The sequence below is a fragment of the Saccharopolyspora hattusasensis genome, assembly GCF_050972075.1.
Taxonomy (GTDB): Bacteria; Actinomycetota; Actinomycetes; order Mycobacteriales; family Pseudonocardiaceae; genus Saccharopolyspora; species Saccharopolyspora hattusasensis.
Map to the genome: position 1 here is coordinate 7,404,827 of NZ_JBPCDC010000001.1, position 115,343 is coordinate 7,520,169.

A 115,343-nucleotide genomic window follows, 5' to 3' on the forward strand; every position below is an offset into this window, starting at 1 on the left:
CCGCGGATTCTGGGATCTGCTCACCCGTGGCGTGAGCGCGATCACCAGCGCTCCGCAGGACCGCTGGGACCCGGCCGCACGTTTCGACGCGGAACTGTCCGGGCGGGGGAGCCTGAGCGCCGGCCGTGGTGGTTTCCTCACCAGGGTCGACCAGTTCGACGCGGCCTTCTTCGGGATCTCCCCTCGTGAAGCCGCCGAACTCGACCCCCGGCAGCGGCTCATGCTGGAGCTGGGCTGGGAAGCGTTGGAAGACGCCGGGATCGTGCCGGGCGAGTTGCGCGGTGAGCGGGTCGCCGTGTTCGTGGGCGCGATGGGGGACGACTACGCCACGTTGAGCTTCGCCGATGGCGGCTCCCAGATCGGTCACTACACGGCGACCGGTGTGCAGCGGAGCATGATCGCCAACCGTTTGTCGTACGTGCTCGGTGTGCACGGCCCGAGCCTGGTCGTCGACTCCGGTCAGTCGTCCTCCCTGGTTGCCGTTCACCTCGCCGTGGAGAGCCTGCGCCGCGGCGAGTCCTCGGCCGCCCTGGTCGGCGGGGTCACCCTGAACCTGGCTGCGGAGAGCAGGGCTGCCGCGGCCAGCTTCGGCGCGCTTTCGCCCGACGGGCTCTGCTTCACCTTCGATGCGCGCGCGAACGGCTACGCGCGCGGTGAAGGCGGCGGTTTCGCCGTCCTCAAGCCGCTGCCCCTCGCGCTCGGCGATGGCGACGACATCTACTGCGTGATCCGCGGGACCGCCATGAACAACGATGGTGGCGGTGATGGGCTGACCGTCCCGGACGAACGCGCCCAGCGGGCGGTGCTCACGGAGGCGTACCGGCGCGCAGGAGTGGACCCGGCTGAAGTCCAGTACGTAGAGCTGCACGGCACCGGCACGAAGGTGGGTGACCCGATCGAGGCGGCCGCGCTCGGCGCGGTGCTGGGCGCCGGACGGTCCGCCGGTAACCCGCTCCTGGTCGGATCGGCGAAGACCAACGTCGGGCATCTGGAGGGCGCCGCCGGGATCGTCGGGCTGCTCAAGGCCGCGCTCGCCGTCAAACACCGCCGGCTCCCGGCGAGCCTCAACTTCGAGCACCCGAACCCCGCCATCCGCTTCGACGACTGGAACATGCGGGTCGTGCGGTCGTCGCAGCAATGGCCGGAGTGCGACGGGCCAGTGCTAGCGGGGGTGTCCTCGTTCGGGATGGGCGGCACCAACTGCCATGTCGTGCTGTCTGGTGCGCCCGAGCCGGTGCGGGAGCCCGGCCAGGACACCGCTGAACCCGCCGAGGTCGTGTGGACGCTTTCGGCAAAGACGCCGGCGGCGCTGCGCGCACAGACCGAGGCGCTGATCGGGCACGTCGAGGCCCATACGGGCTTCCGGCCCGCTGAGCTGGCCTTTTCCCTCGCGACCACGCGAACCGCGTTCCAGCACCGCGTCGCGGTCGTCGGCGCCGACCGCGACGCACTGCTGGCCCGGCTACGGCCGTTCGCCCTCGGCGAGTACGCGGCCGACGTGGTCGAGGGAACCGTTCTCGCCCAGCCCAAGGTCGCGTTCCTGTTCGCGGGCCAAGGCGGGCAGCGGGCCGGTATGGGCCGTGAGCTGCACGCCCGGTTCCCAGTGTTCGCCGCGGCCTTCGACGCCGTGTGTGCGCGGGTCGGTTTGGACGTTCTCTCCGCCGACGACGAGACGCTGGCGCGGACCGAGGCTGCCCAGCCCGCTTTGTTCGCGCTCGAGATCGCACTGTTCCGGCTGCTCGAGTCATGGGGGATCACCCCGGACTTCGTGGTGGGGCATTCGATCGGTGAAATCGCCGCCGCGCACGTCTGCGGTGTGCTGTCGCTCGACGATGCCTGCGCCATGGTGGTGGCGCGCGGCCGCTTGATGCAGGCACTGCCCGCCGGCGGCGCCATGATTGCGGTCCAGGCCTCTGAAGCCGAGGTCGTAACGCTGCTCGACGAGCAGTCAGCGGTGTCGCTGGCGGCGGTCAACGGCCCTTCATCGGTGGTGCTCGCGGGAGCCGTAGCCGACGTCGAGCAGGTCGCTGCCACCTTGGCCGCCTCGGGGCGCTGGACTCGTCGGTTGCGGGTCAGCCACGCGTTCCACTCGGCGTTGATGACCCCGATGCTTCACGAGTTCCGTCAGGTCGTGGCCGGGCTGGCGTTCGGCGAGGCGTCGATTCCGGTGGTGTCGACTCTGACTGGTCAACCGGCCGGCGAGCTTTGGCGGACCCCCGGTTACTGGGTGCGGCATGCGCGCGGGACAGTGCGGTTCGCGGACGCAGTCAAGACACTGCGCGCCGATGGCACCGGACTATTCGTCGAACTCGGGCCGGACGGGGTGCTGTCGGCGCTCACCAAGGACATCGTCGAAGACGACCCGGCCGGCGAGGTGGTCGTGGTTCCCTTGCTGCGTGCGGCCGGCAGCGAGGAGGCCACGGTGCTGACCGCGCTGGCACAGCTGCATGTTCGCGGTGTCAGTCCGGAGTGGACGGTCTTGTTCGGCGACCGCGGCCGCGTGCCGTTGCCGACCTACGCCTTCCAGCGGGAGAGCCATTGGCTGCCGGGCCGCGAGCCCGCTCCGGTGCGGCCTAAAGAGAATCCGGTCGAATCGTCCTGCTGGACCGGGGGAGCCCTCGAACTGGTGCGTAGCCGCCTGGCGACCGTGCTCGGGTACGCCTCGCCCGGCGGGATCGGGTCCGCGGAGACCTTCCGTGAGCTCGGCCTGGATTCGGTCACCGCGGTCGAGTTCCGCACCACACTGGCAACCGCGACCGGCCTGCGCCTGCCCACCGGCCTCATATACTCCTACCCCACTCCGGGCGACCTCGCCCGTTACCTCGATGCCGAGCTCTCGGGCGCGGCGGACCCCGCGCGCCCGGCCCCGCGTGACATTCCCAGCGCCGAAGATCCCGTGGTGATCGTCGCGATGGGCTGCCGTTATCCGGGCGGAGTGAGCTCACCCGAGGAACTCTGGGACCTGCTGGCCGAAGGCCGTGAAGCGCTCGGCGATTTCCCGCTCGACCGGGGCTGGCAACCCGATCCCGCGTACCCGGCTGTCGGCGGCTTCCTGCCCGGGATGGCGGAGTTCGACGCGGCCTTCTTCGGAATCTCACCGCGCGAGGCGACCGGGATGGACCCCCAGCAGCGACTCCTGCTGGAGGTGGCCTGGGAGACCTTGGAGCGGGCCGGGATCCTCCCGGAGTCGCTGCGTGGCACCCGGACCGGGGTGTTCGCCGGCTTGGGCCACAACGGGTACGCGGGCAGCGCCGAGACGGGCAGCGTCACCAGCGTCGCCTCGGGCCGCGTTGCCTACATCTTCGGCCTCGAGGGCCCGGCTGTCACGGTCGACACGGCGTGCTCGTCGTCGCTGGTCGCGCTGCACCTCGCCGCGCAGGCCGTGCGGTCCGGAGAGTGTGAGCTGGCGCTGGCCGGCGGGGTCACGCTCATGGCGACCCCGGAGATCTTCGCTGACTTCGCCCGGCAGCAGGGTCTCGCCGAGGACGGCCGTTGCAAGGCCTTCTCCGCCGGCGCGGACGGCACCGGCTTCGCCGAGGGTGTTGGCCTGCTCCTCCTGGAGCGTCTCAGCGACGCGCGTCGCAACCGGCACCCGGTGCGGGCCGTGGTGCGCGGCACCGCGATCAACTCCGACGGCGCGTCCAACAGCCTGACCGCGCCCAATGGGCTTTCCCAGCAGAAGGTGATCCGCCAGGCACTGCTCTCCGCGGGACTGGCGGCCACCGATATCGATGTCGTCGAGGCACACGGCACCGGTACGCGTCTCGGCGACCCGATCGAAGCCGAGGCCGTGCTGGCGACCTACGGCCGGGATCGCGCGGACCGGCCGGTGCGACTGGGTTCGGTGAAGTCGAACCTTGGGCACACTCAGGCCGCGGCCGGGATCGCCGGGGTCATCAAGATGGTTCTTTCGATGCGCCACGGTGTCCTCCCGCGCACCCTGCATGCGGACGAGCCATCGCCGTTCGTCGACTGGTCTGGCGGGTCGGTCTCGCTGCTGACCGAGAGCGTCCAGTGGCCGGACACGGGCCGTCCGAGGCGGGCCGCGGTGTCCTCGTTCGGGATCAGCGGCACAAACGCGCACGCCGTCCTGGAACAAGCCCCCGTCACGAACTTCGCCGAGCAGCCCGTTCCGGAGGAAGAGCAAGGTGTCACGGCATGGGTGCTGTCGGCGAGAACCAGGGCAGGAGTCCGCGCGCAGGCGGCCCGATTGCTGTCCCATCTGGACGAAAACGCGTCGCTGCGACTTTCCGACATCGGTTGTTCGCTGGCCACCTCGCGGACTTCCTTCACACACCGCGCTGCGGTGATCGGCGGCGACCGCGCCGGACTGATCGCCTCGCTCAGGGCTCTGGCTCAGGGCGCCCCGGCGGCCGGAGTGGTCGAAGGTGCGGCACGCGAGGGCGCCAGAACGGCGCTCCTGTTCGGCGGCCTGTTCGGCGGCCAGGAAAGTCAGCGCCCGGGCGTGGGGCAGGAGCTGCACGCTCGGTTCCCGGTATTCGCCGAGGCCTTCGACGCCGTCGCCGCCCACCTGGGAACGGCACCGCCCGGTGACAAAAACTCGTTGGCGCACAACGGCTTCACCCAACCCGCGTTGTTCGCGCTGCACGTCGCCTTGTTCAGGTTGCTGGAGTCATGGGGGATCGCGCCGGATTTCGTGGCAGGCCATTCGATCGGCGAGATCGCGGCCGCCCACGTCTGCGGTGTGCTGTCTCTCGAGGACGCCTGCGTACTGGTGGCCGCCCGTGACCGGTTGATGCGGGCGTTGCCGCCGGATGGCGCGGTGGTGGCGGTTGAGGCCTCGGAGGAGGAGATTTCGCCGTTACCGGAGGGCATTTCGCTGAACCCGGTACTGGACGAATTCCGCACGATCGTCGAACGGCTCGAGTTCGGACGGCCGTCGATCACAGCGGTGTCTGCGGTGACCGGCGCGGTGGTGACCGACGAGTGGAGCACGCCGGAGTACTGGGTGCGCCAGGCGCGGGAGACGGTGCGGTTCGCCGACAGCCTGCACACTCTCGAAGCGGCCGGTGTCACCACGTTCGTCGAGCTGGGATCGGATGGCGGGCTATCGGCTATGGTCCGGGAGGTTCTCGCCGACGCGGTGGCCGTTCCGGTGCTGCGCGAGGACCGGGGCGAGGAAGAGGCCGTGGTCAGCGCCCTGTCGTGGCTGCACACCGTCGGCGTGCCCGTGGCGTGGCGTGCTTTCTTCGCCGGCTGCCAACGCGTCGACCTGCCGACCTACGCCTTTCAGCGCGAGCGCTACTGGGCGGCGAGGCGGCCTCACGACGTAGTTTCGCTGGGGCTGCGGCCTGCGGATCACCCGCTGCTCGGTGCGGGGGTGGAACTGCCCGAAAGCGGGGGGTACGTGTTCACCGGCACCCTGTCGACGAGGTCACTGCCGTGGCTGGCCGACCATGTCGTCGGCGGTTCGGTGCTGTTGCCGGGCACCGCTTTCCTGGAGCTGGCCGTCCTAGCCGGCGACGCGACCGGGTGCGATCGCGTCGAGGAACTCGTTCTGGAAGCGCCGCTGATCTTCACCGGGCCGGACGAGGTCGGGGTGCAGGTCGTGGTCGGTGGTGCCGAAGCCGCGGGCGGCCGGTCTCTCGGGGTGTACTCGCGGTCCGGGATCGACGGACCGTGGGTTCGCCACGCCACCGGTGTGCTGGGCGTGCGCGGTGCGACGACGGCCGAGGCCGTGGAATGGCCTCCGGCTGGAGCCATACCCGTGAGCCTGGAAGGGTTCTACGAGCATTGTGCCGAAGACGGGTTCGACTACGGCCCGGCGTTCCAGGGGCTGAAAGCGGTGTGGCGGCGCGGCGACGAGGTCTTTGCCGAGATCGCCACCGCGACTGACTCGGACGCCTACCGACTGCATCCCGCTCTGCTCGACCCAGTGCTGCAGGCGACCAGATTCCTCGGTATCGACGAGCCAGGAGCCGGCCGGGTGCCGTTCTCCTGGAGCGGGTTCTCCCTGCATGCCGCCGGCGCCTCGGCGGCCAGGGTCCGGCTGGTCCGGATCGGAGCGGACACGGTGTCCTTCACCCTCGCAGACGCCGCCGGTCTGCCAGTGGCTTCCGCCGACTCCCTCGTCCTGCGGCGCATGTCGCCGGTCGACGTTTCCGGTGCGCGTGACGCCCTGTTCAGGCTTGACTGGGCGCCGCTGACCGGCCCTCCCGGAGACGGGGCCTTCGTCGAGCTGCACGCCCTCGAGACCGACGCGCCGGTGCCCGCCACGGTCGTGGCCAGAGTGCTCGCCCCGACCATCACCTCGGTGCCGGCGGCGGTACGCGAGGCAACCACCGCGGTGCTGGACCTGCTTCAGAACTGGCTGGGGGACAACCGGTTCGAGGACTCCCGATTGGCCGTGGTGACCAGGCACGCCGACCGAGACCCCGCGCTCGGCGCCGTCCGAGGTCTGGTGCGATCGGCGCAGTCGGAACACCCGGGCCGGTTCGTGCTGGTCGACCTCGACGACGAACCCGCGTCCGAGGTCGCGTTGCCATTCGCGTTGGCCTCCGGTGAGCCACAGCTCGCGGTGCGGGCGGGAGAGGTCTTCGCCGGCCGGTTGGCAAGGTTCGCCGTTGCGCCCGCTGCGCGGCCGTGGAACGCCGATGACCACGTGCTGATCACCGGTGGGACCGGCGGCCTAGGCGCATTGCTGGCCCGCCACCTGGTGACCGCACATGGTGTGCGGCGCTTGTTGCTGCTCAGCCGCCGCGGTGAAGCCGCCGACGGTGCGACCGAGCTGGTCGCGGAGCTGACCGCGCGCGGCGCTTCCGTCCGCGTAGTGGCCTGCGACGTCGCCGACCGTGACGCGCTGGCTGCGGTGCTGTCCGCTGTCTCGTTGACGGCCGTAGTCCACGCCGCAGGCGTGCTCGACGATGGCGTGCTCAGCGCGCTGACTCCGGAGCGGTTCGACGCGGTGCTGGGACCGAAAGTCGACGCCGCCTGGCATCTGCACGAGCTCACACAGGGCATGGACCTGTCTGCGTTCGTCGTTTTCTCCTCTGTGGCCGGGATTTTCGGCAACCCCGGGCAGAGCAACTACGCCGCCGCGAACGGTGCACTGGACGCGTTGACCGGCTATCGGCGTTCGCTCGGGCTCCCCGCGCTGTCACTGGCCTGGGGCGCCTGGGAGCTGCCGGGCCTGGCACGCGAGGGCATGTCGTCCCAGGCGCACCGGCGGCGGATGGCGCGCGCCGGGCTGTTACCGCTTTCCGCCGAGCTGGGACTGTCCCTGTTCGACGCGCTGGTCGGTTCGTCCGAAGGAACCGTCGTGCCGGTCCGGCTGGACTTCGCGCGGCTGCGGAGTTCCGGCGAGATCCCACCCGTGCTGCGGGGCCTGGTAAGCGGGACTGTGCGCCGAGCCCCCGCGAGCGCGATGGCGACGACGCTGGCCGGGCAGCTCCGCGAGTTGCCCGACGACGAGCGCAGTGACGCCGTCGTGGCGCTGTTGCGCGACCGGATCGCCGCTGTGCTGGGTCACACCGGCGCCGACGCGATCGACCCCGCGCTTCCCTTTATCAAACTGGGTGTCGATTCCCTGGCCTCGATCGAGCTGCGCACCGTGCTGGCCACGGCTACGGGGGTACGCTTGCCCGCGACCCTGGCCTTCGACTACCCGACACCGCTCGCGCTGGCGGAGTTCGTGCTCAGGGAGCTGATGGGTGAGATCTCTCCCGGTCCGGCGGCCAGCACGGTGCGTGCGTCGGTGTCGGGTGATCCGGTTGTGATCGTGGGTATGGCGTGTCGTTATCCGGGTGGTGTGGGTTCGCCGGAGGGTTTGTGGGATCTGGTTTGTTCGGGTGGGGATGGTATTTCGGGGTTTCCTGTTGATCGTGGCTGGGATGTTGAGGGTTTGTATGACCCTGATCCGGGGAAGGTGGGGAGGTCGTATACGCGTGCGGGCGGTTTCTTGTATGAGGCGGCTGATTTCGATTCCGGGTTTTTCGGGATTTCGCCGCGTGAGGCGTTGGCGATGGATCCGCAGCAGCGGTTGTTGCTGGAGACGTCGTGGGAGGCGTTCGAGGGTGCGGGAATCGACCCGACGTTGCTGCGGGGTAGCCGGGGTGGGGTGTTTGTTGGTGCGATGTATCACGATTATTCGTCTTCGCCGTTGGTGAGTTTCCCTGGGGATGTCGAGGGTTATCTGGGTATCGGTAATGCGGGTGGTGTGGTGTCGGGGCGGTTGGCGTATCAGTTTGGGTTTGAGGGGCCGGCGGTGACGGTGGATACGGCGTGTTCGTCGTCGTTGGTGGCGTTGCATCTTGCTGTTCAGGCGTTGCGGTCGGGGGAGTGTGATCTGGCGTTGGCCGGTGGGGTGACGGTGATGTCCACGCCGGGTGCGTTTGTGGATTTCAGTCGTCAGCGGGTGTTGTCGCGGGATGGCCGGTGTAAGTCGTTCGCGGAGGCGGCTGATGGTACGGGGTGGTCTGAGGGTGTGGGGGTGTTGGTGGTGGAGCGGCTCTCGGATGCGCGGCGGTGGGGGCATGAGGTGCTGGCGGTGGTGTGTGGGAGTGCGGTGAATTCGGATGGCGCGTCGAATGGGTTGACCGCGCCGAATGGTCCGTCGCAGCAGCGGGTGATCCGGCAGGCACTGGCGGTGTCGGGTCTGTCCACCTCGGATGTTGATGTGGTGGAGGCGCATGGCACGGGTACGAGGCTGGGTGATCCGATCGAGGCGCAGGCGTTGCTGGCGACGTATGGGCAGGACCGGGATGTGCCGTTGTTGTTGGGTTCGGTGAAGTCGAATATCGGGCATACCCAGGCCGCGGCGGGGGTGGCGGGGATCATCAAGATGGTGATGGCGATGCGGCATGGGGTGGTGCCACCGACGTTGCATGTGGACCGGCCGTCCTCGCATGTGGACTGGGCTGGTGGCGCGGTGGAGTTGGCGACCGAGTCGGTGTCCTGGCCACAGGCCGGGCGTCCGCGGCGGGCGGGGGTGTCCTCGTTCGGGATCAGCGGCACCAACGCACACGTGATCATAGAAACCGCCCCCGCAGCCGACGTGACCGATGCGGCCGAGCCGGCCGATGCGGCCGAGCCCGCTGAGGTGGCCGGGGCGGTGTCGGCTGTGGTGCCGTGGGTGGTGTCCGGTAAGTCACCGGGGGCGGTGCGGGAGCAGGCGGCGCGGCTGGTGTCGTTGGTGGAGGGACAGGACCTGTCGGATGTGGGTTTCTCGTTGGTGACGACGCGGGCGGTGTTCGAGCATCGTGCGGTGGTGGTCGGTGACCGCCAGTCGCTGGCGGTGGGGTTGGCGGCGTTGGCGGGGGGTGGGTCCGCGCCGGGGGTGGTGGTGGGTGCGGCGGGAACGGTGGGCAAGGTGGTTTTCGTGTTCCCGGGGCAGGGGTCGCAGTGGCTGGGGATGGCCGGTGGGTTGCTGGGCTCGTCGCGGGTGTTCGCGGACTCGATGGCGGAGTGTGCGGCGGTGTTGTCGGAGTTCACCGACTGGTGGTTGCTGGATGTCCTCGATGACGAGGTGGCGCTGGCGCGGGTGGATGTGTTGCAGCCGGTGTTATGGGCGGTGATGGTGTCGTTGGCGGCGTTGTGGCGATCGTTGGGTGTGGTCCCGGACGCGGTGCTCGGGCATTCCCAGGGCGAGATCGCCGCGGCGTGTGTGGCGGGGGCGTTGTCGTTGCGGGACGCGGCCCGGGTGGTCGCGTTGCGCAGCCGGGCGTTGCGGGTGCTGGCCGGGCAGGACGACACGGCGTCGGTGCACCCTCTGGCCGATTCCGGGTCGCATTCGGTTCAGGTGGAGTCGATTCGCGACGAGATCCTGCGAGACCTCGCGGGGATCACTCCGGCCGACGCGCGGATTCCGTTGTATTCCACCGTCACCGGCGACGTGCTCGACACCACTGGCATGGATGCCGGTTACTGGTACCGGAATCTGCGCGAGCCCGTCCGGTTACAGCAGGCCACCGAGACCCTGCTGGCCCAGGGGTTCGGTGTGTTCGTAGAGGTGAGTCCCCATCCGGTTCTCACGGCTGGGATCGCCGAAACCGCCGGGGACCGCGCGCTGGTGGCTTTGACGCTGAGACGCGGTGAGGGCGGACTCGACCGATTCCTGCGGTCGGCGGCGGAACTGTTCGTGCACGGCCTGGCCGTCGACTGGACGCCGGCGTTCGCCGGGGCGCGCCGGGTGGGGCTGCCGACCTATCCGTTCCAGCGTGAGCGGTATTGGCCAGACCCGGCGGAACCACGGGAAAACGCGGTCGCGCTCGGCTTGGCCGCGTCGGAACACCCGCTTATCGGCGCAGGGGTGGAGCTGCCCGGCTCGGATGGGCTCCTGTTCACAGGTCTCCTGTCACTGCGTGCGCAACCCTGGCTCGCCGATCACACAGTGGCGGGCTCGGTGTTGTTCCCCGGTACGGCTTTCGTGGAACTTGCGATTCAGGCAGGAGAAAAGGCCGGCTGTGACCGCGTTGACGAACTGACCCTCGAAGCGACGCTGGTGCTGCCCGAGAACGACGGTGTGCAAGTGCAGGTCGCCCTCGGCGGACCGGACGAAACCGGCAGGCGCGTGGTGACCTTCCACTCTCGCGGCACGCCTGAGACGCCGTGGGTCCGGCATGCCGCCGGTGTGCTCAGCCCCAGCACGCCCGCGCCGGGTCCCGAGATCGGTGTGTGGCCCCCAGCCGGGGCCGAACCAGTGTCCCTCAACGGGTTCTACGCCGAACTCCGCGACAGCGGCTTCACTTACGGCCCCGTATTCCAAGGCCTCAGAGCGCTGTGGAGACGCGGTGACGAAGTCTTCGCCGAAGTCGCTCTGACCGGAGACCCGACCGGTTTCGGCTTGCACCCCGCGTTGCTGGACGCGGCGCTGCACGCGAGCGTGCCCGCGGTCGGTGGCGGACGCCTGCCGTTCTCGTGGAACGGCGTGTCGTTCTACGCCACCGGCGCTACGGAACTCCGCGTGCGGCTCACCCCAACAGGGCGGGACACTGTGTCCTTGTCGCTCTTCGATGCCAGGGGCGCGATCGTCGCCTCGGTCGAGTCCTTGGTACTGCGCGAGGTCTCGCCGGACGACCTGGCTCGGACCGATGCTGATCCGTTGTTTCGCACGGAATGGGTGCCGCTGACCTCGTTATCGGCCACCGAAGACTGGGCCGAGCTCGGCCCGGATGGCATCGACGCCCTGACCGGCGAGATCCCGGCCTCGGTGCTCGTTCGGGTCGATACCGGTGCGTCCGAGCGTGACACCACCACGCTGGCCTTGGCACAGACCCAGCTGTGGCTGGCGGACGAGCGGTTCGCCGATTCACGGCTGGTGTTCGTGACTCGCGGAGCCGGGCTCGACGTCGGCCAGGCAGCCGTGCGGGGACTGGTGCGTACGGCCGGTACGGAGCATCCAAGCCGGTTCGCTCTGATCGACATCGACGATACAACCGCATCGGTCGCCGCGCTGCCGAGTGCCTTGGCCTCCGGCGAGCCGGAGCTGGTCATCCGGGACGGCCAGGTCGGAGTCGCCAGACTGGCGACGGTCCCGGTCTCCCCGGAAAGCGGCGATTCGCCGTGGGACGCCAACGGCACAGTGCTCATCACCGGCGGCACCGGCGGGCTGGGCGCGCTGCTGGCCCGGCATCTCGTGGCGGAGCGCGGGGTGCGGAATCTGCTGCTGCTCAGCCGCCGAGGTCCGGATGCCGAGGGCGTGGCGGAGCTGGTGGCCGACATGACCGCGCACGGAGCCGACGTCCGCGTGGTGGCCTGTGATGCTTCGGATCCCGTGGAACTCGCCGGAGTCTTGGCTTCGGTCCCCGTCGAACACCCGTTGACGGCGGTCGTGCACGCGGCTGGGGTGCTCGACGACGGTGTCCTCGGCTCGCTGACCCCCGAGCGCTTCGACACCGTGATGCGGCCGAAGATCGACGCCGCCCGGAACCTGGACGAACAGACCCATGACCTCGCGGCGTTCATCCTGTTCTCTTCGGCCGCCGGGGTGCTCGGTACCCCCGGCCAGGCCAACTATGCCGCCGCGAACGCGGCCCTCGACGCGCTGGCCGCCCGTCGGCGGTCGCGCGGGTTGCCCGCGTTGTCGATCGCGTGGGGCTTGTGGGCGCAGCGCGGCACGATGACCGCGCACCTCGATGAACTGGATCTTCGGCGCATAGAGCGCTTCGGGATGCCGCCGCTGTCGAACGAACAGGGACTCGCCTTGTTCGACCGGGCCGTCGACACGGTCACCGACGCGACGGTCGTGGCCATGCGACTGGATGCGCATGCCTTGCGCGGCGCGGGAGAGATCCCGCCGATCCTGAGTGGTCTGGTGCGTGGGGCTTCCAGGCGCTCTGCGGCCACTGGCGCCGGGGACGCGGATACCCTGAGGGCCCGGTTGGTCGGGCTGACCGAAGGCGAGCGGGACGGCGTGCTGCTCGACCTGGTGCGCACCCAGGTCGCTGGGGTGCTCGGTTACGCCACCGCCGAGCCGATCTCGGTGAGCCATGCGCTCACCGACCTTGGCTTCGACTCGCTGACCGCGGTCGAGCTTAGGAACCGGCTGGCCGCCGAGACCGGTCTGCGGCTGCCCGCGACGCTGGTGTTCGATTACCCGACGGTGCCGGTGCTGGCGGAATATCTGCTCACCAAGTTCGTCGGCGCTGGAGGGCGGGATCAGGACCCGGTCCCGCTCGCGTCGGTGTCGGATGATCCGGTTGTGATCGTGGGTATGGCGTGTCGTTATCCGGGTGGTGTGGGTTCGCCGGAGGGTTTGTGGGATCTGGTTTGTTCGGGTGGGGATGGTATTTCGGGGTTTCCTGTTGATCGTGGCTGGGATGTTGAGGGTTTGTATGACCCTGATCCGGGGAAGGTGGGGAGGTCGTATACGCGTGCGGGTGGTTTCCTGTATGAGGCGGCTGATTTCGATTCCGGGTTTTTCGGGATTTCGCCGCGTGAGGCGTTGGCGATGGATCCGCAGCAGCGGTTGTTGCTGGAGACGTCGTGGGAGGCGTTCGAGGGTGCGGGGATCGATCCCACGTTGCTGCGGGGTAGCCGGGGTGGGGTGTTTGTTGGTGCGATGTATCACGATTATTCGTCTTCGCCGTTGGTGAGTTTCCCTGGGGATGTCGAGGGTTATCTGGGTATCGGTAATGCGGGTGGTGTGGTGTCGGGGCGGTTGGCTTATCAGTTTGGGTTTGAGGGGCCGGCGGTGACGGTGGATACGGCGTGTTCGTCGTCGTTGGTGGCGTTGCATCTTGCTGTTCAGGCGTTGCGGTCGGGGGAGTGTGATCTGGCGTTGGCCGGTGGGGTGACGGTGATGTCCACGCCGGGTGCGTTTGTGGATTTCAGTCGTCAGCGGGTGTTGTCGCGTGATGGCCGGTGTAAGTCGTTCGCGGAGGCGGCTGATGGTACGGGGTGGTCTGAGGGTGTGGGGGTGTTGGTGGTGGAGCGGCTCTCGGATGCGCGGCGGTGGGGGCATGAGGTGCTGGCGGTGGTGTGTGGGAGTGCGGTGAATTCGGATGGCGCGTCGAATGGGTTGACCGCGCCGAATGGTCCGTCGCAGCAGCGGGTGATCCGGCAGGCACTGGCGGTGTCGGGTCTGTCCACCTCGGATGTTGATGTGGTGGAGGCGCATGGCACGGGTACGAGGCTGGGTGATCCGATCGAGGCGCAGGCGTTGCTGGCGACGTATGGGCAGGACCGGGATGTGCCGTTGTTGTTGGGTTCGGTGAAGTCGAATATCGGGCATACCCAGGCCGCGGCGGGGGTGGCGGGGATCATCAAGATGGTGATGGCGATGCGGCATGGGGTGGTGCCACCGACGTTGCATGTGGACCGGCCGTCCTCGCATGTGGACTGGGCTGGTGGCGCGGTGGAGTTGGCGACCGAGCCGGTGTCCTGGCCACAGGCCGGGCGCCCGCGGCGGGCGGGGGTGTCCTCGTTCGGGATCAGCGGCACCAACGCACACGTGATCATCGAAACCGCCCCCGCAGCCGTGGTCGAGGCCGCCCCGGCAGCGGATGTGGCCGAGCCCGCTGAGGTGGCCGAGCCCGCTGAGATGGTCGGGGCGGTGTCGACTGTGGTGCCGTGGGTTCTCTCCGGTAAGTCACCGGGGGCGGTGCGGGAACAGGCGGCGCGGCTGGTGTCGTTGGTGGAGGGACAGGACCTGTCGGATGTGGGTTTCTCGTTGGTGACGACGCGGGCGGTGTTCGAGCATCGTGCGGTGGTGGTCGGTGACCGCCAGTCGCTGGCGGTGGGGTTGGCGGCGTTGGCGGGGGGTGGGTCCGCGCCGGGGGTGGTGGTGGGTGCGGCGGGAACGGTGGGCAAGGTGGTTTTCGTGTTCCCGGGGCAGGGGTCGCAGTGGCTGGGGATGGCCGGTGGGTTGCTGGGCTCGTCGCGGGTGTTCGCGGACTCGATGGCGGAGTGTGCGGCGGTGTTGTCGGAGTTCACCGACTGGTGGTTGCTGGATGTCCTCGATGACGAGGTGGCGCTGGCGCGGGTGGATGTGTTGCAGCCGGTGTTATGGGCGGTGATGGTGTCGTTGGCGGCGTTGTGGCGATCGTTGGGTGTGGTCCCGGACGCGGTGCTCGGGCATTCCCAGGGCGAGATCGCCGCGGCGTGTGTGGCGGGGGCGTTGTCGTTGCGGGACGCGGCCCGGGTGGTCGTGTTACGCAGCCGGGCGTTGCGGGTGCTGGCCGGGGGTGGTGGCATGGTGGCGGTGTCGCTGCCGGTGGCCGAGGTCGAGGGGTATGCGCGGCGGTATGGGGTGTCGGTGGCGGCGGTCAACGGTGCGTCGTCGGTGGTGGTTTCCGGTGATGTGCCGGCGTTGGACGGGTTGGTCGAGGAGTGGGTGGCGGCGGGGGTGCGGGCACGCCGGATCGTGGTGGATTACGGGTCGCATTCCGGTCAGGTCGATGTGATTCGGGAGCAGATCCTGCAGGATCTCGCGGGAATCACTCCCGTGGCGGCGCGGATTCCGTTGTATTCCACGGTGACCGGCGAGGTGCTGGACACCACCGGGATGGATGCCGGTTACTGGTACCGGAATTTGCGTGAGACCGTCCGGTTCCAGCAGGCCACCGAGTCTTTGCTGGCCGGGGGGTTCGGGGTGTTCGTGGAGGTCAGTCCCCATCCGGTGCTGACTCCCGCGATCACCGACACCGCCGGGGAGCAGGCGCTGGTGGTCGGGTCGTTGCGTCGCGGCGAGGGTGGCCTGGACCGGTTTCTGCGGTCGGTCGCGGAAGTGCATGTCCGTGGCGTGGGTGTGGACTGGGCCCCGGTTTTTCCGGGTGCGCGCCGGGTGAGCCTGCCGACGTATCCGTTCCAGCGTGAACGCTACTGGCCCGAGGTGGTGGCCGGTGCTGGTGATGTGACCGCGGCCGGGCTGGGCACGGTGGATCACCCCCTGCTCGGCGCCGGGGTCGAACTTCCCGGTATGGACGGCTATGTGTTCACCGGTCGTGTCTCCCTGCGCACCCATCCCTGGCTGGCCCAGCACACCGTGGCCGGGAGGGTCCTGTTCCCCGCTACGGGTTATGTCGAACTCGCGTTCCGGGCGGGTGATCAGACCGGTTGTGACCACCTCGAAGAACTCACCCTGGAAAAACCTCTCGTGCTTCCCGACACCGGTGGGGTACGGATCCAGATCGCGGTGGAAAGCCCTGATGAGTCCGGCCGGCGGGTGTTCCGTGTCCACTCTCGCACCGAGGAGGACACCGAGACGGTCTGGGTCTGCCACGCGACCGGTGTGCTCTCCACCAGCGGACACATGACGTCGATCGAGCCCGAGAGAACTGCTTGGCCCCCGCCCGGTGCCGAGCCGATCGACCTGGAGGGCTTCTACCAGCGACTGGCCGACGCGGACTTCGGCTACGGCCCGGTGTTTCAGGGACTGACCGCCGCATGGCGTCACGGTGACGAGATCGTCGCCGAAGCCGCGCTACCCGAGGGCATCGACCCACACGGATTCGGGCTGCACCCGGCACTTTTCGACGCGGCCCTGCACACGGCGTGGATCAACGGAGATGTGAGCGGCCGTCTCCCGTTCTCCTGGCGTGAGGTCACGCTGCATGCCACGGGTGCGTCGGAACTGCGGGTGCGACTGCGACGGTCCGATGTGGACACCGTGTCCCTGCGGCTGTTCGACCGGAGCGGCCATCCGGTGGGTTCGGTGGGCTCGTTGACAACCCGTCCCGTCGATGTCGGTGCGCTCTCGTCGGCTGGGACCGATGGGCTGTTCCAGGTGGACTGGGTGCCGGTGAGCGCCGAGCCCGCGGCGTCGGTGCTCGTGGTGGGCGGTGAGTTGGCAGGGTTCGATTCCTTCGCCGGTCTCAAGGAGTTGGGTGTCGCGGTCGAAAGCGGCATGCCGACGCCGGAGACCGTTCTATTCCCGGTCGCAGCAGGTGCGGCGGAGGTGCCCGATGCGGTGCGCGCGGTGACCGCCGACGTCCTCGGCGTCGTCCAGGCCTGGCTTGCCGACTCCCGGTTCGCTGACGTCCGCGCGGTGTTTGTGACCACTGGTGCTGTGGGTGGTGTGTCGGATCTTGCTGCTTCCGCGGTGTGGGGGTTGGTGCGTTCGGCGCAGGTGGAGCATCCGGGCAGGTTCGGGATTGTCGATGTCGATGGGGGCGCCGTTTCTGCCGGGGCGGTCGCGGTGGCCGTGGGCTCCGGTGAGCCGCAGGCCGTGGTTCGTGGTGGTGAGGTGTTCGCGGCTCGGTTGGCGCGGGTGTCGGCGGGTGGCGGGCTGGTGCCTGCGGTGGGTGTTCCGTGGGGGGTGGATGCCGGCGGGCGTGGCACGGTGTTGATTACCGGTGGCACGGGTGGTGTGGGTGCTCTGCTGGCTCGTCATCTGGTGGTTGAGCGTGGAGTGCGGCGTTTGTTGTTGCTCAGTCGCCGCGGTGGCGGGGCCGAGTTGGTCGCGGAGTTGGCCACGTATGGCGCGGAGGTTCGTGTTGTCGCGTGTGATGTCGCCGATCTTGACGCGTTGGCTGGTGTGCTCGGGTCGGTTCCGGTGGAGCATCCGTTGACGGCGGTGATTCATGCCGCTGGGGTGCTTGATGATGGTGTGATCGAGTCGTTGACTCCGCAACGGCTGGATGTCGTGTTACGGCCAAAAGTGGATGCGGCGTGGAATCTGCATGAGCTGACCCGCGATTGTGATCTCGCCGCGTTTGTGATGTTTTCCTCGGTCGCTGGGGTGTTCGGTGGTGCTGGGCAGGGTAATTACGCGGCGGCGAACACGTTTTTGGATGCGCTGGCGGAGTATCGTCAGGGTCTGGGGTTGCCGGGTCAGGCGCTCGCGTGGGGTTTGTGGGATCAGCGCAGCGGGATGACTGGGCATCTTGGTGCGGCGGATCTTCGCCGGATGGCGCGTTCCGGGATGCCGCCGATGTCCACCGAGCAGGGCCTGGCGCTGTTCGACAGGGCCACCGGCCTCGCCGATGCCGTCGTGGTCGCGACCCCACTGGATTTCCGTGCGCTCCGGAGCCGGCCGGAAATTCCGCCGGTTTTCACGGGGCTGGTCCGGGCCGCGGTCCGGCGGTCGGCCGCGACAGCCGGCCGACCGGGTTCGGAGACGCTGCGTGATCGACTGGCCGTGCTCGACGCCGCGTCGCGCCGCGCGGCGGTGCTCGACGTGGTATGCGGTCAGGTCGCTGTCGTGCTGGGACACGCCGACGGCGGCGTGGTCGGCGCGGAGCAGGTGTTCACCGAACTGGGCTTCGACTCGCTGACCGCGGTGGAGCTGCGCAACCGGTTGAACGCCGAGACCGGCCTGCGGCTTCCCCCGACGCTGGTCTTCGACTACCCGACCCCGGCCACGCTCGCCGACCGCTTACTCGACGAGTTGGGCCCCGAGGTCCCTGCCGACAACAGCACCGGCGACGACCGAGTGCGCCGCGTGCTCCAGAGCATCCCGCTCAGCAGGCTGCGGGACACCGGGTTGCTGGACCGGCTGCTCGAACTCGTCGGGGAGCGGGACGAACCGACGGCCGCCGAGGCGGACAGCCGACCGGTCTCCGTCGACGAGATGGACGCCGATGCTCTGATCACCATGGTGCTCGACCGTGCGGACGGGACCGGTTTCGACGGAGGGTTCGAAGCGGACACCGCGGGATTCGGCGGCGCGATCAAGGAGACACGGGACCGCGATGACCAGCTCTGACGACAGGCTCCTCAAGGCACTGCGGGCTTCCATCAAGGAAACCGACTGGCTGCGCTCGCAGAACCAAAAGCTCTCAGCCGCCGCGAACGAACCGATCGCGATCGTGGCCATGGCTTGCCGTTTCCCCGGCGGAGTGGCCTCGCCGGAGGCACTGTGGCAGCTGGTCTCCGACGGCCGCGACGTCGTCTCCGAGCTCCCGGATGACCGTGGCTGGGACCTCACGACCCTGCTCGACATCGACCAGGGCGAGCACGGCGTGAGCTGCCCGCGCGCGGGCAGTTTCCTGCACGACGCAGCGGACTTCGACCCCGCCTTCTTCGGGATCTCCCCGCGGGAAGCGCTCGCCATGGACCCGCAGCAGCGGTTGCTGCTGGAGACGTCGTGGGAGGTGTTCGAGCGTGCCGGCATCGACCCCGCCACGGTCAAGGGGAGCACTGGAGGGGTGTTCGTCGGCGCCTTCCAGACGGGCTACGCCGAATCGCTGAACCAGACCCGCGCCGCGGAGCGGCTCGCCGGGCACATCGGTATAGGTAGCTACTCCAGCGTGATGTCCGGACGGCTGGCCTACACCTTCGGTCTCGAGGGACCGGCTGTCACGGTGGACACGGCCTGTTCGTCTTCGCTGGTCGCCCTGCACCTCGCGGGCCAGGCGCTGCGGGCGGGCGAGTGCTCGTTCGCGCTGGTCGGCGGGGTGACGGTGCTGGCCACACCTGAGAGCTTCGTGGAGTTCAGCCGTCAGGGCGGGCTTTCCCCGGACGGCCGCTGCAAGGCGTTCTCGGCGGCCGCCGACGGATTCGGACCGTCCGAGGGCGTTGGGATGCTCATGGTCGAGCGGTTGTCCGACGCCCGGCGTCTCGGGCACGACGTGCTCGCGGTGGTCCGCGGGACCGCGGTGAACTCCGATGGTGCGTCTAACGGGCTCACCGCGCCCAACGGACCTTCGCAGCAGCGAGTCATCCGGCAGGCGCTGGCGGCTTCCGCGCTGCTTCCCGCCGACATCGACGTGCTCGAAGCGCACGGTACCGGAACCACTCTCGGCGACCCGATCGAGGCGCAGGCGCTGCTTGCCACCTACGGGCGGGACCGCCCGGTGGAGCGACCGTTGCTGCTCGGGTCGGTCAAGTCGAACCTCGGGCACACCCAGGCCGCGGCTGGGCTGGCTGGGGTCATCAAGATGGTCATGGCGATGCGCCACGGCGTGGTCCCGCGGACGTTGCATGTGGACGAACCGTCATCCCATGTGGACTGGACGAGCGGTGCCGTTAGGTTGCTGACGTCGGCCGAGCCTTGGCCAGAGACCGGCCGCGCACGCCGAGCCGCGGTGTCCTCATTCGGGATCAGCGGCACCAACGCGCACGCGATCATCGAGCGGGCGCCACGAGCCGAGGCTGTCGCGGTAGAACCAGCTGCGGAGATTGTGCCGTGGGTGCTGTCGGGGAAGTCCGCGCAGGCGGTGCGTGACCAGGCTGCCCGCCTGCTGTCCGTTGTAGCTGGACAGCGGCCCGCCGACATCGCCTTCTCGCTGGCCACGGCGCGGTCGGTGTTCGAGCGCCGTGCGGCGGTCGCCGGTGACCACGATGACCTCGTGGCCGGGCTGCGCGCGCTGGCGGACAGCTCGTCGAGCGGTGGCGTGCTCTCCCGAGCATCGGCTCGGACCGCGTTTGTGTTCGCTGGTCAGGGAAGTCAGCGGCTGGGGATGGGGCGTGCGCTGTATGTCCGGTTCCCGGTGTTCGCTCGTGCCTTCGATGAGATCACGGCGTTGCTGGGGACTCCGGTGCCTGACGACGAGGAGCTGCTGGCGCGGACCGGATACGCACAGCCCGCGTTGTTCGCGCTTGAAGTCGCTTTGTTCCGGTTGCTGGACTCGTGGGGGATCGCCCCCGATTTCGTCGCGGGGCATTCGATCGGCGAGATCGCGGCGGCGCATGTCGTCGGTGTGCTGTCCCTCGACGAAGCTTGCGCTCTTGTGACCGCGCGCGCTCGCTTGATGCAGGCGCTTCCTCCGGGGGGCGTGATGATGGCTGTGCAGGCTTCCGCGGAAGAGCTTTCGCCGTTGCCCGAAGGAGTTTCGCTGGCCGCCGTGAATGGTCCGCGGTCGGTGGTGATCGCCGGCACCGAGGCGGCCGTGTCGCAGGTGAACGGTTTCCAGGTCCGTCGCTTGAAGGTGAGTCATGCGTTTCATTCGGCGTTGATGGACCCGATGCTCGAGGAATTTCGCCGTGTCGTCGGGGGGCTGTCGTTCGGGCAGCCGTCGATCCCCGCGGTGTCGACGGTGACCGGCGGGCTGGTGACGGACGAATGGAGCACACCGGAGTACTGGGTGCGTCACGTCCGGGAGACCGTGCGTTTCGCCGACGGGGTGAAAGCACTGGAAGCCGAGGGCGCCACGACCTTCGTGGAGCTCGGCCCGGACGGTGTGCTGTCCTCGATGATCCAGGACAACGTTCAAGCCACCGCGATTCCCTTGCTGCGCGGCGACCGCCCCGAAGAGACGGCGGTCATGGCAGCGCTGGGTGAGCTATTCGTACAGGGTGTTCCACTCGACTGGAGCGCGGTGCTGACCGGCGGCCGGCGCGTGGACTTGCCCACCTACGCGTTCCAGCGGGAACGGTATTGGCCGAAGGCGTTGCCGGTGGCCAAGGCCGCGCCCGCGCTGGGCTTGCGATCCGTTGCACACCCCTTGCTGGGCGCGGCCGTCGAGCTGCCGGAGTCGGCCGGGTTCCTGCTGACCAGCAGGCTCTCGGTCGCGTTGTATCCGTGGCTGGCCGACCACGCGGTCGCGGGCGCTGTCCTGTTGCCGGGAACGGGTTTCCTCGAGCTGGTCATCCGGGCCGGTGACGAAGCCGGCTGCGGCCGAGTCGAAGAACTCACCCTGGAGGCACCACTGGTGCTGCCCGAGCACACCTCTGTCGCGGTGCAGGTCGTGGTGGGCGGACCGGACGGGGCGGGCCGTCGGGCGGTGCGCGTCTACTCCTGCGCCGACGACGCGGTTGACGGCGAATGGACCCGGCACGCCGACGGGATCCTCGCCCCCGGGGATCACACCTCCGGAGCCGAACTCGACGTGTGGCCGCCGGAGGGCGCGGATCGGGTCGATCTTGCCGGATTCTACGAGCGGTTCGCTGACTCGGGCGTGGTGTACGGCCCGGCATTCCAAGGACTCAAGTCGGTGTGGCGCCGCGGCGACGAGGTCTTTGCCGAGGTCTCGGCGAATGAGGAAATCGGCGCCGATGAATTCGGCCTGCACCCGGTGCTGCTGGACGCGGGCGTGCGGGCGTCGGTGTTCGCCGGGTTCGACGAGCCCGCGGGCCGGATGCCGTTCTCCTGGAGCGGAGTCTCGTTGTACGCCACGGGCGCATCGGTGTTGCGCGTGCGGCTGGTCCGGTCCGGCACGGACGTCGCGTCGATCGACGTCGCTGACCAGACCGGGCGGCCAGTGGCCTCGATCGAATCACTGGTGCTGCGGCCGGCCGATCTCGGAACACTGGTCCTGCCGGGACGGGATTCGCTGTTCCGGCTGCAATGGTCACCCGTGCCGGCGGGTACCGCCGGGACGGTCGCGGTGCTGGGCGAGCTGGTTCTGCCCGGCGCGGAGTCCTATGTGGATCTCGCTGAACTGGGTGCCGCGCTCGACGCGGGGGCGACACCCGATACGGTGCTGATCCCCCTGGAAGCCAGCTCGGCGGACACACCCGCAGCGGTGCGCGAGATGACCACGCGGGTGCTGGATCTGGTGCGGACTTGGGCCGCCGATCCCCGGTTTGCCGCTGTCCGCGCGGCCTTCGTGACGCGCGGTGGGCTCGGCGAGGTGACCGACGTGGTCGCCGCCGCAGCATGGGGTCTCTTCCGTTCGGCACAGACCGAGTACCCGGACCGTTTCGTGTTGATCGATACCGACGCCGGCTCTCTGGCTGCCCTGCCGAGTGCAGCGGCTGCCGGCGAGCCGCAGGTCATTGTGCGGAACGGAGAGGTGCGGGTTGGCCGGCTGGTGCGGGTTCCGGCGGTTTCCCCGGCGCGATCGTGGGCCGGTGACGGGACTGTGCTGATCACCGGTGGTACCGGTGGTCTTGGTGCCTTGCTGGCCCGGCACCTCGTGGCTGAGTGTGGAGTGCGGAACCTGCTGCTGCTCAGCCGCCGAGGTCCGGATGCCGGGGGCGTGTCGGAGCTGGTCGCGGAGCTGGCCGCGCGTGGTGCTGAAGTCCGGGTGGTTGCCTGCGATGTCGCCGATCGTGGCGCGTTGGCTGAGGTGCTCGGGTCGGTTCCGGTTGAGCATCCGCTGACCGCGGTGATCCACGCCGCGGGGGTGCTTGACGACGGTGTGCTCGACGCGTTGACGCCTTGGCGTCTGGATACCGTGTTGCGCCCGAAGGTTGATGGGGCTTGGAACCTGCACGAGCTGACACGGGATTCCGGTCTCGCGGCTTTCGTTGTGTTCTCTTCGGTTGCCGGGATGTTCGGCGCCGCGGGGCAGGGCAATTATGCGGCGGCGAACACTTTTCTTGATGGCTTGGTGCAGTACCGGCGTGGGCTCGGGCTTCCCGGGCTGTCCGTGGTTTGGGGCGCATGGGAGATTTCTGGCGGTATGAACGCCGGGATCGCCGGCTCCGACATCCGCCGGATGGAACGTGCCGGCATGTCGGCGATGTCGGTCGACCAGGGCCTGGCCCTGTTCGACGCGGCGCTCGGGGGCGACGAGCCGGTGGTCGTGGCGATGCGGTTCGACGGTCGCCTGCGCGGATCGGCCGAGGTCCCGGCGGTCCTGCGTGGTCTGGTGGGCAACCCCGTCCGGCGCTCGGTGGCCACGGGCGCAGCCGGGTCCGCCACCCTGCGGGACCGGCTCGCGGGACTGGATCCCACCGCTCGCGGTTCGGCGATGGCCGACCTGGTGCGCGGGCAGATCGCCGTGGTGCTGGGACATTCGAGCGCGACGGCGATCGATGCCGGACAGACGTTCGGTTATCTGGGCTTCGATTCCCTGACCGCGGTGGAACTGCGCAACGCCCTAACCACCGCGACGGGGGTCCGGCTGCCTGCGACCCTGGTCTTCGACCACCCCACCCCCGCGCTGCTGGCGGAGTTCCTGCTGTCCGAGCTGATGGGTGAGATCGCTCCCGGTCCGGCGGCCAGCACGGTGCGTGCGTCGGTGTCGGATGATCCGGTTGTGATCGTGGGTATGGCGTGCCGTTATCCGGGTGGTGTGGGTTCGCCGGAGGGTTTGTGGGATCTGGTTTGTTCGGGTGGGGATGGTATTTCGGGGTTTCCTGTTGATCGTGGCTGGGATGTTGAGGGTTTGTATGACCCTGATCCGGGGAAGGTGGGGAGGTCGTATACGCGTGCGGGCGGTTTCTTGTATGAGGCGGCTGATTTCGATTCCGGGTTTTTCGGGATTTCGCCGCGTGAGGCGTTGGCGATGGATCCGCAGCAGCGGTTGTTGCTGGAGACGTCGTGGGAGGCGTTCGAGGGTGCGGGAATCGACCCGACGTTGCTGCGGGGTAGCCGGGGTGGGGTGTTTGTTGGTGCGATGTATCACGATTATTCGTCTTCGCCGTTGGTGAGTTTCCCTGGGGATGTCGAGGGTTATCTGGGTATCGGTAATGCGGGTGGTGTGGTGTCGGGGCGGTTGGCGTATCAGTTTGGGTTTGAGGGGCCGGCGGTGACGGTGGATACGGCGTGTTCGTCGTCGTTGGTGGCGTTGCATCTTGCTGTTCAGGCGTTGCGGTCGGGGGAGTGTGATCTGGCGTTGGCCGGTGGGGTGACGGTGATGTCCACGCCGGGTGCGTTTGTGGATTTCAGTCGTCAGCGGGTGTTGTCGCGGGATGGCCGGTGTAAGTCGTTCGCGGAGGCGGCTGATGGTACGGGGTGGTCTGAGGGTGTGGGGGTGTTGGTGGTGGAGCGGCTCTCGGATGCGCGGCGGTGGGGGCATGAGGTGCTGGCGGTGGTGTGTGGGAGTGCGGTGAATTCGGATGGCGCGTCGAATGGGTTGACCGCGCCGAATGGTCCGTCGCAGCAGCGGGTGATCCGGCAGGCACTGGCGGTGTCGGGCTTGTCCACCTCGGATGTTGATGTGGTGGAGGCGCATGGCACGGGTACGAGGCTGGGTGATCCGATCGAGGCGCAGGCGTTGCTGGCGACGTATGGGCAGGACCGGGATGTGCCGTTGTTGTTGGGTTCGGTGAAGTCGAATATCGGGCATACCCAGGCCGCGGCGGGGGTGGCGGGGATCATCAAGATGGTGATGGCGATGCGGCATGGGGTGGTGCCACCGACGTTGCATGTGGACCGGCCGTCCTCGCATGTGGACTGGGCTGGTGGCGCGGTGGAGTTGGCGACCGAGTCGGTGTCCTGGCCACAGGCCGGGCGTCCGCGGCGGGCGGGGGTGTCCTCGTTCGGGATCAGCGGCACCAACGCACACGTGATCATAGAAACCGCCCCCGCAGCCGACGTGACCGATGCGGCCGAGCCGGCCGATGCGGCCGAGCCTGCTGAGGTGGCCGGGGCGGTGTCGGCTGTGGTGCCGTGGGTGGTGTCCGGTAAGTCACCGGGGGCGGTGCGGGAGCAGGCGGCGCGGCTGGTGTCGTTGGTGGAGGGACAGGACCTGTCGGATGTGGGTTTCTCGTTGGTGACGACGCGGGCGGTGTTCGAGCATCGTGCGGTGGTGGTCGGTGACCGGCAGTCGTTGGCGGTGGGGTTGGCGGCGTTGGCGGGGGGTGGGTCTGTGCCGGGGGTGGTGGTGGGTGCGGCGGGAACGGTGGGCAAGGTGGTTTTCGTGTTCCCGGGGCAGGGGTCGCAGTGGCTGGGGATGGCGGGTGGGTTGCTGGGCTCGTCGCGGGTGTTCGCGGACTCGATGGCGGAGTGTGCGGCGGTGTTGTCGGAGTTCACCGACTGGTGGTTGCTGGATGTCCTCGATGACGAGGTGGCGCTGGCGCGGGTGGATGTGTTGCAGCCGGTGTTATGGGCGGTGATGGTGTCGTTGGCGGCGTTGTGGCGATCGTTGGGTGTGGTCCCGGACGCGGTGCTCGGGCATTCCCAGGGCGAGATCGCCGCGGCGTGTGTGGCGGGGGCGTTGTCGTTGCGGGACGCGGCCCGGGTGGTCGTGTTACGCAGCCGGGCGTTGCGGGTGCTGGCCGGGGGTGGTGGCATGGTGGCGGTGTCGCTGCCGGTGGCCGAGGTCGAGGGGTATGCGCGGCGGTATGGGGTGTCGGTGGCGGCGGTCAACGGTGCGTCGTCGGTGGTGGTTTCCGGTGATGTGCCGGCGTTGGACGGGTTGGTCGAGGAGTGGGTGGCGGCGGGGGTGCGGGCACGCCGGATCGTGGTGGATTACGGGTCGCATTCCGGTCAGGTCGATGTGATTCGGGAGCAGATCCTGCAGGATCTCGCGGGAATCACTCCCGTGGCGGCGCGGATTCCGTTGTATTCCACGGTGACCGGCGAGGTGCTGGACACCACCGGGATGGATGCCGGTTACTGGTACCGGAATTTGCGTGAGACCGTCCGGTTCCAGCAGGCCACCGAGTCTTTGCTGGCCGGGGGGTTCGGGGTGTTCGTGGAGGTCAGTCCCCATCCGGTGCTGACTCCCGCGATCACCGACACCGCCGGGGAGCAGGCGCTGGTGGTCGGGTCGTTGCGTCGCGGCGAGGGTGGCCTGGACCGGTTTCTGCGGTCGGTCGCGGAAGTGCATGTCCGTGGCGTGGGTGTGGACTGGGCCCCGGTTTTTCCGGGTGCGCGCCGGGTGAGCCTGCCGACGTATCCGTTCCAGCGTGAACGCTACTGGCCCGAGGTGGTGGCCGGTGCTGGTGATGTGACCGCGGCCGGGCTGGGCACGGTGGATCACCCCCTGCTCGGCGCCGGGGTCGAACTTCCCGGTATGGACGGCTATGTGTTCACCGGTCGTGTCTCCCTGCGCACCCATCCCTGGCTGGCCCAGCACACCGTGGCCGGGAGGGTCCTGTTCCCCGCTACGGGTTATGTCGAACTCGCGTTCCGGGCGGGTGATCAGACCGGTTGTGACCACCTCGAAGAACTCACCCTGGAAAAACCTCTCGTGCTTCCCGACACCGGTGGGGTACGGATCCAGATCGCGGTGGAAAGCCCTGATGAGTCCGGCCGGCGGGTGTTCCGTGTCCACTCTCGCACCGATGAGGACACCGAGACGGTCTGGGCCTGCCACGCGACCGGTGTGCTCTGCACCAGCACACCCACCAGTACACCCATCACACCGCCCGAGCCGGGTGACTGGCCCCCGCCCGGTGCCGAACCGATCGACCTGGAGGGCTTCTACCAGCGACTGGCCGACGCGGACTTCGGCTACGGCCCGGTGTTTCAGGGACTGACCGCCGCATGGCGTCACGGTGACGAGATCGTCGCCGAAGCCGCGCTACCCGAGGGCATCGACCCACACGGATTCGGGCTGCACCCGGCACTTTTCGACGCGGCCCTGCACACGGCGGCGTTCGCCGGGTTCGACGGGCCTGCCGGCCGGATGCCGTTCTCGTGGAACGGGGTCTTCCTGCACGCCACCGGCGCTACGCACCTGCGGGTGCGACTACGACGGACCGGCACGGACACCATCTCACTCACGCTGGCCGATCCGGCCGGGGCACCGGTGGCGTCCGTAGAGGCATTGACCCTGCGTCCGGCATCGGCGGGAGCCTCGCACGCGACGGCCGCGTCGCCCCGGGACTGGGCGTTCCGGCTGGTGTGGATCGCCGCGGTTACCAAGTCGAATCCCAGCGTGGAGCGGTGGGCCGTGCTGGACGACGAGGGCTTCGGGCTGCCGGTCGCCGCCGGGCTGGACGCGTTCGACGGCGAGGTTCCCGAAACACTGCTCGTGCCGGTGGCGAGCGAAACCGCCGGCCAGGTGCTCGGGCGAATCCAGGAGTGGCTGGGCGACGAGCGGTTCGCGGCCGCCAAACTGGTATTCGTCACCCGTGATGGGCAGACCGACGCAACCTCGGGTTCGGTGTGGGGCCTGGTTCGCGCGGCACAGGCGGAGCATCCGGACCGGTTCGTCTTGGTCGACATCGACGAAGATCCCGCCTCGGTGAGGGCGTTGCCCGCCGCGGTGGGTACGGGTGAGCCGCAGGTCGTGGTGCGTGCGGGGGAGGTCCTCCTCGGCAGGCTGGCCCGGGTGCCGGGCCCGCCGGAGTCTTCGCGGCCGTGGGACATCGAGGGCACCGTGGTGATCACCGGCGGCACCACCGGTCCGGGCGCGCTGCTCGCCCGCCATGTCGTGGAGGAGCGCGGTGTGCGGAACCTGGTGCTGCTCGGCGGTACCGGTGAGGACGGCGCGGATCTCGTCGCGGAACTGTCCGCGCACGGCGCCGACGTCCGTGTGGTCGGCTGCGACCTCGCCGACCGCGACGCGCTGGCCGAGGTCCTCTCGCCGCTGCGGCTGACGGCCGTGCTCCACACCGAAGAGACGACCAGCGAGGACGGCGTCGCGGAGTTGACCCCTGAGCGACTGGACGAGGTGCTCCGGTCGAAGCTCGGCGTTGCGGTGAACCTGCATGAACTAACCCGGAACCTGGACCTGTCGGCTTTCGTGGTCTTCTCGTCGGCGGCTGGACTGTTCGGCGGCGGACAGGCTGCCGTGCTGGCGGCGAACGCCGGGCTGGATGCGCTGGCCGCGTACCGTCGCGGTCTCGGGCTGCCTGGCATTTCACTGGCTTGGAGCCAGGACACTGCCCTGACCGGAGCTGGCGTGCTGCCACTTTCCGATGACCAGAGGCTGGCGTTGTTCGACTTCGCGACCGGGCTCGACGAGCCCGTGGTCGTCTCGGCTCGCCTCGACCTGCCCGCGCTGCGAGCGCGGCCCGGACTCCCGTACGTCCTGCGTTCGCTGGTCAGGAATCCGGTCCGGCGCTCCGCGACGACCAGCTCGGGCGCCACGGTTAAGCTCGGCGGGCGACTGGCTGCACTGCCGGAAGCCGAACGTGCCCGCGTCGTCTTGGATCTGGTGCGCGCGCAGGCGTCGGCCGTCCTGCGGTACGACGGCCCCGATGCGGTCGAAGCGGACCGCGCCTTCGTCGAGCTGGGCTTCGACTCGCTCACCGCCGTGGACCTCCGCAACCGGCTGAACGAAGCGACCGGGCTTCGCCTGCCGGCGAGCCTGGCCTTCGACTACCCGACGCCGGTCTCGCTCGCGGACCACCTCGTGGCCGCGCTCACCGGCGGCGCGGACCCGGTACCCGCGACAACGCGCAGCGGCCCATCCACTTCGGACGATCCTTTGGTGATCGTCGGGATGGCCTGCCGTTACCCGGGCGGCGTGAACTCCCCGGAAGACCTGTGGGATCTCGTCTCCAGCGGCGCCGACGTCATCGCCCCGTTCCCCACCGACCGCGGCTGGGACCTGGATGGCTTGCACCACAGCGATCCCGACCACGTTGGCACGAGCTACACGCGACACGGCGGCTTCCTTGACGACGCGGCCGGGTTCGATCCGGGGCTCTTCGGGATCTCCCCGCGTGAGGCGCTCGCCATAGACCCGCAGCAACGGCTTCTGCTGGAGACGTCGTGGGAGGCCCTCGAACGCTCGGGCATCGACCCGACCTCGGTGAAGGGACGCTCCGGCGGGGTGTTCATCGGTTGCTCGGCCATCGGATACGCCGGGATGCTGGGTCAAACGCCCGCCGCCGCGCAGCTCGAAGGTCACATCGGCACCGGGAACTCGCCGAGCGTGATGTCCGGGCGGTTGGCCTATACCTTTGGGGTGGAGGGGCCCGCGGTCACCGTCGACACGGCGTGCTCGTCGTCGCTGGTGGCGCTGCACTTGGCTGGGCAGGCGCTGCGAGCTGGCGAGTGCTCGTTCGCGCTGGTCGGGGGCGTGGCGGTGATGGTCGAGCCCAGCGAGTTCGTCGAGTTCAGCCGCCAGCGCGCGTTGTCCGTCGACGGCCGGTGCAAGGCCTTCTCCGACAGCGCCGACGGGTTCGGGCTCGCCGAGGGGGTCGGGGTCCTCGTGGTGGAGCTGCTGTCGGAGGCTCGGCGGTTGGGGCACGATGTGCTGGCTGTGGTGCGGGGTTCCGCGGTGAACTCCGATGGTGCGTCGAACGGGTTGACCGCGCCGAACGGCCCGTCGCAGCAGCGGGTGATCCGGCAGGCGCTCGCGGCTTCAGGCTTGTCCACCTCGGATGTTGATGTGATCGAGGCGCATGGCACGGGCACGGTGCTGGGTGACCCGATCGAGGCGCAGGCGCTGCTAGCGACCTACGGTCAGAACCGGGAACGGCCGTTGTGGTTGGGGTCGGTGAAGTCGAACATCGGGCACACCCAGGCCGCCGCCGGGGTCGCCGGGATCATGAAGATGGTCATGGCGATCCGCCACGGCGTGCTGCCGACGACGTTGCACGTGACGGAACCATCCACGTTCGTAGACTGGGCGAGCGGTGCGATCGAGCTGCTGACCGAAAAGGGCGTGTGGCCGGAGACAGGGCGGCCGCGTCGCGCTGGGGTGTCGGCGTTCGGGATCAGCGGCACCAATGCGCATGTGATCGTTGAGCAGGCTCCGGCTGTGGTTGTCGAGGAGGCCGCCCCAGTCGAGCCCGCGGTGGTGCCGTGGGTGTTGTCGGCGCGAACACCTGAAGCGGTGCGCGCCCAGGCGGCAAGGCTGCTGTCCTTTGTGGAGGATTCCGTGTCGAGTCCGCTCGATGTGGGGTATTCCTTGGCGGTCAGCCGGTCCGCTTTGGACTATCGGGCGGTCGTGACGGGTAGTGGGCGGGCGGGGTTGCTCGCCGAGCTGGGAGCGTACGCGACCGGTGGCCGGGTGGCCGAGCAGGTGAGGCGGGACTCCGGCCGGGTGGCGTTCTTGTTCGCGGGGCAGGGTAGCCAGCGTGCGGGTATGGGCCGTCAGCTGTATGCCCGGTTCCCGGTGTTCGCCCGCGCGTTCGACGAGGTTGCCGGACACCTGGAACCGGGATTGCGCGAGATCATGTTTGCCGAGCCGGGCACGCCCGAGGCGGAATCGCTGGTACGGACGGGGTATGCCCAGCCGGCGTTGTTCGCGTTGGAGGTCGCGCTGTTCCGGCTGGTCGAGTCGTGGGGGATACGGCCGGATTTCCTGGCCGGACACTCGGTCGGCGAGATCGCCGCGGCGCATGTCGCCGGGGTGTTGTCGCTGGAGGACGCGGGCAGGCTGGTCAGCGCGCGCGGCAGGCTGATGCAGGCGCTGCCCGCTGGTGGGGTGATGGTCGCGGTCCAGGCGGCCGAGCAGGAGGTCCTTCCGCTGCTGGCGGGGGTCGCTGATCGGGTGTCGATCGCGGCGGTCAACGGGCCCGGGTCAGTGGTGATCTCCGGTGAGCAGAGCTCGGTCGCCGCGATCGCCGAGGAGTTCGCGGCGCGGGGGCGGCGGACGCGGTGGCTCGATGTCAGCCACGCGTTCCACTCGCCGCTGATGGAGCCGATGCTGCACGAGTTCGGTCAGATCGCCGAAGGGTTGTCCTTTGGTGAGCCGGTGATCCCGATCATCTCGGCGGTGACCGGTGACCACGCCGGAGACGGTATGTGCTCAGGAGAATACTGGGTCCGGCATGTACTCGAAGCGGTCCGGTTCGCCGACTGTGTCACCCTGCTCGCCGACCTCGGCGTGACAGGGTTCGTCGAACTCGGGCCGGACGGCGCGGCCACGGCCATGGCACAGGAGAACCTCGGCACCGACGTGCTGACGGTCCCGCTCCTGCGTAAGGACCGCGGTGAAGAAGAGGCCATCACCGCCGCGCTGTCCCGGCTGTATGTCCACGGCGTTGGCATCGACTGGCGCGGAGTGTTCCACGGCCACGGCGCACGCCGGATCGACCTGCCCACCTACCCCTTCCAACGCCGGCGATACTGGCCCGACGGCGCTCCCGCGCGCGGCGGTTCGGCCCCGGGGCTCGACGCGACTGGGCACCCATTGCTCGGCATGTCCCTGCAGACCCCGGATTCCGGTGGGCTGGTGTTCACCAGCAGGCTTTCAGTGCACAGCCACCCGTGGCTGGCGGACCGCGTCGTGGCGGGCTCGGTGCTCGTCCCCGGCGCCGTCTTCGTCGAACTCGCCATCCGCGCCGGGGACGAGGCCGGTTACGGCCGGATCGGCGAGCTCACCCTGGAAGCGCCGCTGGTCCTCCCGGAAAACGGCGCGGTGCTGCTCCAGGTGACGGTCGGTGGCGAAGACTCCGCCGGCCGTGAGGTGCACGTCTTCTCTCGCGCGGACAACGATTCCGGCCAGTCGTGGGCCCGGCACGCCACCGGGGTGCTGTTGCCGGCCGAGAGTTCCGGCCCCGCGTTCGACACGGCGCTCTGGCCTCCCAGCGGCGCCGAACCGGTCGACCTGGAAGGCTTTTACGACGAGATTGCCTTCGACGCCGGGTTCACCTACGGCCCGGTCTTCCGGGGGCTCACGGCCGCCTGGCGGCGGGGCGACGAGGTGTTCGCGGAGGTCTCACTGCCCGAGGCGGCCTGCGCCGAAGCGGCTGGCTTCGGGCTGCATCCGGCGCTGCTGGACGCGGCGGTGCAGACCTCGGCCTTCGCGGGTCTCGCCGAAGCCGAAGGCACCCGGTTGCCGTTCTCCTGGAGCGACGTTTCCTTGTATGCCCACGGGGCTTCGGCGCTGCGGGTCCGGTTGACCACGACCGGCTCTGACTCGGTGTCGATCGCGGTGGCCGACACCACCGGGGAGCCGATCGCGTCGGTTGGTTCCCTGGTGCTGCGGCCTTTCGCGGCCAACCGGCTCACGATCGCCACCGGCCGGGACGCGTTGCTCGGTCTGGAGTGGACACCGGTCGACGTGCCCGCGGCGGCCGCCGATGGGGACGGCTGGGTGGCGCTGGGTGAGCCGGTCGTCGAAGGTGTCCCGGTTGGCGCTGACCTGGCCGAGCTGGGTGAGCTCAGACCCGAAGTCGTGCTGCTCGGCGTGCCCTCCGGCGGGATACATGCGACGGTGACCGATGTTCTGAGCCACCTCCAGCGGTGGCTGGCCGATGAGCGGTCGGGCAGCGCCCGCCTGGTTCTGGTGACCCATGACGCCGAGACGGACGTCGGACAGGGGGCGGTCTGGGGTCTGGTGCGTTCGGCGCAGTGGGAGAATCCCGGCCGCTTTGTCCTCGTCGATACTCCGGCACACAGCGGGCCGGTTTCCCGCGAGCTCCTGGCGGGTGTCCTGGCCTCGGGAGAACCGCAGGCCCGGATCGTCGACGGCACGGTCCACTTCGGACGGCTGGTCAAGATTGCCCCGGGCGAGAGCCAGGTCTGGGACCGCGAAGGCACGGTCCTGATCACCGGTGGTACTGGCGGTCTCGGCGCGCACCTGGCCCGGCATCTCGTGACTGCACATGGTGTGCGACACCTGCTGCTGGCGAACCGAGGCGGTGATATGGCTCCCGGCGCGGCGGACCTGGTGGCAGAACTGACCGCGCACGGCGCCGAGGTCCGGGTATCAGGGGGTGATCTGGCGGATCGTGACACCGTGGCCGCGCTGCTCGCCACGATTCCCGCTGAACACCCGCTGACCGCGGTGGTCCACGCGGCGGGGGTGCTCGACGACGGGGTTCTCGGGGCGATGACCCCGGGACGCCTGGACACGGTGCTGCGGCCGAAGGTCGACGCGGCCTGGAACTTGCACGAGCTCACCCGCGGGTTCGGCCTGTCGGCTTTCGTCGTGTTCTCCTCGGTCGCCGGGGTGCTCGGCAGTCCGGGACAGGCGAACTACGCGGCGGCCAACGCCGGTCTCGACGCGCTGGTCGCACACCGACGCGCACAGGGCCTGCCCGGGCTGTCCCTGGCGTGGGGCGCCTGGGACCTCGATCGCGGGATGACCGCCACTCTCGCCGAAGCTGATCTGCGGCGCATCGCGCGCTCCGGCATGCCTCCGCTCTCACCGGAAAGCGGGCTGGCCCTGTTCGACGCGGCTATCGGTGGTGACCGCTCGCTGGTGGTGGCGGTGCCTCTGGACCTCCGCGTGCTCCGTGCTCTTCCGGAGGTGCCACACCTGTTGCGCGGAGTGGTCGCCGCGCCGGCGCGGCGCTCCGCGGTGACCACCGCCGAGGCTCCCCCCGACCTCGTCGCCCGGTTGAACGGCCTGGATCGGCGGGACAGCGAGACCGCCATGGTCGGCATCGTCACCGCCGAGGTGGCGTCGGTTCTCGGTTACGACCGGGCCACCGTGCTGGAGGCCGAGCGTGAGTTCCGGGAGCTCGGCCTGGACTCCCTCACCGCGCTCGAGCTGCGCAACGGCCTGAGCTCGGCGCTCGGGCTCAGCCTGCCCGCGACGCTGACCTTCGACCACCCGACCCCGGTTCTGCTGGCCGAGTACTTGCTCGGCAAGGTCCTGACGAACGCGGCGCCGGACGTCGTCTTCGAACTGGACCGGTTGGAGAACGCGTTATCGCTGTCGGATCCCAAGGACACCGCTCGCAGACGAATAGCGAGGCGCCTGCGGGTGTTGCTCGCGAAGGTCGAGGACACCCCGGACAGCGAAGACGTCCGTGGTTCCGTCGAGTTTGCCACCGACGATGAGCTCTTCGCACTGCTGGACAACGAATGATCTCTCCCTCGCCCAAGCCATCCGATTTCCGCTCACCAACCAGTCAGGGCTCTGAGATGACGAACGAAGAGAAGCTTCGCGGCTACCTCAAGAAAGCGACCAACGATCTGCTGATCGCTCGCGCCCGCTTGCGGGAACTCGAGTCCGGCGAACAGGAGCCGATCGCCATCGTCGGGATGGCCTGCCGCTATCCCGGTGGCGTGACCTCGCCGGAGGAGCTGTGGGAGCTGGCGTACTCGGGCGGGGACGGGATCTCTGGGTTCCCGGACAACCGCGGCTGGGACATCGGCGGGCTGTTCGACGACTACCCCGGCGAACGCGGGACGAGCTACGCGCGTGAGGGCGGGTTCCTGCCCGACGCCGCCGATTTCGACGCGGGCTTCTTCGGCATCTCGCCGCGTGAGGCGCTGGCCATGGACCCGCAGCAGCGATTGTTGCTGGAGACCTCGTGGGAGGCGATCGAGCGTGCCGGGATCGATCCTGCCTCGCTGCGCGGCAGTGAAAGCGGCGTCTTCGTCGGCGTGATCTACCACGACTATGGGTCGTCGAAGACGGTCGAGTTTCCCGAAGACGTCGAGGGCTACCTCGCCACCGGCAACGCCGGCGGCGTGATGTCGGGCCGCCTGGCCTACACGTTCGGGCTGGAGGGCCCGGCCGTCACCATCGACACGGCGTGCTCATCCTCCTTGGTCGCGCTGCACTTGGCCGGGCAGGCGCTGCGTTCCGGTGAGTGCGACCTCGCGCTGGCCGGTGGAGTGACGGTGATGGCCACCCCGGGCACGTTCGTCGAATTCAGCAGGCAGGGCGGGCTCGCCGCCGATGGCCGGTGCAAGTCTTTCAGCGATTCCGCCGACGGCACCAGCTGGTCCGAGGGCGTCGGCATCCTCGTGGTGGAGCGCCTTTCGGACGCCCGGCGCAAGGGGCACCACGTCCTGGCCGTGGTGCGAGGCACCGCGGTCAACTCCGACGGCGCGTCGAACGGGCTTACCGCGCCCAGCGGTCCGTCTCAGCAACGGGTGATCCGGCAGGCGCTGACCACCGCCGGGCTCGCCGCGGTCGATGTTGACGTAGTAGAGGCGCACGGGACGGGTACGACCCTCGGCGACCCGATCGAAGCGCAGGCGCTGCTCGCCACTTACGGCCAAGGACGGCCGGCGGACCGTCCGCTGCTGCTCGGGTCGGTCAAGTCGAACTTCGGGCACACCCAGGCCGCGGCGGGGGTGGCGGGGATCATCAAGATGGTAATGGCGATGCGGCATGGTGTTGTCCCGCAGAGCCTGCACGCGGAGGCGCCTTCCAGCAAGGTCGACTGGGACAGCGGCGCGGTGGTGCTGGCGACGGAACGGGTGCCGTGGCCGGATGCGGGCCGGCTCCGGCGCGCGGGTGTGTCTTCGTTCGGTATCAGCGGGACGAACGCGCACGTGATCCTGGAACAGGCGCCCGAATCCCCGGTAGCGCCACCGGCGACCGACACCGTGGTCCGGCCGTGGGTGCTTTCCGGCCGCTCGCCAGAGGCCCTGCGCGCGCAGGCGGAGCGGCTTCTGTCCTTTGTGGAGCAAAATCCCGAGATCGGCGCCGCGCCCGTCGGCAGGGCGCTGGCTCTTTCGCGAGCGCCGTTCAAGCATCGTGCGGCGGTCGTGGGCACCGGCTTGGCCGACTTCCGTGCGGGCCTGGCTTCGCCGAACCTGCTCACCGGGATCGCCACTGGCGGAGCGAAGACGGCGTTCGTTTTCGCCGGTCAGGGCAGCCAGCGGGTGGGGATGGGGCGCGAGCTGCACGCCCGGTTCCCGGCGTTCGCCGAGGCTTTCGACGCCGTGGCCGCCCAGCTTGAGCTCGACCTCCTGGCAGCCGACGAGGAGACCTTGGGGCAAACCGAGTTCACGCAGCCGGCTTTGTTCGCGCTGGAAGTGGCTCTGTTCCGGTTGCTGGACTCGTGGGGTATCGCGCCCGATTTCGTGGCGGGGCATTCGATCGGTGAGATCGCCGCCGCACACGTTTCGGGCGTGCTGTCTCTCAAGGATGCCTGTGTGCTGGTTTCCGCTCGTGGCCGTCTGATGCAGGCGTTGCCCGCCGGTGGTGTGATGGTGGCGGTCCAGGCTTCGGAGGCGGACTTGCCTCCGCTGCCAGATGGTGTGTCACTGGCGGCGGTGAACGGCCCGCGGTCGGTGGTGATCGCCGGGACCGAAGCGGCAGTGTCGCAAGTGGACGGATTCAAGAGCCGGCGCCTGCAAGTGGGTCACGCGTTCCATTCGGCGTTGATGGAGCCGATGCTGGCGGAGTTCCGCGCGGTCATCGCGGACCTCTCGTTCGGACAGCCGTCGATCCCCGCGGTGTCCACGGTGACCGGGGCGGTGGTGACCGAAGAATGGGGCGATCCCGAATACTGGGTCCGCCATGTCCGGGAGACTGTGCGGTTCGCCGAGGGGGTGCACGCCCTTGAAGCGGCCGGCGCCGCAGTTTTCGTAGAACTCGGCCCGGACGGTGTGCTGTCCGCCTTGATCCACGAGAATCTGGCTGATGCCGTCGCGATCCCGTTGCTGCGCGAGGACCGCGGCGAGGAGGAAACCGCCGTTACCGCGCTTGCACGCCTTTGGACGGTTGGGGGTACCCCGGACTGGGCCGCGGTGTTCGCCGACGCCCCCGCCGTGCCGGTGGACCTACCGACTTACGCGTTCCAACGGGACCGCTACTGGCCCAAGACCGCCGTGCGGCCCGGTAACGCGGCGGCCCTAGGTCTCGGCGAGATCGACCACCCGATGGTGGGTGCGGGGGTGGAGCTTCCCGGGGCGGACGGTCACGTGTTCACCGGCAGCCTGTCGGTGCGGTCGCATCCCTGGCTCGCGGACCACGTCGTGGCCGGGACCGTACTGTTACCCGGCACGGCGTTGCTCGAACTGGCCCTCCGCGCCGGGGAAGAGGTCGGCTGCGGCCGGGTCGAAGAGCTGACCCTGGAAACCCCGGTGGTTTTGGCCGGGGACACCGCCGTCGCCGTCCAGGTGGTCGTGGAGGCGCCGGACGAGTCCGGCCGGCGGGCGCTGAGCGTCTACACACGGCAGTCCGACGCCCTGGACCAGCTCTGGACCCGGCACGCGAGCGGAGCACTGGCCGGCGCCGGTCGTCCGGCCGCCGAAGAAGGCGGCAGCTGGCCTCCGGCCGGGGCTGAGCCGGTCGACCTCACTGGGCTTTACGACAGGCTGGCCGAAGCCGGTTTCGACTACGGCCCGGCTTTCCGCGGTCTGAGGGCGGTCTGGCGATGCGGCGAGGACTTCTTCGCCGAGGTTTCGCTGAACGAGGACGAACACGCGGACGCGGCCACCTTCGGCCTGCACCCCGCGCTGCTCGACGCTGCGCTGCACGTCTCGGGGCTGCACGTCTCGGGGTTGGACGGTGAAACCGGGCGGCTTCCGTTCTCCTGGACGGGGGTGACCCCGCACGCAGCCGGAGTCCCGGCGGCGCGCGTCCGGCTCACGCCGCTCGGTGCGGACCGGCTCGCACTCGAAGTGTCCGACCAGCTCGGGCAGCCGGTGCTGTCGGTGGAGTCGCTGATCTTGCGTCCCGTCGACGTCGGCGTCTCCGGCAGCCCGGCCGTGAAAGTGGGACGGGACTCGCTCTTCCGGCTCGACTGGATTCCGCTGGAAGCCGATGCCGGGATCCCCGGCGAACCCGTGATCGTGCTCGGCGAGGACCAGGGCGCGCCCGGCGTGACCTCGTTCTCCGACCTCGCCGAACTGGCGGCCGCGGTGGACGACGGAATGGCCGTGCCCGGCACCGTCTACGTCCCGCTCGAGACTGAGCTGGCCGACGTGCCAGGCGCCGTGCGTGCGGCGACCGCCGAAGTGCTCGGGCTGATGCGGACCTGGCTGGCCGACGTCCGGTTCTCGGGTTCGCGGATGGCGTTCGTGACACAGGGCGCGCTGCCCGTCGGGGATCTGCTCGACGTCGCCGCCGCCTCGGTGTGGGGCCTGGTGCGCTCGGCGCAGTCGGAGCACCCGAACCGGTTCACGCTGATCGACTTCGACGGCGAAGCGGAATCACTGGCCGTGTTGCCGATGGCTGCCGCTTCGGGCGAGCCGCAGGCCGTGGTGCGTGACGGCGAGATCCAGGTCGGCAGACTGACGCGGATTCCAGCGGGATACTCGGCGCCGCAGTGGGACGTCGACGGGACCGTGCTGATCACCGGTGGAACCGGCAGCCTTGGCGGGCTGCTTGCCCGGCACCTCGTGGCCGGACGCGGAGTGCGAAACCTGGTGCTGCTGAGCCGCCGCGGTAGCGAAGCGGCCGGGGCCGCCGAGTTGGTCGCGGAGCTGACCGCGCTCGGTGCCGAGGTCCGGGTGGCGGCCTGCGACGCCGCCGACCGCGACGCGCTCGCCGAGGTTCTCGCGTCGATCCCCGCCGAGCACCCGTTGACCGCGGTGATCCACGCCGCCGGGGTGCTCGACGACGGCGTGCTCGACGCTCTTACACCCGAGCGCCTGGATACCGTCCTGCGCGCGAAGGCCGACGCGGCCTGGCACCTGCACGAGCTGACGCGGGACCTCGACCTCGCGGCGTTCATCCTGTTCTCCTCGGCCGCCGGAGTGTTCGGGAGCGCGGGGCAGGGCAGCTACGCGGCAGCGAACACCTTCCTCGACGGCCTGGCCCAGTATCGGCGCGGGCTCCGCCTTCCGGGGCTGTCACTTGCCTGGGGTGCCTGGGTGCCCTCCGGCGGGATGACCGCCGGGCTCGCCGACTCGGACATCCGCCGGATGGACCGTGCCGGTTTCCCGCCGCTGAGCCACGACCAGGGCCTGGCGCTGTTCGACCTGGCCGCCGCGGAATCGGGCGTGGTGGTCGCGATGCGGCTGGACAGCCGCGTCGTGCGGCGCCAGCCACAGATCCCATCGGTGCTGCGCGGCCTGGTGCATGCGCCGCTGCGCCGCTCGGCGGCCGCAGATGTGGCGCGACCGGGAACCTTGCTGGACCGGCTCGCGAGGGCCGACGTCTCTGAGACCAGGGCGGCGGCCGTGCTGGACCTGGTCCGTGGCCAGGCCGCGGCGGTGCTGGGGCATTCGAGCGCGACGGCGATCGATGCCGGACAGGCGTTCGGGGAGGTGGGCTTCGACTCGCTGACCGCCGTCGAGCTGCGGAACCGGTTAACCGCGGAAACCGGGCTGTCCCTGCCCTCGACGCTGATCTTCGACTACCCCACCCCCGGACTGCTGGCCGAGTTCATGCTGGCCGAGATCACCGGCGGCGAGTCGACGGTGCCGACCCCTGTGCGGGCCAGTGCCCCGGCCACGGACGATCCGATCGTGATCGTGGGTATGGCGTGCCGCTTCCCGGATGGGGTGACTTCGCCCGAAGAACTGTGGGATCTGGTGGCCACCGGCCGGGACGGGGTCACCGGCTTCCCCACCGATCGCGGCTGGGATCTCGAGGGGCTGTACAACCCGGATCCGGACAATTGGGGGACCTCGTACACGCGTGAGGGCGGTTTCCTGCATGAGGCCGCGGAATTCGACCCCCATTTCTTCGGGATTTCGCCGCGTGAGGCGTTGGCGATGGATCCGCAGCAGCGGTTGCTGTTGGAGACGTCGTGGGAGGCGTTCGAGCGTGCGGGGATCGACCCGACGACGGTGAAGGGCACCGCGGGCGGGGTGTTCGTCGGTTCGATCTACCACGACTACACCTTGTCCTCGCTGGCGCAGTTCCCGCGTGATGTCGAGGGCTATCTGGGCATCAGCAGCGCGGGCAGTGTGGTGTCGGGGCGGTTGGCGTATCAGTTTGGGTTTGAGGGGCCGGCGGTGACGGTGGATACGGCGTGTTCGTCGTCGTTGGTGGCGTTGCACCTTGCTTGTCAGGCACTGCGGTCGGGGGAGTGTGACCTGGCGTTGGCCGGTGGGGTCACGGTGATGTCCACGCCGGGTGCGTTCATTTCCTTCAGCCGTCAGCGGGCGTTGTCGCCTGATGGCCGGTGTAAGTCGTTTGCGGAGGCGGCTGATGGTACGGGGTGGGCTGAGGGTGCCGGGGTGTTGGTGGTGGAGCGGTTGTCGGATGCACGGCGGCGGGGGCATGAGGTGCTGGCGGTGGTGTGTGGCAGTGCGGTGAATTCCGATGGTGCCTCCAATGGGTTGACCGCGCCGAATGGTCCGTCGCAGCAGCGGGTGATCCGGCAGGCGCTCGCGGCTTCAGGTCTGTCCACCTCGGATGTCGATGTGGTGGACGCACATGGCACGGGCACGAAACTGGGTGATCCGATCGAGGCGCAGGCGTTGCTGGCGACGTATGGGCAGGACCGGGATGTGCCGTTGTTGCTGGGTTCGGTGAAGTCGAACATCGGGCATACCCAGGCCGCGGCCGGGGTGGCGGGAATCATCAAGATGGTCATGGCGATGCGGCACGGCATGGTGCCACCGACGTTGCATGTGGATCAGCCGTCCTCGCATGTGGACTGGGCCAGTGGCGCGGTGGAGTTGGCGACCGAGTCGGTGTCCTGGCCACAGGCCGGGCGTCCGCGCCGGGCCGGGGTGTCCTCGTTCGGGATCAGTGGCACCAACGCCCATGTGATCATCGAGGCCGCGCCGGCAGCCGGTGTGGCCGAGGCGGTGTCGGCGGTCGAGGGGGCGCCGGCAGCCGAGGTTGCCGGGGCGGACGAAGCGGTGTCCACTGTGGTGCCATGGATTCTGTCCGGTAAGTCGCCGCAGGCCGTGCGCGAGCAGGCGGCGCGACTGGTGTCGTTCGCGGACGGGCAACGCCCGCTGGATGTGGGTTTCTCGCTGGCCACCACGCGGGCGGTGTTCGAGCATCGTGCGGCTGTCTGCGATCTGGACGGTCTGCGCTCGCTCGCTGAGGGGGTGCCCGCAGCGGGTGTGTTCGAGGGATTCACCCGGGATGCGGTCCGGACGGCATTCGTGTTCGCCGGTCAGGGCAGTCAGCGGGTGAGGATGGGGCAGGAGCTCTACGCCCGGTTCCCGGTGTTCGCCGAGGCCTTCGACGCCGTCTCCGATCGGCTCGGCAATCCGGTGCTCGACAACGAGGAGCTGCTGGGACAAACCGAATTCACGCAGCCGGCTTTGTTCGCGCTCGAAGTGGCTCTGTTCCGGTTGCTGGAGTCCTGGGGCGTCATCCCCGATTTCGTGGCGGGGCATTCGATCGGTGAGATCGCGGCCGCGCATGTCGCCGGTGTGCTGTCCCTTGAGGACGCTTGTGTGCTGGTGCGCGCGCGTGGCCGTCTGATGCAGGCGTTGCCCGCCGGTGGTGTGATGGTGGCGGTCCAGGCTTCGGAGGCGGATTTGTCACCGCTGCCGAATGGTGTGTCACTGGCGGCGGTGAACGGCCCGCGTTCGGTGGTGATCGCCGGGACCGAGACCGCGGTGTCGTCGGTCGACGGTTTCCAGACCCGCCGGTTGAACGTCAGCCATGCGTTCCACTCCGCCCTGATGGATCCGATGCTGGACGAGTTCCGCCGGGTTGTCGAAGGACTTTCGTTCGGACGATCGGCGATTTCGGCGGTATCGACGGTGACCGGCGCGCTGGTGACCGACGAGTGGAGCGAACCGGAATACTGGGTCCGCCACGTCCGGGAGACGGTCCGCTTCGCCGACGGCGTGCACGCGCTCGAAGCGGCTGGTGTCACCACGTTCGTCGAAGTGGGCCCTGACGGTGTGCTGTCCGCGATGGTCCAGGAGAACCTGGCCGATGCCACCGCGGTGCCGTTGCTGCGCAAGGACCGCGGTGAGGAAGCCGCGATCGCCGCAGCACTCGGGGAGCTGTACGTCCACGGGATCAATCCCGACTGGCCGGTGCTGTTCGCGGGCGGTCGCCGGGTGGAACTGCCGACGTACGCCTTCCAGCGCGAGCGGTTCTGGCCCAAGCCAAAGCCCGCCGCCGGCGACGCCTCAGCACTGGGGTTGCGCTCCGCCGAACACCCGCTGCTGGGCGCCGCCGTGGAACTTCCCGGCTCCGGCGGGTTCCTGCTGACGACCCGGCTGTCGGTCGCTCTGTACCCGTGGCTGGCCGACCACGCGGTCGCGGGCACGGTGCTGCTACCCGGCACGGCGTTCCTCGAACTGGTGATCAGGGCCGCGGATGAAGCCGGCTGCGGCCGGGTCGAGGAACTCACCCTGGAGACGCCGTTAGTGCTGCCAGGACAGGAGTCGGTCGCGGTGCAGGTGGTCGTGGACGCGCCCGGCGAGTCCGGGCTGCGCGCGGTGGCCGTGTACTCGGCCACCGACGACGGCTGGACCCGGCACGCCAGCGGATTCCTGGCATCCGCGGGGAGGCCCGCTGCTTTCGACCTCACCGTGTGGCCGCCCGAGGGTGCGGAGCCGGTCACTCTCGACGGGTTCTATGAACGCTTCGCCGAGGCCGGGTTCGCCTACGGCCCGGCGTTCCAGGGCCTCGCTTCGGTGTGGCGGCGCGGCGAAGAGATCTTCGCCCAAGTCGATCCCGGTGTGGTCGACACGAGCGGGTTCGGCCTGCACCCGGCGCTGCTGGACGCGGCCGTGCAGTCCGCGGTGCTCGCCGGTCTGGCCGAGACCGGAGGCGGACGGCTGCCGTTCTTGTGGAGCGGGGTTTCCCTGTATGCCAACGGTGCTTCGGCGTTACGGGTGCGGGTGAGCCGGTCTGGCGAAGAAGCCGTGTCGCTCGAGGTGTCCGACCAGCTCGGTCAGCCGGTCGCTTGGGTGGAGTCACTGACCCTGCGCCCGGTCGACCTGGCCGGTCTGTCGAACACCCAGGCAGGCCCGGACGCGTTGTTCCGGCTGGACTGGACGCCGATGCCCGCCGGGGCTCCTGGTACCGCGGCCGTGCTCGGCGAGCTCCCCGGTTTCGAGTCCTATGTGGACCTGGACGCGCTGGGCGCGGCGATCGACGCCGGTCTGCCTGTGCCCGAGTCGGTGTTGATCCCGGTCGCGACCGATCCCATTGAGGTTCCGGCCGCTGTGCGCGCGGTGACTTCCGAAGTGCTGAGCTTGGTGCAAGCTTGGCTCGCGGACCCGCGCTTCGCCGACGCGTGCGCGGTGTTTCTGACCCGGAACGCGGTATCCGGCGGCGAACTCGTGGACGTCGCGGCCGCGCCGGTGTGGGGACTCGTCCGCACTGCCCAGACCGAGCACCCTGGCCGCTTCACGCTCATCGACCACGATGGCGACCCCGTTTCCGTGGCGGCCCTGCCGGGGGCGGTCGCACTGGGCGAACCTCAGGCTGTCGTGCGTGGCGGGGAGATCCGGGTCGGTCGGTTGGCGCGCGCCGCCGCAGACGGTTTGACGTTGCCTGAGGGTGATGTTCCGTGGCGGTTGGGTGTTGGTGTTAAGGGTACGTTGGAGAATCTTGTGGTGGTGCCTGCGCCGGAGTTGGCGGGGGCGTTGGGTGTGGGTCAGGTGCGGGTTGGTGTGCGTGCGGCTGGGGTGAATTTTCGGGATGTGCTGACGGTGTTGGGGATGTATCCGGGTGATAACCGTTTGGTGGGTAGGGAGGGTGCTGGGGTTGTTTTGGAGGTGGGTCCTGGGGTGACCGGGTTGGTGCCTGGTGATCGGGTGTTCGGTGGCTTTGAAGGCGGTCTTGGTTCGTTGGCGGTGTCTGATCAGCGGTTGCTTGTGAAGGTTCCGGCTGGGTGGTCTTTTGCGGACGCGGCCACGGTTCCTGTGGTGTTCATGACCGCGTACTACGGTTTGAAGGATCTGGCCGGGCTTCGTCCCGGTGAGTCGGTTCTGGTGCATGCCGGCGCGGGTGGTGTGGGTATGGCCGCGATTCAGCTGGCGCGGTGGTGGGGTGCTGAGGTTTTCGCGACGGCGAGTCCGTCTAAATGGGACAGTCTTCGTGAGCTGGGTGTCCCGGATGATCATATTGCTTCGTCGCGGACGGTGGAGTTCGAGCAGCGGTTCGGTGAGGTCACCGGCGGTCGTGGTGTTGATGTGGTGCTGAACTCGCTGACCGGTGAGTTCGTGGACGCGTCGTTGCGGCTGCTGGCGCCGGGTGGCCGGTTCTTGGAGATGGGCAAGACCGATGTGCGTGCGGTCTCTGACGTGGCCTATCGGGCGTTTGACTTGTTCGAGGCCGGGCTTGACCGGATGCAGGCCATGCTGGCGGATTTGGTGGATCTGTTTCATGCGGGTGCGGTGCGGCCGTTGCCGCTGCGGAGCTGGGATGTGCGCCGGGTGGTCGAGGCGTTCCGGTTCATGAGCCAGGCCCGTCATGTCGGCAAGATCGTGGTGACCGTGCCGGTGCCGTGGGATCGGTGTGGCACCGTGTTGATCACTGGTGGTACCGGTGGGTTGGGGCGGTTGCTGGCGCGGCATCTGGTTGTCGAGCATGGGGTGCGTAGCCTGTTGTTGCTCAGCCGGCGGGGTCCGGACGCCGAGGGTGCGGCGGAGCTGGTCGCGGAGCTGAATGGGCACGGTGCCGAGGTCCGGGTGGTGGCTTGCGATGCCGCTGACCGTGACGCGTTGGCCGCGGTGCTCGCGTCTGAGCGGCTGACCGCGGTCATCCACACCGCCGGGGTGCTTGACGATGGCATCGTCAGTGCCTTGACGCCGGAGCGGTTGGACGCTGTGCTGCGCCCGAAGGTCGATGCGGCCTGGAATCTTCATGAACTGACCAAGGATCACGATCTTGCCGCGTTCGTCCTGTTTTCCTCGGCGGCGGGGGTGTTGGGGGGTGCGGGTCAGGCCAACTATGCCGCCGCGAACACTTTCCTCGACGCGTTGGCCGAGTACCGGCAGGGGCTTGGCCTGCCCGGTCTCTCGCTGGCCTGGGGCGCGTGGGAGCAGTCGGGTGGGATGACGGCCGGGCTGGGTGAGGCCGACCTTCAGCGGATGACGCGCTCGGGCATGCCACCACTACCCAACGCGCAAGGCCTGGCCCTGTTCGACACGGCGTCCGCGCTGCGCGACGCGATGCTCCTGGCGGTGCCGCTCGATTTGCGTGTCCTGCGGAACCTATCCGAGATCCCGCCGATCCTGCGCGGCGTCGTCCGCGGGCCGGTACGGCGGTCCGCCGCGGCCACGGGGACGATCGGTTCGGCGAGCCTGCGCGACCGGCTGTCCAAACTGGACCACCAAGACCGCCGCACGGCGATGGTCGACCTCGTCCGCGCGCAGGCCGCTGTGGTGCTCGGACATCCTGGCATCGAGATGGTCGACGCCGGGCGGGCGTTCACCGACCTGGGCTTCGACTCGCTGACCACCGTGGAACTCCGCAACCGGCTCAACACGGCCACCGGGCTACGGCTCCCGGCAACGGTGATCTTCGACTATCCGACTCCGGAGGTGCTGGCGGACCATTTGCTCGGTGAACTCTTCAGCACTCAGATGCTCGCCACGCCAGCCCCGGCCACTGTGCCGGTGTCGGATGATCCGATCGTGATCGTCGGCATGGCCTGCCGGTACCCGGGCGAGGTGGCCTCGCCGGAGGACCTCTGGCGGCTCGTGTCCACCGGCGGTGAAGGGATCGGGGAGTTCCCCGAGAACCGCGGCTGGGACCTCGACTTCCTGTTCGACGAGGACCCCGACCGGCCGGGCAAGAGCTACACACGCCACGGTGGCTTTCTCTACCAGGCACCTGATTTCGATTCCGGGTTTTTCGGGATTTCGCCGCGTGAGGCGTTGGCGATGGATCCGCAGCAGCGGTTGTTGCTGGAGACGTCGTGGGAGGCGTTCGAGGGTGCGGGGATCGATCCCACGTTGCTGCGGGGTAGCCGGGGCGGGGTGTTCGTCGGTGCGATTCACTACGACTATTTCGCATCCCCGTTGACGCAGTTCTCGCATGACGTCGAGGGGTATCGCGCCATTGGCAATACTTCCAGTGTGGTGTCGGGGCGGTTGGCTTATCAGTTTGGGTTTGAGGGGCCGGCGGTGACGGTGGATACGGCGTGTTCGTCGTCGTTGGTGGCGTTGCATCTTGCTGGTCAGGCGTTGCGGTCGGGGGAGTGTGATCTGGCGTTGGCCGGTGGGGTGACGGTGATGTCCACGCCGGGTGCGTTTGTGGATTTCAGTCGTCAGCGGGTGTTGTCGCGTGATGGCCGGTGTAAGTCGTTCGCGGAGGCGGCTGATGGTACGGGGTGGTCTGAGGGTGTGGGGGTGTTGGTGGTGGAGCGGCTCTCGGATGCGCGGCGGTGGGGGCATGAGGTGCTGGCGGTGGTGTGTGGGAGTGCGGTGAATTCGGATGGCGCGTCGAATGGGTTGACCGCGCCGAATGGTCCGTCGCAGCAGCGGGTGATCCGGCAGGCACTGGCGGTGTCGGGCTTGTCGGGTTCGGATGTTGATGTGGTGGAGGCGCATGGCACGGGTACGAGGCTGGGTGATCCGATCGAGGCGCAGGCGTTGCTGGCGACGTATGGGCAGGACCGGGATGTGCCGTTGTTGTTGGGTTCGGTGAAGTCGAATATCGGGCATACCCAGGCCGCGGCGGGGGTGGCGGGGATCATCAAGATGGTCATGGCGATGCGGCACGGCATGGTGCCACCGACGTTGCATGTGGACCGGCCGTCCTCGCATGTGGACTGGGCTGGTGGCGCGGTGGAGTTGGCGACCGAGCCGGTGTCCTGGCCACAGGCCGGGCGCCCGCGGCGGGCGGGGGTGTCCTCGTTCGGGATCAGCGGTACCAACGCACACGTGATCATCGAAACCGCCCCCGCAGCCGACGTGACCGATGCGGCCGAGCCGGCCGATGCGGCCGAGCCTGCTGAGGTGGCCGGGGCGGTGTCGGCTGTGGTGCCGTGGGTGGTGTCCGGTAAGTCACCGGGGGCGGTGCGGGAGCAGGCGGCGCGGCTGGTGTCGTTGGTGGAGGGACAGGACCTGTCGGATGTGGGTTTCTCGTTGGCCACCACGCGGGCGGTGTTCGAGCATCGTGCGGTGGTGGTCGGTGACCGGCAGTCGTTGGCGGTGGGGTTGGCGGCGTTGGCGGGGGGTGGGTCTGTGCCGGGGGTGGTGGTGGGTGCGGCGGGAACGGTGGGCAAGGTGGTTTTCGTGTTCCCGGGGCAGGGGTCGCAGTGGTTGGGGATGGCGGGTGGGTTGCTGGGTTCGTCGCGGGTGTTCGCGGACTCGATGGCGGAGTGTGCGGCGGTGTTGTCGGAGTTCACCGACTGGTGGTTGCTGGATGTCCTCGATGACGAGGTGGCGCTGGCGCGGGTGGATGTGTTGCAGCCGGTGTTATGGGCGGTGATGGTGTCGTTGGCGGCGTTGTGGCGATCGTTGGGTGTGGTCCCGGACGCGGTGCTCGGGCATTCCCAGGGCGAGATCGCCGCGGCGTGTGTGGCGGGGGCGTTGTCGTTGCGGGACGCGGCCCGGGTGGTCGTGTTACGCAGCCGGGCGTTGCGGGTGCTGGCCGGGGGTGGTGGCATGGTGGCGGTGTCGCTGCCGGTGGCCGAGGTCGAGGGGTATGCGCGGCGGTATGGGGTGTCGGTGGCGGCGGTCAACGGTGCGTCGTCGGTGGTGGTTTCCGGTGATGTGCCGGCGTTGGACGGGTTGGTCGAGGAGTGGGTGGCGGCGGGGGTGCGGGCACGCCGGATCGTGGTGGATTACGGGTCGCATTCCGGTCAGGTCGATGTGATTCGGGAGCAGATCCTGCAGGATCTCGCGGGAATCACTCCCGTGGCGGCGCGGATTCCGTTGTATTCCACGGTGACCGGCGAGGTGCTGGACACCACCGGGATGGATGCCGGTTACTGGTACCGGAATTTGCGTGAGACCGTCCGGTTCCAGCAGGCCACCGAGTCTTTGCTGGCCGGGGGGTTCGGGGTGTTCGTGGAGGTCAGTCCCCATCCGGTGCTGACTCCCGCGATCACCGACACCGCCGGGGAGCAGGCGCTGGTGGTCGGGTCGTTGCGTCGCGGCGAGGGTGGCCTGGACCGGTTTCTGCGGTCGGTCGCGGAAGTGCATGTCCGTGGCGTGGGTGTGGACTGGGCCCCGGTTTTTCCGGGTGCGCGCCGGGTGAGCCTGCCGACGTATCCGTTCCAGCGTGAACGCTACTGGCCCGAGGTGGTGGCCGGTGCTGGTGATGTGACCGCGGCCGGGCTGGGCACGGTGGATCACCCCCTGCTCGGCGCCGGGGTCGAACTTCCCGGTATGGACGGCTATGTGTTCACCGGTCGTGTCTCCCTGCGCACCCATCCCTGGCTGGCCCAGCACACCGTGGCCGGGAGGGTCCTGTTCCCCGCTACGGGTTATGTCGAACTCGCGTTCCGGGCGGGTGATCAGACCGGTTGTGACCACCTCGAAGAACTCACCCTGGAAAAACCTCTCGTGCTTCCCGACACCGGTGGGGTACGGATCCAGATCGCGGTGGAAAGCCCTGATGAGTCCGGCCGGCGGGTGTTCCGTGTCCACTCTCGCACCGATGAGGACACCGAGACGGTCTGGGTCTGCCACGCGACCGGTGTGCTCTCCACCAGCGGACACATGACGTCGATCGAGCCCGAGAGAACTGCTTGGCCCCCGCCCGGTGCCGAACCGATCGACCTGGAGGGCTTCTACCAGCGACTGGCCGACGCGGACTTCGGCTACGGCCCGGTGTTTCAGGGACTGACCGCCGCATGGCGTCACGGTGACGAGATCGTCGCCGAAGCCGCGCTACCCGAGGGCATCGACCCACACGGATTCGGGCTGCACCCGGCACTTTTCGACGCGGCCCTGCACACGGCGGCGTTCGCCGGGTTCGACGGGCCTGCCGGCCGGATGCCGTTCTCGTGGAACGGGGTCTTCCTGCACGCCACCGGCGCTACGCACCTGCGGGTGCGACTACGACGGACCGGCACGGACACCATCTCACTCACGCTGGCCGATCCGGCCGGGGCACCGGTGGCGTCCGTAGAGGCATTGACCCTGCGTCCGGCATCGGCGGGAGCCTCGCACGCGACGGCCGCGTCACCCCGGGCCTGGGTGGGACAAGAGTCGCTGTTCCGCCTTGAGTGGACGCCGGCGCCTGCCGCCGCGGTGGCCCCGGCCGGCCCCGTAGCCGTACTGGGCGATCTGGCGTTGCCGGGAGGGGAGTCCGTGCGCACCCTGGCGGACCTGGTCGAGGCGCCCGAAACGGTGGTCATCCCGCTCGTCGCCACTGCGGGCTCGACCGTGCCGGAGGCGGTCCGTGAGCTGACCGCCAGGGTCCTGGACCTGATCCACATCTGGCTGTCCGACTCCCGGTTCGCCGGGGTGCGAGCGGTGTTTGTGACCACTGGTGCTGTGGGTGGTGTGTCGGATCTTGCTGCTTCCGCGGTGTGGGGGTTGGTGCGTTCGGCGCAGGTGGAGCATCCGGGCAGGTTCGGGATTGTCGATGTCGATGGGGGCGCCGTTTCTGCCGGGGCGGTCGCGGTGGCCGTGGGCTCCGGTGAGCCGCAGGCCGTGGTTCGTGGTGGTGAGGTGTTCGCGGCTCGGTTGGCGCGGGTGTCGGCGGGTGGCGGGCTGGTGCCTGCGGTGGGTGTTCCGTGGGGGGTGGATGCCGGCGGGCGTGGCACGGTGTTGATTACCGGTGGCACGGGTGGTGTGGGTGCTCTGCTGGCTCGTCATCTGGTGGTTGAGCGTGGAGTGCGGCGTTTGTTGTTGCTCAGTCGCCGCGGTGGCGGGGCCGAGTTGGTCGCGGAGTTGGCCACGTATGGCGCGGAGGTTCGTGTTGTCGCGTGTGATGTCGCCGATCTTGACGCGTTGGCTGGTGTGCTCGGGTCGGTTCCGGTGGAGCATCCGTTGACGGCGGTGATTCATGCCGCTGGGGTGCTTGATGATGGTGTGATCGAGTCGTTGACTCCGCAACGGCTGGATGTCGTGTTACGGCCAAAAGTGGATGCGGCGTGGAATCTGCATGAGCTGACCCGCGATTGTGATCTCGCCGCGTTTGTGATGTTTTCTTCGGTTGCTGGGGTGTTCGGTGGTGCTGGGCAGGGTAATTACGCGGCGGCGAACACGTTTTTGGATGCGCTGGCGGAGTATCGTCAGAGTCTGGGGTTGCCGGGTCAGGCGCTCGCGTGGGGTTTGTGGGATCAGCGCAGCGGGATGACCGGGCATCTTGGTGCGGCGGATCTTCGCCGGATGGCGCGTTCCGGGATGCCGCCGATGTCCACCGAGCAGGGCCTGGCGCTGTTCGACAGGGCCACCGGCCTCGCCGATGCCGTCGTGGTCGCGACCCCACTGGATTTCCGTGCGCTCCGGAGCCGGCCGGAAATTCCGCCGGTTTTCACGGGGCTGGTCCGGGCCGCGGTCCGGCGGTCGGCCGCGACAGCCGGCCGACCGGGTTCGGAGACGCTGCGTGATCGACTGGCCGTGCTCGACGCCGCGTCGCGCCGCGCGGCGGTGCTCGACGTGGTATGCGGTCAGGTCGCTGTCGTGCTGGGACACGCCGACGGCGGCGTGGTCGGCGCGGAGCAGGTGTTCACCGAACTGGGCTTCGACTCGCTGACCGCGGTGGAGCTGCGCAACCGGTTGAACGCCGAGACCGGCCTGCGGCTTCCCCCGACGCTGGTCTTCGACTACCCGACCCCGGCCACGCTCGCCGACCGCTTGCTCGCGGAACTGTTGGGCGACGGCGACCAGGGCCGCGTGCCGACACGGACCATCGCGTCTCCGTCCGACGACCCAATCGTGATCGTCGGCATGGCGTGCCGTTTCCCCGGCGGGGTCGAGTCACCTGAGGACCTCTGGCGCCTGCTCGTGGCGGGTGCGGAGGCCCATGGAGAGTTCCCCCTCGACCGCGGCTGGGACCTCGACGGCCTGTACGACCCGGACCCCGGCCATGTCGGCACGACGTACGCGCGTCATGGCGGTTTCCTTTATGACGCGGCCGAATTCGACGCCGGTTTCTTCGGGATTTCGCCGCGCGAGGCGATGGCGATGGACCCGCAGCAGCGGTTGCTGCTGGAGACCTCTTGGCAGGCCTTCGAACGCGCTGGGATCGACGTCGCCTCGATCAAGGGCAGCACCGCTGGTGTGTTCGTCGGCGCCACCCACACCGGCTACGCCGAGGCGCTGACCCGTATGCCCGCCGCCACCGAACTCCAAGGCCACATCGGCACCGGCAACACGGCGAGCGTCATGTCGGGCCGGTTGGCCTACACCTTCGGTCTCGAAGGACCCGCGGTGACCGTCGACACGGCGTGCTCGTCTTCCCTGGTGGCACTCCATCTGGCGGTTCAGGCACTGAGTTCCGGGGAGTGCGACCTGGCGTTGGTCGGCGGGGTGACAGTAATGGCGACGCCCGCGCTCTTCGTCGAGTTCAGCAGGCAGCGCGGGCTCGCGCCGGACGGCCGGAGCAAGGCGTTCGCGGACGCCGCCGACGGCGTCGGCTGGTCCGAGGGTGTCGGTATGCTCGTGGTGGAGCGGCTGGCGAAGGCCCGCAGGCTCGGCCACGAGGTGCTCGCCGTCGTGCGCGGCACAGCGGTCAACCAAGACGGCGCGTCCAACGGCCTGACCGCCCCGAACGGCCCGTCGCAGCAACGGGTCATCCGGCAGGCACTGGCGACCGCGGATCTGTCCACTCAGGACGTCGATGCGGTCGAAGCGCACGGCACCGGCACCACGCTCGGCGACCCGATCGAGGCACAGGCACTGCTGGCGACGTACGGCAGGGACCGCGTGGAGGGGCAGCCGCTGTGGCTCGGTTCGGTGAAGTCGAACATCGGGCACACCCAGGCCGCGGCCGGTGTGGCCGGGGTGATCAAGATGGTGATGGCGCTGCGAAACGGTGTCCTGCCACAGACGTTGCACGTGGACACCCCGTCGACCCATGTGGACTGGGACAGCGGAGACGTCCGCTTGCTGACCGAGGCCGTGGACTGGCCGGAGGTCGGCCGCGCGCGTCGCGGTGGGGTGTCCTCGTTCGGGATCAGCGGGACCAACGCGCACGCCATCTTGGAACAGGCTCCGGCGGCCCCTGTCACAGCGGCACCGGTTCCCCGGCCCGTGGTGCTGCCATGGGTGGTGTCCGGGAAAACGCCCGGGGCCGTCCGCGCGCAGGCCGCACGGCTCGCGGCCTACCTCAGGGAAACGACCGATGTCACGGCTGCGGATGTCGCGATTTCCCTGGCCGCGCACCGGTCGGCGCTTGAGCACCGTGCGGTGCTCGTCGGCGAGAACTACGAAGAACTGCTGAACTCCGTGACTGAACTGGGCCAGGGCGGTTGCTCCGCAAACCTGGTCGAGGGCACGGCTCATGGACGAAGCCGGACGGCGTTCCTGTTCGCCGGTCAGGGGAGTCAGCGGGCCGGGATGGGCAAGGAGCTCTACGCCCGGTTCCCGGTGTTCGCGGAAGCCTTCGACGCGGTGTCGGCCGCGTTGGGCTCCCCGGTCGCCGATGATGAGGAGTCGTTGGCGCTGACCGGGTTCACGCAACCCGCGTTGTTCGCTCTGGAAGTGTCGCTGTTCCGGCTCGTGGAGTCATGGGGGATTGTTCCGGATTTCGTGGCCGGGCATTCGATCGGCGAGATCGCCGCCGCACACGTGTCGGGTGTCTTGTCTCTCGAGGATGCTGGCTTGCTGGTGCGCGCGCGTGGTCGCCTGATGCAGGCATTGCCCGCCGGTGGCGTGATGGTCGCCGTTGAGGCCACGGAAGACGAGCTTTCGCCGTTGCCGGAAGGTGTTTCGCTGGCGGCCGTGAATGGCCCGCGGTCGGTGGTGATCGCCGGGACCGAGGCGGCCGTGTCACAGGTGGATGGTTTCCGGAGCCGACGCTTGAAGGTGAGCCATGCGTTCCATTCGGCGTTGATGGAGCCAATGCTGGACGAATTCCGCGAGGTTGTGACGGGGCTGTCGTTCGGCGCGCCGTCGATCGCGGCGGTGTCGACGGTGACCGGTGGGATCGTCTCGGACGAGTGGCGTGACCCGGAGTACTGGGTTCGGCAGGTCCGCGAGACGGTGCGGTTCGCCGACGGGGTGAGGGCGCTGGAGGCCGCGGGTGTCACGGCGTTCGTGGAGCTCGGCCCGGACGGCGCGCTGTCCGCACTGGTCCAGGAGAACCTGGTGGGCACCGCAGCGATTCCGCTGGTGCGCAAGGACCGTGACGAGGAGAAGTCGGCCGTCAGCGCGCTGGCGGAGCTGTTCGTCCTCGGCGTCGAACCGGACTGGGCCAAGGTGATCGCCGCCGGCCGCCGAGTGGAACTGCCGACCTACGCGTTCCAGCGCGAGCGCTACTGGCCGACAGCAGTCACCGGCTCGGGTAACGCCGCTTCGCTGGGGCTGGGCGCGACGGACCACCCGCTGCTGGGGGCTGCGGTCGAACTGCCGGAGTCCGGCGGATTCCTGTTCACCAGCCGCCTTTCGCTGGCTTCGCACCCGTGGCTGGCCGAGCACACGGTCGGCGGGGTGGTCCTGTTTCCCGGCACCGCGTTCCTGGAACTCGCGGTTCACGCTGGTGACGAGGTCGGCTGCGGGCACGTCGACGAGCTGGTCCTGGAAGTACCGCTGGTCCTGCCGCACGACGGCAGCGTCCAGATCCAGGTGGTGCTCGGCGGCTCGGACGAGGCGGGCGCCCGCACGGTGAGCGTCTACTCCCGTGGTGAGGACGTCCAGTGGACCCGCCACGCCAGGGGTGTCGTTTCCGTCGAGGCCCAGCCTGCGGGGGAAGCGGTTCCGTGGCCGCCCGTGAACGCGGAGCCGATCGGGCTCGACGGGTTCTACCAGCAGCTTGCTGATGCCGGTTTCGACTACGGTCCGCTTTTCCAGGGACTGAAGTCGGTGTGGCGGCGCGGCGAAGAGATCTTCGCCGAAGTCGATCCGGGTGTGGTCGACACGGGCGGGTTCGGCCTGCACCCGGCGCTGCTGGACGCGGCCGTGCACTCCGCCGTTTTCGCGGGTGTCGGCGGGCCGCGCCCCGACGTGCTTTCTCCCTCGGGTGCGACATCACCCGAGGGAGGCCAGTTGCCGTTCTCCTGGAACGGGGTTTCGCTGCACGCCACCGGCGCTACCTCGCTGCGGGTACGGCTGAGTCTGTCGGGGCCGGCCACCGTGTCCCTCGAAGTCGCGGACCAGACCGGGCAGCCGGTCGTTTCGGTGCGAGCGCTGACCCTGCGCCCGGTCGACACCGGCGCGCTGTCCGTGGCCAACCAGGACGCCCTGTTCCGGCTCCAGTGGCTGCCCGTGCCGGCGGGGACACCGGGTTCCCTTGCCGTGCTGGGTGAACTGGCAGTCCCCGGTACACCGGTCTTCACTGCGCTCTCCGAGCTCGACATCGTGCCCGAAACCCTGCTGATCCCGATCGCCTCGGGCCCGGGAGAGGTTTCCGACGCCGTGCGAGAGGTGACCGGCCGCGTGCTGGACCTCGTGCAAACCTGGCTCGCCGCGCCTCGGTTCGCCAGGTCCCGCGCTTTTTTCGTGACTCGCGGAGCGATTGCCGAGGGCAGTGCCGCGGAAAGCGCCGTCGACCTCGCCGCAGCCTCGGTCTGGGGCCTGGTGCGCTCCGCCCAGTCGGAGAACCCTGGCCGTTTCGGACTGGTAGACCTCGACTCGGAAGACGCTTCTCTCGAAGCCCTGCCGGGGGCGGTGGCCTCCGGTGAGCCGCAGGTAATCGTTCGCGCGGGTGAGATCCGGGGCGGGCGGCTCGTCCGGGTGCCATCGAGCGGCGCGCTGGAGCCACCGTCCGGTCTGGCGTTGCCTGGTACCGTGCCGGTGCCGTGGGATCGGTGTGGCACCGTGTTGATCACTGGTGGTACCGGTGGGTTGGGGCGGTTGCTGGCGCGGCATCTGGTTGTCGAGCATGGGGTGCGTAGCCTGTTGTTGCTCAGCCGCCGAGGTCCGGACGCCGAGGGTGCGGCGGAGCTGGTCGCGGAGCTGAATGGGCACGGTGCCGAGGTCCGGGTGGTGGCTTGCGATGCCGCTGACCGTGACGCGTTGGCCGCGGTGCTCGCGTCTGAGCGGTTGACCGCGGTTATCCACACCGCCGGGGTGCTTGACGATGGCATCGTCAGTGCCTTGACGCCGGAGCGGTTGGACGCTGTGCTGCGCCCGAAGGTCGATGCGGCCTGGAATCTTCATGAACTGACCAAGGATCACGATCTTGCCGCGTTCGTCCTGTTTTCCTCGGCGGCGGGGGTGTTGGGGGGTGCGGGTCAGGCCAACTATGCCGCCGCGAACACTTTCCTCGACGCGTTGGCCGAGTACCGGCAGGGGCTTGGCCTGCCCGGTCTCTCGCTGGCCTGGGGCGCGTGGGAGCAGTCCGGTGGGATGACGGCCGGGCTGGGTGAGGCCGACCTCCAGCGGATGACGCGCTCGGGCATGCCACCACTACCCAACGCGCAAGGTCTGGCCTTGTTCGACACGGCGCTCCGCTCGGACCACCCGGCCGTGGTGCCCGCCAGCCTCGACCTGGCCGTCCTGCGTGGGCTCGGTGAGATGCCGCACCTGCTCCGTGACGTCGTGCGCAAACCCGTCCGTGGCGCCACCCGCCGCGCGAGTCCAGCGTCCGCTGAAATCGTCGCGGACCGCTTGGCCGGACTGGTCGGGGCCGAGCGTGACCAAGCCATAGTCGACCTGGTGCGCATGGAGATCGCCGCTGTGCTCGGACACAAGGGCGTCGAGGGCATCGAACCCGGCAACGCCCTGCAGGAACTCGGTTTCGATTCGCTGACCTCGGTGCAGCTGCGCAACCGGCTCAATCTGGCGACCGGCCTCAATCTGCTGCCGACCCTGGCGTTCGACCATCCGACGATCGGGGAGCTAGCCGCCCACCTCGCCGCTGAACTCGCCGAATCCGCCGGGGCCGCACCTGCGGCTGAGGTTACGGCTCTGGTCGAGGACGGCGCCCCGGACGTCCTGGTCGAGGAGGGCGCCCCGGACGTCGTCAGCCACCTCTACCGGGAGGCGCACGACGCCGGGCAGTTCCAGCTCGCCAGTGATCTGCTGATGAGCGTCGCCAGGCTGCGGCCCACGTTCTCCGACTCCGCCGAGCTGGAGCGCAAGCCCAAACCGGTCCGCCTCGTCGTCGGGGACAGCGGGACGCACCTGGTCTGCTTCACCCCGATCGTGCCGATGACCGGTGCGAACTTGTACTACCCGCTTGCCGCTGCCCTGCCCGGCGGACTCACCGTGTCGGCGCTAGCTTCACCGGGCTTCGTCGGGGGCGAGAAGCTCCCGGCGGACGCTTCAGTGCTGGTCTCGCTGCAGGCGGAGACGGTCGCCGAGCATGTCGGCGAGGCACCGTTTGTGCTCGCGGGCATGTCCTCGGGCGGAATCCTCGCGCACACCACGGCGAAACGCCTGGCGGACTTGGGGAAGCCACCGCGCGCAGTGATCCTCTTTGACACCTACGCCATGCACGACGTCTCAGTGCTTGAGACCGGCCCGCAATTCATGACGGCGATGTTCGAGCGCGCGGCGGGCGTGGTATCGATCGACAGCACCAGGCTGTCCGCCTACGAATGGACCTGCCGTCTATTCGGTCGCTGGGATCCGGAACCGATGCCGGTGCCCACCCTGCTGATTCGCGCGTCCGAACCGATGAGCCCGGACCTGGCGGGGAAGAACTGGAGGACCAATCTGGACGGCGTGTCCACGATCGTCGAGGTGCCAGGGAATCACTACTCGCTGATGGAGGAGTTCGCCGCGTCGACGGCCCAGGTCGTCCACGACTGGCTGCAAACACTGGACTGAAAACCGTACCACCGGGCACTGAGAGCGAATTCATGTCCGAAACTGTGGCTCTTCGAAGTTAGCCGGGATCGCCCGCGCTGAGGTGAACCTCGGTCCCCGGTGCTTCGGCGAGCTCGTTGGCAACCAGGACGGAGCAGTTGAAGACCACGCCGGTTAAAGCTGTCTGCCAACGCGCGTGCTACCTGTACCGCCGTGGTCACCGCGTCGATGACAACCGTCTGAGCAGGCTCGGCGAGATCCTCCCCTGCCCGGTGACCTGCGGATGGTGTTGCCGGAGCGTGGCGCTCGATAACCGATGACCTCGGGAAATGAGCTGCCAGCCGGGAGGGAGTCGGACGCGGCCGTAGTACTGGTTGAGCCGAGCGGACAACACAACCGCCGGTGAGGGAAGGGCCGCTGCTTCGTCGATGCGCACGGTTGACAGTGGAGGTGCCTGGTGAGTGCCGCTTCGGCTAGACGAATAAGTCTGAATACGATCAGTGATCGTAGGCGGTGAGCGAGCGAGTGACTGGCTGGCCGGGCGGAAGTTGTGCCAGATCGCGGCGGCCAGGGCCAGCACGTGTGCCCGCCGTCCTTGGTGCTGGTGTTGCCCGGGTGCGCGTCAGCGCGGGTGTGGTCTGGCCGGTAGCTCTCCGCCACGATCCTCTGGTCGTGTCCCGGTCACACCTGGCCGACGCCGCAACCGATGCTGGTGGGCACGTCTGCCGATGGCCACCTTCGCATGGCGGAAGAACACCCGTGAGTGTTTTTGGGTGCCATAGCACCCAAAAACACTCACGGCGTCCTTCGCCCGCCACTCGATCCCGTAGCGGGTCACGTAGCCGATCGCATCCAGCATCCTCCAGGATGGTGAACGCGTGCCTGTTCGGGCACGCCGCCCGGGACGATCAGGCAAGCATCTCCAGATGCGTTTGTGACTCCCGGAACTTCACTCCGGTGAGCGGAACGATTGTTCGTCTCGCACCGAATTCGTCACCAGCGAGGAGTTGACCGAGTGGTGCCGTGAGCGGCTCAGCGCCTACAAGGTTCCCCGGCGCTGGCACATCGGCGCCGACATTCCCCGTACGACGCAGGGCAAGGCTGCCCGGGGCACACATCCGGCGGACACATGACGACACAACCAGTTTCCATATATGGCACCGATGCCTTCCGCGACACCCCCGACCGCATGCTGGAACTCGCCGTCTACGCCCACGCGCGACTGTTGACCGATCCAAGACTGGAGACCGGGCCTCCGCCGACGCTCTCCGTCGTCACCTTCCGGTTGCGCAATGCCAACAAACAGCGCAACCAGTCTTTCCTGGCGGCACTCAACGCCACTGGGCAGGTCTTCCTTTCAAGCATCGAGGCCGAAGGCTACTGGCTGCGCATCTGCCTGCTCAACCAACGTATCCGCACAGAACATGTCAACGAACTCATCGATGTGATCACAGCCACTATTGAGGCGGGGAGTTGGCGAAACACTCCCCGATCGGGATAGCGATCGACGCTGGAAATCAGCACTGACACAGCCACCCGAGGACGCGTTCGACCGCGCGGAAGCCCTTCGGGACGCCGTTCGTCCCGAAGGGCTTCTTCGTGCTCGAGGTTTGTGGCGATCAGTCGTATTGGGCTCCGGGCTTGCCGTTTTCGACCGCGAACGAGGCGAATGTGGACTCGGGCGCCGGGGGTGCTGACGGTGCTGACCGTCCGCAGGTCTGCGGTGAACTGGTCGCGGTCGACGTGGCAGCGCACGTTGTCGGGGCGCCTCGCCGAACAGTTCCTGCCCCACCTGCGGCGGCTGCTGGGCACCGCGCTGGATTCGGTTGTGGATCTCGCATCGTCCGCGCATGCTCGACGGGGCCGGTGTCTGCCGCCGCTATGCGTTGTCCCAGGTCGACGTTAGCCATGCCAGGTCTGTCTTGGCCTTCTCCCGGGTGTTCGTGGCTCGGGTGAACAGCTCGGAGGTTTTCGTCAGCACCAGGGTGTATGGACGTCCTTGCCTGCGGGTGGCGTGCTGTACCGGCAGTTCTTTCATGCCGATCTGGGTGTGCACGTGCTGGCGTCGGTCTTTTGCCAGCGGCCATTCGAAGGTTCGCCGGGTTCGGGAGCTCAGGAACTCCGCCAGCGTGTCACAGAGGTCGCATCGGCAGCCGGTCCATTCGATCGACCAGTCGTCTTCCTCGCGCTGCGGCCGCGCGATGATCGCGGCGAGCCGCTGCGCGCAGTCCCGCGCGATCGGGTTGAGCCATGCCGCTTGTTCGGGGCCCGCCAGGCGCAGCGCCGGCATCAGGCACTCCAGGATGTTGTCTCCGAACTCGCGCAGTGCTCCCGAGACCTCCTCGCGTAGGTCATGGTCGGCGGCTTCCAATAGCCGCACCAGTGGTGAGCCAAGCCTCTCCAGCTGTTCCTGGCGGGTCTTGCTCTGCCCGGTATTCATCCAGAGCTGGAACTGGTCGTTCATCCGGCGCCACGTTACGGCGGACAGCAGCCGCGCCACCTCGGGCGCCCCTGCGGTGCGCAGCGCTTCGCGCAGCCCCGGCAGTGCGTCGTCGACCCAGTTGGAGAGTTCTGCCGGAAAGCGGTTCCCTAGCCTGAACCATTCGTCGATGACGCTGCGCGTCCAGTCTTCGCCGTATCGTCCGGCCGCCGTGGCCAACCTGTCCGCGTGTTCCTGCTTAACGATCTCGATGCGGAACGGCTCCAACAGCATCGCCGCCGTCTCGGCGGCACCCAGGCCCGCCGCTACGTCCAGCGCGGCGCCGAGTAGTCCTGGCTGCCCTCCGACGGTCTTCCAGAACGGAGCGAGTGACTCCGCCGCGGCACGTGCCTGCTCCAGGTCTCCAGCTCGGATGCGGTCGCGGAGCTCGTGAAGTGCCCACGGCGATCCGGCCTCGGCGCGCGCCGCGAACGCCCTTTCCTTCGGCCACACGACAATCGCGGCCCGCCGGTACCACCGATCCACCGTGTTGCCGTAATTGCCCATGTAGCCCTCGTATTCGGCCTGGAAGGGCGTCAGGTTCGCGTTCGGGGTGCTGGCACACAGCTCGTGGTCGGGGACGCGCAGCGAGATGGATCCGCCGCCGGTGCCGTCCGGGCCGGTCCACCAGCCGAGGACGATCTCGTCGTCGATCAGGCTGTTGAGCTCGTAGTCGCCGGGGTCCGCCTCGTCGTCGTAATCGTCGTAATAGTGCCAGCGGGAGCCGCCTACCGGCTCGGCGTCCCAGGTCTCCTTCACCTCGGCCAGCGCCAGCACCGTCTCGCCCCCGGCCTGCTCCGCCGCGGCGCGCAGTTGCGTGGCCCGCTCCGCGTCGACGCCCTTGAGCCGGCGCCAGTCCAGGCCCCGCTGGGTGTATTCGTGGTCGAGCAGAAAGACCAGCCGGTTCGGCAGACCGAGATCGCGGTTTCCGTATCGCGAGGTGGCGCGCGTGGTGAAGTGCTTGGTCAGGCAGTGCGCCAGTTCGGGGACCAGGCCACCCTCCAGCGCTGGTGTCTCGGCGTCGGCGAGCAGGTTGAACGTGAGCGATACCCGGTACCCGGACCTGACCGGTGTGACCTCGTGCCGGCAGTCGGAGTAGAACGCGACGAAGGTCAGGTCCGTCTTCGACGCCCGGTAGGCGATGCTTTCCCCGGCGTGCTCGATGATCAGCTCCCCGCCGGTGTGGGTGGAGGGCAGTGACATCACCAACGTGCCCACCATCGAGTCGTCCTTCTCCGAATCCTGGTGCGGGAGAAAGAACTGCCCCTTGCCGTATACCAGCATCGAGTGAGGTTCGGCCCTCAGCCGAGCCGTCCGTGGGAGCCCGAGCTCGTCGCGGAAGTGTTCCAGCGCGCTGTCCAGCAGCTCCGTCCAGCCGGATCCGCCCAGAGTGAGCTGATCCGGTGTGAGTTCCCACGTGTCGCGGACGTCGGTGTCGGTCAGGGTCTCTTCCCCGCGCCCGAACTTCGCCGGTCGCGCCGCGGCGATCAGCTTCTTCGCCTGGGGTGCGCGGACCGGAAGGCTCACCGGTCCGACACCGGACACCTCGAGCTGCAGCGAATTCGCCGGCGCCAGCAGCTGAGCACTGAACGACCCGGTCGGCTCGGAGTCGTCGAGTAGTCGCGCCAGTTGTTCCCGCGCTGTCTCCGCCATGTTTCCTCACCCGCGTTCGCCGTATGCCGAATGCGGTAGGACTGTAGTGGCTAGCTCAGATCCGGGAGCAGCGCCGTCTATGCTGGGTAGGTGCCAGTGTCGCGGAAACGGAAAAAGAAGCCCGGGAAGCCTGGTCGTGCCCAGGGGCGGGCCGGGCAGAATAAACGTATTTCGTCTGGTGGGGATTTCGGTGGATACGCGGGGGCTGTTGAGGGCCTGGTGGCCTTCCGGAGACATCTCGACGAAGGGTGCGAGTCGCGGGCCCACGAGATGGCGACGGGGCTCGTCGCGGAGCTTGTGACGCTGGTGGCGGATCGGCCGGACACCGTCGTGGAAGACGAACTGTGCCGACGGCTGGGTCCTCTGCTGTACGAGGCGCGGCAGGGACACCCGGATCAGCGGGTCCAGCCGAGTCGTCTGGCCCCGGCCTTGGTGGAGGCAGCCGCGATCGCGGTCGAAGAGACCACTGGGAATGCTGACGCGTGGCGCGTATTCACCGCTGTGGCCGGCGTGATGCCATATTCGGGCAGCGACGCCACTTTCGACGCGATGACCCAATTGCAGGCCGCGATGGGCAAGCCGGTGTCGCAGCCGACCGATCCGGAAGTCGCCGGCGAGGTGTTGTGGACCCGTGACGCGTACGGCGGCCGGTTCGGCGTCGCGGCCCCGATCACCGCGGCGGACCTGCCGGTGCGCTGGTACCTCTGGGACATCGACGCCTGCGGGCTCCAGGCCTTTACCGTCCACAGCGGCTTCTATCCTACGCCGGAAGCGGCGTTGGCCGCATGGCAAGACGGCGTTGGCGAGAGCGCAGCGGCGGGTACGGAATTCGCTCCGGTCGACGCCCCCTCACTACTGGCGGAACTGCTGCCCTTCGAAATGGGCTTCCTCTACGTAGGTGGGGAAAGCACGGAGCAGCTCGCCGAATACTACCGCAGCAAGCGCCTGGCCGAGATTGTCAAGATGGCCGTGCGACAGCGAGAAACCCTGGCCAGCCCCGGTCTGGATGTGGCCACAGCGACAACCGAGTTCACCGCGTGGCTGAGCGCTCGCCGCAACGCGGCCGGTCAGGAGCTGCCGGCGGACGTGGCGGAGCTGGTCCCGGAACTGGCCGACTCCTGGTGTATCAACAACATCCAAGCGGTATTCGCAGTGTGCTCCCCGCACCGGGTCGCGTGGTGCGCGCAGCACATCCGCAACTGCTACGAACACAAATTCGCCGAGCGGCTGATTGCCCTGCTGCCGGAATGGATCCGGTGGCTGGCCGCACGAAACGAGACTCCGCCGGAGCTGGCCGACCGCTGCCTGCCCTACGCGCAAGACGAACCGTATGAGCAGCTCGGCGACGGCCCCAATGGACCCGACTGGCTGACCCGCGTCATCGAATAACGCGGGTCAGCCGTCAGCGGCCAGGTTTCGTAGCGTCCTGTTGATCGCGTCGGCATCGAAGGGCACGGGGTCTTCCGGGTAGATTGGGTCCCTGATCACGATCGTGCCGAACCCGTCGATCAGCCGGGTGGAGAGCTGGTGCAGCCGGCCTCCGCGCGCGTCGGCAACGCAGTGGTGAGTTGGCCAGGCCCGACGAGACGGCACGGACGGTGGAGAGACGCGGTACGCCGCCCAGTACACCGTGCGCCGAGCACGAATGGCAGAGATTCGGCCTGCCCTGGACCCGTCCACTGCCGGCGAGCACATTCTTGGCTGTCGCGCCATGACAGAATCCGGCGCGACGTAGCCGACGACCCCGCGTCGCGACCCGATCCACCAACGATTCGTGTTCGTGACGCCGCCGGGCTCATGATCGCAGCCCGGGCCTGGTGATTCATTGACTGTCCGTACTAATCGGCGCGAAACGTGTCTTTGTGCTGACTCAATATCCCGACGTACGGTGAGTGACCAGACGGAGGTGTGGCGATGGAGCTGCGACAGCTGGGCTGGGCCGGACCGTCGGCAATCCGGCCGCGAAGGCCGCGCTGGACATGGCGGTCTGGGACGCGCTGGGCCGCACGCTGGACATGCGAGTGACCGAATTGCTGGGCGGTTACACCGACCGCATGCGCGTATCGCACATGCTCGGCTTCGACGAGCCCGCGGCGATGGTCGCCGAGGCGGAGCGATCCGCGACGAGTACGGCATCACCACGTTCAAGGTGAAGGTCGGCCGCCATCCGGTCGAGCTCGATGTCGCCGTCGTCCGGGCCCTGCGGGAGGCACTGGGCGCCGAGGTGGAGCTCTACATCGACGGCAACCGCGGCTGGACCCCAACCGAATCGGCCGCGGCGATGAAACAGATGGCCGACCTTGGCTTGCTGTTCGCGGAGGAGCTGTGCCCGGCCGACGACGTACTGGGCCGGCGCTGGCTGGTGTCGCAGCTGGACGTGGCGTTCATCGCCGACGAGTCCGTGGTCACCCCGGCCGATGTCACGCGCGAGATCCTCGGTGGCTCGGCGACCGCGATCAGCAATCATCCGTATCGCCCGCAGGCGAAGCCGCGGTGCATGCTGCTGCCCCGAATTGTCCATTGTGGACAGTAGAGGCAGGCAGCCTGGGCAGTGCGGTGGATGACGTCCAAGAAAATCTCTCGGCGAGAATTGGCCGGCCTGTTGACCTGCCGTTTCCCCGCACCTGACGTCCGGCGACATCGCGATCGTGCAGGTTCGGAAGTGCCTGCTCGACACGCTGACCGCCGTTGCGAACGGGGAGCCGGCACCGGGTACGAAACCCGGTTCCCAGGAAGGAATCTTGTTCGAAGCGCTCACCGCCGAGCCGGACGCGTCGATGCGGGACTTGGCCGCACGATGACCACCACCCCTGCCCCTTCTGCGCACGAACTTGCGCTGCTTGCCAGACGCCTCGAAAAGCTCGAGGCGGAGTCGGAGATCCGCCGGCTCGTCAGCACCTATCACTGGTCAACGACGCCGGATCCGCGTCCGGTGCCATGCCCGCATGGGCGGACCTGACGGTCCCGGCAGCCGGCGGAACCAGCTCCGCGGTGCTGCACGAGCTGGAGGTGGCCGGTGGCGCGGATTGGTCGGGGTGGGGGCTGTCGGCGGCCTGGCCGGGCTACCCTGGCATCGCCACCGATGACGGCACCCCCCGTCCCGAGTACATGCCGCGCATGATGCACCTGTTCATCAACGATTGGATCGAAGTGGACGTTGACACCGCCCGCGGTCGTTGGTACTGCTGGGAACGCGCGATGGTCCACATCGGATCAGAGCTGCGAGCGGTGCTGATCGCCGGTCGCGGGATTACGCTGACCGTCCCCCCCCCCCGACCGGTCCGTGCTCGACGTGGTCTCCGATGTCGCCCCCACTGTGCTGTCCTTGTGTGCCGAGGGCTATTGCGGCACCTGCGAAACCCGGGTGCTGGAAGGAATCCCGGATCACCGCGACTCCCTGCTGTCCGGAAGTGACAGGGCGAGCAACGAAACGATGCTGATCTGCGTGAGCAGATCACGCTCGGCGAAACTGGTTCTCGACCTCTGACAGGCGTCCACATCAGCGCGGAACCATGTCGGGCTCCCTCGCGTCGGTTCCGCCCCAGGGACGCACGGCGGTGGTGTCCGCGCGGGTCACCGCCGCGCGAGCGGGACGATCCGGCCGCGGCGCTCCAGCTTCTGCCACGGCAGCCGTGCCCCGGCCAGTGCGGTGATCACCGACTGCACCACGATCAGGTACATCAGCTGCCGGTACACGATCTGCTGCAGCGGGAGCACCAGCAGCGGGCGCAGCGACTCGCCGTCCAGCCGGAACGCGATCACACCCGGCACCGCCTGCAGCGCCAGGAACCCCAGCCAGGTCAGGGCGACGTTGCCGGCGTCCTCGGTGAACAGCGCGAAGCACGCGGTCACGTCGACCACCGGGGCGATCACCTGCAGCAACACCTGGAACACGAGCAGGTAGGGCAGGCCGCGCCGCCCGAGCCGCCCGGCCGGGCCGCGCTCGATGACGGCCCGCCGGTGCTTCCAGATGGCCTGCAACGTCCCGTAACACCACCGGTAGCGCTGCTTCCACAGCTGGCCGTAGGTGGCCGGCGCCTCGGTCCAGGAGATCGCGTGCTCCTCGTAGACCACGCGCCACCCGTCACGCTCCAGGGCCATGGTCAGGTCGGTGTCCTCGGCCAGGGTGTCGTCGCTGACGCCGCCGATATCCAGGATCGCCGAGCGGCGGAAGGCGCCGAGCGCGCCGGGCACCGTAGGCGTGCAGTGCAGTACGTCGTAGACGCGGCGGTCCAGGTTGAACCCGATCACGTACTCGATGTGCTGCCAGCGGCCGAGCAGGCTGCGGCGGTTGCCGACCTTGACGTTGCCGGACACCGCGCCGATGTCGGGGTTGGTGAAGTGCGCGACCATCCGCCCCACCGCGTCGGGTTCGAGGACGGTGTCCCCGTCCACCATGACCACCAGTTCGGAGTTCGCCGCCGCCAGCCCGGTGTTGAGCGCCGCGGACTTGCCCGCGTTCTCTTGCCGGATCAACCGGATGCGTGGGAACCGCTCCTGCAACTGCTGGACCACCTCGACGGTCCGGTCCGTGGAGCCGTCGTCGATCACGATCACCTCCACCGGGTGATCGCTTGCGAGGATCGACCGAACCGTGTTAGCGATGCCGGCTTCTTCGTTGTAGGCCGGGACGATCACGCCGACGCGCTGGCTGATCTGCCACGGCGGTTCCCACCGGCGGGATCGCCGCACGTGGATCGGCACGATCAGCAGCATGACGACTGCGCGCAGCGCGGCCAGGCCGGTCGCCATCCAGAGCAGCGCGCGCAGCGAGTCTGCCAGCCAGCGGGAGACCTGGATGGCGGCGACCAGCATCGTGCCCGCGATCCGGTCGACGATCTGGGCCTGGTTCACCGTGCCGGACAGCTGGAAGGTGCCACCGACGGAGTCGACCTGCCACCCGGTGCGCTGCAGGTCGGGCAGCAGGCGGTCCAGCGCCTCGACGGTGCCCGGGCCCGCGGTGTCGCGCATCAGGAGCACCGCGCCGCGGTCGTCGCGGGGCGTCGAGTTCGCCAGCACGGCCGCCGCGTCGGGTTGCCGCCAGTCCTGTGAGTCCAGGTCGGCCAGCACCACCTGGCGCCCGTGGTTCCCGATGCGCAGGAACGCCTTCCACGCCTCGTAGTCCAGCGATCCGGTGGTCGTGTACGGCGGTTGGACGAGGTTCGTGGTGATCCCGGCGGCTCCGGCCAGGACCAGGTCGGTGGCCTGCAGCTCCAGCTGCACCCGCAGGTCACCGGCCTGCCGCAGGTCGGTGCGGGTGAGGGTGCGGTTGCCGATCTCGTGCCCGGCGTCGAGGATCCGGCGGATCAGCGCCGGGTTCTCGGCGGCCTGCGCGCCGGTCACGAAGAACGTGGCGTGCACCTGGTGCCTGGCCAGCACGTCCAGCACTTCCGGTGTCCACTGCGGATCCGGTCCGTCCACGAAGGTCAGCGCCAGGTGGCGGGTGCGGGGGTGCCGGACCACCGGTTCGCGCGGATCGATCACGGAACCGCCGGCGAAGGCGGATTCGGGGACGAACTGCCTGCTCCCGCTCGGCGTGGCCGCCGTGCCCGCGCGGTTGAGCAGGACGTCCAGGCCGAGCAGGCTGCACAGCACGAGCAGCACAAGGCCCAGCAGCAGCCAGTGCGATCGGGGGGTTCGGGGGATTCGGGAGCGACGTGGCAAAAGCGCTTCCTGCCTCAGGGGTTGGTGCCTGCGGTGCTCGGCAGCGGCGGGGCGGGTTCGCGGGAGTTGAGCATCGCCGCGGCGAGGAACAGCCCCAGGCAGACGAGCACCAGGCTGGTCAGCAGCACGAACCGGCGGAAAACGCGGCGCCGGCGACCGCTGCCGTCGACGAAGACCGGGTCCGCAGGGTGGTGCACCCGGCGCACGCGCCGGTCCGGCAGCAGGTCGAGGGTCGTTTCGCCGCGATGTCTCCGATGTTCGGAATGTCCGGTGTGGACGACCACCGTTCCGGCGGTGCCGCGGCGTCGGTGCCTGGCGTGGACTTCTTTCGAGCCGCTATGAGGTCGTTGGCGGTCTCGCCGGGACATCACTACTCCGGTTGTCGGGGTCTCGGTCACTCGAATGGGTAAGTCGGGGCACAGTACGATAACGTTACGATCACTCGGAACCAAGGGCGCGCTGTTGTCGGGGTGCGTGCGAGTGAACTTGAACGCATGGAGTGAACACAGGCAGTGAGGACTTTCCTGCGGCGCACCACTCGACTGCTGTCGCTGGCCCTGGCGGGCTTGGTCGTGCTCGTCGCTGCTTCGGCGCTGTACCTGGACGTTTCGTTGGGCCGGGTGCCCGCGTTCACCGACTATGTGGGACGCGTCACGTCGGCGCGGGGTACGAACTGGCTGCTGGTCGGTTCGGACAGTCGCGAAGGACTCTCCGAGCAGCAGGAACAGGAATTGGTCACCGGCGGCACCGCCGATGCGGGCGGATCGCGCACGGACACGGTGATGCTGCTGCACATCCCGGCCGGTCCCGGCGCACCGACGCTGGTCAGCCTGCCGCGCGATTCGCTGGTGCCGATCGAGGGCCACCCCCCGAACAAGCTCAACGCGGCTTACTCCTACGGCGGTCCGACGTTGCTGTCCCGGACCGTGGAGGAAGCCACCGGGCTGCGCATCGACCACTACCTGGAGATCGGGCTGGGCGGCTTCGCCGGAGTGGTGGACGCGGTCGGTGGCGTGCGGATGTGCCTGCCGCAGGCGATCCACGACCCGAAGATCGACCTCACCCTGGCGGCCGGCTGCCAGCAGCTGACCGGCGCGCAGGCGCTCGGTTTCGTGCGCACCCGGGCCTTCGCGCGGGGCGACCTGGAACGCGCGGAGCACCAGCGGGAATTCCTCACGGAGTTGGTGCGCAAGGCCACCAGTCGGGAGGTGCTGTTCAACCCGCTGCGCTCGGTGCCCATGACCTGGCGGCTCGTCGCGACCGTGACGGTCGCCGACCACGACCACCTGGACGACCTCGGGCAGCTCGGCTACCAGGCGGGAACCGCGGGGGAGGAGCTGGTCACGGCGACGGTGCCGACCAGCGGTGGGATGGACATGCCCGGCGTCGGCGCGGTCCTGTTCTGGGACAAGGAGAAGGCGGGGGAGCTGTTCGACTCGCTGCGGCGGGACCGGCCGGTGCCTTCCGAAGCGCTCACCGCCGCCCGGTGAGCCCTCAGAGCCTGTTGGCGAATGGTCTGGGTGGGTGGTCGCTTAGCGGAACCTGAGAGAGGTTCCCTGGACTGCGGGTGCCCCTCCTGATGTATGTCCAATACGCGGCGGAGGGGCCGTCCTCGCCAGAAAACCTCTCAGAACCCGCCGATGGTCGTCTTGGCAAGGTGAATGCAAGCGGCTGCGCCGCTTCCAAAGGCGCGGACGGCATTCGCCGACAGGCCCTCAGGCCGTTAAACCCGAGGGGAGACTCCCTCGAGCCACCCGGCCCTGCTCAGGCCCCGGCGGGGCCTGAGTTCGCCGCTTCGATGCGTTCAGACTTCACGATGAGCCGCCACGCGCTCAACGCAGCCAGGGTGTACGCACTGGCGACGAGAGCGAAAGAGGCTTGCGGGCCGCGGGTCCAGTCATGAGCTGCGGCTAGGACAACGCTGACGGCTGCGATGCCGACCAGCGAGCCGATCTGGCGATTGGCGTTCAGCACCGAACCTGCGACGTTGGCGTGTTCTGGGCCCGCGGCGTCCACCAGGGCCGCCGTCATCGCCGGGGAGATGATGCCCGCACCGACGTTGGCCATCCCGACAGCAAGGGCAAGCGCCCAGTAGGGCGTCGCCGGGGAAACCGTGATCATGGTCAGCGACGAAACGCCCGCCAGCAGCAGGAACGCCGTCAGCAGCAGGCCATTGCTGAAAATCGCGGAAATCCGCGAGAAAACGATGTTGGAGACGGGGAAGAAGATCGTCATGGGCAGCAGTAGCAGGCCGGCCTGGAGGGGGCTGGCCCCGCGCGCATGCTGAAGGTAGAGCCCGACCATGAACATGCTGCCGAAAAGCGCGAAGTTGAACAGGAAGCCGACGATGTTGGCACCAGAAAATCCGGGGTTCTGGAACACCCTCCACGGCATGACGTGCTCTTCGGCACGGCGCTCCCGGACCACCAGGAGCCCGGCGACGAGCACAGTCACCACGGCCGCCGTGAGGACTGCTGAGGATGTCCAGCCGAGTTGGGGTCCCTCGATGAGCGCAAAGCTCAGCGCGGTGAGCATGACGACGAATAAGGCATGGCCTGACGCGGCCAGTTTCGTCGAACCGCCACCGACTGGTTTGATGTAGCGGGCGGTCATGATCATGCCGATGGCCCCGATCGGCAGGTTGAGCAGGAAGATGCTTCGCCATCCGAACGCACTGACCATGAGACCGCCGATCGTCGGCCCGAAGCCGGATGCGGTCGCCACGATCGCGGACCACAGGCCCAGCATTCTGGTGCGTTTCCGCTTGTCCGGGAAGGAATGGACCAGCAGGGACAGGGAACTGGGCATGAACAGCGCGGCCCCCGCTCCCTGTGCGAAGCGGGCCGCGATCAGCACCTCGGACGTGGGGGCGAGCGCGCAAGCCAACGAGGCGATGGAGAACACTGCCATGCCCCACTGGTAAACGACTTTCGCCCCGACGCGGTTGGCGAGCCCGCCAGCGAGGAGCAACAGCGATGCGAGCGTCAGAACGTATCCGTCGACTACCCAGGTGAGCTGGGTGAGGGTGGTCTCGAGTTGCTGCTGGATCGCCGCACCCGCGACGTTGACGACCGTGATGTCGAGTGTCGCCATCACGAAGCCGGTGGCGAGAGAAGTGATTTTCACCCCAGCCGATGAGTCCCGCCCTTCAGGGGCAGTACCGGCGGGGGCTGCCGCGCCGGTTTTGGCAGTGCTCATGCTGACTCCTGTCAAATCGTTGCCCCCGGATTCCGCGGCGTCGGGAGGGAATCCGCGAGGCGCGTCCGAGGTTCGCGTCGGTCTCCGGCGTACTTCCTGTGGTAACTCTGCGTGGCTGTCATCGCGCGGCCCGAACGACGGTGAAACGGCGCAACGCGGAACCGTTTTCCGTTGCGCACGCAACATGTTCTGTCTCTCGAGGCATGCCTGAACCGGTCCGCAGGCGGTTTCCTGCGGACCGCTTCTGGTTCACCGGAAAGTTACTTACTGTGCCGAAGGGGGTATGGACGGTGTCTGGATTGCCGGTCTATATTCGAGCCCAGTTGCGAGCAAGTACTCGTATTTTAGCGCTCGAACTGGCCGGGGGCGCCACGCTCCGGCAGAAACCGGAGTCCGACTTGTTCCACGCACTCGCCCGCCTGATCTCGCGGCAGCCGCGGATGCTCTTGCTGGTCGCGCTCGCCTTCGTCGTCGGTTCCGTGGTGCTCGGCGGCGGTGTCGCTGACCGGCTGCTGGCCGGTCAGGGCACCGAGAACCCCGCGTCCGACTCCAGCCGCGCCGACGACCTGCTGGAGGAGCACTTCCCGGAAAGCCGCCCGAACCTGCTGCTGCTGGTCTCCAGCGACCGCGGGGTCGATGACCAGAGGATCGCAGCTCAGGGCGTCCGGCTCGCCGAGCGCCTGGCCTACGAGCCGGGCGTCACCGGCGTGACCTCCTACTGGCAGACCGGCGCTGAGGACCTCAAGTCCGAGGACGGCCGCTACGCCCTGATCGCCGCGCACGTCGCCGGTACCGAGGACGAGGCCAGCCGGATGGGTGCCGAGTTGGCGCCCGAGTACACCGGCCGCCACGGCGACCTCGACGTCCGGGTCGGCGGCATGACCGCCGTGCTTTCCGACGTCGAGACCACCATCGCCGAGGACCTGGCCGCCTCGGAGCTGATCGCGCTTCCGCTGGTCCTGATCATCCTGGTGCTGGTATTCGGCAGCGTGGTGGCCGCCTCGCTGCCGCTGATGGTCGGCATCATCGCGATCACCGGCACCAACGGCGTGCTGTGGCTGCTGGCCGGGGTCACGGACGTGTCGATGTTCGCCCAGAACATCACCACCATGCTGGGCCTGGGGCTGGCGATCGACTACGCGCTGCTGATGGTCCGGCGCTACCGCGACGAGCTCCGCCGTGGGCTCGACCCGCGCGCCGGCATCGCCGCCACCCTGCGCACGGCAGGCCGGACCGTGCTGTTCTCCGCCGTGACGGTGTCCGTCGCGCTGTCGGCGATGCTGTTGTTCCCGCTGTACTTCCTGCGTTCGCTGGCCTACGCGGGCATCTCCGTGGTGCTGCTGGCCGCAGTTGCGGCGCTGGTGGTCCTGCCCGCCTCTTTGGTGCTCCTCGGCCACCGGGTCAACGCGCTGGACGTGCGGCGCGCGGTGCGTCGCAGGCGGCGCGAGAGCAGGCGTTTCCCGGCGCTGATCGCGACCGTGATGCGCGGCGCGCCGGTGTTCGCGCTCGGCTCGGTGGTGATCCTGGTGGTACTCGGGCTGCCGTTCCAGCGCGTCGAGTTCGGCATGGCCGACGACCGGCAGCTACCTGCCGACGCCGAGTCGCACATGGTGCAGCAGGTCCTCCGGGACCAGTTCGACAACAGCGTCACCGGCACCATCGACGTCGTCGCGCCGAGCCCCGCCGGGGCCGAGCTCGCCGACTACGCGACTCGGCTGTCCACTGTGGCGGGCGTTGAAGAGGTACGGACGTCGATGGGGACCTTCGCCGCCGGCCGCCAGGCGAAGCGGCGGATCACCGTTGACGCCGTCCGCGACGAGGCGGGCCTGAACCACCTGCAGATCCTGCCCGACGACGGCATCGAGGACATCTCGCCGGAAAGCCAGGACCTGGTGCGCCAGATCCGCGCGGTGCCCAGCCCGTTCCCGGGCACGCTGGTCTCCGGGCAGAGCGCCGCCGTGGTCGACACCCAGGAGGCGATCGGCGACCGGCTCGGCTGGGCGCTCGCGCTGATCGTGGTCAGCACGCTGGTCCTGGTGTTCCTGCTGACCGGCAGCGTGCTGGTTCCGGTGCAGGTGGTGGTGCTCAACGCGCTGAGCCTGACCGCGATGTTCGGCGCGGTGGTGTGGGTGTTCCAGGACGGCAACCTCAGCGACCTGATCGGCTTCACCCCGGTCGGTTTCATCGACACCTCGCTGCCGGTGCTGATGTTCTGCATGGCGTTCGGGCTGTCCATGGACTACGGCGTGTTCCTGCTCTCGCGGATCAAGGAGGAACACGACCGCACCGGCGACAACGAGACAGCAGTGGCCGCGGGTGTGCGCAACACCGGCGGCATCATCACCGCCGCCGCGGTCCTGCTCGCCGTGGTGCTGGTGGCCATCGGTACCTCGCGGGTAACCAATTCGATGATGCTCGGATGGGGTGTCGCGCTGGCGGTCCTGGTCGACGCGACCGTGGTGCGCTGCCTGCTGGTGCCCGCGGTGATGAAGCTGTCCGGCAACGCGAACTGGTGGGCGCCCTCGTGGCTGTGCCGGTTCCAGCAGCGCTACGGGCTGCGAGAGGGCGAAAGCACGCCCGCCGCAACGGTAACCGAAAAGACCACTGTAGACACCCTCGCGCCGAACTGATGAAAGAGACTCAAGTGTCCAAGCGTCGAGTGAGTTCCGTCGTCATCCTGCTGATCGCCGTGGCCGTGCTGGTCGGAGTGCCCGTGCTGGTGGTCGGCGGCAGCGGGGACGGCGCGGGCGCGGCCGATCAGCATGCCGTGCGCGTGGACCAGCTCAACGAGGAGACCAACGCGCGGCTGGCCGGGGCGGGCATCGTCGACGTCCCGGTGCAGTTCACCGTGCAGAACATCAACCGTTCGAAGGCCGCCTGCTACACCGACGGCCAGACCTACGTCGTGCGCGGGCACCTGACCACCCCGCGAGACCTGCTGGCGCGGCCGGACAAGGAGGTGACGCTCTACCAGCACGGCATCGGCACCGGCGAGTGGTACTGGCGGATGCCGATCCGCGGCTACCACCAGGCGGAGGAGATGGCCCGCCGCGGCCACGCGTCGCTGACCATCGACCGCATCGGCTACGACAGCAGCGACAAGCCCAACGGGCTGCGGACCTGTCTCGGCGGTCAGGCCGACATGACGCACCAGATCGTCGAGCAGCTCCGGGCGGGCGGCTACCGCGCCGACGGGCTGCCCGCGCCGGCCCCGGCGTTCGGCAGGGTGCTACTGGCCGGGCACCACAACGGCGCGCAGATCAGCCAGATCGAGGCGTACTCCTTCGGCGACGTCGACGGCCTGGTGCTGATGGGCTGGGCTGACCGGGGCCTGACCGACGACGCCGACGCCACGTTCTTCGGCGCGTTCTCCTCCTGCATGCAGGGCGGGGGCGGACCGGCGGAGAAGGCCGACGATCCGCCCGGCTACGTCTACTTCGACCTGGGCCGCACCCGGTTCGCCGAGGACAACCTCCGCGACGTGCGGCCGGAGGTGGCCGGCGCGGTCACCCAGCAGCAGAACCGCACTCCCTGCGCCGAACTGGCCTCGCAGCTGGAAGCCGTCGTGGTCGACCTCCAGCACCTGAACGAGATCACCGTGCCGGTGCTGATGGTCCAGGGCGAGCAGGACTCCCGGATCACCGGCGGTGAGCAGAACCTCGCACCGTTCACCGGCACCACCGACAAGCAGCTGCTGGCCGTGCCCGGCGCCGGCCACTTCATGGGGCTGGGGGAGCGGGCGCAGGTGCTCCACGACGGCATGGCGTCGTGGCTGGACCGGCACTGAGAAAGGAAACCGAGCATGTTCGTCAAACGCTTCGTCGCGGCGCTGGCGGTGGTGCTGATCGCCGTCGGGCTGCCGGTCCTGGCCCCGCCGGAAGCCAGTGCGCAGGCCATTGTGGACTTTCCGGTCTCCTTCCAGGTCCAGAACGTCAACCGCACCACCAGCCAGTGCACCGCCGACGGTCACACCTACACCATCCGCGGCCACCTGACCGCGCCGGCGTCGGTGCTCTCGCGGCCGAACCCGGCGGTCACGCTCTACGTGCATGGCACCAACACCGGTGAGTGGATCTGGCGGCTCGACAGCCCCGGCCACAACTACGTGCGGACGCTGGCGGAGAAAGGCCACGCGTCGGTGACCATCGACCGCCTCGGCTACGGCTCCAGCCCCATCCCCAACGGGTTCGCCACCTGCAGCGGGGCACACGCCGACATCGCCGACCAGATCGTGCGGCAGCTGCGCGCGGGCACCTACACCGTCGACGGCGCCGCACCGGCCCGTTTCACCCGCGTGTTCATGGCGGGCCACTCCAGTGGCGCGCTGGTCGCCGAGACCGCAGCGTTCTCCTTCGGCAACGTCGACGGGATCGTGCTGACCGGCTGGGCCGCGATCGGCTTGACCGAGGACACCATGCGGCGGTTCTTCTCCGCCTACGACCGGTGCCTGGAAGGCGGAGAATCCGGCTACCCGCCCGGTTTCGTCCACTTCGACGGCAGCCTGGACGGCTTCCTGGCCGGCGGGCTCGGACCGGACGCCGAACCGCGCGTCAGGGAGGCGATCACCCCGCTATACCCGGCCAACCCGTGCGGGGTGATGGTGTCCGAACCGGTGGGCATCATGTCCGACCTGACCCGCATCGGCGAGATCAAGATCCCGGTGCACCTGATCTTCGGTGCGAAGGACGTCCTGCGCCAGGGCGTCGAAAGCTACCCCGGACTGTTCACCAGCAGCGACGACGTCACGGCTACGACGGTGCCCGATGCCGGGCACTTCGTGACCCTGGACGTCAACTCGTCGGTCGTCACCGACGGGATCGCGGACTGGCTCGATCGCCACCAGTAAACCCAGGAAGGAAGTGGCACGTGTCCACATCGCCACCCCAGGCCCAAGACCAGGATCCGGGCTCCGGGACCACCCGCCCCCCGGCGCTGCGCAGGCTGGGGCGGTACATCGCACACCGGCCGCGCGTTATCGCGCTGGTCGGTGTCGTGCTGTTCATCATTTCGCTGGTGATCGGCTCCGGTGCGATGAACCGGCTCCTGCTGAGCCGGTTCGAAAGCCCCGGCTCGCAGTCGCTGCAGGTCGCAGAGCAGCTGCAGCAGCAGTTCGACACGGGCAAACCGCAGTTCATGCTGCTGGTCACCGCCAAACAGGGAACCGTGGACGATCCGCAACCAGCCGCAGCGGGCCGCGCGCTGGAGCAGGAGCTGGCCAACCACGCCGGGGTGCTCGACGTCTCGTCGTACTGGTCCCGGGGCGGTTCGCCCGCGCTGCGCAGCAACGACTCCCGCCAGGCGCTGATCATCGGCCGCTTGGAAGGCGATGTGACGCAGGCGCGCACCGAGCTGGGCCGCAGCATCTCGCCGGACTTCACCCGCGAGGACGCACTGGTCAGGGTGCAGGTCGGCGGCGCCGATGAGGTCTTCCGGCAGGCCGCCCAGCAGGCCAGGACCGACTTCTTCCGCGGTGAGCTGATCGCGCTGCCGATGGCGCTGATCCTGCTGTTCGCCATCTACCGCCGGTTCCGGGTCGCCGCGCTGACCCTCGGGATGGGTTTCTTCGCAGTGGTGGCGACGCTGGCGCTGCTGCGCGGGGTCACCTACGTCACCGAGGTCTCCACGTTCGCGGCGAACCTGACCCTCGTGATGGGGCTGGGCCTGGGAATCGACTACAGCCTGTTCATCATCAACCGGTACCGGGAGTCGCTGCGCGCGGGCCGTACCGTCCAGCAGTCGGTCGAGGACGCCGTGGCCACGGCGGGCAAGACGGTGGCCTTCAGCGGTGTGACGGTCGCCGTCTCGCTGGCGTGCCTGATGTTGTTCCCGTTCCCCTTCCTGCGTTCGTTCGCCTACTCCGGTGTCGGCGTGGTGGCGACGTCGGTGTTCGCGGCACTGGTGATCCTGCCCGCGGTGCTGGCGTTGCTGGGCCGCGCCGCCGACCGCCGCAAGCCCCCGCGCAACGCCTCGGGCGGCGCCTGGCACACCCTGGCGGTGCGCATGATGAAGCGCCCGCTGGTCTACGGCGTGCCCGCACTCGTCGTGGTGCTCGCACTCGGTTCGCCGGTGCTGGGCCTGCAGTTCGGCCTGCCCGACGACCGGATCCTGCCGCCGGAGACCTCCAGCCGGGTCACCCAGCAGTCCATCCGGGACAACTTCGGTCAGGAGGAGATGGATGCGATCCAGCTGCTGACCGACGACCTGCCGGGGACGGTGGCCAGCAGCGCCGAGATCGAGCGCTACGCCACCGCACTGTCCAATGTGCCCGGTGTCGCGCAGGTGGATGCGCTTACCGGTTCCTACCGGCAGGGGCAGCAGATCCTGGAGCCCAACGAGAGCTCGCAGCGCTTCGCTGACGAACAGGGCACCTGGTTCTCCGCAGTGCCCACCAACGAGGTGCTGGCCGGCGGTGACGTCGCCACGCTGGTCTCGCAGCTGCGCTCGGCGATGTCCGGCGTCGACGTCGGTGTTGGTGGTTACCCGTCCGAGCTCAACGACTTCCGGACCGCGCTGGTCGAGCGGCTGCCGGTCGTACTGGTGCTCATCTTCGTCGTCACGTTCATCATCCTGTTTCTGATGACCGGCAGCGTGCTGCTGCCGGCGAAGGCTACCGTGCTCAACGTGCTGAGCATGTCGGTGATGTTCGGCGCGCTGGTCTGGGTGTTCCAGGACGGCAACCTCGCCGGACTGCTGGACTTCACCCCGACCGGACAGGTCGAGCCGACCTTCCCGATCCTGATGTTCTGCATCGCGTACGGGCTGTCCATGGACTACGAGGTGTTCATGATGTCCCGGATCAAGGAGGAGCACGACCGCACCGGCGACAACGTGCAGGCCGTGGCGGTGGGCATCGAGCGCAGCGCGCCGCTGATCACCGCTGCCGCGGTGATCCTGGCGCTCGCCTTCGCCAGCTACGGCGTCTCCGGCGTGATGTACCTGAAGATGCTGGGCATCGGCATGGCACTGGTGATCCTGGTCGACGCCACGCTGATCCGGGCGGTGCTGGTCCCGGTGTTCATGCGCCTGGCGGGCAACGCGAACTGGTGGGCGCCCGCGCCACTGCGCAAGCTGCACGAGCGGTTCGGCATCACCGAGCAGGAGACGTCGCGGTCCGAGCCGCGCGTCCCATCCGGCGCCGCGCACTGAGCCGGCGCAGGGGAACCTCAGCCGCTGCTCCCCGTCCCCTTCGGCTGAGACCCCGGAAGGGCAGGCAGACCCGCGGGTCCGCCTGCCCTTCCGTCATAGCCTGCTGTACCTGCCGCGCTGGTACTGGTCCGAGCTGGGATCACCCGACCTACGGGGACTCCCGCCGCTGTGGGCGAGTCGCTACCCCGACAACAACGGCGGGTACGCCTCCCAGATTTACGCCCGGGTGCCCGCGTCGTCGTGGCAGGGATACGGCGGGCTGCCCGTCGAAATCCTGCAATTCTCGTCCACGGCCACCGTCGCCGGGAAACCCGCCGTGGACGTCAACGCCTACCGAGGAACGCGGGACCAGCTCGCCGCGCTGCTCACCGATCCACCGGAGGAAGACGACGACTTGAAGCCCGATGAACGCAACGCGTTATTTGCGATCCTGCATGAACTACTCGGCCCTCGCGGGCCGCAAGGCCAGATTCAGGGATGGGGAACGGCCAACGGGCCGCGAACCGTCGTGCGATGCTCGTTGATCCGGTCAACGCAGCCTATGCCCCGATCCCGTCCGCGGTGGAAGGTTCGGACGTGCGGCTGACGCCGCGTCAGTGCTCGCGAACGCCGACGCCTACAGGTGGCAGAACGAACGCGCGCTAGCCGGCCTACTCGCCGCGTTTACCGAGATCATCGACGCTTACGCCGAAGACCGGGATGCCGACGCCGACTCGCTTAAGCGCGCGGTGCGGGAAGCGCTTGAAGAACATGGCGTGAACGTGGACCTCCGCGCCGCGGCCCGCGTCCCGGCCGCCGACGTGGCACGCGAGCGAGCACAATTCCAGGAACCCCGCGGCGAGGTGGCCCGTGGCTAAACACCGCGAGGACGGCCGCCGCTGGACGCGCCTACTCACCACCGAACCCGCCGCCGTCGCCGAGCTGGCCCGCCTCGCTGTCGCCGCACTGGCCACCACGGGCGTGATCCAGCTCGATGACCCTTACACCGATGCCGCCGCGCTCGCCGCGAGCGCGGCGGCATCGCTCGGACTGACCTGGTGGACCCGCCGCCGAGTAACCCCAGCCGCCCGACCCCGCGACGCCGACGGAAACACACTCGGTGCGGTACCGCCACAAACCCAGCTCTACTAGCCAATGTCCCCAAAGCCCAGACACAGGAATGCGCCCCGTACGGAACGAATATTCGTCCGTGCGGGGCGCATTCGTGTCTCGGACCCGCCTATGCGTGGAGTTCCCAGCTGGCCGGGCTGTGCGGTGTGTCAATCCATACCCACTGCTGTCCGTCAGGGTTGACTGTCACGCCAAGCCGCGACCAATCCGGGTGGCCGTGCTGCTCCCACAAATCGTGTGCCCGCTCCACGGATTCCCATAGCGAGGTCGGACCGCTCTCGGTCACCGACCATTCCCCGTCAGAGGTGGGTTCCATCATCACGAACGCATGCGAGCCGTCGGGCGCGGTGATGGTCCCGGCTGTGGGTTGCCGGGTATCCGGGTCGAATCGCATACCGAAGCGGACGCCGACGGGTAGCCCGGTGAAGTGCGCGAGGAACCACACGACGCGGTTTTCCGACCACGGATTGGGCGGGGTCGTCGTCGTGCGCGTTTGCTGATCTCGGAGGTTCGGCGATTCGATGGCGCGGGCGGGTTCGCCGTAGTGGCGCATCGCCATGAACGCCGCCCACCGTTCGGTAAACCGCCCTTCGAGCCCGTCACGCTCGCGGCGCAGCAACACCAAGTTGCCCGCGCCGGTTCCCCTCTTGAGATCGACCAGCGCCAACCCGCCAGGCGCGAGCTGAGACAGCCACGCTTGCGGAACAACCGGGACAGAACACGTCGCGATGATCCGATCATACGGTGCATGCTCGGCGATTCCTTCGGCCCCGTCCCGCGTAACGAGTGTGGGTCGGTAACCGACCGACGCGAGCCGTTCCCGGGCTGGTTCGACCAGCTCCGCATCGACATCGACCGAGTACACGCGATCATCACCGAGACGGTGTGACAGGAGAGCGGCGTTGTAGCCGGTGCCGGTGCCGATCTCCAACACACGGTGCCCGTCGTGCACGTCCAGGGCTTCGAGCATCCGCAGCATGAGATCCGGCTTGGTGCTGCTGGAAATCCCCTCGTAGTGCGTTCCTCGATCGGCAAGCGCCGTGAACAACGTGACAGGCGAGTACACCCGGTCAAGACCGGCCGCCGATGTCACGTCCACCGTCTGCCATCTCCCTGTCTGGTCCTGTTCGTAGACCTCGGGGACGAACACGTGACGCGGCACGGCGGCGACGGCCGCGATCCATGCCCGGTCGCTCACGTCGCCGCGCATAGTGAGTTCGTCGGCGAGCCACCGCGCCCGCGGCTCCCACCCGGAATCAATTTGTGTGGTCACAGTTGTCCCTTCATCAGCAGATCGGCGAGAGCGGCAGTCAGCGGTGCGCCCGTGTAGGACTCGATCCAGCCATATTGGCCCCCGGGGTTGATCTCCAGGAAGACCCATTCACCCGCTGAGGTCACGACGAAATCAAGCGCGCCATAGACCAGCCCGAACGTGCGCATGAGCGAACGAATCCCTGCTGTAACTTGCTCAGGCGGGTCGATCAAATCGTATGACAAGGAGTCGTAGTCCGAACGCCAATCGATGTATGACGACGCGTTGCCAGCGTAGATTGCCGCTGCGGTGATGTGGTCACCGATGACGATCACACGTACTTCGAAGGACTTCGGCACCCACCGTTGGACCATGTGCGTAGTGACCTCAATGCCGCGCAAGTCGGCGAGATCATCATCACCCACAACACGGGTCCACGAGAGCTTCCGCGTTCCTTCCTCGGAAATCGTGTTGGAACCCATCAACTTCGTGACGGTTCGCCCGCGCGCTGCGAAGTTCTTCACGGTGTCGCGCTCATTCGTGATCGCGGTCTCGGGCACCGCCAACCCCGATTCGTGAGCACGGATAAGCTGCACCGCCTTGTAGGACGCATCCGCCATTCGCGCTGGATGGTTAACCCACAGCACGGGCAGGCTTGACAGTACCCCGCCGAGCCCGTATTTCGCTTCGAGGAATGCATGTTGGCGTTCGGCTGAGGAAAGTTCCGCGGGCATTTGGTACGCCTCGGGGCTCCGGTACCACACTGCGCTCACGTCGTCCAGTTCCAGGCAGTGTTCCGGCGTTCTGAGAGCCCCGGACCAACGGCCCCCGCGCAGCTCAGCGGAAATGCTGAGCTGCGCGGGGAACCACGCTGTGTTCACTCGACACACGGGCACGTCGCGATCCCGCAACACGGTCACCATCGCGTCGGCCGACGGGTCGAGATCACGAGCGAGGATCAGAATCGTCATACGGGCTGAACCGGCGCGTCCGGCGCGAAGTCGTACACGAAGTCTTCAGCCCGGCCTTCGTCGCCGTCGCCATCGGTAACGGAGTCGGCTGACGGGTCCATCCTGAGTTCGTTCAGCGCCCGGCCGTCAAGGTCAACGGCAACTTGTTGTGCATGGTCGTAGCGCCACGCCGGCACCGGCTCGAACTTCTTGCCGGACAACGTCGACATACCACGCAGGCCCCACGGGCGCACACCGTCACCCGACGCTGGGTCAGCGTTGTTCGGTGTTCCCATTGGACGGCCGAGCGGGAACTGTGCGCTGTCGGACGCCACGGGGTCATCCGCGAAACGCGTCAACATTGCAGGCATAGCGGCTTCCTTCCTGTTCGATTGCTATTTCACTGTCGGCCAGACGCCGCCGGTCGTGAATCGGCCGGACGGGTCCCTGGAACCCGGCTCGGGGCCCTGCGCGAAAGACCCCGAGCCGGGCACGGAGGCGATACCGAGCGCCGTTGCCCGCTATCGCCACCGGGTCATGCGGCGAGATCAGGCACGAAGTCGGGCAACGTGTCTTCCGAACCGGGGTCCGGCACGCTGTAGGTACGTGCACTCATGCTCGGGGTCGTGATTCGCCGACCGTGGATGTCGACCGCCACTTGTTGCGCGTGGTCGTACCGCCACTCGCCAACTTCGTTGCCGGATCGCGGCGCGGGCTGCATCCCGCGCAAACCCCACGGGCGCATGGGCTTCCGATCGACCGGTGAATCACACAGCATGGTCGGCACTATCGGTTTCCCCTTCCTTTCTCGATGGTCGCTCAGCGCGGTTGCGCCGAGCGGAAACGCTCGTCCTCCGCGTTCAGGACGAGCACGCACCCGTGACGCGTCGGGAGGCTTCCACGAAACGGGTACGGGCCTAGTGGTGGCGTTAAAGCCGTTTCAGTCCTTCCAAAACCGCCTTGAGCAGATCCCGCGTTACCGGCGTACGGCCTGTGGCAACTCGCGCCGCAACCGTCCGCTCGGTGTCTCGTGCCGCCTCAACATCGGTTGAGCTGTCGCCGGAAGGTGCAGAGTTGGCAAGAGCCGCGTCGTTTTGCACTGGCGTGAACGAGCCACGCGGCCCGATCTTGATTACTGGCAGCAGCCGCGTCGGTAGGTCGGCAACGTCGTCTCGCAGATCGCCGACGAAGGTTGTCACGAGCCCGTCCGGCGTGCGGTCGAGCGAATGTCTGCCCATAAGTGCCGCAGTCATGCGCTCGCCGCCGCTAGTGCTAGTTCGGTGCATTCGCCGCACATCGGCCAACCCGGGACGGCAGCAGCGAGAGGTCCCCATGCAAGGTGTCGGCAGAGCGTCTGCACAACGCTGCGTCCATCAAGGCTGCTATGTACTGCGTCCGGTTCTGCGAAGTGCGTCAGGCGCTCGCCGCGCATCGCGGCGGCGTAGTTCAACGCGGTGACCGGCTCCCAGATGTCCCCAGCGTCAAGAACGCCAGACAGTCGCGCCATGATTCCCTCGGGAAGCTCGGGCGGCGGGGCTGCCGCGTCGGCAGCTCGGTCCGCTACGCCGAACGCCACCAACAGGCATGCCATGCACGGCGCACCAACAAATCTGGTGACCTGCTCAGCATCGGCCACGGTGAGTTGATGTCCGCACGGCGCGCGCAGAATGGTCGGCGTAGGGCCGTCCAGATCGACGGGGTATGCGTGAACCTCGGATTGCGCCATGCCGGACGCCCGACCGTTTCGGGCAAGAATCATGGTTATGCCCGCCGCCCTTCGAACCGGTGTCGACCACCGACACGATGTTGGGGGCCAGCGGCCGGCTCGGAATCTCGGCGGCCACCGACGGGTTGCGCACTTCGCCACGGATAAACAAGAGCGCGGACTAAGCGCCGCGGATTGCCGTTCACCCGAGCAAAACCGAGCAGCCGGAACGTAGAACCACGCGGGCGGGTTTGTCGTATGGCGTGTCGGGCCGCGCTGCTGCGTCGTCGTGCTCGAACCGCGGTACTGGGGGTTGCCAGCACTTCGGCGAACTCGATAGCGCTCGGTGCCCACATGACCAGAAAAACGGTCAAGAGCGCGCCCCACATCGCGAACTCACCCACGGCGCGCACCTCCCCCACCCAGCGCACGGCGCCACCGGTCACGCCGTCCACTAGCGATACCCCGGGCGATTACCCACCGATCGGACAGGTCACGAGCGATCACCCGAGCGATGCCGGGGAGCGTCAAAGCGACTGCGCCGCCGATCGTGATCAGCGCGAGCGGCCCCAACACGGCGAGCCACACAGCGAAGTTCGATTCGGACATGAGACCCCCTAGTCAAGGAACTACTGCGTCTGCCCGGTCAACAACGACCGGTCGCAGAGTGATCAACCGAAAAGAACACTGGCACAGGAACGTTCCTCTATCAACGGTCATTGGGAACGTGTAGGGTCGATGTACCCAATTGGAGTAGGAACGAGGCTTGGGGCACAGAGTCTTGTGCCCACTTGCCAGTGGCAGACTGCTCCGGAGCCTGATCACATGCTGTGGAGGTGTGCCGTCCGTGACCAAACGACCCGGCCCGAGCGTTCGCCGTCGGCAGCTCGGCGCGATGCTGCGGCAACTGCGTACTCAAGCGGGCAAGACCCGCAAGGAGGCTGCCGACTGGCTTGAGATTGGCGAGCCAACGCTGAGCAAAATCGAGCTTGGCCGCCAAGCGATCAAGGGGCCGCATGTTCGGCTGCTGTGCCAGCTCTACGACGTGGATGCCGGCATGCTTGACAGCCTGCTACGGCTCGCCAAGGAAGCGGCCCAGCGCGGTTGGTGGGCGGCATACCGCGACACCGTGCCGGAGTGGTTCACGAAGTTCGTCGGACTCGAAGGCGACGCCGCCGACCTCTGGTCGTACCAAGCTGAGTTCGTGCCAGGTCTCCTACAGACGCCCGCATATGTCGAAGCAATCACGCGGGCCGCGCACTCTGGTATCAGTGACGAAGAAGTCGCGAAGTCGGTCAAGTTGCGTCGCGAGCGGCAAGCGCGTCTTGACGGTGGTACCCCGCCACGGCTGCACTTCTATCTGAATGAGACCGTCCTCCGGCGTCCGGTCGGCAGCCGCGATGAATGGCGTGAGCAGCTTGAGCACCTCATCGCGTCGTCGAAGCTCGAACACGTGTTCCTGCGCATCCTTTCGTTCTCCGCTGGCCCCCATGCAGCGATGGTGGGTTCGTTCGTGATGATGCAGTTCCCAGACGAAGACGCCCCCGCCTTCGTGTTCAGCGAGAACGAGCGAGGCGGCGTCTACCAGGAGGACCCGGGAGACATCGATCGCTATACCCTGATCGTTGACCAACTCGAAAGCGTGACGCTCAGTGAGGATGACTCCCGGGCCATGCTTGAAGAGCTGGTCAGGACCCTATGAATCGAGCACACCGAAGGGGGCGCGTCATGCCCACCCCAGAACTGTCCGCCTGGCGGAAGTCCAGCCGGAGCAGTCCCAACAACGGTGACTGCGTCGAAGTAGGTTTCGGCGCGGACATCCGCGGCGTCCGCGACACGAAGAACCGTAGCTACGGAACACTCGTGTTCGGTAACGAGTCATGGTCGAGCTTCCTTGGCGCAGTCAAGAGCGGCCGACTCGATCTGGACGGCAATCAGAGCTAGGGCAACGCAAGAGACCGCCCGTACCCCGATTGGGCTGCTATCGGGGTACGGGCGCTCTCGTGTGCACGGGACCGTTAAGACCCGCTCGCGATCGTACTCAGCGCAACTCGCAATCCGGGAAGACTCGCCCATGCGCTTGCCGTTTGCTGCGCGTGGGGCAGGACATGATCAATTACGTGGGGCAAACGTGGGCTAGAAACTCTCACGCTACGCACCCACAGCAGATCAACAGCATCTAGACTGTGCATGACCAAATCGCTAGTCACACCACCCGTGACCAGCGTTTTCCCAGGTTTCAGCGCCAAGCCTCCGAGAAAAGGGAACCGTCCTGCCACCTGCGGCAGGACGGTTCCCTTCTTGGTCTCGAAGCTCAGCAGCCCATGCCGAAGCCGCCGCTGACCGGGATCGCCGCCCCGGTGATGAAGGAGGCGGCGTCGCTGGCGAGGAACTCCACCACCCCGGCCACCTCGTCGGGACGGCCCGTACGACGCATCGCCGTCATCCGCAGGACCTCTTCGCGCCTGGATGCGGTGAGCTCAGCAGTCATTTCGGTCTCGATCAGACCCGGTGCGACCAGATTCGCGGTGATGCCGCGCGAGCCGAGCTCCCAGGCCAGCGAGCGGGTGAGACCGGTCAGCCCGGATTTGGATGCGCTGTAGTTGATCTGCCCGGGCGCTCCGGTGAACCCGATGATCGAGGAGACGAAGATGATCCGGCCCCATCGCGCGCTGAACATCTTGCGCGCGGCTCGCCGCGCGACCCGGAACGAACCGGTCAGGTTGGTCTCCAGCACATCGGCGAAGTCATCGTCGCTGAGCCGGGGCAAGAGCTTGTCACGGGTGATCCCGGCGTTGGCCACCAGCACCTCGACCGGTCCGTGTTCTTCTTCGATCCGCCGAAACAGTTGCTCGACGTCGTCGGGGGCGGTGATGTCCGCGCGCACGGCGAGGAAATCCTCCGGTGGCGGCTCGGATCGGTAGGTGATCGCCACCCGGTGCCCGGCCTTTGCGAAGGACTGGGCGATTTCCCGGCCGATGCCCCGGTTCCCGCCGGTGACCAGCACTGACCTAGTCATGTTCCCACCCTTTGCCGGTCCAGTTCGGCGGCTGCGTCGTCGCTGCTGGTGAAGTGCACTGCCTGCCAGCCGGTTTCGCGCGCACCCGCGCAGTTCTTGGCCATGTCGTCGACGAGCACGCACTCGCCGGCCGGGAAACCGCAGCGCTCAACGGCGAGCCCGAAAATAGCGGCTTCCGGTTTGCGGCTGCCCACCTCGTAGGACAGCACGACGGAGTCGAATAGCTCCGGTGACACCATGCGCCGCCACTGCTCGTCCCAGCTCGGCGGCATGTTCGACAGCAACCCGACGAACACTCCCTGCTCGCGGAGCTTCCGCAGCGTGCCGACCCAGGAGGAGTTCGCCGGGCGGCCGGCGAACCAGCGCTCCCCGAGCCGCGAGAGATCCACCTCGGCTCCGGTGTCCTCGCGAACCAGGGCCGTCACCTGCCGAGCCCAGTCAGCTTCGGTGGTCAGCGGAGTGTCCAGCGGTGCCATCACATCGTCCACGCCGTAGCGGGCAGCGACCTTCTGCATGGCTGCCCACAGCACTGCGGGGGGAGCGCCGGCCTGTGCCGCGAACCCCGCGAAGCTCTCGTTGACCGGTGGAGTCAGCACCCCGCCGAAGTCGGTCCACACCGCCCGGAACGTCATGCAGCCACCTCGCTGGACGTGCCGGCCTGGTGGAACCCGACGGTGGTGGTGGCGATCACGGTGCCGTCCTGCACGAAGTGCACGTCGAGTTCGTTGCTGTGCTCTCCGACGATCCTCAGGTCGACAGGGGAGTCCAGTTCCGCGAAGCGGATGAACTCGGCGCGCAACGACGTGCACCGCACCCGGGTCGCGGCCGCGCCGGTGCCGTCGTCGAGCGCCAGCAGCGAGAGCTGGCGTGCCGCTTCGAACAGGCTCATCGCCGGGTAGTGGTCGTATTCGTGGTCGAACAGGCTGCGGTTGCGCGGGTTGACGCCCAGTTGCGCCGACGTGGAGTGGTGGTCCCTGCGGGCGTTGGTCAGCACCACGTTCTCGGGCAGCTTGCGCCCGAAGAGGTGCGGGCTGAGCGGCACCCCAGCCGGGGTCGCGGGCAGCTCGGACGATGTCGGCGGTTCGCCGGTGCGCTGCCGGGTCCGTAGGGTCCGGAAGGTTGTCTTTGCGACCGCGGTGGCTTCGATGCGCGCGGTCCCGATCGATCGCCCGGACAACGTAAGCTCCGCGTCCATTCCCATGTTGCGGGGTATTCCGGCGCGCATCTCGACGTCGGTGAACACGCCGCTCATCCGCAATTCACCGGGCCGGGTGCCGATGACGAGTCCGTCCAGGTCGGTGATCCGGATGCTCGCCGTCTTTACCAGCATCGTGGAGTTCATCGGCAGGCCGAGCAGTTCGTGGGTGCCATAGGTGCCGCCCTGGCGGCAGCACTCCAGCAGCAGCAGCGGATCGAACAGCTCCGGTCGAGCCGCGTGATCGGTGTAGTAGGCGTGGTAGAGGGGTAGCTGCGCATCTACCAGGAACTCACGTCCGCCAGCCGCATTGAATCCCGTGATGAACACCTCGGACAGCGCCCACCGATGTACCATTTCCCGGGCGACAGTTTGGCTGAAGGCGCCCACAGGCGGTGCTAATTCACCGGCATCCTTGCTCATCTTTTACCTCCTGGAAATGCCGTCACCAGCGGCCGATGCTCGGTGCCGCAATGTTCGCCGGACAAAGTGCAATGTGAAGATTTTGCGAAGTTTTCGCTGCAAATCCGGCCCTGCTTCGACGAGCAATTGCACGTTCCTGCGGTTGCTTTGTTGACCGCATCGATTCTTGAATTCGCGCCCAGCTTTGTAAATATGTTTCGCATATGTCGTTTGACTGTGCCCTCGGTGATGCGCAGGGCGCTGGCGATTTGCCGGTTGCTCAACGCCTGCGCGACGAGGTTCACGATCTCCCGCTCGCGCGCGGACAGTTTGTGGTGGCAGTGCATGCGGGCCCGGATCAATTCGATCTGCTCGGTGGTCACCTGGCCAGGCGGCGGAGCGATCCGGATCTGGTCCAGTAGCGTGAGTAGTTCCTCGAGCGTGGTTTGCGCGTCCCCGAAGGAGGTGACGCCCACGGTGCGCAGTTCGCCCAGCAGCTCGGTGTCTCTCAGTGGAAGCAGTGCCAGAATCCGGGTCTGCGGCGAAGTCAACCGGATCCGCGCGATGTTGGCCATCAGGTAGTTGACCGAAGTCGTCGAGCAGACCAGGGCCACATCCGGCGGCCGCAGGTCGGCCGCGCCGTCGAACGCTGAGATCGCGCTCGGGTCTTCCACCACTTCCAGGTTGCCGAAAGGAAGCAATGCACGTGCCACCGATTGGTGCAACAGCACGTTCTCGATGCATAAGAGTAATCGGGTACTAAGAACGAACTGTGGATCGCTCATAAGTGCCCCCCAGGCATGATTGTGTGTGGTACGGTGGAAAGTGTGATCACACGCAGTCGCCGACCAAAGGTTAGGGCCACGACAACGCGACGACTTTAGCTCAATGTGAGCGATCGCTCGCAAGTTTGTGATTCACATCATGGAACTGCCTGGGTTCTTGACTAAAGCTTCGGAGTTGTTCAGCTCTGCCCGACCGGCCGATGTCTCCTAAGTAGTATTTCGGACTGGATTTCCGGCCGTAAGAATGGCTTCTCGGGGAACCGCTGGGGTTTCCTGGACGCATCTTCGTGGTGCGCGCGGGCCGCTATGGGACGTCAATGTCGCCGTCCTATGCGTCAATCGGAGCGCTCCATACGGCGAAATAGAGTAATCGAAGAGTTGTGCGGGAGGCTGTGCGTGAGCATAAAGTCGGGCGGCACGTTGGTAGTCGGAGCCGGGCCCACCGGGCTCACCGTAGCCACCGAGCTCATCCGCCGAGACCGTCCGGTACGCATCATCGACCGAGAAGAACGCCCGCACCCGCATTCGCGGGCGATCGTGCTCTGGCCGCGGGGCCTGGAAGCACTGCGCCGCTGCGGTGCCGCCGAAGAGATCGTTGAACGCGCGCTGCCGTTGAAGGCCGGGAACTACTACACCGGCGGGCGCCGGGTGGCCCGACTGGAGTTCTCCGGCGGGCTGGCCGGAACCCGCTACCAGGACCCGCTATCGCTGCCGCAGCGAGACACCGAAGAGGTGCTGCGCCGCAACTTCGAGCAACTCGGCGGCAAGATCGAGTACGGCGTGTCCATGAGATCGCTGCGTCAGGAGGCGGAGAAGGTCCACGTCGGGCTTGGGACCACTTCCGGTACGGCCGATGAGGAATTCTCCTGGGTTGTGGGCTGCGATGGTGCGCACAGCGGCACCCGGGAACAACTCGGGGTGGAATTCGAAGGCCAGGCGTACCAGGAGACGTTCGCGCTTTCCGACGGTGAATGCGAAACCCCGCTGGCGCACAACGAGGCGCATTACTTCATGAGCCCCCACGGCGTGCTCGTCGTGGTGGGGCTGCCCGGCGGCCTGTACCGGGTGTTCGTGAGCCTGCGACCGGGAACCGATCAGTCCGATCTGAACGGTCTGGTGCAGGAAGCAGCGCAGCAGCGCTGTCCGGTTCCGCTGCGCCTGGTCGGCGAGCAGCAGTCCGGTAGCTTCCAGGTCAACCGCCGCGTCGCAAAGCGATTCCACGAAGGCCGGGTGATGCTCGCCGGCGATGCTGCGCACGTGCACAGCCCGGCCGGTGGTCAGGGTATGAACACCGGCATCGAGGACGCCCAGTCCCTCGGCTGGCGCTTGGCGTCCGCCGATCCCGGCACGGCGGGAGTGGCCGGAGTGCGAGCATGGGCGGCCGAGCGTCGCCACGTCGCACAGCAGGTCGTCGCCGACACCGACCGGCAAACGCAGATGTGGATGCTCAAGGGCTGGCGCCGCCGAGCCCGCGACGGGGCCCTGGGGATCGCCGCCCGAACCGGCCTGCTCAACCGCGTTCTGCCACCGCGTCTGGCCCAGCTCGCGCTGGCCTATCCGAGCAGTGGAACCGGTGTCGGCATGCTCAAACCCGGCGTGCGGCTGCCGGACGAAAAGCTGGGCGACAAGTGGTTGCACGACATTCTGAACGGCAACGCCCTGGTCCTGGGTTTCGCGGTCGATCGGCGGGAAACCGGCAACCTGCCCGTGGTGCGTGCCGCCGCGGGTGCTCTCGCCCAGCAGTGGGCCGCGCAACTGGGGTCCGAGGCCGATGTCGCGATCGTCCACAGCGGCGCACCGGACATGCCCGGCGACCTGCTCGACGAAACCGGGCAGGTGCACCGCCGGTTCGGCATCACCGGGCCTGCGCTGGTAGTGGTCCGCCCGGACGCGGTCGTGGCGCACGCCGAACGGTTGACCGACGACATCGGACGTTGACGCAGACATCACTGACGACCAATCCCGGGGGCGAAATGCGCGGCAACGAAAACGTTCTGGACGGAACCGACGACGTTCTGGACGAACTCAAGAAATTGGTCACCGAGCTCACCGATCTACCAGCCGGGGCGCTGACGTCGGCCGCGTCGCTGGCGACGGACCTCGGCCTCGACGATCTGGCGGTCGCGCAGATCCTCGTCGAGGCCGAGCTCCGGTTCGGTGTCCAGATCCCGGATCGCGTCGTGCGCCCGGGGTTGCAGGAACTCGCTGACTACATCCGAGCCGAGGCGCGGAAGGAAAACACATGAACCTGAGACTGGGCCTGCAACTGACGAGCTTCAGCTATCCCAGCACCCCGCCGGCGAGCCTCTTTGAGCGGATTGTGGAAACCGCCCAAACCGCCGAACAGGCGGGCTTTGACCTGTTCGCGGTGATGGACCACCTGATGCAACTGCCCGTGCAGGGGGCCCCGGACGAACCGATGATGGAGCCCTACACGCTGCTGGGCGGGGTTGCGGCGCGTACTGCGCGGATCCAGCTGGGCACCCTGGTCACCGGCGTGACTTACCACAACCCAGCGCGGCTGGCCAAGACCGTTACCGCGCTGGACATCGTCTCCGGTGGGCGGGCGTTGCTCGGCATCGGCGCCGCCTGGTACGACGAAGAGCACCGCCGCTACGGGTACTCATTTCCGAGCGTGCGGGAACGGTTCGCCTGGCTCGACGAGGCGCTGCAGATCTGCCGATCGATGTTCGAGGGCAAGTCGACGTCGTTCAGCGGCGAGCACTTCTCGGTGTCCGACGCGTTGAACGAACCGCAACCGGTGCACGTGCCGCCGATCCTCATCGGCGGGGCCGGCGAGCAACGAACGATCCCCTTGGCTGCCAAGCACGCCGACGTCCTCAATCTGAACTGCGGTTTCCCCGACGTGCCACGGAAGCTCGAGGTTCTGCGGGAGAAGTGCGCGGAGCTCGGCCGCGACTACGACGCGATCAACAAAAACGTGCTGGCGGTGGTGTTCCTCGGGCGGACGAACGAGGAAGCGGTGGCCAAGCGCGACGCCGTGCTGGCCCGGCAGCGGTCCGGCCCCGCCGCCACGGGCACCGGGCTCCCTGCGGCGCTGGGGAGCCGGATGATCGTTGGCGACGCGGACACGGTCGGTGAGCAGATCAGCGGTCTGATCGACCTCGGTCTCGACGGTGTGATCGTCAATCTGACGGGCGACAGCCATAACCCGGAGCGGCTGGCCTATGCAGGCGAGGTGTTGCGGGCGGCGCTGCCTTAATACTGCGACGGCAGGGCGCAAGCCAGGCGAGGGCGATTCCTCGACCCTCCACCGGGATCCGGCGACCCAGACCAGATTCAGCAGGGTGCAGCGGAGGGGCCCGTGGCGGTGCAAGCTGAGTCCCACACGGAATGCGGCTTGCGCCGCATTCCGAAGCGATTTCTCAGGCCCCGATCAGCGGTGTCAAGTAGTCGCGGCAGATCCGCTTGAGCTCGCCGATCACGGCGGCGCGTTCCGCGCCCTTGGTGCCGATGATCAACGGCAGCACGCCCCGGAACACCCCGACCAGCACCCGCGCGCTGCGCACCCGCTGGTCCTTGGGCAGTTCCGGGGCACGTGCGGCGAAGATCGCGCTCAGCCGCTCGATCACCGCCTCGCGGACGTGCAGCGGCTTGGTCGCCACCTGCTCGTCAGGGGCGTTGAACAGGGCCTGGAACCCGGGGTTGGACAGGTTGAAGTCGATCATCGGGTCGACCATCGCGTCGATCAGCTCGGTCAGCGGCAGATCGGCGTGCTCGACAGCGAGGGCCTTGCGTTGAGTCTGCTGCAACTGCCGCAGGTACCGCTCGGACAGCGCACGGGCGATCTCCGCCTTGTTCGGGAAGAACTGGTAGAGCGTGCCGGGGGAAGACGCGGCGCGCGCGGCGATCGCGTTGGTCGTCGCGGCGGCGTAGCCGACCTCGCCGAACACCTCGGCGGCGGCGTCGAGGAGCAGCTCGATCCGTCGTTCACCCCGTGCCTGCCTCCGGCGCTGCGGCGGCTGATCCGCCATGACCGTCACCTCCCGCGCATCCGCCTGAGTGGTAATGAAGCGAACCTTCACTCGTGTTCTCCGCCGACACTAACGCGTCGCGCCACACTTCGGGATCTTCGGGGAAGGACCGGCACCCCGCTGTGTTCGACTGCTGCGTCGCCAACATGCCCGGTGGTGTTCCGCAGACCTCCACGCGTGCCCTGACCAACGCGACGCCGCGACGAAGGACTGGGGATAGTGGATCCCATTCCTGGTCGCCGCGTCGTTCTGCGCCGCCGCGCCCCCAACGCCGAGCGACCCCAGTTGTAGACGTTGTAGTTCCCGGTGAAGGCGCCAGGTTTGCACCCCGCTGTTGTGCTTTGTGGTGTTGTTCGTCGAAGCCGGCTGCTGGGCGGACTCGCCGGTGGCCGCGTCAGGTGCGTCGGCGCGCTGTTCGGGTCGCTCGGTCGTAGCGGGCATCGTCGTTCTTCACCCTGGTTGAGGTTCCCGTTGAACGTGCCGGTCTGGACTCCGGTGTTCTTTTCGCCGACGTAATTGCTTGTTGTCAGCGCTGAAGTCGCTGAGGTCGAGCAACGTGCGAAGGGACTCGGTACGTGTTCGTTCGTCCCGGAACAGGCGCCGGAAGAGCTTGGCCGTCTCCGCATCGGATGGTTGGGTGTGCGTGGTGCAGGACCAGGGTCCGTGAGTGTTTTTCGGTGCTATGGCGCCCAAGAACGCTCACGGCCAGGTGGCGGCCTTCGCCGCGGCGGCGCGTGGGATTGGTAGCGGAAAGTCCGGCCGCCGACGTCCTGGCCCTGCTGGACCGGTTGGAGCTGCCGCAGGTCGTCCTGGGCGGATGCTCGATGGGCGGCTCCGTCGCGATGGCGGTGCTGCGGGCCGCGCCGCAACGGGTCGCGGGTCTGCTTCTCGTCGACACCAGGGCTGTGGCCGACAACGACGAGCTGCGTGCCCACCGCCTCACGGTCGCGGATCGAGCGGAACGCGAGGGCTCCGGCGGCCGGCTCGCGGAGTGCACCCTGCCGGATCTGCTGGGAAGCATGACGCACGAACGACGGTCAGAGGTCGTCGCCAGCGTCCGAGTCCCTGTGCGGGCGGGAACAACGTGGTCGTCGACGAGCACGTAGAGTGCAGCCACGAGGGTGTCATTCACAGATTGATCTTGAACACCCTTCTCCGCACCGACCGCTCCCTTCACGTGATCTTCACGGAATCAATCATTTAGAGGACGAGTTGCAGCGTAGGGACGGCTGACCGTGAACGGCTACGGCAGGTTTGCGGGGCGTGTACTGCCACCGGTGGCGGAGCCCCTACCGGGTCAGTACCCACGAACCCTGGACGGCCGTGGGCACCAAGTCTCGTTGGGATCTCGGCTCCTTCGTCGAAGCTATCGCAATTGGTGCTCGGCTGTGTGGGAGTCGGGCCGTCACCGACGCCGCTGGCAGTAACTGAGGGTCACGGGGCGAGCGCAGTGTCTCCTGCCTCGTCAGCTGGGTGGCCGTCAGCATTGCTGGTCATTGGCTGCCCATGCGGCGGCGATCTGGGTTCGGGAGGTATATCCGAGTTTGGTGAGGATGTGTTCGACGTGGGTTTCGGCGGTCCGTTGGCAGATCATCAGGCTGGCTGCGATTTCCTTGTTGGACTTCCCAGCGGCGACCAGCGCGGCGACCTCGCGTTCCCGTTTGGTCAGCGGCGAGGTGACCGGTGACTCCTCCGCTGGTGGGCGCGGAGCCGGTGTCGGTGCGGCGGGCTCGGCCAGCGCGAGGGCGATTACATCCGGCTGGCTCATCTGGGCACCCTGCCCGAGGTAACTGTCGAAGCTCTTCTCCCCGAGTGCCTCCCGGGCATGCGCGCGCGCCTGGTGGCGCCGCGCGAGCAGGGGAGGCGAGCCGAACAGCGGTCCGCCGACGAGTTTCCATATTCGCTCCGTGGCCCCCAGGAGCACGGCACCCCGGTGGGGGTCACCGTCGGCCACAGCGACCCAGGCCAGCAGTTCGAGACAGAACGCGATGCCGAGTCGATCGTCGAGTTCTTGCTTCTTCCGCAAAGCGGAGCAAACGTGCACGGCCGCCTGCTTGGGCTTGCCCGCCACCCACCAGCTCAAGCCGACGCGCCACTCCGTCCACGACAGCGCCCAGCGTTCGCCGCGCGGCGTGCACAACGTCTGCGCCTCGCGCAGCAGTGCCATGGCCGTCTCGGTGTCGCCGAGCACAGCTGCGGCCTGCGCCCGCGACGCGAAGACCAGCAAGCCGGGAGCGGTCCACCGCCCCGACGCGCGGTGGCGGGCCAACGCCTCGTCCAGCAACGGCATGCCCTGGGGCGACTTGTCGTTCCACACATGGGTTGCCCCGATGAACTGCAGTGCATAGGTGAGTGCCATGTCGTCCCCGAGCGCTGCGGCAAGACAGCGGCTCTGCTCGAGCAGGCTCAGCGCCCCCGATGCGTCCCCCTGGCAGAAGGCGATCCATCCGGCGAGCCACAGCGCGCGTGCGCGTTCGGGGCTGGGCTCGGTATCCAGCGCGAGTGCCCGGTCCAGCCAGTGGCGGCCCTCGCGAACGAACCCGCCCGCGATCCAGTAGAACCACAGCGCCGTGCTCAGGCGAAGGCCGGTGCGGATCTCGCCCGGGGTGGTCAGGCAGTACTCCAGCGCGGCCCAGAGGTTCGGGCGTTCCGCGCGCATTCGTGCGATCCACTCGCCTTGGCGCGGGCCGGAGAATTCGGCGTCGGCCTGTTCGGCCAACCCGAGAAAGTAATCGCGGTGCCGCCGATGCCAGGTGGCAAGCGCGCCTTCCCTTACTTCGGCGAGGCGTTGCTGGCCGTATTGCCGGATGGTGTACAGCATCCGGTACCGGGCACGTGGCCCGTTTGCTACCCGGGTCAGGATGGACTTGTCGGTTAACCCGATCATGGCCTGGAACACGTCGTCGCTGGTGAGGCCCTCACCGGCGCAGACAGCCTCGACTGAGTTGAGGTCGAACTCGCCGGCGAAGACCGAGCCACGCGCCCACAGCAGCCGCTCCGCTTCGGTGCACAGCTCGTAGCTCCAGTCCACCGCCGCACGAAGCGTCTGGTGCCGGGGCACCGCTTCCCGGTGGTCAGCGGTCAGCAACTGGAACTGGTTTTCCAACCGGTTGAGGATCTGCTCCACCGACAGCGTGCGCACACGCACGGCCGCCAGCTCGATGGCCAGCGGGATACCGTCCAACCGTCGGCACAACCGGGCCACCGCTGGCCAATTCCCGGCCTGCAGGGTGAACTCCGGCGACACCATCGCGGCGCGCTGCTCGAACAGCGTCAACGCCTCGTACTGCGAGGGCGAGTCCAGCGGTTCGTTCGCGGCGGGCACCGACAGCGGCGGCACTGGGCAAACCTGCTCCCCCGGGACGCCCAGCGGTTGCCGGCTGGTGGCCACGACTCGCAGCCCGGGAGCGTTGACCAGCAACGTGGTGGCCAGCGCGGCGCAGGCGTGGATCAGGTGCTCGCAGTTGTCCAGCACCAACAGCAACTGTTTGTCGGCCACGTAATCCACGACAACCGTCGTGGCGTCACGGACCGTCTGATCGTGGAGATCCAATGCGGTCGCAACAGCCTCCGGCACCAGGGCAGGATCCTGCACCTTCGCCAACTCCACGAAGTGCACGCCGTCACGGAAGGCGCGCCGCAGCTCCCAGGAGACCTGCACCGCCAGGCGGGTCTTGCCGACACCACCGACGCCCACCAAGGTCACCAGCCGCGCTTTGGCCAGAGCCTGCCTCACCCCAGCCTTCGCCTCGCGACGCCCCACGAAACTCGTCAATTCGTGCGGCAGGCCGCCAGCCCTTTGCGCCTGTACTTTTGTCACGATGTGCCCCCACCGGGCCCGAAACGCTAAATCATATTAAGTCTAATCGGTGTCCTGCCAACGGAGGTCCAATTTTGGGTCACTCCCGCATTCGGTGATCACGGTTGGGTACGTATAACGACCAATCGTAATCTTGGACGATCGCTGGTGGCCTGCTTCCCGAGTCAGCGTCTACGGGGCTCAATGGCGGGACATCGCCAAGTAATCTTCGGTGTGCAGGGCAGGGGAGCCGACTCAGAAAATCGCGACTCCGACAGACATGGTGCGGTAAAGCGCCTCCGCTTCGGCGTGAAGGTCGTCGCCGAGGCGCTGCCACTTGTCCGTAGCGTCACGAGCACGCTGCAGGCCGCGATACCACAACTCGGCCGTCGACCAACCACTGCCGGCTGGACTGGTCGTCGTCCCGCTAGCCGACCGCCCACTGACCGAGATTGTCGTGGCCTGGCCGAAGACCAGCCGGAGCCCGCTGGTCCGCAGCTTCGTCCTGGCGGCCGGAATCACCTACAGGACCTGAACCGCATGCGGCTACCACGGGCCTGGCAACCGCGACCCACGCCAAGACGGCACAACTGGTCGCCGAAACTGAATTGGCGCCGTCGGAACTCCGCACGTTCTGACAGCCGACGTTCATCGAGCACACGTACGCTCATCGGCTGAAGAGTCGTTCGAGCGGCGGCAGGAGTCGACGGCGCACGACGATGGGGCGTGCTGGCCATCCAGCAATCGGCGTTGTCATCCGCAACCGCAATGCCAGCATCGGTCAGGTCCTCGTCTCCGGTAAGGAATATCGCATGGTTGGAAATAAGTACCTTCCACCAGTAGTTCTCAAGCTCCGCCGCGGTTGCTTGAGCTGACGTTGATCGCCGACGAATCCAGAATCTTGGCCCAGCAAGCGGACGTTCGTGGCAGTCGGCCAGTCCAGGCCCGTGTCCAGACAGAGGCCTGGGTGGCCGCGGCGAGGTCCTTGGACCCGCTGAATTCCGAGCAGGCCTATACGGCGCCGGTGGACTGGAGCACCTTCGCCAGCGCGTCGACGAGCAGGTCGATGTCTTCGTCGGTCGCGACAAGGGGAGGCGCGAACCGCACGGTCGATCCGTGGGTGTCCTTCGCGAGCACTCCCTGCTCGAGAAGCCCCTCGCAGACCTGCCGGCCGGTCATCAGCTCCGGGTCGATGTCGATGCCGGCCCACGCTCCATGCACGCGGGCGCTGACCAGGCCGTGCCCGATGAGGCCGTCGAGCCGCTCGGCCAGCCGCGCGCCGATCCGTCGGGCTCGCTCCTGGTACTTCCCGGTGCGCAGCAGTTCGACGACCTCGAGCCCGACCGCCGCGGCGAGGGGATTGCCACCGAAGGTCGAGCCGTGGCTGCCGGGGGTGACGACTCCGAGAATCTCCTCGTCGGCGGCCACCGCCGAGACCGGGTACAGGCCACCGCCGAGGGCCTTGCCGAGGATGTAGATGTCGGGGACCACGTCGACGTGGTCGCAGGCGAAGGTGCGACCGGTTCGCGCGAGCCCCGCCTGGATCTCGTCGGCCACCATCAGCACCCGCTGCTCGGTGCAGAGCTTTCGCAGCCCCTGCAGAAAGCCCTCGGGCGGCAGGATGACACCACCCTCGCCCTGGACGGGCTCGAAGAGGACGGCGACGACCGACGGGTTGATCGCCTCCCGCAGCGCATCGAGGTCGCCGTAAGGGACGCTGACGAACCCGGGCGTGAACGGTCCGTAGTCCGCGGTCGCGACGTCGTCGTCGGAGAAGCTGACGATCGTGGTCGTGCGCCCGTGGAAGTTGCCGTGCATCGTCACGATGGTCGCGCTGCCGGGATCGACGCTTTTGACGCGATAGCCCCACTTGCGGGCCACCTTGATCGCGGTCTCGACGGCCTCCGCGCCGGAGTTCATCGGCAGGACCATGTCCTTGCCGGTGAGCTCGGCGAGTGCCTGGGAGAACGGGCCGAGGCGGTCGTTGTAGAAGGCGCGGCTGGTCAGGGTGAGTCGTCCGAGCTGCTCGTGTGCGCGGGCGACGAGCCGCGGGTGCAGGTGGCCGAAGTTCAGCGCCGAGTACCCGGCGAGGCAGTCGAGGTATCGCCGGCCCTCGACATCGGTCACCCAGGCCCCTTCCCCGTGGGCCAGCACTACGGGGAGCGGGTGGTAGTTGTGCGCCGCGTAGCGCTCGGTCTGGGCGGTGTGGCGGTCGGAGGCGGTGAGCGTCCCAAGGTCAGCGGAGGCCATACCGACCATAGAACAGTTTGTTTCAGTTGAAGTCAATACCAACAAATCTGTAATCTGTGTTTCGGTCTCGTCTCCTGCGCGAAACCTGGCAGGGACCACGATGGACGCCTCCCGGGCCACCAACTGCTGCAGGGCACCATCCACCGGCCGAAACGGCGGACACGGAGCCGCGGTCGAGGCCGCCCGCTACCGCGTCAGCCACCGTATGCGTTTGACCGCCGGAAACTTCGCTGTCAACGACAAGCTCACCGGGGCGGTCGTGGGGCAGCAGCCTTTCGTTCCGGCTTGAAAGCACGGCTATCGGCAAGATGGCACCGGATCTGTAATTTCCGTTTCAGAGAGGCCGTGTGGCTGATAATTTGTCATCATGACTGAGATCCTCGGCGGGTTCGCCTCGGTCCGCGCTCTGGCGATGGAGAAGCTCGACGACTTCAGCAATAGCGAGCGAAAGGTTGCGCGAGCGCTGCTGGCCAACTACCCGACCGCCGGTCTGACGACGGTCGCCGATCTGGCCGAAAGGGGCGGGGTCAGCTCTCCCACGGTCGTGCGGTTCGTGACCCGGCTGGGGTTCTCCGGCTTCCCCTCCTTCCAGCGCGCGCTCGTGCACGAGTTGAACGGCGAGCTCGGGTCCCCACTCAAGCAGATCGCGGCGAAGCGCACGTCGGAGGAAGGCGTGCTGCCCGAGACGCTCAGCTCCTTCGCCGAGATGCTCTCGTCCAGCTACGCCGACCTGCCGGAGTCGGAGTTCGGTCGTCTGGTGGGCCTGCTCAGCGACCCGGGTCGAGAGATCCGGGTCGCGGGCGGCCGGTTCAGCCGGCTGTTGGCGGAGTATCTGGTCGTGCACCTGCGCCTGATCCGGTCGGGCGTGGCGTTGGTGAGCAACGACGAGATCGACCGACGGAGCACGGTGGTGGAGGCGACGGGCAGCACCGTGTTCGTCGTCTTCGACTACCGCCGCTACACCGACCTCAACCTGCGCTTCTCCCAGCAGATGGCGGACAGGGGAGTGACGGTGTGCCTGATGACCGATAACTGGCTCTCGCCCATCGCGAAGGTCGCCAAGGTCGTGCTGCCCGTGCGTGTCGACTCCGCCTCACCGTTCGACTCGCTGGTCGCGGCGACCGCGGTGACGGAGAGCGTCATCGCCGCGGTCGCCGAGCGCCGGGGTGCGAAGGGCGTGGAAAGGCTCCAACAGATCGAGGAGAACACCGAGTAGTGCTCCCCTCGATCCGGCCTCTCTGACCGGCGACGCCCGGTCTGTCATTGCGTGGCGCCGCTGGTCAACCGCACCGGATCGGTCTGGCCGGCCTGGCGAGGCTTGTCGCTGCCCTTCCCGCGGGGGCGGGGGAGTCGTAGCTCGCGCACGTTCATCACCCCGTAGGGCGCCTTGATCAGGATGACCAGCAGGACCGCCGCGAGCAGCAGGTCGGCGGTGCCCGCCGGGAGTGCCACGCCCCCGGTCAGCCCACCGTCCTGCAGGCGCCGCAGCAGCTCCTGCAGGGCGCTGACGCCGATCCCCCCGATCACGGCACCGCTGAGGGAGAGGTAGCCGCCGAGCACCACCATCACCACAAAGGCGAAGGTCGTGGAGAGGAAGAACCCGCTGACGTTGAACGTGGCCAGGAACGATGCGTACAGCGAACCGGAGATCCCGCAGAGGATCGCGCTGAGGACCCAGGCGATCGCTCGGTGGCGCCCGACGGAGATCCCCGCCGCTTCGGCCGCCCAGAAGTCGTCACGGGAGGCCTTGAGCTGCAGTCCGCTGCGTGAGCACCGGTAGGCCCAGGCCACGACGATTGTGACCGCGACGACGGCCAGTGCGGTCCAGACCGTGGTGACCTTGGGGATCCCGATCATGCTGGAGGAGCCGCGGGTCACGTCGGTCCAGCTGTTCAGCACGTTGTAGACGATCACCAGCACCGCCAGGGTGGCGATGCCGGACTGCAGGCCGCTCAGTCGCGCGACGATCGGTGAGGTGAGCAACCCGAGCAGTCCAGCCGCCAGGCCGGAGATCACGAGCGCCTCCGGAAACGGGGCGTGGACCTCGCCCAGCCACGCCAGGGGCGCGGGCAGGTGCGGGAACAGGGTGTTCTTCAGCGGTACCGGGATGGTCAGGTAGGCGGTGGCGTAGGCGCCGACGGCCATGAACGCCACGTGCCCGAACGACATCACCCCGGAGTTGCCGGTGAAGACCGAAAGCCCGGCGACGAACACGACCGAGATCAGTGTCATGGTGACCACGCGGCCGAGCGCGCCACCGCTGAAGGCCCCGACCAGCGCGCAGAGGACACACAGTCCCACGAGCAGAGCGGGGGTCTGGAGCCAGTCGAACTTGTTCCTCATGAGACACGCACCTTCGCGCTGCTGAGCAGGCCCTGGGGCCTGATGACCAGGACGGCGATCAGGGCCGAGAAGAGGACGGCGTCGCGGAAGGCGATCAGCCCGGTCGGGAGGACCGTCTCGAGCAGCGTCGTGGCCACGCCGAGGATGAACCCGCCCAGTGCCGCGCCCTTCAGGCTGCGCAGCCCACCGAGTACCGCCCCGACCACGCCGATGAGCATCGGCTGCAGGCCCATCTCGGCGGACACCGCGCCTTGGCGTGCGACGAGCACGACCGATCCGGCGGCGGCCAGGAGCCCGACGATCGCGAAGGCGCCAGGGATGACGAGGTTCGCCCGCACGCCGAGCACGGAGGCCATCTCGAAGTTCTCGGCCGCGGCGCGCAGCTGGATGCCCAGGCTTGTGCGGGTCATCAGCCAGGCGACGGCACCGAGGATGAGCCCGCAGAGCACGAGGGTGCCGATCTCCAGGACGCTGATGTCGGCGCCGAGGAGCTGGAAGCGCTGTCCCAGGAACGGCTCCGGGGCCACGCCCTGGGCGCGCGGGAGCACGGTCATGCGGGCCAGGCTCTGGATCGCGAGGCTGACGGCGAAGGAGGCGATCATCAGCGTGATCGGGTCGGCGTTACGCAGCGGGCGGAAGGCCAGCACCTCGCAGACGACGGCGACGATGACGGCGAGCACCAGGGCGGCACCGACGGCGAGCGCCCAGGGCTGGTCGCGGAACAGGTAGAGGGCAAAGCCGCCGGCCATGACGATCTCGCCGTAGGCGAAGTTCAACAGGCCCAGGACGCCGAACAGCAGCGCCACGCCGATGGTGAGCAGCGCGTAGAGGGCGCCCAGGCCGATCGCGGAGACGACGAATTCGAGGATCACTGCGAAGCACCTGCTTCGGAGGGTGCGAAGCCGAGGTAGTCGACCACGGCAGGGATGTCTTGGAGTTCGGCCGCGGTCCCGGCACCGAGCACCTTGCCCGGCGCCTGCAGGACGTAGGCGCGGTCGCTGACCTCGAGCGCGCGCATGGCGTTCTGCTCGACCAGCAGGATCGTCGTGCCGTCGGCCCGGAGGCCGGCGATCACATCGAAGATCAGATCGATGATGATCGGCGCCAGGCCCAGGGTGGGCTCGTCGAGCAACAGCAGGCGGGGATCGAGGATCAGGGCGCGGGCGATTGCGAGTTGCTGCTGCTCGCCGCCGGAGAGCAGGCTCGCCCCGCGGCCCCAGTACTTGCGCAGCACGGGGAAGCGTTCGAGTTCCCGCTCGATGCGGGTGGCGACGGCGGCCTTGTCCTTGCAGGCGACCCCACCGAGACGCAGGTTCTCGCCCACGGACAGGTTCGCGAACACTCCGCCGCGCTCGGGCACGTAGGACAGCTGGCTGCGTACCGGTGAGAACGCCCGGGATCCGACCTGGACGTCGTCGACCCTGATGCTTCCGCCGGCCAGCGGGATCAGGCCCATGACGGCTTTGAGCAGGGTGCTCTTCCCGGCGCCGTTCTGGCCGATGACCGAGACGAGTTGCCCCTCCCCGACCTCGAGCGTGCATCCCTGGACCGCGCGCACGGCCGCGCCGTACTGGACCGACACGTCGTCGATGTGCAGGACCATGTCAGTATCGCTTCCCGAAGTAGATTTCGATCACCCGTGGGTCCTTGCGGACCGCCGGCGGGTTGCCCTCGACGACCGTGCGACCGCTGTCGAGCACATGCAGCCGATCGCAGGTCCCCATCACGACCGCCATGTCGTGCTCGACGAGCAGGACACCGCAGGACCGACGGCGGGCGAACCCGCGGATCGTGTTGATCAGATCGACGGCCTCGGCCTCGTTCTGCCCCGCGGCCGGTTCGTCGAGCAGCAGAAAACGCGGACGGGTCGCCAGAGCGCGGGCGATCGCGGCGGTCCTGATCTGCCCGGCGGGCAGGCTCGACGCCGGGGCCGCCGCGACGGCCCCGAGTCCGAGCTCGTCGATGATCTCGTCGCGCAGCTTGCGGGCTGCGCTGCGGCGCAGACGCCCGCCTAGGGCGGCCGCCTCGATGTTCTCCGCGACGGTGAGCCGGGCGAAGACCCGGCCGCTCTGGAAGGTCCGCACGATCCCGAGCCGGGCCCGGTGCCGCATGGACATCCGGGTGACATCGCGGTCGTCGAGATGGATCGAACCGCTGGTGGCCCGCAGCATCCCGCAGAGCAGGTTCAGCGTGCTTGTCTTCCCCGAGCCGTTGGGACCGATGAGCCCCAGGACCTCACCCGAGCGGACCGTGATCGAGACACCGTCCACGGCCTTCACACCGTCGAAGTGGATGCCGCCGTCGACCATCTGGAGCTGCGACTGAGTGGTGGAGGCTTCGGTGGCCGGTGCGGCGGCCGGTGCGGTCGGGCTGTTCATGACGCGCAGGAGTTGCCGTCGCCGACGTTGGGGATGGCGTCGACGCGCTGCTGACCAACGAACTTCATGCTGCCCTGCTCGACCCCGATCACCGTCAGCGGCATGTTGGTGATCTTGTGGCAGGTCGGGGAGAAGTACCTGACGTCGCCGATGGGCGTCGTGACGGGCTTGCTGTTCTCGAGCGCGGCCTTGATCTGCTCGCCGGAGCCCGGCCCGACCCCTTCGAGCGACGAACCGACCGCCGAGATCAGATTGTAGCCAAGCAACGCGTAGCTCGAGGCCGGCTTAGCGCCGTACTGCTTCTCGTAGTCGGAGACGAAGGAGTCCAGGCCGTTGAGCCCGGAGCCGCTGCAGTAGGAGTAGCAGGCGAAGGCCGTGTAGTAGATGTCGCTGGCCCGGTTGCCCACGATTCCGAGCAGGACCTGGCCGTCCAGCGCGGCCGGGCCGACGATCGGTGCCGTCACGCCCGCGTCGCGCAGCTGGCGGATTGCGGTCGCGCCGCCCGGGTTCCAGCTGGCCACGTAGACGAAGTCGGGCTTGGGGGAGAGGTTGCGCAGCCGGTTGGCCTGGCTGCTGATGTCGACGTTGTCGCCGCCGGGGAAGGCGTCCTCGCCGACGATGGTGCCGCCCTGCTTCTCGAACTCGGCGCGGAAGTACTTCCCGGCCGACTTGGTGTACTCGATGCTCTCGTCCTGGATGACGTAGGCGGACTTCCAGCCGCGCTGGATCGCCCAGGCGGCACCGGTGGCGCCCTCGACGTCGCTTCCGGTGTTGCCGGAGAAGATGTAGTCGCCGAGGGTCTTTCTGTCGGCCATCTTCGGGTCGCCGGCACAGATCGAGATCGCCGGGATGGAGGCGGCTTGGGCGACCGAGGCCCCGGGTGCGCTCAGGTCGAAGTCGCACGGGGTGACCAGGAGGTTCACGCCCTCGGACACCAGTTCTGTGGCGACCGTGCCGACCGTGTCGGGGTCTGACCGGACGTCCTTGACGATGGCCTTGATCTGGCGGCCGCCGATGCCGCCCTGGGCGTTGAGCTGCGCGACGCGCATCAGCGCGGCGTTGCCCGGCTCGACGTCGAAGGGCGCCATCGGGCCGCTCTGGCTGAGCGCGAATCCGATGGTCACGGTGTCGGAGTCGCCGGAATCACCAGAACTGCCTGTGGAGTCGGTGCCGGTGCAGCCCGCGGCGGCGAGCACGGCCGCGAGTGAGAACGCCGCGAGAGCGGTCCTCTTGGCCGGTTTTGGGCGCGCTGAAGAGAGCATGTGTCCTACCTAGGCTCAGTGAGGGTTTTGGGTGCCGTGCGCAACTGCGGCCGTCGTCGCACGCAGCGGACTGCTGGTTTGCGCTTGTAGTGCGCGGTACTGCCGGTAGTTCTGGGTAATGCCGGGTAGTGCTCCGCCGGGTGCCGGTGAGCGGGTAGCGGTGGTCAGGAGATGGCTGCGGTGAGCGCGTTGTGGACGCATTCGAGCGCGAAGTCGACGTCGGCCTCGGTGGTGGCCGCGTTGAGTCGGCGGTCGCCGGTCGGGAAGGCGGGCTCGAGCACGCCCTGGGCGAGCAGCGAGCTGTGGTATTTGGCGTACATGTCGGCGTCGGACTCCATCGCCTGACGGAAGTTCACCGGCAACTCGGGGCGGAAGTAGACGCACCACTCCGAGCCGAGGCCAGCGACGGTGGCCGGGACGCCCAGGCTGTCGATCGCCTTCTGGATCCCGCTGCGCATCTGCTCACCGCGGGCGTAGAGGGCGCCGAACACGTCCTCGGTCTGCATGATCGCGAGGGTCTGGTTCGCGGCGGCGAGGGCGTAGGGCGAGGCGTTGTAGGTGCCGTCGACGGTTGCCTCGTTCTTGCTGTAGGCGCCCAGGTGGCTCATGAGGGCGTCGGTGCCGGCGAGGCCGGCGAGGGAGTAGCCGTTGGCGACGGCCTTGCCGAACGCGGTGAGGTCGGGGACGACCCCGCACACGGACTGGTAGCCGCCGATCGCGACCCGGAACCCGGTCTTGACCTCGTCGAGGACCATGACCACGCCGTTGCGGGTGCACAGGGTCCGCAGCAGCTCGAGGAACCCGGGGGCGGCGGGCACGCAGCCGAAGCTGTGCACGTAGCCCTCGGCGAACGCGGCGGCGAGCTGGTCGCCGAACTGGTCGAAGGCGGCGCGGAGCCCGGCCTCGTCGTTCCACTCCACGACCACGACGTCATCGACGACGGCCGGGTGCAGGCCTCCGCCGTTGGGTGTGTTCAGCCGGGTGGCGGTGGTCAGGTCCTTTCGCGAGCTGCCGACCGCGACGTGGTCGTTCCAGCCGTGGTAGGACCCGTGGAACTTAAGGATCTTGAGCCGACCGGTCGCTGCGCGGGCGAGGTGGACCGCGTGCATGGTGGCGTCGGTGCCGGAGGTGCAGAAGACGACCTTCTCGGCGGAGGGCATGACCTGACAGATGGTCTCGGCCAGCTGAGCCTCACCGGGCTGGGGGCCGACGCCCGTCAGGTCGCAGGTGCTTGCCGCCTCGTAGACCGCGCGATTGACCCGGTCGTCACAGTGGCCGAGGACGATCGGGCCCCAGGCGTTGAGGAAGTCGACGTAGCGGCGGTCCTCGTCGTCCCAGACGTAGGCGCCGGAGCTGCGGACGAACGCCTGCGCCCAGCCGACGCGGTGCCCGGAGGAGACCCCCCGGGGCACGACGGCACGAGCGCGGTCCCAGGTCGTGGAGGCCTCGGCTCGCTGGGCGGCGTCACTGGGCAATGTGGGCACGGAGCTCTCCTTGCTTGGAACGGGGGTGGGCAAGCTGGTCGGCAGCCGACGTTAGGTCGGCACGCAGGGCCGCGCTGAGTCGTTCGGCGACCATGACGACGGGCAGGTGGGTGTTCGCGCTGGGGACCTCGGGCATGACCGAGCAGTCGATGACCCGCACGTGGCGCAGCCCGTAGACGCGACCGCGTTCGTCGACGACCGCATCGGGGTCGTCCCGGGTGCCCATGCGGGCGGTGCCCACGACGTGGAAGTAGTCACCAACCGACGCGGACAGCCACTTCTCGTAGACCTGCGGGTCGTCCAGGGCGGAGACCGGGGTGCCGGCGTCGTCGATGAACGCGGCCTCGACGATCTCGGTGAACGCCGGGGTCTGCAGCAGTCGCCGGACGTGGCCGATGGCCTCGCGCATGACCGACCGGTCCTGCTCGTCGGTCAGCATGCGCTCGGTGACGACCGGGGGCCCCGTGGGGCGGTCGGGGTTGAGCGTGACCTGGCCCCGGGAACGGACCGTCATCACCGCGGCCATAAGGACGCCGTGGTGCGGCGGTGCGGACACGGTCAGGGCCCCGTGCATCGGCAGGATGTGGATGTCTCCCTCGCCGTAGGATGACGAGAGCCGCAGCACGGCGTTGATGCACGGCAGGCCGAGGTTCACATCCTGGTACTGGGGGCGCAGGGCCAGCTTGATCGACGCGGCGGGGTGGTCCTGCAGGCCGCGCCCGACACCGGGCCGGTCGCACTCGCTGCGCAGCAGAATCGCCGGCGTCTCGATCGCCCCGGCGCACAGGACGACCTCGTCGGCATCGATCACCGTGCCGTCGACGAGGACGACACCGTGCACGTCCTCGCCGCGGCGCAGCAGGCGGTCGGCCTTGGCGGTGGTGCGCACCTCCAGGTTCGGCCGGTCGCGGCAGGGGTCCAGGTAGAGCTCCCGGGAGGAGCGCCTGCCAGCCCGATCCGCATTGCGCCACAGGCCACCGGATCCGTCGGCCGGGGAGGAGTAAGTGTCGACCTCCCGCGGGAGGTCGAGCGCGGCCGCGGAGTCGGCCAGTGCCCGGTCGATCGGGGTGTACTCCGGCAGGGGCGAGCGCAGCAGCTCCCGCTTGAGGTCCACGAAGGTGGGTTCCACCTGCGCCCAGCTCCAGTCGGTGAGTCCGTAGACGCGCGCCCACCGGTCGTAGTCCCGCGGGAGCCCGGGCAGAGCCAGCATGGCATTCACCGAGCCGGACCCGCCGATCCCGCGACCACGGTGGTAGTTGCGCGGGAGGTCGTTGGCCAGGCGGGTCGCCTGTAGCTCCTGATCGAACGCCGCCGTGGCGCCCATGGCGTCGATCCAGTTCACCGACGCCAAGGCGCGTGCGATGGCGGAGCCCGAATGGTCGGGCCCGGCCTCGACGAGTACGACCTCGTGGTCAGGGTCCTCGCTCAGGCGGGCGGCGACCACGGATCCGGCACTTCCGGCGCCGACGACCACTATCCGGCTCACGGCAATCTCCTGTCTGGTCGGTGCGTCTAGACGGCTGTGCGTTTGCTCTGCATCCGCGGGTTGGTCAGCGCGTCGGTGGGACGAAGAAGTGGGGGTTGAGCAGCAGCAGGTCGTCGCGGGAGAGCTCGGAGAGGCTGCTGCGCCCGATGCCGTACATCGTTTCCCGGATCCCGTTCCGGAGAACCTGCAGGACCTGGTAGACGCCCTCCTCGCCGCCGGCGGCCAGGCCGTAGAGGAAGGCGCGGCCGATGAACACAGCCTTGGCTCCGAGCGCGACGGCCTTCACCACGTCCGAGCCTCGGCGGATGCCGCCGTCGACCATGACGTCGACCTGGTCTCCGACGGCATCGACCAGGTAGGGCAGCTGACGCAGCGGCGAGGGGGTGCCGTCAATGTTGTTGCCGCCGTGGTTGGACAGCGAGATCGCATCCGCACCGAGGTCGACGCAGAGCTTGGCGTCGCGCACGGTGCTGATGCCCTTGACCATGAAGGGGCCACCCCACAGATCGCGCAGCCACTTGACGTCGTCCCACGTCGGAGGCGGGGTCGCCTCGAAGTCGGCCCAAGCCTTGCCGAAGTACGGCACGCGACCGTCCAGCGTGACGAGGTTGGGGACCCGCAGTTCCGGGATCCGGCCACGTCGCAAATACCTGATGAGCCATCCCGGACGGGAGAGCGCATGGGGTGTCAGCCGTGCCAGCGTGGAGATGCTGCGATCGCTCGGCGGCGCGGGCGGCACACCCCAGTCGCGTCGCGGGGTGAACGACCAGTCCAGGGTCACGATCAACGCCTTGGCACCGGCGGCGCGGGCGGCCTCGACGCGAGCCTCGATCTCCGGCCGGGACCCAACCCAGTAAAGCTGGAAGATGGTGTTGTCATTGGCGCGTGCGACGTCGGCGACCGAGTCCGAGGACCAGGAGCTCAGGCCGATCGCGGTCCCCGCTCGGGCGGCGGCCCGCGCGACGCCGACCTCGCCGTCGGGGTGGATCGCCTGGGCGCCCACCGGCGAGACGAGCACCGGGAACTCGACGTCGATGCCAAGGACCCGGGCACTCAGGTCGAAGTTCGTCGGACGGTCGAAGACCGTGGGGGAGAAGCCGAGCTCGCTGAAGACGCGCACGTTCTCATCCAGGGTCCATCCCTGCTCGTTGCCGGCCTTGACGGCGAGCCAGATCGCGCGGGGCAGCCGCCGCTTCGCGACGCGTTCTGCCTCAGCGAGGTTACGGAAGCGGATCATGCTGAACACGGCTCCTTCGCTGTGGTGTGAGGCACAACCGTAGGCTGAAATTCTTCTTACGACAAGGCTTGACTAACAATTTCTTGTAACGCACATGTCAAGTGATCGGCCCGGGCGTTCCCGGAAGCGTGATTTCAAGTTTGCACTGTTGACCAAGTGTTGTAACGTCTATAACAATCGCAGCGAGCGTGCCCGGGCTGAGCTGACCGCGACACCTCCGCACACACCCGCAGGACTGAGAAGGTGGACCATGCACTCACCGACCGTTTTCGTTGCGACCGCCGATCTCGCGGGCCAGGTGCGCGGGCGCAGTGTTCCCAGCGACGCCCTCGACCGGGTGCTGCGCCGCGGCGTGGGCTGGGTTCCGGCCAACCTGGCGCTGAGCTCGTTCGGGACGATCGCGCCCAACGTCTTCGGGTCCACCGGTGACCTGCGGCTGATGCCCGACCCGGCCACGCGGGTCGACATCCCGGGCACCGACGACGACCCGGGCGTCAGCCTGCTGCTCGCCGACCAGGTCCTGCTCGACGGATCCCCCTGGCCGTGCTGTCCACGCACCTTCGCCCGCAACGCCCTGGCCGAGCTGCGGGAGCGCACCGGGCTGGTCGTGCAGGCCTCGTTCGAGCACGAGTTCATGGCGCCCGACCTCGTCGACGAGCGGCCGTTCTCGTTCGCGCGCCACCGCAATGCCGAGCCCTTCGGGTCGGAGCTGGTGAGTCTGCTGGACACCATGGGCCTGCAACCGGAGAACTGGTTGCCGGAGTACGGAGCGGGCCAGTTCGAGATCACCCTGGAGCCGACCGACGCGCTGCTCGCCGCGGACCGCGCGGTGCTGCTCAAGGAGCTGGTTCGCGACCTCGCCCGCCGCCACGGGCAGCGCGTGAGCTTCGCCCCGCTGCTCGACCCGGCCGGCAGCGGGAACGGTGTGCACGTGCACCTCTCGCTGCGCGACGCCGAGGGCCGTCTCGTCCTCCACGACCCCTCAGGCCCCGGCGGGCTGTCGGACCTCGGCCAGCGCTTCGCAGCCGGCGTTCTCGCCCACGCGCGGGCCCTGCTCGCGTTCACCGCGCCGTCGCCCACGTCCTACCTCCGGCTGATGCCGTGCCGTTGGAGCGTCGGCGGGGTGTTCCTGGCCGAGCGTAACCGGGAGGCACTCCTGCGGATCTGCCCGACAAGCACCGTCGGCGCCGCTGACCCCACCTCCCAGTACAACCTGGAGTTCCGCGCCGCCGACGCCACCGCCAACCCCTGGCTGGTCCTCGGTGTGCTCATCCGCGCCGGGCTGCAGGGCCTCGGCGAGTCCTACGCGCCGGTGCACGTCTGGCCGGAGGCAGTGACCGAAACCGAACTCGCCGAGGTCCCCGCTCTGCCCCGCAGCCTCGACGAAGCGCTCGCCGAGCTCGAGGCCGACAAGATCGTCAGCAACTGGTTCCATCCCGACCTGCTCGCCACCCACCTCGCGGTCAAGCGCGCCGAGCTCGACGAGGTGGCCGGGCTGTCCGACCGCGAGCGCTGCGCGAGGGTCGCCAATGCCCACTGAGCTCGAGTCCGCGATCGGCGAGCTGCGCCTCGTTGACCATCACGTCCACGCCAGCCTGCGCGATCAGCCCACGGCCCCGCAGTTCGCCCAGCTGCTCACCGAGTCTGCCCGGCCGGCTGCGCCGGGCACCAGCCACCTGGACTCCCAGATCGGGATCGCCGTGCGCCGGCACTGTGCCCCGCTGCTCGGGCTGGAGCCCCACTGCGCCATGGAGGACTACCTCGACGCCCGCCGGGCACTGTCCGCGGCCGAGCTCGATGACCGACTGCTCGCAGCGGCGGGAGTCGACCGATGGCTCGTCGACACCGGCTACCAGGGCAGCGATCTGCTGACCCTTGACGAGTTCACCGTGCGCGCGCCCGGCCGGGTCGAGGAGATCGTCCGCCTCGAGACGGTGCTGGAGACCGTGGCCCCGGGCGCGTTGGCGCAGGAGTTGCCGGATCTGTTCCGGCAGGCCCTGACCACCGCGACCACGCACGCAGTCGGCCTCAAGTCGGTGCTCGCCTACCGGTACGGATTCGACGTCGACCCGGCCCGCCCGAGCGAGGCCGAGGTCCAGCAGGCCGCGGGCCGGTGGCTGCGCGAGATCGACGCCGGGGCGTCCCCTCGCGTCACCAATCCCGTGCTGCTGCGGTTCCTGCTCTGGGAGGGTCTCGAACTCGGCCTCCCGCTGCAGATGCACGCCGGCTACGGCGACCCCGACCTCGACCTGCACCGCTGCGACCCACTGCTGCTCACGTCCTGGCTGCGAGCGGTCGAGCCGCGCGGCGTAGCGATCGTCCTGCTGCACTGCTATCCGTACCACCGCCACGCCGGCTATCTGGCGCAGGTGTTCCCGCACGTGTACTTCGACGTCGGCCTCGCGGTCAACTACACCGGGGCAGCGTCCTCCCGCGTCGTCGCGGAGTCCCTCGAACTTGCACCGTTTGGCAAGATCTTCTACTCCTCCGACGCCTGGGGTCCCGCCGAGCTGCACCACCTCGGCTCCGTGCTCTGGCGGCGCGGCCTCCACCGCACGCTCGCGGCGTGGGTCGAGGAGGGCGAGTGGTCCAGCCGTGACGCGCTGCGAGTCGCCACCATGATCGGCAAGGAGAATGCGGAACGTGTCTACGGAGCCGGTCGTGACTGATCCAGACCTGTGGGAGGTGCTCGACCGACACATCCACGAGGCCGAACAGCTGCGCCGCTGCCTGCACCGGGAACCGGAACTATCCGGAACAGAGATCGGCACCCGAGACCGGGTCCTCGCCGCGCTGCCGCCCGCAGCCTCGGTCACCAAAGTCGCCGACACCGGCGCGATCGTGCGCATAGGCGGCGACGGCCCCGCGGTCGGGATCCGCGGCGAGATGGACGCGCTCCCGGTCACCGAGACCTCCGGGGTCGAATGGGCGTCCGAGCGCGCCGGGACCGCCCACGCCTGCGGCCACGACGTCCACCTGGCCGCACTCGTCGCCGTCGCACGGACCATCGAGGAGCTGCGACTGCCCACGCCGCTGCTCGCGGTGCTCCAGCCCCGAGAGGAGACCTACCCCTCCGGCGCCCGCGACATCGTCGAGGACGGTGCCCTCCAGGCGGAAGGATGCGCGGCCATGATCGGCGCGCACCTGCAGCCCGCGCTGCCGACCGGGGTCGTAGCCTGTGTCCCCGGAAGCGTCAACGCCTCCTCCGACGAGTTCGAGATCCAGGTCCACGGCACCTCCGGGCACGCCGCCTACCCGCACCTCACCGCGGATCCCCTGCTCGCCCTTGCCCAGATCGTGGTCGCCCTGCAAAGTATCGTCAGCCGCTCGGTGGACCCCATGGCGGCGGCCGTCGTGGGGGTCTCGTCCATCTCCTCCGGCACGGCCGCGAACGTCATCCCCGGCCTCGCACGGGCCACGGGAACCATCCGCGCGATGAACGCCGAGACCCGTGAGCTGCTGCGCAAGAGGGTGCAGGCGGTCGCGGAGAACGTCGCCCGGGCGCACTCCTGCGGGGTCGAGGTGAAGATCACCCACGGTGAACCCGTCCTACACAACGACCCGCGATTGGTCGACGCCGTGGCCCGCCACCTCGGCGACCAGAACATCGCGCTGTCGACCACCCTGCGCTCACTCGGCGCCGACGACTTCTCCTACTTCTCCGAAGTCATGCCGGCGGTGATGATGTTCGTCGGGTCCGAGACCGACGAACCGCTGCATTCCTCGGCTTTCCTGCCCTCCGACTCCGACCTCCACCTGACAGCACGAGCCATGCTCGCGGGTTACCTCGGTGCCGCCGACCTGCTGCGGGAAGAGAGCCCGCTGCGATGATCCCCGACAGGCTGGATAGCTTCCCGATTAATCTGATCACTCGGAAGTCCGCCCTGGTCGACGTGCCCTACGGTGCTGTCAACGCCCGGGCGAGGCAGGTGATCTCGGAGGCCACGTTGCGGACTTGATTGGCCAGCAGTTGGGTCGCGCGCAGGATCAGCGGGTAATGCAGTAGGGGCGGCGAACTCGCCGTAACGGGGCGGTGCCTCGCTGCAGCGGTGACGTGCGACGCCTGGTCACTGGCCCGGGTGATGGTCGTCCGGGTTGGGGCGCCGGGTCCGAGTCGTGCCGGTCCTGGTCTATACGGTGCCGGGCGCTCCAGCCGTGTCCACGCCTTCTCATCGAGCGCTTCGGCGTGGGCGCGCAGGGCGGTGTCCATAGGTCGCGCTCCTGGCATCAGCTGTGTTTTTCCATGCGTGGTCCCGAACACAGGAAAACGGTGAGGCCGATCGAGAGCAGCGCGCCCGCCAGTAGGACGCCTCGGATGTCGTTGGCGCCGTGGACTACGAAGGCCCACCAGCCGTGGGTTGGTCGGCCTCCGACGAATGTGTTTCCGTGCGAGCCCAGCAGTAATGCGGCAAGCACGTACATTTCCGTGCTGTCCCGATTCGATGGTTTTTCTTCGCAGTCGGCTTCGGACTGCTCGCGTTCATCCTGGTTCGTATAGTCGCCGTCATCGTCATTTCGATCACCGGTAGCGTGTCCGGCGATCCGCAAGGCGACTACCACGCTGCAGCTGCCGGCGGCCCATTCGCTCTGACTCCCCAACTACTGTTCATCGCCGTCCTCACTCCCATCGGAGAAGAGTTCGCGTTCCGAGGAGTAATCGCTACCGCGCTCGACAGGTACGGCGCATGGGTGAGTGTCATTGCAGCACCGTCATCTTCGCTCTGGCCCACGGCATCAACTTGGCCCTCATAGCGGCGATCGTCGTCGGCGCGATCAACGGCCTTCTCCTGGTGCGCACCAAGTCGATGTGGCCAGATGTGATCGTTCACGCGGTCAACAACGGCATGGCAACCGTCGTCAGCATGCTGCTCGCTTGAGGGGTGCCCCGGCACTGCGGCCTGAGCGTGGACCTCGTAATCGGGCTGTGTACTTTCGGGGTGTGATGTGATCCCTAATCTACTCTAGAAGCCCGCAAATTCCGGCGAGCCACCAGGATCGATGTAGAAATGGGGCGTCCGCATGGATTCGAGGGATTGGGATTAATGAACATGAGGAAAGCGGCTTCGGGCCGGGTCGCCAGAGCGGCGGGGATGATCGGTGCCTTCAGCGTGGCGATCACCTTGGCCACCACGGGGCTGGCGCAAGCGGCCACTCCCGGTAACTTGAAGGTCTGCACCGGAAAGAACTTCTACGTCACCGTGAAGCTGCCTGGGCGTGGTGGTCTGAGCGTCACGCCCGCCAAGTTCCCCAACAAAGTGAGCTGTGCGACTACTCACTTGGGTGGAAAAACCAACGAACGGGTCGACGTGTTCGCCGGCGACCGCTACATGGGTTCCTTCATCTACAACGGTCAGCGGGGCGCTGAGGTGCACGGAATCCCCGGACCGAGCTTCTACGTGTCCTGACGACACAACGGGCACGTCGCCGACCCGTCCTCGCTGAAACTCTCGGGCCCCACCATTCAAAGCTCGGTGAGCGACCACACTGACAAACGGGGCCGCCGGAGACGACTCCGGCGGCCCTTGCGCAAAACCGGTCACAACGGCAGGCGGCGGGAGATCGCCCGCAGCAGGTGTCGCAACACCGTCATCACCCAACGCGCCGGTGAGTGCATCTGCTCCTTGCACGCCGCGACCAGCCGCGCGATTACGGCCGTCGTTTCGGCCCCGTACGGGACCCCCGGTGACGCCAGCAGGGCGTCACCGGGGGAGAGGCGCCGTCACCGGCCCGCTCGACGTGCGACTCCGGCGTGCTGGTCATCAGGTCTCACCTCATGTACGGGTAGGTCCAGACCTGGTCGGGGGCCATGTTCTCTTTGATGAAACGACCGCTGACCCAGCGCTGCAGGGCGAGCACCGAGCCGGTCTTGTCGTTGGTACCCGACCCGCGGCCACCGCCGAAGGACTGCTGGCCCATGGTGGCGCCGGTGGGCTTGTCGTTGACGTAGGTCATCCCGGCGGTGTCGCGCAGCCGGTCCAGCGCGGTGGTGATCGCCGCCCAGTCGTTCGCGAACACCGAGCAGGTCAGTGCGTACTGGCTGGTGCCGTCGACCAGATCTAGACGAGTAAGTCTGAATACGATCAGTGATCGTAGGCGGTGAGCGAGCGAGTGACTGGCTGGCCAGTGCGGAAGTTGTGCCAGATCGCGGCGGCCAGGGCCAGCACACGCTGGGCGACGCGCCCTGTTCGGGGCACGTCTGCCGATGGCCACCTTCGCGTGGCGGAAGAACACCCGTGAGCGTTTGTGGGTGCCATAGCACCCAAAAACACGCACGGCGCCTTCGCTGCGGATCATGGACGCCCTCGCCTCATGCCCGCAGGAATTTGGACTTACTCGTCTAGGGTGCGGTCCCACTCGGCGTCGTCGTAGACGTGGACGCTCAGGAACGGGCCGAACAGCTCCTCCGTCAAGCTGAACGCCGTCGGGTCCCGGCGCGCGACCGGACCAGGCACCGGCAAGTACTGAGCCCTTGGCTCTGCGGCGCGGAACCAAGGGCGTGGCGTCGGTCGTTGCGTTGTCCGTATCCGCCGCCTGCGGTTTGGATGCTGCGTCTCACCCCTGGTCGGCCGGCTCGGGCTCATTCAGCGGGGGGCTACGTGCAGGTAGGTGCCGCCGTCAAATGTCTCGACGTGGACGGTGCCGCTGTCCAGGCGCGCGACGACGCGGGTGGTGACCTCGCCCGCGGCCGGCCCCGGCCGCAGGCTCGCCAGCGCCTCCCAGAGGACCCGCCCGTCGGCGTCCAGCCGTGTCACGTGGCCGCGAAGCTGCTCGACTGTGGGCGCGATGTCGATGATCCCGGCAGGCCGGTCGGAAACACCCGACCGGATGCCCGCCCCGCCCAGATTCAGGGTCGAGGCCAGGTCGTCGGGGTTGAGCGTGCCGTGATGAGACTTGTGCGCCGCCGGCGGGGAGTGCCACGCGGAGTGCCGGGTGGGATCGGAGCCGGGCGAGGTCCAGGGGTGGGTATGCTGACCAGGGGGGCGGTGGGCAGGTCGCGGCCGATCCCGTCCCACAGGTCGGCGACGTCGACGACCTTGTCCGGCTTCCTCGGCGTCACGCGCCAGCAGATCACCGCATCGACCCACTCCTGGTCCGCGAGCCAGTCCACGACGTCTTGGGCGTCCTGCGCGTCGAGCGCTGGCGAGGCCGCGAGCTCTCCCCTCCAGCGGGAGGATCAGTCCCTCGTCGAGCAACCGGCCGAACCCGCCCCGGCGCAGTTCCTCGGGCACGTCGACGTAGCCGGCCACCCGGGTAGGCCCGTGGTCGGAGGCGACGATCACCGTCATCGGCCGCGGGTCCTGCGCGATCGCGTCCAGGATCCGGCCGAACCGTCGGTCGTTGCCGGCGATGGCGCTGAGCGCGTCTGGGCTGAGCAGGCCGGCGGCGTGCTGGCTGTGGTCGGGTTCGCAGAACCACATGACGGTGACGTCGGGCGCGTACTCGGGGAGCACGACGTCCAACAGCGCGTCGGCGAGCCAGTCGTTGACCGCGGTCGCCGGGACCGACTTCGCCGGCGGAGGACCCACCCGGGCGGCCACCCGCTCGGGATGGACGTACGCGGGATTGACCATGACGCCGACGTCTTCGGGATCGAGCAGCATCGCCTGCCCGGCCGACCCGGTGGAGAGGACGGCGAACGTGCCGCCGTTGTCCCGGACCGACTCGGCCAGCGACTTCACCCGCATCACCCCGCCGTCACGAAGGGGGCGCAGCGCGTGCAGCGTCTCCCGCGTGCCGGTCAGGTACGGGGTCCGGGTGTCCGTCGGGTTCGGGATCAAGTTGCCGTGGATGCCGTGAGCGCCGGGATGGCACCCGGTGCTGACCGCACCAGACGCGGGACGGGTCAGCGGCGGATAGACGCTCCGGGCCTGGTTGAACGAAGCACCGTCCTGGGCGAACTGCCACAGCCGGGGGCAGTGCTCGATCGTGACGAGGTCGGGCCGCATTCCGTCCCACACGATGACGAGTACGCGAGGCGTTCCAGAAGCCGGCGTCGGCGCGCTCATCCGTGTTGCTCCGTGGGTTCGCCGAGCACCGTCCCGATGCGCGGGACGGCGGCCATGAGCTGCCGGGTGTACCAGTGTTCGGGTTCCAAGAAGACCTCCTCAACGGGTCCCTGCTCGACGATCCGGCCGTCCTTGATGACCAGCACGCGGTCGCAGAGATGGTGAATGACGCCGATGTCGTGGGAGATGAACAGAAGCGAGGTGCCGAGCCGGGCCCGGACCTCCGACAGCAGGTCCAGGACCTGAGCCTGGATCGACACGTCGAGCGCCGAGACCGGCTCGTCGCAGATGATGATGTCCGGCTCCGGGGCGAGCGCCCGCGCGATCGCGACCCGCTGCCGTTGCCCACCCGACATCGTGCGCGGGTAGCGAGGGCCGTGGTCGGCTCGTCGGCGATGATCAGCTTCG

53 protein-coding genes and 6 pseudogenes (1 of these 59 cut by a window edge) are annotated in these 115,343 nt (G+C 68.3%); 27 read left to right on the forward strand and 32 right to left on the reverse strand.

All coding sequences use genetic code 11. The features are described 5' to 3' along the window. The 5 genes and pseudogenes from ACRXBZ_RS35460 to ACRXBZ_RS35480 form a co-directional block, all read left to right on the forward strand. Nucleotides 1-18,103: the 3' portion of an SDR family NAD(P)-dependent oxidoreductase gene (locus ACRXBZ_RS35460; RefSeq protein ID WP_433882782.1), read on the forward strand. The gene continues 83 nt to the left of window position 1, outside the view; only the last 18,103 of its 18,186 coding nucleotides appear in the window; the start codon falls outside the window, past its left edge; it ends in the stop codon at nucleotides 18,101-18,103. A gap of 76 nt (nucleotides 18,104-18,179) precedes the next feature. Next, a pseudogene (locus ACRXBZ_RS35465) lies at nucleotides 18,180-33,617 on the forward strand (SDR family NAD(P)-dependent oxidoreductase); the annotation flags it as partial. 56 nt (nucleotides 33,618-33,673) lie between these two features. After that, nucleotides 33,674-56,158 carry an SDR family NAD(P)-dependent oxidoreductase gene (locus ACRXBZ_RS35470; protein ID WP_433882783.1) on the forward strand — a complete coding sequence of 7,495 codons (22,485 nt, stop codon included), beginning with the start codon at nucleotides 33,674-33,676 and terminating at the stop codon, nucleotides 56,156-56,158. A 977-nt stretch (nucleotides 56,159-57,135) separates the two neighbouring features. Continuing rightward, nucleotides 57,136-57,270: pseudogene (locus ACRXBZ_RS35475) on the forward strand (AMP-binding enzyme); the annotation flags it as partial. Further along, the gene (locus ACRXBZ_RS35480; protein ID WP_433882784.1) at nucleotides 57,267-57,638 is read left to right on the forward strand and encodes a PLP-dependent aminotransferase family protein; all 372 of its coding nucleotides are present in this window, start codon (nucleotides 57,267-57,269) and stop codon (nucleotides 57,636-57,638) included. The pseudogene ACRXBZ_RS35475 and the gene ACRXBZ_RS35480, both read left to right, overlap by 4 nt. Nucleotides 57,639-58,016: 378 nt before the next feature. Here the strand turns inward: ACRXBZ_RS35480 and ACRXBZ_RS35485 are convergent, their stop codons facing one another. After that, complete coding sequence (locus ACRXBZ_RS35485; protein ID WP_433882785.1) at nucleotides 58,017-60,269, reverse strand: 2OG-Fe(II) oxygenase; 2,253 nt, start codon at nucleotides 60,267-60,269, stop codon at nucleotides 58,017-58,019. Nucleotides 60,270-60,488: 219 nt separating this feature from the next. On the opposite strand from ACRXBZ_RS35485, the gene ACRXBZ_RS35490 reads away from it, so the two are divergent. The 3 genes and pseudogenes from ACRXBZ_RS35490 to ACRXBZ_RS35500 form a co-directional block, all read left to right on the forward strand. Then, the gene (locus ACRXBZ_RS35490) at nucleotides 60,489-61,658 is read left to right on the forward strand and encodes a hypothetical protein (RefSeq protein ID WP_433882786.1); all 1,170 of its coding nucleotides are present in this window, start codon (nucleotides 60,489-60,491) and stop codon (nucleotides 61,656-61,658) included. A 545-nt stretch (nucleotides 61,659-62,203) separates the two neighbouring features. After that, a pseudogene (locus ACRXBZ_RS35495) lies at nucleotides 62,204-62,730 on the forward strand (enolase C-terminal domain-like protein); the annotation flags it as partial. A gap of 819 nt (nucleotides 62,731-63,549) precedes the next feature. Beyond that, a pseudogene (locus ACRXBZ_RS35500) lies at nucleotides 63,550-63,756 on the forward strand (2Fe-2S iron-sulfur cluster-binding protein); the annotation flags it as partial. An 86-nt stretch (nucleotides 63,757-63,842) separates the two neighbouring features. Here ACRXBZ_RS35500 and ACRXBZ_RS35505 read toward each other — a convergent pair. Both ACRXBZ_RS35505 and ACRXBZ_RS35510 read right to left on the reverse strand, forming a co-directional pair. Beyond that, nucleotides 63,843-65,933 carry a bifunctional polysaccharide deacetylase/glycosyltransferase family 2 protein gene (locus ACRXBZ_RS35505; RefSeq protein WP_433882787.1) on the reverse strand — a complete coding sequence of 697 codons (2,091 nt, stop codon included), beginning with the start codon at nucleotides 65,931-65,933 and terminating at the stop codon, nucleotides 63,843-63,845. Nucleotides 65,934-65,947: 14 nt separating this feature from the next. Further along, a complete protein-coding gene (locus ACRXBZ_RS35510; RefSeq protein ID WP_433882788.1) occupies nucleotides 65,948-66,301 on the reverse strand; it encodes a hypothetical protein in 354 nt (117 codons plus the stop codon). A gap of 144 nt (nucleotides 66,302-66,445) precedes the next feature. On the opposite strand from ACRXBZ_RS35510, the gene ACRXBZ_RS35515 reads away from it, so the two are divergent. Further along, a complete protein-coding gene (locus ACRXBZ_RS35515) occupies nucleotides 66,446-67,423 on the forward strand; it encodes an LCP family protein (RefSeq protein ID WP_433882789.1) in 978 nt (325 codons plus the stop codon). Between the two features lie 274 nt (nucleotides 67,424-67,697). Here the strand turns inward: ACRXBZ_RS35515 and ACRXBZ_RS35520 are convergent, their stop codons facing one another. Beyond that, nucleotides 67,698-69,131: an MFS transporter gene (locus tag ACRXBZ_RS35520; RefSeq protein WP_433882790.1), complete on the reverse strand. Its 1,434-nt coding sequence runs from the start codon at nucleotides 69,129-69,131 to the stop codon at nucleotides 67,698-67,700. A 290-nt stretch (nucleotides 69,132-69,421) separates the two neighbouring features. Between ACRXBZ_RS35520 and ACRXBZ_RS35525 the strand changes: the two genes are divergently transcribed. From ACRXBZ_RS35525 to ACRXBZ_RS35550, 6 genes are all read left to right on the forward strand, one after another. Beyond that, nucleotides 69,422-71,761: an MMPL family transporter gene (locus ACRXBZ_RS35525; protein WP_433882791.1), complete on the forward strand. Its 2,340-nt coding sequence runs from the start codon at nucleotides 69,422-69,424 to the stop codon at nucleotides 71,759-71,761. 14 nt (nucleotides 71,762-71,775) lie between these two features. Continuing rightward, complete coding sequence (locus tag ACRXBZ_RS35530) at nucleotides 71,776-72,918, forward strand: alpha/beta hydrolase (RefSeq protein ID WP_433882792.1); 1,143 nt, start codon at nucleotides 71,776-71,778, stop codon at nucleotides 72,916-72,918. 15 nt (nucleotides 72,919-72,933) lie between these two features. Beyond that, a complete protein-coding gene (locus ACRXBZ_RS35535) occupies nucleotides 72,934-73,977 on the forward strand; it encodes an alpha/beta hydrolase (protein ID WP_433882793.1) in 1,044 nt (347 codons plus the stop codon). A gap of 20 nt (nucleotides 73,978-73,997) precedes the next feature. Beyond that, on the forward strand, nucleotides 73,998-76,277 hold the full coding sequence (locus ACRXBZ_RS35540; RefSeq protein WP_433882794.1) for an MMPL family transporter: 2,280 nt from the start codon (nucleotides 73,998-74,000) through the stop codon (nucleotides 76,275-76,277). A gap of 596 nt (nucleotides 76,278-76,873) precedes the next feature. Continuing rightward, nucleotides 76,874-77,134, forward strand: a complete 261-nt coding sequence (locus ACRXBZ_RS35545) for a hypothetical protein (protein ID WP_433882795.1) — start codon at nucleotides 76,874-76,876, stop codon at nucleotides 77,132-77,134. Next, complete coding sequence (locus ACRXBZ_RS35550; RefSeq protein ID WP_433882796.1) at nucleotides 77,127-77,408, forward strand: hypothetical protein; 282 nt, start codon at nucleotides 77,127-77,129, stop codon at nucleotides 77,406-77,408. The genes ACRXBZ_RS35545 and ACRXBZ_RS35550 overlap by 8 nt, the downstream gene beginning before the upstream one ends. Before the next feature lie 88 nt (nucleotides 77,409-77,496). Here the strand turns inward: ACRXBZ_RS35550 and ACRXBZ_RS35555 are convergent, their stop codons facing one another. From ACRXBZ_RS35555 to ACRXBZ_RS35575, 5 genes are all read right to left on the reverse strand, one after another. Further along, complete coding sequence (locus ACRXBZ_RS35555; RefSeq protein ID WP_433882797.1) at nucleotides 77,497-78,660, reverse strand: methyltransferase domain-containing protein; 1,164 nt, start codon at nucleotides 78,658-78,660, stop codon at nucleotides 77,497-77,499. Then, the gene (gene tgmB, locus ACRXBZ_RS35560) at nucleotides 78,657-79,610 is read right to left on the reverse strand and encodes an ATP-grasp ribosomal peptide maturase (protein WP_433882798.1); all 954 of its coding nucleotides are present in this window, start codon (nucleotides 79,608-79,610) and stop codon (nucleotides 78,657-78,659) included. The genes ACRXBZ_RS35555 and tgmB overlap by 4 nt, the downstream gene beginning before the upstream one ends. Further along, nucleotides 79,607-79,924, reverse strand: coding sequence for a putative ATP-grasp-modified RiPP (tgmA, locus tag ACRXBZ_RS35565; RefSeq protein WP_433882799.1), 318 nt, complete (start codon nucleotides 79,922-79,924; stop codon nucleotides 79,607-79,609). The genes tgmB and tgmA overlap by 4 nt, the downstream gene beginning before the upstream one ends. A 594-nt stretch (nucleotides 79,925-80,518) precedes the next feature. After that, entirely contained in the window at nucleotides 80,519-80,842 is a 324-nt protein-coding gene (locus ACRXBZ_RS35570; protein WP_433882800.1) for a hypothetical protein, read from the reverse strand. After that, nucleotides 80,839-81,315, reverse strand: coding sequence for a hypothetical protein (locus ACRXBZ_RS35575; protein WP_433882801.1), 477 nt, complete (start codon nucleotides 81,313-81,315; stop codon nucleotides 80,839-80,841). Before ACRXBZ_RS35575 ends, ACRXBZ_RS35570 begins: the two co-directional genes overlap by 4 nt. 826 nt (nucleotides 81,316-82,141) lie before the next feature. On the opposite strand from ACRXBZ_RS35575, the gene ACRXBZ_RS35580 reads away from it, so the two are divergent. Both ACRXBZ_RS35580 and ACRXBZ_RS35585 read left to right on the forward strand, forming a co-directional pair. Beyond that, complete coding sequence (locus ACRXBZ_RS35580; protein ID WP_433882802.1) at nucleotides 82,142-82,996, forward strand: helix-turn-helix domain-containing protein; 855 nt, start codon at nucleotides 82,142-82,144, stop codon at nucleotides 82,994-82,996. A gap of 26 nt (nucleotides 82,997-83,022) precedes the next feature. After that, complete coding sequence (locus ACRXBZ_RS35585; RefSeq protein ID WP_433882803.1) at nucleotides 83,023-83,238, forward strand: DUF397 domain-containing protein; 216 nt, start codon at nucleotides 83,023-83,025, stop codon at nucleotides 83,236-83,238. 370 nt (nucleotides 83,239-83,608) lie between these two features. Here the strand turns inward: ACRXBZ_RS35585 and fabG are convergent, their stop codons facing one another. The 4 genes from fabG to ACRXBZ_RS35605 are packed head-to-tail and all read right to left on the reverse strand — an operon-like array spanning nucleotide 83,609 to nucleotide 86,695. Further along, nucleotides 83,609-84,313: a 3-oxoacyl-ACP reductase FabG gene (gene fabG, locus ACRXBZ_RS35590; protein WP_433882804.1), complete on the reverse strand. Its 705-nt coding sequence runs from the start codon at nucleotides 84,311-84,313 to the stop codon at nucleotides 83,609-83,611. Continuing rightward, on the reverse strand, nucleotides 84,310-84,945 hold the full coding sequence (locus tag ACRXBZ_RS35595; RefSeq protein WP_433882805.1) for an HAD family hydrolase: 636 nt from the start codon (nucleotides 84,943-84,945) through the stop codon (nucleotides 84,310-84,312). The genes fabG and ACRXBZ_RS35595 overlap by 4 nt, the downstream gene beginning before the upstream one ends. Next, on the reverse strand, nucleotides 84,942-85,931 hold the full coding sequence (locus ACRXBZ_RS35600; protein WP_433882806.1) for a ScbA/BarX family gamma-butyrolactone biosynthesis protein: 990 nt from the start codon (nucleotides 85,929-85,931) through the stop codon (nucleotides 84,942-84,944). Before ACRXBZ_RS35600 ends, ACRXBZ_RS35595 begins: the two co-directional genes overlap by 4 nt. Next, a complete protein-coding gene (locus tag ACRXBZ_RS35605) occupies nucleotides 85,928-86,695 on the reverse strand; it encodes a response regulator transcription factor (RefSeq protein ID WP_433882807.1) in 768 nt (255 codons plus the stop codon). Before ACRXBZ_RS35605 ends, ACRXBZ_RS35600 begins: the two co-directional genes overlap by 4 nt. 396 nt (nucleotides 86,696-87,091) lie before the next feature. Here ACRXBZ_RS35605 and ACRXBZ_RS35610 point away from each other — a divergent pair, with 396 nt between their 5' ends. The 3 genes from ACRXBZ_RS35610 to ACRXBZ_RS35620 are packed head-to-tail and all read left to right on the forward strand — an operon-like array spanning nucleotide 87,092 to nucleotide 89,918. After that, nucleotides 87,092-88,633: an FAD-dependent monooxygenase gene (locus tag ACRXBZ_RS35610; RefSeq protein ID WP_433882808.1), complete on the forward strand. Its 1,542-nt coding sequence runs from the start codon at nucleotides 87,092-87,094 to the stop codon at nucleotides 88,631-88,633. A gap of 35 nt (nucleotides 88,634-88,668) precedes the next feature. Beyond that, nucleotides 88,669-88,941: an acyl carrier protein gene (locus ACRXBZ_RS35615; RefSeq protein WP_190815804.1), complete on the forward strand. Its 273-nt coding sequence runs from the start codon at nucleotides 88,669-88,671 to the stop codon at nucleotides 88,939-88,941. Further along, entirely contained in the window at nucleotides 88,938-89,918 is a 981-nt protein-coding gene (locus ACRXBZ_RS35620) for an LLM class F420-dependent oxidoreductase (RefSeq protein ID WP_433882809.1), read from the forward strand. The genes ACRXBZ_RS35615 and ACRXBZ_RS35620 overlap by 4 nt, the downstream gene beginning before the upstream one ends. 163 nt (nucleotides 89,919-90,081) lie before the next feature. On the opposite strand, the gene ACRXBZ_RS35625 is transcribed toward ACRXBZ_RS35620, so the two are convergent. Then, on the reverse strand, nucleotides 90,082-90,690 hold the full coding sequence (locus ACRXBZ_RS35625) for a TetR family transcriptional regulator (RefSeq protein WP_433882810.1): 609 nt from the start codon (nucleotides 90,688-90,690) through the stop codon (nucleotides 90,082-90,084). 734 nt (nucleotides 90,691-91,424) lie between these two features. On the opposite strand from ACRXBZ_RS35625, the gene ACRXBZ_RS35630 reads away from it, so the two are divergent. Then, the gene (locus tag ACRXBZ_RS35630; protein ID WP_433882811.1) at nucleotides 91,425-91,796 is read left to right on the forward strand and encodes an alpha/beta fold hydrolase; all 372 of its coding nucleotides are present in this window, start codon (nucleotides 91,425-91,427) and stop codon (nucleotides 91,794-91,796) included. A 374-nt stretch (nucleotides 91,797-92,170) separates the two neighbouring features. On the opposite strand, the gene ACRXBZ_RS35635 is transcribed toward ACRXBZ_RS35630, so the two are convergent. From ACRXBZ_RS35635 to rocD, 3 genes are all read right to left on the reverse strand, one after another. Beyond that, a complete protein-coding gene (locus ACRXBZ_RS35635) occupies nucleotides 92,171-94,453 on the reverse strand; it encodes a helix-turn-helix transcriptional regulator (protein ID WP_433882812.1) in 2,283 nt (760 codons plus the stop codon). A gap of 291 nt (nucleotides 94,454-94,744) precedes the next feature. Beyond that, nucleotides 94,745-95,011, reverse strand: a complete 267-nt coding sequence (locus tag ACRXBZ_RS35640; RefSeq protein WP_433882813.1) for a hypothetical protein — start codon at nucleotides 95,009-95,011, stop codon at nucleotides 94,745-94,747. Between the two features lie 489 nt (nucleotides 95,012-95,500). Further along, the gene (rocD, locus tag ACRXBZ_RS35645; protein ID WP_433882814.1) at nucleotides 95,501-96,748 is read right to left on the reverse strand and encodes an ornithine--oxo-acid transaminase; all 1,248 of its coding nucleotides are present in this window, start codon (nucleotides 96,746-96,748) and stop codon (nucleotides 95,501-95,503) included. A 358-nt stretch (nucleotides 96,749-97,106) separates the two neighbouring features. Between rocD and ACRXBZ_RS35650 the strand changes: the two genes are divergently transcribed. After that, nucleotides 97,107-97,955, forward strand: a complete 849-nt coding sequence (locus ACRXBZ_RS35650; protein WP_433882815.1) for a MurR/RpiR family transcriptional regulator — start codon at nucleotides 97,107-97,109, stop codon at nucleotides 97,953-97,955. Nucleotides 97,956-97,999: 44 nt separating this feature from the next. Here the strand turns inward: ACRXBZ_RS35650 and ACRXBZ_RS35655 are convergent, their stop codons facing one another. The 8 genes from ACRXBZ_RS35655 to mftD all read right to left on the reverse strand — a co-directional run bounded on the left by ACRXBZ_RS35655 (nucleotide 98,000) and on the right by mftD (nucleotide 106,929). After that, complete coding sequence (locus tag ACRXBZ_RS35655) at nucleotides 98,000-99,082, reverse strand: branched-chain amino acid ABC transporter permease (RefSeq protein ID WP_433882816.1); 1,083 nt, start codon at nucleotides 99,080-99,082, stop codon at nucleotides 98,000-98,002. Then, entirely contained in the window at nucleotides 99,079-99,954 is an 876-nt protein-coding gene (locus ACRXBZ_RS35660) for a branched-chain amino acid ABC transporter permease (protein WP_433882817.1), read from the reverse strand. The genes ACRXBZ_RS35655 and ACRXBZ_RS35660 overlap by 4 nt, the downstream gene beginning before the upstream one ends. Then, on the reverse strand, nucleotides 99,951-100,685 hold the full coding sequence (locus ACRXBZ_RS35665) for an ABC transporter ATP-binding protein (RefSeq protein WP_433882818.1): 735 nt from the start codon (nucleotides 100,683-100,685) through the stop codon (nucleotides 99,951-99,953). The genes ACRXBZ_RS35660 and ACRXBZ_RS35665 overlap by 4 nt, the downstream gene beginning before the upstream one ends. Nucleotide 100,686: 1 nt before the next feature. After that, nucleotides 100,687-101,460 carry an ABC transporter ATP-binding protein gene (locus tag ACRXBZ_RS35670; RefSeq protein WP_433882819.1) on the reverse strand — a complete coding sequence of 258 codons (774 nt, stop codon included), beginning with the start codon at nucleotides 101,458-101,460 and terminating at the stop codon, nucleotides 100,687-100,689. After that, entirely contained in the window at nucleotides 101,457-102,722 is a 1,266-nt protein-coding gene (locus ACRXBZ_RS35675) for an ABC transporter substrate-binding protein (protein WP_433882820.1), read from the reverse strand. Before ACRXBZ_RS35675 ends, ACRXBZ_RS35670 begins: the two co-directional genes overlap by 4 nt. Before the next feature lie 164 nt (nucleotides 102,723-102,886). After that, the gene (locus ACRXBZ_RS35680; protein WP_433882821.1) at nucleotides 102,887-104,206 is read right to left on the reverse strand and encodes an aspartate aminotransferase family protein; all 1,320 of its coding nucleotides are present in this window, start codon (nucleotides 104,204-104,206) and stop codon (nucleotides 102,887-102,889) included. Further along, entirely contained in the window at nucleotides 104,187-105,692 is a 1,506-nt protein-coding gene (locus tag ACRXBZ_RS35685) for a GMC family oxidoreductase (protein WP_433882822.1), read from the reverse strand. The genes ACRXBZ_RS35680 and ACRXBZ_RS35685 overlap by 20 nt, the downstream gene beginning before the upstream one ends. A gap of 64 nt (nucleotides 105,693-105,756) precedes the next feature. Then, nucleotides 105,757-106,929, reverse strand: a complete 1,173-nt coding sequence (gene mftD / locus ACRXBZ_RS35690; RefSeq protein ID WP_433882823.1) for a pre-mycofactocin synthase MftD — start codon at nucleotides 106,927-106,929, stop codon at nucleotides 105,757-105,759. 250 nt (nucleotides 106,930-107,179) lie between these two features. Here mftD and ACRXBZ_RS35695 point away from each other — a divergent pair, with 250 nt between their 5' ends. From ACRXBZ_RS35695 to ACRXBZ_RS35705, 3 genes are read left to right on the forward strand one after another with little or no spacing between them, the layout of a single operon-like run. After that, nucleotides 107,180-108,469 carry a glutamine synthetase family protein gene (locus ACRXBZ_RS35695; protein ID WP_433882824.1) on the forward strand — a complete coding sequence of 430 codons (1,290 nt, stop codon included), beginning with the start codon at nucleotides 107,180-107,182 and terminating at the stop codon, nucleotides 108,467-108,469. Continuing rightward, the gene (locus tag ACRXBZ_RS35700) at nucleotides 108,459-109,598 is read left to right on the forward strand and encodes an amidohydrolase family protein (RefSeq protein WP_433882825.1); all 1,140 of its coding nucleotides are present in this window, start codon (nucleotides 108,459-108,461) and stop codon (nucleotides 109,596-109,598) included. Before ACRXBZ_RS35695 ends, ACRXBZ_RS35700 begins: the two co-directional genes overlap by 11 nt. After that, entirely contained in the window at nucleotides 109,591-110,760 is a 1,170-nt protein-coding gene (locus ACRXBZ_RS35705; protein WP_433882826.1) for a M20 metallopeptidase family protein, read from the forward strand. Before ACRXBZ_RS35700 ends, ACRXBZ_RS35705 begins: the two co-directional genes overlap by 8 nt. 67 nt (nucleotides 110,761-110,827) lie before the next feature. On the opposite strand, the gene ACRXBZ_RS35710 is transcribed toward ACRXBZ_RS35705, so the two are convergent. Next, nucleotides 110,828-111,139 carry a hypothetical protein gene (locus ACRXBZ_RS35710; RefSeq protein ID WP_433882827.1) on the reverse strand — a complete coding sequence of 104 codons (312 nt, stop codon included), beginning with the start codon at nucleotides 111,137-111,139 and terminating at the stop codon, nucleotides 110,828-110,830. Nucleotides 111,140-111,156: 17 nt separating this feature from the next. Then, nucleotides 111,157-111,477, reverse strand: a complete 321-nt coding sequence (locus ACRXBZ_RS35715; protein ID WP_433882828.1) for a hypothetical protein — start codon at nucleotides 111,475-111,477, stop codon at nucleotides 111,157-111,159. On the opposite strand from ACRXBZ_RS35715, the pseudogene ACRXBZ_RS35720 reads away from it, so the two are divergent. Beyond that, nucleotides 111,460-111,806, forward strand: a pseudogene (locus ACRXBZ_RS35720) (CPBP family intramembrane glutamic endopeptidase). The gene ACRXBZ_RS35715 and the pseudogene ACRXBZ_RS35720 overlap by 18 nt on opposite strands. Before the next feature lie 129 nt (nucleotides 111,807-111,935). After that, nucleotides 111,936-112,334: a hypothetical protein gene (locus tag ACRXBZ_RS35725; RefSeq protein WP_433882829.1), complete on the forward strand. Its 399-nt coding sequence runs from the start codon at nucleotides 111,936-111,938 to the stop codon at nucleotides 112,332-112,334. A gap of 361 nt (nucleotides 112,335-112,695) precedes the next feature. On the opposite strand, the gene ACRXBZ_RS35730 is transcribed toward ACRXBZ_RS35725, so the two are convergent. The 5 genes and pseudogenes from ACRXBZ_RS35730 to ACRXBZ_RS35750 form a co-directional block, all read right to left on the reverse strand. Beyond that, the gene (locus tag ACRXBZ_RS35730; protein ID WP_433884076.1) at nucleotides 112,696-113,013 is read right to left on the reverse strand and encodes an aldehyde dehydrogenase family protein; all 318 of its coding nucleotides are present in this window, start codon (nucleotides 113,011-113,013) and stop codon (nucleotides 112,696-112,698) included. Continuing rightward, nucleotides 113,010-113,108: pseudogene (locus tag ACRXBZ_RS35735) on the reverse strand (IS982 family transposase); the annotation flags it as partial. The pseudogene ACRXBZ_RS35735 and the gene ACRXBZ_RS35730, both read right to left, overlap by 4 nt. 150 nt (nucleotides 113,109-113,258) lie before the next feature. Then, nucleotides 113,259-113,381, reverse strand: coding sequence for a hypothetical protein (locus ACRXBZ_RS35740; protein ID WP_433882830.1), 123 nt, complete (start codon nucleotides 113,379-113,381; stop codon nucleotides 113,259-113,261). Between the two features lie 129 nt (nucleotides 113,382-113,510). Beyond that, nucleotides 113,511-114,935: an alkaline phosphatase family protein gene (locus tag ACRXBZ_RS35745; protein ID WP_433882831.1), complete on the reverse strand. Its 1,425-nt coding sequence runs from the start codon at nucleotides 114,933-114,935 to the stop codon at nucleotides 113,511-113,513. Further along, entirely contained in the window at nucleotides 114,932-115,291 is a 360-nt protein-coding gene (locus tag ACRXBZ_RS35750) for an ATP-binding cassette domain-containing protein (protein WP_433882832.1), read from the reverse strand. Before ACRXBZ_RS35750 ends, ACRXBZ_RS35745 begins: the two co-directional genes overlap by 4 nt. Nucleotides 115,292-115,343 lie beyond the last annotated feature (52 nt).

Bases quoted from the DNA above. Each gene is read 5' to 3' on its own strand.
- ACRXBZ_RS35695 (WP_433882824.1), top strand. From the start codon at position 107,180: ATGCACTCACCGACCGTTTTCGTTGCGACCGCCGATCTCGCGGGCCAG.
- ACRXBZ_RS35710 (WP_433882827.1), bottom strand. From the start codon at position 111,139: ATGGACACCGCCCTGCGCGCCCACGCCGAAGCGCTCGATGAGAAGGCG.
- ACRXBZ_RS35585 (WP_433882803.1), top strand. From the start codon at position 83,023: ATGCCCACCCCAGAACTGTCCGCCTGGCGGAAGTCCAGCCGGAGCAGT.
- ACRXBZ_RS35510 (WP_433882788.1), bottom strand. From the start codon at position 66,301: ATGTCCCGGCGAGACCGCCAACGACCTCATAGCGGCTCGAAAGAAGTC.
- fabG (WP_433882804.1), bottom strand. From the start codon at position 84,313: ATGACTAGGTCAGTGCTGGTCACCGGCGGGAACCGGGGCATCGGCCGG.
- ACRXBZ_RS35725 (WP_433882829.1), top strand. From the start codon at position 111,936: ATGGGGCGTCCGCATGGATTCGAGGGATTGGGATTAATGAACATGAGG.
- ACRXBZ_RS35480 (WP_433882784.1), top strand. From the start codon at position 57,267: ATGACGACACAACCAGTTTCCATATATGGCACCGATGCCTTCCGCGAC.
- mftD (WP_433882823.1), bottom strand. From the start codon at position 106,929: ATGATCCGCTTCCGTAACCTCGCTGAGGCAGAACGCGTCGCGAAGCGG.
- ACRXBZ_RS35670 (WP_433882819.1), bottom strand. From the start codon at position 101,460: ATGAACAGCCCGACCGCACCGGCCGCCGCACCGGCCACCGAAGCCTCC.
- rocD (WP_433882814.1), bottom strand. From the start codon at position 96,748: ATGGTCGGTATGGCCTCCGCTGACCTTGGGACGCTCACCGCCTCCGAC.
- ACRXBZ_RS35675 (WP_433882820.1), bottom strand. From the start codon at position 102,722: ATGCTCTCTTCAGCGCGCCCAAAACCGGCCAAGAGGACCGCTCTCGCG.
- ACRXBZ_RS35485 (WP_433882785.1), bottom strand. From the start codon at position 60,269: ATGGCGGAGACAGCGCGGGAACAACTGGCGCGACTACTCGACGACTCC.
- ACRXBZ_RS35700 (WP_433882825.1), top strand. From the start codon at position 108,459: ATGCCCACTGAGCTCGAGTCCGCGATCGGCGAGCTGCGCCTCGTTGAC.
- ACRXBZ_RS35600 (WP_433882806.1), bottom strand. From the start codon at position 85,931: ATGAGCAAGGATGCCGGTGAATTAGCACCGCCTGTGGGCGCCTTCAGC.
- ACRXBZ_RS35745 (WP_433882831.1), bottom strand. From the start codon at position 114,935: ATGAGCGCGCCGACGCCGGCTTCTGGAACGCCTCGCGTACTCGTCATC.
- ACRXBZ_RS35625 (WP_433882810.1), bottom strand. From the start codon at position 90,690: ATGGCGGATCAGCCGCCGCAGCGCCGGAGGCAGGCACGGGGTGAACGA.
- ACRXBZ_RS35595 (WP_433882805.1), bottom strand. From the start codon at position 84,945: ATGACGTTCCGGGCGGTGTGGACCGACTTCGGCGGGGTGCTGACTCCA.
- ACRXBZ_RS35605 (WP_433882807.1), bottom strand. From the start codon at position 86,695: ATGAGCGATCCACAGTTCGTTCTTAGTACCCGATTACTCTTATGCATC.
- ACRXBZ_RS35750 (WP_433882832.1), bottom strand. From the start codon at position 115,291: ATGTCGGGTGGGCAACGGCAGCGGGTCGCGATCGCGCGGGCGCTCGCC.
- ACRXBZ_RS35575 (WP_433882801.1), bottom strand. From the start codon at position 81,315: ATGGCGCAATCCGAGGTTCACGCATACCCCGTCGATCTGGACGGCCCT.
- ACRXBZ_RS35570 (WP_433882800.1), bottom strand. From the start codon at position 80,842: ATGACTGCGGCACTTATGGGCAGACATTCGCTCGACCGCACGCCGGAC.
- ACRXBZ_RS35620 (WP_433882809.1), top strand. From the start codon at position 88,938: ATGAACCTGAGACTGGGCCTGCAACTGACGAGCTTCAGCTATCCCAGC.
- ACRXBZ_RS35655 (WP_433882816.1), bottom strand. From the start codon at position 99,082: ATGAGGAACAAGTTCGACTGGCTCCAGACCCCCGCTCTGCTCGTGGGA.
- ACRXBZ_RS35665 (WP_433882818.1), bottom strand. From the start codon at position 100,685: ATGGTCCTGCACATCGACGACGTGTCGGTCCAGTACGGCGCGGCCGTG.
- tgmB (WP_433882798.1), bottom strand. From the start codon at position 79,610: ATGACGATTCTGATCCTCGCTCGTGATCTCGACCCGTCGGCCGACGCG.
- ACRXBZ_RS35615 (WP_190815804.1), top strand. From the start codon at position 88,669: ATGCGCGGCAACGAAAACGTTCTGGACGGAACCGACGACGTTCTGGAC.
- ACRXBZ_RS35535 (WP_433882793.1), top strand. From the start codon at position 72,934: ATGTTCGTCAAACGCTTCGTCGCGGCGCTGGCGGTGGTGCTGATCGCC.
- ACRXBZ_RS35470 (WP_433882783.1), top strand. From the start codon at position 33,674: ATGACGAACGAAGAGAAGCTTCGCGGCTACCTCAAGAAAGCGACCAAC.
- ACRXBZ_RS35520 (WP_433882790.1), bottom strand. From the start codon at position 69,131: ATGAGCACTGCCAAAACCGGCGCGGCAGCCCCCGCCGGTACTGCCCCT.
- ACRXBZ_RS35650 (WP_433882815.1), top strand. From the start codon at position 97,107: ATGACTGAGATCCTCGGCGGGTTCGCCTCGGTCCGCGCTCTGGCGATG.